The following is an 82912-nucleotide window of genomic DNA, read 5'->3' on the forward strand; positions in this document are numbered from 1 at the left end:
AGTCAAGCGTGATTACATTGTCCTGATGCATGAGATAGAAGCCAACAGCGCGGTGAGAATTGATAATATTATCTATTCGTCGATGCATTTTACTGCTCATCCTTTTCAGCAGCTGATGCGTTTTTATCGGGCGCTCAGGACACACTCCTTTACCCGACGCGAATATGACGTGCTAAAGCTTTTCCATATGGAAAATCATGAAATCGCGAAAAAGCTGCAACTGTCACAAAAAACGACCAGCACCTACCGCGTGAGGATCCTCGAGAAATTGAATATGCGTTCAAAAAACATTCTGGCGATGACCCGTATAAAATCGGCGATTGTCGATCAGAAACTGTGATCTTTTGGCTTACCTTGGCAAAACCGGGGCCTCAGGTTTCGCCCTGAGGGGGTTTGGCGGGCGCGGTATACCAGTTCTCTTTGGCAACCATTACGCTGCCCTCTGGCTGCATAACAAAATTCGGAGACATGATCTGCACGTTAAATTCGTTAAACACATCCTGTATCTGGCTATGCAGTTCATTGCGGGCAACCGCGAGGGACTGGTCGGGCAGCAGACGAACCTGCAACTCGTAGGCGATATACCAGTCCATTAACCCTAACTGGCGCACCAGCGGCGGCTCGGAAAGATCAATCCCTTTTGCCCGTTTCGCGGCCAGCTCCAGCATGGCATGCACCTGACGCCATGGGGTGTCATAACCGATAGTGACGCTGACCGTCAGATTGAGTCTGCCATCGGGCTGTAGCGCGCTAAGGTTGGTGATCTTACCGCTCACCACCACCGCATTGGGCACGGTAACGACATAATTTTCCCGGGTAATAATTTTGGTCGCCAGCATGCCTATTTCACTGACCTTACCTTCGTTATCCGCCACCCGAATGACATCGCCTTTACGCAGTGCGCGGGAGTAAATCAGGACCAGACCGCTCATGGCATGGTTCATCACCCCTGCCGAACCCAGCGTTAACATCAGGCCGAAGAAGACGCTAATACCTTTAAACGCCAGTGAGTTTGCGCCGGGGAGAAACGGCCAGGCAGCGGAGAGAGCAAATAGCCAGACGGCGACGGAAATGAGCTTACGGGTAGCCCCCACGGTTTCCGGATGTACGCCGGGAAGTTGCAGACGACCAGCCTCCACCTGATTCAGCACCATCCTCAGAAGCTTCAGAATAAAAGCGGTAATGAGGAAAATGATCAGAACAATCGTTAGCCCCGGCAAAGCCGAGACAATCGCCAGGGCAATTTGCTGCACCACGCGAAGCGACCAGTCTCCCAGCGACGTGCCCCACACCCGCGTCCACGGAAACAGACTGAATGCCCAGCTCAGCCAGACGTAAAAGCCGATTAAACCCAGCAGGAACATCAGCAAGGCGTAAAGCCGAATCTCAATGGCGCCAATGTACCGCCGCCAGCTTTGCGGCACCCGGCTGCGATTCTCCACAATACGCAGACGGTAGACGCGTCGAAACCAGCGCCAGGATCGCCAGGTGCCATAGCAGAGCAGCAAAAGCGCCAGCAGGCCAGCGGCAGCTTTTACCGTCGACAGCGCCAGCCAGCCGGTATCGTATTGATCGCGCAGCGCCATTCTCTGCGCTTCCATGCGCGCCAGCACGCGCTGCGCGGCCTGATCGAGGGTGAGATCGTCCCCTTCGTCCAAATCCCCTTCCGTCAGCAGCATCACGGGCTTACCGTTCATCACGATCAGCCGCCCCTGCTGGTTATAGCGGGTCACGGGGACGATAGTGAGCGGCTCACGCACGTCCGCCTCGGTAAAATTGCGCAGGGTGTTGCGGATGCGTAAAACGCGCTCCTCCGGCGTGGTCAGGCCAAATTTCGCCTGAAGCATGACGATCGGCTGATGAAAGATATAGACCGTCCGGGCGCGCTCCTGCTCAGAAGGCGCCTGGCGGGGCTCAGCGGCATACGATGAGAAGGCGCTCAGGGAGGCAAAACAGAACGCAAACGCGAGCAGGATCTTTTTCATCCTCACTACCCCAAATCAGAAATCTTGTTGTTTTTCAGGCAACCCGCGAATGCCAGGTGGGTATGTTGAGAATAGTCCAGCCTTTCGTTTCTGCAACAAGCGACGGTGAGCGTGTTGCTCTCAATCACAATATATGTATTATGTTATAACATAACAATTTGGGATTGTGTTCTATGTTACTTAAAAAAGGGTTATTTCTGGCTTTATTGCTCTCCACGGCGCCTGCCGCTTTCTCAGCAACCTCCTGGCCCCTCACGATTGAAAATTGCGGCGTAAAGCAGACCTTTGCGCAGGCTCCTCAGCGCGTCGTGACCGTGGGACAGCATGAAACAGAATTACTGCTCGCACTGGGGCTGGAGAAAAAGATCGCCGCAACGTCGGTCTGGTTCGGCAAGCTCCCGGATCCGCTGGCAGATGCCGGGAAAAATATCCCCCGGCTTGCAGATAATTCCCCCTCCTTTGAAGCCGTGGTGGGACAGAAACCTGAGCTCGTTCTCGCGCAGTATCACTGGCACATTGGTCCGCAGGGAGAAGTGGGAACCCGTGAGCAGTTTGCCTCGCTGGGGATTAATACGTGGATCTCTCCTGCCGACTGCACGGATAAAGCGGTGACGGAAAAGTCAAACGCAGACGGAGCACGCAGCGCGCCGTTTTCGCTGGCCGAAATCACACGGGAAGTGACAGATCTGGCGACGATATTTGATGTTTCCGCGCGAGGTGAGCAGCTTAATCATACGCTGACGGAACGTATCAAAAAGGCCAAGGCGCGCGTCTCAGCGAAACCGCTTCGCGTCGTATTCTGGTTCTCAAGTAGCCGTCTGAATGGCGATCCCTGGGTGGCGGGGAATTACGGCGCGCCTGGCTGGATCAGCCGCACGCTGGGGTTGAAGAACATTATTGACTCTCATGACGAATGGCCGGCTGTAACCTGGGAACATATTGCCCAGTCGCAGCCGGACGTGATTGTTATCGCCGGGATGTCCCGCAGGCTCTACCCTGCCGATGACGTTGAAGTAAAAAAAGCATTCTTGCGTAATGACCCGGTGACGAAGAACATGCCTGCGGTCAGGAACAACCACATTATTGTGGTGCCGGCAATGTCGTTAAACCCTTCATTACGTAACGTCGATGCGGTTGAGCTTATCAGCGATCGGCTGGCTTCTTTCCAGGATGAACAATGAGTCATTTCGCTTTTGACCGCCGCCAGCAAGGTTTACTGGCAGCAGGCGTCATGGCGCTGCCGCTAATGCTGGTTTTTGCCGCCAGTATCGGTGATATGCCGGTGTCGTATGCCAGTACCGGGAAAGCGATCCTCAACGGACTGGGTTTGACCTCTTATGCGTTGCCACAAACGGAGGAGGGTATCGTCTGGCAATATCGCATGAGCCGGGCAGTGATGGCCGCGTGCAGCGGCGGTGGCCTGGCGCTGTGCGGGCTGGTGTTACAGTCGATCCTGCGTAACCCTCTGGCTGAGCCTTATCTGCTGGGGATTTCCGCGGGCGCCTCGCTGGGGGCCGTCTGCGTGATGCTTCTCGGCATGGGGGGAAGCGTGATTGGCGTGAGCAGCGGTGCGTTTGTCGGCTCCTGCGCCGCCTTTGCGCTCATCATGGTGATTACAAACGGGATGAGTGAAAGCCCGTCGCGCATTTTGCTGGCCGGTATTGCGGGCACCCAGCTCTTCAACGCCATGACCGCGTACGTCGTCAGCACGTCCGCCAATGCCGAGCAGTCCCGTAGCGTCATGTTCTGGCTGATGGGGAGTCTGAGCGGCGTGCGCTGGCCTGACGCGCTGCTGGCGCTGGCCGTTACGCTTGCGGGTTTACTGGTGGTATTGCTCTTTTCCCGGGCGCTGGACACCTTCACCTTCGGGGATGAGGTCTCCACCACGCTGGGGATCCCGGTTACCGCCGTGCGTATTGTCTTATTGCTGACCTGTGCCGTTGTCACCGCCACGTTGGTGAGCGCTACAGGCGCAGTGGGGTTTGTCGGGCTGGTCATTCCCCATGTGACGCGCATGCTATGCGGGCCGGGCCATCGCCGCTCGATCCCGCTGACGTTTCTCATCGGCGCCCACTTTATGATCCTTGCCGATATCGTCTCACGCACGCTGATCGTGCACCAGGTTCTGCCCATCGGGGTGGTGACTGCGCTGGTGGGCGCCCCCGTCTTTGTGGCGTTGCTTTATCAAAACCGAAAGGAGCATCCATGAATATAACAGTGGCCGGGTTAACCGTAACCCGACAGGCGCAGACGGTGCTTAAGGATATCGATCTCGACCTGCCATCCGGGCAGATTGTCGGCCTGTTAGGGCCAAACGGCTCAGGCAAGTCGACGCTGCTGCGCTGCCTCGCCGGGCTGTTTCCACGACACAGCGAACGTGTTGCGCTTAATGGCACAACGCTTGGCTTGATGCCGCTGAAAATACGGGCGCAGCACATGGCGTTTGTCCCGCAACATGCTGAGGTCGACGGGGAACTGACCGTTGAGGATATGGTCAGGCTGGGGCGTACGCCCTACCGGAAAACATTCCAGAGAACCACGCGCGACGATGAGGCTGCGGTTGAACAGGCGATTGGCCTGATGCAGTTATGCAGCTTACGCCAGCGGCGATGGCACTCTTTGTCTGGCGGAGAGCGCCAGCGAAGCCAGATAGCCCGCGCGCTGGCCCAGCAGCCGCAGGTGCTGTTGCTCGATGAACCGACAAACCACCTGGACATTCAGCACCAGCTGGACCTGATGCGGCTCGTTTCACAGCTGCCGCTTACGGTGGTGGTTGCACTGCACGATCTCAATCTTGCGGCCAATTATTGCCAGCGTCTGATCCTCCTGAAGGCCGGGCAGATCGCAGCCACGGGTGCGCCCGAAGCGGTGCTGACGCCCTCGAACATCGCGGATACATGGTGCGTAAAAGCTCAGGTCTGTAAGGCCGACGCCGGGATCACGATAAGCTATAACATGGGTAACATGGCGGAGAGCCAGAACAAAAGCAAAAACCCCTGCGATATTGCTATCGCAGGGGTTTCGAATTTGGCGGAAGCGTAGAGATTCGAACTCTAGAACCCTTTCGGGTCGCCGGTTTTCAAGACCGGTGCCTTCAACCGCTCGGCCACGCTTCCTAAGTGAGGCGAACTATAAACACCTCACCGCGCGCTGTAAAGGGTGCGCGCATTCGTTCGCTTTAAAAATAGCCAAAATGCGTTTAATCGGTTGAATAGACAACAGATTGGCCGTTTTACCAGCATAATATCCACCGCGGATCGTTAGTGCTTTTTGATGTACATATCTTTGGTGTAGTAGTAGCCAAGCTTATCCGGCGTGAAGCCCCCTACCCACGGTTTCACCAGGTGCGTGCGCACGTAGTGATAGACAGGGATCGCCGGCACATCGCGCCCCAGCAGATCTTCTGCCTGCTGGTAGAACTTACCGCGCTCCTCCGCCGTTTTCGCCTTCGCCGCATTCACCAGAGCCAGATCGTATTCCGGATTGCTGTACTGAGTGGTGTTTTGGCTGTCACCGGTACGGAAGTTATTCAGGAAGGTTGCGGCGTCATCGTAATCAGCAATCCAGGCGTAGCGCACCGCGTCAAAGTTATGGGTGTGCATGGTATCAAGCATGGTTTTCCACTCCTGGTTTTGCAGCTTCGCCTCTACGCCGAGGTTCTTCTTCCACATCGAGCTGGCGGCAATCGCAATACGCTGGTGCGATTCCGAGGTGTTATAGAGGAGATTAAAGCTGAGCGGATGGCTGTCGTTAAATCCGGCTTCGGCCAGCAGTTTTTTCGCCTCGGCAATGCGTTTATCCATCGGCCAGCTGGCGTAATCAGGGTTCTGTAACTTGACGCCGCCAATATCCGGCTGGCTGATGAGCCATGCCGGGCGTTGCCCCTGCCCTAAAACTTTCCCGGCGATAATATCTTTATCCAGCGCCAGATTCAGCGCCTTACGCACGCGGGCGTCGCTGAACGGCGGCCGGGTGGTGTTGAATTCGTAATAATAGGTGGCAAGCTGCGGCGATACGTCCAGCTCGTTCCCCAGCGTTTTCTTCAGCTGAGCAAACTGGTTGATCGGCACCGTGTAGGCGATGTCGATTTCGCCCGCTTTGTAGCGGTTGACGTCAGCGGCTTCGGAGGAAATGGGCAGATAGGTCACCTTGTTGATGACGGTATGTGCGTTATCCCAGTATTTCGGGTTTCGCACCGCCACAATGCGTTCGTTCACCACCCACTGTGACAGTTTATAGGCCCCGCTGCTGACGAAGTGCTCCGGTTTGGTCCACTTATCACCGAAACGACCTACCAGGACTTTATCTATCGGCACCAGAGACGGGTGAGCCAGCATCGCCAGGAAAGCAGCATTTGGCTGGGTGAGCGTCACTTCCAGCGTGGTGTCATTGATGGCTTTCACGCCCAGCGACTCGGGTGCTTTTTTGCCTTCTGCGATATCAGTGCCGTTGACGATACGCATACTGCCGGGATAGCTGGCATACGGAGAGACGGTTTTCGGGTCGACCAGTCGCTGCCAGCTCCAGACGACATCTTCCGCGGTGATGGGGGTGCCATCGCTCCAGGTTATGCCCGGGCGCAGATGGAAAGTCCAGACGGTGTTATCTTTATTTTCCCATTTCTCCGCCAGGCGCGGCTGAATTTCACCTGCCGGAGAGACGCTGACCAGCCCGTCGAATAAATCGCTGATAATATTGAATTCGACATCGCTTTCGACTTTATGCGGGTCGAGCGAGGCGGGTTCACTGCCGTTGTTCCTGACCAGTTCCTGCTTATCTGCCAGCTGGGTTCCTGCTGGCACGTTAGCCGCCCAGGTTGCCGTGCTGGCGCACAGGACCCCTGCGGTTAACAAAGAGAGCGTAAAGTGCATGCGTGTTTGTGGTTTCATTTCCTTCGCCTTATTGTCTGTTTTTATGACGATCCGGAAATAACTCTTAGCGGCCTTAGGGAAATAACGCAATATTTTTCAGTGACCTATAAGAGGTTGATCTGAATACGCCTTGCATACCGCACTTCATTCTGAGTACAAAGGCTTTACCAGAATAAAAAACCAGCATAATCCCTAAGGGGCTGAGTAAAGATGGGTAAAACCACTTTGCGTCTGCCGCGCCGTTTCCTATTCTTTGCGCTAATTACATCTGTCATAAGAGAGTGACTCATGGATCGTATAATTACTTCTTCACGCGACCGCACATCGCTACTCAGCACCCATAAGGTGCTGCGCAATACCTATTTCATGCTCAGCCTGACGCTGGCGTTTTCGGCGATCACCGCGACGGCCAGCACCGTACTGATGCTGCCTTCTCCGGGCCTGATCCTGACGCTGGTGGGTATGTATGGTCTGATGTTCCTGACCTATAAAACCGCGGATAAACCGGTGGGTATTCTCTCCGCTTTCGCCTTCACCGGCTTCCTGGGCTACATCCTGGGGCCAATCCTGAACGCCTATCTGTCTGCCGGAATGGGCGACGTGATTGGTATGGCGCTGGGCGGTACCGCGCTGGTGTTCTTCTGCTGCTCGGCCTACGTGCTGACCACCCGTAAGGACATGTCCTTCCTCGGCGGTATGCTGATGGCGGGTATCGTGATTGTGCTGGTCGGTATGCTGGCGAACATCTTCCTGCAATTGCCTGCTCTGCATCTGGCAATCAGCGCGGTGTTTATCCTGATTTCATCCGGCGCAATCCTGTATGAAACCAGCAACATCATTCACGGCGGTGAGACGAACTATATCCGCGCCACCGTGAGCCTGTATGTGTCGCTGTACAATATTTTTGTCAGCCTGCTGAGTATCCTGGGCTTCGCCAGCCGCGATTAACTCACCGTGCTGTGAACAAAGCCCCGCTTATGCGGGGCTTTGTTTTTTTGGTAGACTGAGGCGGTTTTTGACTAACGCGTGAATGAATATGTTGAGTTTTGAAGGCAAAGAGATCGAAACCGATAATGACGGTTATCTGAAAGAGAGCAGCCAGTGGAGCGAAGCGCTGGCGGAGAAAATTGCGGAAAACGAAGGAATTACCCTCTCCCCGGAACACTGGGAAGTGGTGCGCTTTGTGCGCGAATTCTACCTCGAATTCAACACCTCTCCGGCTATCCGCATGCTGGTCAAAGCCATGGCGAATAAATTTGGCGAAGAGAAAGGCAACAGCCGTTATCTGTATCGCCTGTTTCCGAAAGGCCCGGCTAAACAGGCGACAAAAATTGCCGGCCTGCCAAAGCCGGTAAAATGCATTTAATAGCGAATACTGAAGTCAGCGTATTCCCGGCCGGGTTGATGCGGTTCCGTTAGCACCTTATCAACCCGCGCGCTGCGCGGTCCGCCCGCTTTCAGCCACGCCACCAGCTTCTCTACCCGATCCGCCTCACCGCAGGCCACAACCTCCACGCTGCCATCATCCATGTTACGCGCATACCCCGTCAGTCCGAGCTGAAGGGCTTCGCGCTGGGTGCTGTAGCGGAATCCGACGCCCTGTACAAGGCCATGGACCCAGGCAATGGTGCATACATTTGACATCATCCTTCTCCTTATCCGACTGGCGCGTTGCATTTCCTCGCTGAAGTCGGGAAAATGGCGGCCATTTCATTGGAATCGACAGAATAGCAAATTATGAGTGTACGTTTAGTGTTAGCCAAAGGGCGCGAGAAGTCATTACTGCGCCGCCATCCCTGGGTCTTTTCCGGCGCGGTTGCCCGCATGGAAGGTAAAGCCAGCCTCGGTGAAACCATCGATATTGTTGACCATCAGGGGAAATGGTTAGCACGCGGCGCATACTCGCCTGCATCTCAGATCCGCGCGCGCGTCTGGACGTTCGATAAAGAAGAAGCCATCGATATCGACTTCTTTGTCCGTCGTCTGCAACAGGCGCAGCAGTGGCGCGAGTGGCTGGCAAAGCGTGACGGGCTGGACAGCTATCGTCTGATTGCCGGTGAATCCGACGGGCTGCCGGGCGTGACCATTGACCGCTTCGGCAATTTCCTGGTGTTGCAGCTGCTGAGCGCCGGGGCGGAATACCAGCGTGCCGCGCTAATTAGCGCCCTGCAAACCCTGTGCCCGGAATGTGCCATTTACGACCGCAGCGACGTGGCGGTACGTAAAAAAGAGGGCATGGAGCTGACGCAGGGCCCGGTCACCGGCGAACTGCCGCCTGCCCTGCTGCCTATCGAGGAGCACGGCATGAAGCTGCTGGTGGACATCCAGGGCGGCCATAAGACCGGTTATTATCTCGACCAGCGTGACAGCCGTCTGGCAACGCGCCAGTACGTTGCCGATAAGCGCGTGCTGAACTGCTTCTCCTATACCGGCGGCTTTGCGGTCTCTGCCCTGATGGGCGGCTGTGCCCAGGTTGTGAGCGTCGACACCTCACAGGAAGCGCTGGATGTGGCGAAACAGAACGTTGAGCTGAACAAGCTGGATCTGAGCAAAGCGGAGTTTGTGCGCGACGACGTGTTCAAACTGCTGCGTAAATACCGCGACCAGGGCGAGAAATTTGACGTTATCGTGATGGACCCGCCGAAGTTTGTAGAAAATAAAAGCCAGCTGATGGGCGCCTGCCGTGGCTATAAAGACATCAACATGCTGGCGATCCAGCTGCTGAACCCGGGCGGCGTTCTGCTGACGTTCTCCTGCTCTGGCCTGATGACGACAGATTTATTCCAAAAAATCATCGCCGATGCCGCAATAGATGCGGGTCGTGATGTACAATTTATAGAGCAGTTCCGTCAGGCCGCCGATCACCCGGTGATCGCTACCTACCCGGAAGGGCTGTATCTGAAAGGGTTTGCCTGTCGCGTCATGTAACTTGAAAAGAGAAATATTGCCCGCACATAGTGTGTATGTAATGTTTCCCGGGAGGTGACTATGATTGCCAGCAAATTCGGTATCGGCCAGCAGGTCCGCCACACCTTGCTTGGATATTTGGGTGTGGTCGTGGATATCGACCCGGAGTATTCCCTTGATGAACCGTCAGCAGACGATCTGGCCGTTGACGCAGAGCTTCGCGCCGCGCCCTGGTATCATGTGGTTATGGAGGGCGACGATGGTCAGCCTGTCCATACCTATCTTGCCGAAGCGCAGCTGAGTGGTGAACTACAGGATGAGCATCCGGAACAACCCACTATGGACGAGCTTGCTCAGACCATCCGCAAACAGTTACAGGCGCCCAGACTGCGTAACTAAAGGTGTAAAAAAGCCCGTCAAGCGGGCTTTTTTTATTTTGCCAGCCCCAGACGGGGGATGTCGATTGCCGGACAGCGATCCATCACCACCTTCAGCCCGGCATCGCGTGCCAGCACGGCCGCCTGCTCATTAATCACGCCCAGCTGCATCCACAGCGTTTTCGCGCCGATGGCAATCGCCTCCTGCGCCACGCCCCAGGCCGCCTCTGAATTACGGAAAACGTCCACCATATCCACTTTTTCCGGCACGTCCGCAAGCGTCGCATAGCCCTGCTGACCCAGCAGCGTTTTCCCCGCCACCTTCGGCGAGACCGGGATCACGTGATATCCCTGGTCCAGAAGGTATTTCATGACCCGATAGCTTGGGCGATCCGGTTTATCGCTCGCGCCGACCAGCGCGATAGTGCGCGTGGACGTCAGAATCTCGATAATGTCGTTCTCTTTCATGCTGTTCCTCCTGGTTTTTTTCAAAGTGTACGTCAAAGCGGACATCTCAACCACGCATCCCATACAGAAGTATGAGGGCAAAACGGCAAAATATGTCTATATGTTAGTAAACGTGTTTATCGAAAAATTTTGATACATTCTTACCAGGTAGTTTGTCTACAGGAGTCTGCTATGAAAACCGGCATTGCCTGGGCTGTGGTTGCGTTAATCATGCCGGTTTGTGTTTTCGCAACCACCCTCAGACTCTCAACCGACATTGACCTGCTGGTGCTGGACGGGAAAAAAGTCTCCAGCTCCCTGCTGCGGGGCGCAGACAGCATCGAGCTGGATAATGGCCCGCATCAGGTGGTTTTTCGGGTTGAAAAGACGATTCGCCTCGCCGACAACGAACAGCAGGTGTACATTTCGCCTCCGCTGGTGGTCAGCTTTAATACCCAACGCATCAGCCAGGTCAATTTTCGTCTCCCGCACTTTGAGACAGAAAAAGAGTCACTGGCATTTGATGCCTCACCGCGCATTGAGCTGGTGGACGGGGATTCTATGCCCATCCCGGTAAAGCTGGATATCCTGGCGCTGACAAAAAGGCCAAAAGGAACAGATTACGAAGCGGACACGGAGATCTATAACAGAGCCAGCAGGCGCGCCTCCCTGCCCCAGTTCGCCACCATGATGGCGGATGACAGTACCCTGCTTTCGGGCGTATCGGAGCTGGATGTACTCCCTCCTCAGTCGCAGACTCTTACTGAGCAACGCCTCAAATTCTGGTTCCAGAATGCCGATCCGGACACGCGCGCCCGTTTTCTGCAATGGGCGAAACGACAACCTTCGTCGTAAGCCACATTTTTTCGTCCTTTCTCTTGCAGCATCAGTCAGTTCCCGTCATCGTGTAGCGAGGTAACCTCACGGATAAGATTATGGAACTGACAACACGCACACTTCCGGCGCGCAAGCACATTGCTCTGGTTGCGCACGATCACTGTAAACAAATGCTGCTTAACTGGGTTCGTCGCCATCAGCCTCTTTTACAGCATCATGCCCTTTCTGCCACGGGAACAACCGGCAACCTGATCCACCGCGAAACCGGTCTGGAAGTGAATGCCATGCTGAGCGGCCCGATGGGGGGTGACCAGCAGGTCGGCGCTCAGATTTCGGAAGGTAAAATTGACGTTCTGATATTCTTCTGGGATCCGCTGAACGCGGTTCCGCATGATCCGGACGTTAAAGCGCTGCTGCGTCTGGCGACGGTATGGAACATTCCGGTAGCCACCAATCTTTCAACGGCAGATTTCATCATTGAATCGCCGCAGTTTAACGATCCGGTGGAGATTTTGATCCCGGATTATCAGCGTTATCTTGCGGAGAGACTGAAGTAGTTTTTTGCCCGGTGGCGCTGCGCTTACCGGGCCTACAGAATTTGCCCGGCGCGTTACGGCTTTCTCGCCACCGGCACGTCAATACTTTTCAAAATATCGACAAACACCGACGGCTCCTCTTTGTTGAACAAGAGCCACACGCGATGGCGCGCGCGGGTTATCGCCACGTACAGTAAGCGCCGCTCCTCTGCATCCGGGAAATCTTCCGGAACAGGCAATAACGCCTCTTCCATCACGGATTCCCGCGCCGGTGCCGGGAAACCGTCGCTCCCCTCTTTCAGCCCCACCACAATTACGTAGTCGGCCTGCTGCCCTTTACTGGCGTGAATGGTCATAAAATCGAGCTGTAGTTTTGGCCAGCGCGTTGCCGCTTTTTCCAGCGCCGTCGGCTTGAGGTGGTGATAACGCGCCAGGACCAGAATCCGTTCATCCGGTTTCGCATAGCCGCTCAGTTTATCCAGCAGCGGTTCCAGCTGATCGTCCGCCAGCAGCGTGACGGCCTTTTTATCCCCCGACGTCAGGCTGTTAAGCGGCTTCGACAGCTGATGTGGGTTCTGCTGAATAAAACGGTTGGCAATTTCACCAATCCGCGAGTTGAAGCGGTAGGTGGTGTCCAGATCGCTGCGATCGCCTTCCCCAAAATAGTGATGGAAGGCCGTCGTGAGGGAAAGTTGCGCCCCGCTGAAGCGGTAGATAGCCTGCCAGTCATCGCCCACGGCAAACAGCGACGTGTGTTTATTCTGCGCCCGCAGCGCCGAAAGCAGCGCAGCGCGCTGCGGCGAAATATCCTGAAACTCATCCACCAGAATGTGTTTCCACGGGCTGACGAAGCGCCCTTTCTCCAGAATGATAATGGCCTGATGGATTAGCCCGGAAAAATCGACCGCGTTTTCGTCTTTCAGCGCGGTTTTCCACGCTTTCAGCATCGGCGCCATCAGTTTAACCCGCTTAGAAAACACGGCGCGGATCGACTCCGGTGCGCTTTCTATCATCTCCGCCTGAGAGCCGCCGTGCATGCGCATCAGGCTTACCCACCGGTCGAGACGAGAGCCCAGCCGGCGCGCCAGCTTTTCATCCTGCCAGAAACTGCCCTCCGGCACCTCCCAGTTGAGTTCCTCTTCAAGCCACTGACGCCAACCTTTCGCCTGCGCCTTTTTTTCACTGCACTGCTGACGCCATGCCTTGATAAACAGCGCCTGGCGAGCCTGAGCATCATTCTCCAGCTTGCTGACAACAGGGACTTTTTTGCTGCCCTGTTGAATGATGTGTAAAGCGAGGGAGTGGAACGTGCGCGCCGAGATATCCTGGGTATGCAAACGCGCCTGAATGCGCTCATCCATCTCCTGCGCCGCCTTGCGACCAAAAGCCAGCAGCAAAATCTGGTCGGCAACTGCCTCGCCCGTTGTCAGAAGCCAGCCCGCGCGCGCCACCAGCACCGACGTTTTGCCGCTCCCTGCGCCTGCCAGCACCAGTAAAGAGTGCTCGCCATTCACCACTGCGCGCGCCTGGGCAGGATTGAGAGGCGATGATTCCACCGTACTGAAGAAATCGGCATATTGCGTAAGCATCGCCTCAGTCCAGGCCTGGTTATGCGCCAGACGGCTTTTCTCGATATCGCTAAGCCAGGCCTGACACTTCCGCCACGCATCGCGACAGTTATCAAATTCCTCAAGCCGCGCCACCGGTATAGGCAATGCCGTCAGCGCCTGGGTGATTTTTTGCTGAAGCCCGGCGGTTTGCTGGCGCGTCAGCCACTTCTGCTGCGTATTGCTTAGCGCGATATCGTCCAGCACCTGATGCAGCACCTGTGCGGCAATCACGCTCATCTCCTGGCTCCACTGGTGCCAGCGCGTGTTCAGATGATGGTGGAAGCGTTGGGTTTCCGCCCACTCGGTCCCGTGGAGTCGCACCACTTTCTCTGCCGGCAGAACGAACTCCAGCTCCCCCCATACCAGCCCTCGTTTACAGTGAATGGCCAGTAGCTGATTAAACGGAATAAGGTATTCGTGGCGTTCACCGGAGACTTTCACTCCCGCATTAAGAAGCACAACCTTGTCGTAAGGGTGCTGCGCCAGGCGTTTGCCCATTGAAGTTGCTTTCAGTTCCATATCCTGCCGGATCCACGAGGTCATAATTTGTCAGACAGTTTAACTGCCAGTTTTAAGGTGCTCCAGCCCAAAAAAACGTTACAATCACCGGGCGTTAATCATATCGAAGGAAATGAGGGTTTATGCGTACCGTTCTGAATGTGTTGAATTTTGTCCTTGGCGGTTTTGCCACCACCCTTTCCTGGCTTTTTGCCACCCTGGTGAGCATCGTGCTTATCTTCACCCTTCCGCTGACGCGCTCCTGCTGGGAAATCACCAAACTGTCCCTCGTTCCTTATGGAAATGAAGCCGTGCACGTGGATGAACTGGAGCCGGAAAGAAAAAATGCTCTGATGAATACCGGCGGCACGCTGCTGAATATTTTATGGCTAATCTTCTTTGGCTGGTGGCTGTGTCTGATGCATATCTTCGCCGGTATCGCCCAGTGCATTACGATTATTGGCATTCCGGTTGGCCTCGCTAATTTCAAAATTGCCACCATCGCCCTGTGGCCGGTAGGACGCCGAGTTGTTCCGGTCGAAGTCGCGCAAGCCGCGCGTGAAGCCAATGCCCGTCGTCGTTTTCAGTAATAAGGACTGGCCGCTCTCATGCTAAGCCCCCTGCTTCGTCGCTATACATGGAACAGTAACTGGCTGTATAACGTCAGGATATTTATCGCCCTCTGCGGCACCGTCGCTCTGCCGTGGTGGCTGAATGATGTGAAGCTCACCATCCCCCTCACGCTTGGGGTGGTGGCCGGCGCGCTGGCGGATCTCGACGACCGCCTGGCCGGTCGTTTGCGTAATCTGGTCATCACGCTGGTCTGCTTCTTTATTGCTTCCGCCTCCGTTGAGCTGCTTTTCCCGTGGCCCTGGCTGTTTGCCTTAGGGCTGACGGTGTCCACCAGCGGCTTCATTTTGCTCGGCGGCCTCGGGCAACGCTACGCCACTATCGCGTTTGGCGCCCTGCTGATTGCCATTTACACCATGCTGGGCGTCTCTCTTTACGATCAGTGGTATCAGCAACCGGTCCTGCTGCTATTGGGCGCTATCTGGTATAACCTGCTGACCTTAACCGGGCATCTTATTTTTCCGGTTCGTGCCTTACAGGACAACATTGCCCGCAGTTACGAACGGCTGGCCCACTATCTTGAGCTGAAATCCCGGCTGTTTGATCCGGATATCGAAGAGGACAGCCAGGCGCCCCTGTACGATCTGGCGCTGGCAAATGGCCAACTGGTCGCCACGCTGAATCAGACCAAAGCGTCTCTGCTCACCCGTCTGCGCGGCGATCGCGGTCAGCGCGGTACCCGGCGCACCCTGCACTACTACTTTGTTGCCCAGGATATTCACGAGCGCGCCAGCTCCTCGCATGTGCAATACGCTGACCTGCGCGAGAAATTCCGCTACAGCGACGTGATGTTCCGTTTCCAGCGTCTGCTGTCGATGCAGTCTCAGGCCTGCCAGCAACTTGCGCGCTCAATACTGCTGCGCACGCCCTATCAGCACGATCCTCGCTTTGAACGCGCATTCAGCCACCTGGATGCGGCGCTCGATCGCGTTCAGGCCAGTGGAACTTCGCCGGAACAGTTCAAAGCCCTGGGATTCCTGCTCAACAACCTGAGAGCCATCGATGCTCAGCTCGCCACCATTGAGTCTGAACAGGCGATGGCGATGCCGGGCAATGACGCTGACAACCAGCTTGCCGACGACAGTCTCAACGGTTTCAGCGATATATGGCTGCGCCTGAGCCGTCATTTTACGCCGGAATCCGCCCTCTTTCGCCATGCGGTAAGGATGTCGTTGGTACTGTGCGTTGGCTACGCGTTTATCCAGATAACAGGATTGCACCACGGCTACTGGATCCTGCTGACCAGCCTGTTCGTCTGCCAGCCGAACTATAACGCTACCCGCCATCGACTCGCGCTGCGTATTGTCGGGACGTTAGTCGGGGTCGCCATCGGGCTGCCGGTGCTCTATTTTGTACCCTCAGTAGAAGGGCAACTGATCCTGATTGTGATTACCGGGGTACTGTTCTTCGCCTTCCGCAATGTGCAGTACGCTCACGCCACAATGTTCATCACGCTGCTTGTGCTGCTCTGCTTCAATCTGCTGGGTGAAGGCTTTGAAGTGGCCCTCCCCCGTGTGATCGACACGCTGATCGGCTGCGCCATCGCCTGGGCGGCGGTGAGCTTTATCTGGCCGGACTGGCGTTTCCGAAATTTACCGCGCGTGTCCGACAGAGCAATGAACGCCAACTGCCGCTATCTGGACGCCATACTTGAGCAATACCATCAGGGTCGCGATAACCGTCTGGCCTATCGGATTGCCCGTCGCGATGCGCATAACACTGACGCAGAGCTGGCTTCCGTTGTCTCGAATATGTCAACTGAGCCGCGCGCCACGGCAGAAATCCGGGAGACAGCCTTCCGCCTGCTGTGTCTGAACCACACGTTCACCAGCTATATCTCTACCCTTGGCGCCCACCGAGAGAAACTGACGAATCCGGGCATCCTGGCACTGCTGGACGATGCCGTTTGCTACGTTGATGATGCGCTTCATCATCAACCTGCGGATGAGCCACGGGTTCACCAGGCACTGGATGAACTGGTGCAACGTATCGCACACCTTGATCCAGGCACCGACAACAAAGCTCCGCTGGTCCTTCAGCAAATTGGCCTGCTTATCGCTTTGCTGCCGGAAATTTGTCGGCTGCGACAGCAGATCGCTACCTGGCGGAATGATGGCCCTGCGACTCAGGCAGCGCATTAAACCACTCCGTAAGCTCCCGGCGAATATCCGCCGGGAGTGCCGCTTCATGTAACCCTTCAATCGCGCCTTCAAGCGCGAACAATACCCGGATACTCAGCGCTTTATTCTTAGAGCGCATTTTCAGCCAGCTCGTCTTCGCCCCCAACTGTCGTAGCGTCTCTTCATTAGTAATGCCCGCCTCCATAAGCAGGACCTCAATCTGAAAGGTCAGGTTCGGCAGATCTTTAAGCCGGTTACGCTGATGGCGCTGGTAGCGCTCTTTCCTGGCGGCATCGAGCGCAAACGAGGAGAGCTGAAGCAGTTTTTCCCTGTTTTGCCACAGACCTTCATCCACACGGTAGTAATTAAGCAGCACAGGACGTCCTCGTTTCATCAGGGTCAGAAAAGAAGAGGCGTTTTTTACACAGTATTTTGCACTTTGCTCACAGGCGCGAAGGTAAAGCTCACCGTCAGACACCATCGCGAATACCGCTTCATCCACGGCCAGGGTATAACCGCCAAACAGTGCGCGATGATGAATTTCACCCAGCGGAGAGAGGTATTCTTGAGATTGATAAATCCGTTCATAAGATATCTTTTTCATGATAATTCCATTAAAAATCATACAGTAACCACGATATTTCTTACTAACGGATCCGTTAGCAGGAAAATAGGCAACTTATTGCCGTTGGGCAAGATGATTTTTTCAGGTTCACCAGGAATCGATGAAATTTGCGAGTCGCTTTCCGAAAATGAGGTTGATCTTTATGCATACAGGGGTTACTGTATATCCATACAGTAACTACAGGGCTGGAATGAATATGTACACTTCAGGCTATGCAAATCACTTAACACCTTCTACTTCTGCCGCAGGCAATGCTGCGCAGAATTCTATCGGGCGTGAATCGACAGGGCTTATCAGTGAAGTGGTTTACCGTGAAGACCAGCCGCTGTTGACACAACTCTTACTCCTGCCGCTTTTGCAGCAGCTCGGGCAACAGTCTCGCTGGCAGCTCTGGCTGACGCCACAGCAAAAATTAAGTCGCGAATGGGTTCAGTCGGCTGGGCTGCCATTAGCGAAGGTGATGCAGATTAATCAACTCTCCCCTTGCGATACGGTCGAGTCGATGGTCCGGGCATTACGTACCGGGAACTATAGCGTCGTGATTGGGTGGTTGCCTGAGGATCTGTCGCAAGAGGAACATTTGCGTCTGACTGAAGCGGCTGAAGAAGGTAACGCGATGGGTTTCATCATGCGGCCAGTTCGTGGAGATTCCTATCGCAGAGGACAACATCCCGGGCTAAAAATTCACTCAAATGTGTACCATTGAGTCATTTTAAGAGTTTTCCTGGAATTTTTTTCGACCGCAGTATGCAAAAAAAGTTCAACGCGCCAAAACTGCGGCAAGGCTTGTCTGACGCGGTTCTCGTTAATTTTACTGCACAAAATTCGTTCAAAAATTGTTAAATATTAGGTATACGGAACTTTTTTTTTCATATGCCTGACGGACTTCACACTTGTAAGTTTTCAGCTACGTTGTAGACTTTACATCGCCAGGGGTGCTCGGCCTAAGCCGAAGATATCGGTAGGTTTATATTTGACCACGCCCCCCGGTGAAGGATTTAACCGTGATTCCTCCGATGGAGATATTCATGGCAAATTTTGGATGATAACGAGGCGCAAAAAATGAAAAAGACAGCTATCGCGATTGCAGTGGCACTGGCTGGCTTCGCTACCGTAGCGCAGGCCGCTCCGAAAGATAATACCTGGTATGCAGGTGGTAAACTGGGCTGGTCTCAGTTCCATGACACCGGTTGGTACAACAGCAGCCTGAACAACGATGGCCCTACTCACGAGAGCCAGCTGGGTGCAGGTGCGTTCGGTGGCTATCAGGTTAACCCGTATGTTGGCTTTGAAATGGGTTACGACTGGTTAGGTCGTATGCCTTACAAAGGCGACAACGTAAATGGCGCTTTCAAAGCTCAAGGCGTACAGCTGACCGCTAAACTGGGTTACCCAGTAACTGACGATCTGGACGTGTACACCCGTCTGGGCGGCATGGTATGGCGTGCAGACTCCAGCAACAGCATCGCTGGTGACGACCACGACACTGGTGTTTCCCCAGTATTCGCTGGTGGCGTTGAGTGGGCAATGACCCGTGACATCGCTACCCGTCTGGAATACCAGTGGGTTAACAACATCGGTGACGGTGCTACCGTTGGTGTTCGTCCAGACAACGGCATGCTGAGCGTTGGTGTTTCTTACCGTTTCGGTCAGCAGGAAGATGCGCCAGTCGTAGCTCCAGCTCCGGCTCCAGCGCCAGAAGTACAGACCAAGCACTTCACTCTGAAGTCTGACGTTCTGTTCAACTTCAACAAAGCTACCCTGAAACCAGAAGGTCAGCAGGCACTGGATCAGCTGTACACCCAGCTGAGCAACCTGGATCCTAAAGACGGTTCTGTAGTGGTTCTGGGCTTCACCGACCGTATCGGTTCTGACGCTTACAACCAGGGTCTGTCTGAGAAACGTGCTCAGTCTGTAGTTGATTACCTGGTATCTAAAGGTATCCCAGCTAACAAGATCTCCCCACGTGGTATGGGCGAATCTAACCCAGTTACCGGTTCTACCTGTGACAACGTGAAACCACGCGCTGCACTGATCGACTGCCTGGCACCAGATCGTCGCGTAGAGATCGAAGTTAAAGGTATCAAAGACGTTGTAACTCAGCCTGCGGCATAAGTTATCGTCTTATAAAAAAACCCCGCCATGCGGGGTTTTTTATTATCTGAAGAAAAGTAAAAAGCTTATTTTTTACCTAACAGTGCCTGTAGATCGTTTTTCAACGTCGACATCTGGCTGGCATACTTCTCTTTGTGCTCGGCATCTTCAATCAGCTGCACCACCGTTTCCGACAGGGTTTTCCCGCGCCGTTGCGCAAGCCCGGCCAGACGCTGCCAGACCATGAACTCCAGGTCGATGGATTTCTTACGGGTGTGCTGATGCTCGGCATTGAAATGCCGTTTACGACGAGCTCGGATAGTTTGCTTCATCCGGTTTAACAAGGCCGGATTAATGTGTTTCTCGATCCAGTCGTTGACCTGTACCGGTTCGTTTTCGAGGGTCAGCAACATATCCACAGCTTCTTGTGCCGCGCTGGCTTCGATGTAGCAGGTGATCAGCTCCCCTTCACGGTGCTTTTTGACCAGGTACTTCCATTTCCAGCCGCTTTCGAGGTTTTCCAGTTGTTGATATTTCATTGCGATCTCAGTGTTACCGTGTAACTCTGTTCAGAATATCAGTTTTTTGGCAATCTGCTGAAAAGAAATCATATCCTGTGAAACGTCGCAGGCGATCCGCATGACGAAAAGCCGAATCCTGATTGGGCAGAGTGCGCCGCTTACGGTATACTCCACGGTTTTACTTCTGACTAAAAAACATCAACTTTGACCATTACGAAACTTGCATGGCGTGACCTGGTTCCGGATACCGAGAGCTATCAGGAGCTGTTTGCACAGCCAGACCTCACAAAAGAACACAAATTCATACTTAGCGAGACACAACCGCGTTTGCATTACGCGCTGGAGCAGATGTCATCCCCATGGGCTACATCTCCTTTCATGCTGCTCAAAGCCCCGGAAGAAGCCGAGTATCTGACGCTTCTCGGTGATGCCATGCGCCAGTTGCAGCCAAAAACGAATGCCGTTTTTGGTGGTCAGTATCATATTGCCGGTCGCGACGTGACATTCGAACCTGCCACGCAGGCAGATGGATTGTTCGCTGCAAAAGGCGAGGTGATCACTGCCAACTGGGTGGAAGCAGAACAGTTGTTCGGCTGCCTTCGTCAGTTTAATGGCGATGTTTCTCTGCAACCCGGGCTGGTACACCGCGCGAATGGCGGCGTATTGCTCATCTCCCTTCGCACACTGCTTGCGCAGCCGCTGCTGTGGATGCGCCTGAAAACGGTGGTGACGCAGCAACGTTTTGACTGGGTAGGCTTCGACGAGTCACGTCCTCTGCCTGTTTCCATTCCGTCTATGCCGCTGTCGCTGACCGTCGTGCTGACGGGTGACCGTGAATCCCTGGCTGACTTCCAGGAAATGGAGCCAGAACTCGCGGAGCAGGCGGTTTACAGCGAATTTGAAGACAATATTCAGATTGCAGATGCCGATGACATGGCGCAGTGGTGTCAGTGGGTTATGGCCGTGGCGGAACGTTTCGCGCTGCCCTCACCTGCCGAGGATGCGTGGCCGGGCTTAATCCGCGAGGCCGTACGCTACACCGGCGATCAGGAAACCCTGCCGCTCTGTCCGCTCTGGATCGGTAAACAACTGCGTGAAGTGGGCGTTATCAGCGGCAACGGTACGTTCAACGGTGAGCAACTGAGCCAGATGCTGGCCCAGCGTGAATGGCGCGAAGGCTATCTTGCTGACCGTATGCAGGATGAAATTCTGCTTGAACAGATTCTGGTGGAGACCGAAGGCGAACGTATCGGGCAAATCAATGCCTTGTCCGTCATCGAGTTCCCCGGGCACCCGCGCGCCTTTGGTGAGCCTTCCCGTATCAGCTGTGTCGTACACATTGGTGACGGCGAATTTACCGATATCGAACGCAAGGCCGAACTGGGCGGAAACATTCATGCCAAAGGCATGATGATCATGCAGGCATTCCTGATGTCTGAACTTCAGCTCGAGCAGCAGATCCCCTTCTCTGCCTCGTTGACCTTTGAGCAGTCCTACAGTGAAGTCGACGGCGACAGCGCCTCAATGGCAGAGCTGTGCGCCGTGATCAGCGCGCTTGCAGACGTGCCGATTAACCAGAATATTGCGATTACCGGGTCCGTGGATCAGTTTGGCCGTGCCCAACCGGTGGGCGGACTGAATGAGAAAATCGAAGGCTTCTTCGCAATCTGCCAGCAGCGCGGTTTAAACGGCAAACAGGGCGTGATAATTCCGGCACCTAACGCTCGCCATTTGAGCCTGAGCCAGGCGATTCTGGATGCGGTAGAGCAGGAACAATTCACCGTCTGGGCCATCGAAGGGGTTGAGGATGCACTACCCTTACTGACAAACCTGGTCTGGGACGGCGAAGGCCAGACAACCCTGATGCAGACCATTCAGGAACGTATAGCTCAGGCGACACAGCAGGATGCTCGTCATCGTTATCCGTGGCCGTTACGCTGGTTAAGTTGGTTTAGTGCGAACTGATCGGACTTGTTCAGCGTACACGTGTTAGCTATCCTGCGTCCTTCACTAAAATAAGGCTTACTGAGAACATGGTAGATAAACGCGAATCCTATACTAAAGAAGACCTTCTTGCCTCTGGTCGCGGTGAACTGTTTGGCGCGAAAGGCCCGCAGTTACCAGCCCCAAATATGCTGATGATGGACCGTGTCGTGAAAATGACCGAAACCGGCGGCAACTTTGATAAGGGTTACGTAGAAGCAGAACTCGATATCAACCCGGACCTGTGGTTCTTCGGTTGCCACTTTATTGGCGATCCGGTAATGCCTGGCTGCCTGGGCCTCGATGCCATGTGGCAGCTGGTTGGCTTCTATCTGGGCTGGCTTGGCGGTGAAGGCAAAGGCCGTGCGCTGGGCGTAGGCGAAGTGAAATTCACCGGTCAGGTTCTGCCTACCGCGAAGAAAGTCACCTACCGTATCCATTTCAAACGCATCGTTAACCGCCGTCTGATTATGGGCCTGGCGGACGGTGAAGTGTTGGTTGATGGTCGTCTGATCTATACCGCGAACGACCTGAAAGTGGGTCTGTTCCAGGATACCTCCGCTTTCTGATAACGGCTTTTAGCCCCTTCCAGAAAGGCGAAACCTCCGCATTGCGGAGGTTTCTTTTTAAAGAGACGGTATCAAGCAAGTACTGCCCTGTCTCCGATGGCTTCTCGCCAGCCCCCTAGCCATTGGGACCTTTGATTCAGGGCCTGATAGGGACACATTTCTTTAGAACGTCCGGCGATGCCAGCCTGATAACCACGTTGATGAGCCCTTTCCAGGCGATCTCGTTTCTGTCTCTTCATGCCTCGTTTCCCTCATTCTTTTGTCTGGTGGAAAGAAAACAGTGGTTGCAATATGTGCAAGCACAGTTAACGAATACCCCGAATCTGCGTCAGCGTCAACGTTCAAAATTCATACGGGTGTCATATTTGTGAGCTACATGGAAGATCGTTTGTACAAAAAGTGTGATGCGGGACAAGTAACAACCTGAACGTAAAACGAAAAAAAAGCCGCAATCAGCAAGAAGCTGAGTGCGGCTTTCGTCGATGAATTTTACTTATGGCAGGCGGGAAATCTCTCTTGCTATAGTAGCCGACTCCTGTGCCCATCCCTGCGCAAGTACTTTCACCATTTCGTCATAGCCATCTTTCTGCTGCTTGAGTTCAAGATGGAAAGGACGCTTAATCAGCTGACCCTGGTGATTCAGCAGCCACTCCCCGCTGATAACAACGGCACCATCATAGCGGCCATGGAATCCCGTCACGTTAACATTCAGAGTGTCCTGATCGCTTCCCAGAGGCTGCGAGGCAACGACCCAACCGGGGAGCTGGCTGCTCAGATTCGCCACCAGCGTATTGCGTAGCTGCTGATCCAGCGGGCTGGCCCACAGGTTATTGTTGGCGATTACATACTGCACATCGCTGGTCTGGTAGACCACCCCGTTGCCCGCCAGGTAATCTGGCACGGCAACCTGCTCAACCCACAGCAGACGGCTGCCCTGCGAGGCGCTGCTCTGCGCCCCCGACTGCGCGCTTAACGGCAGCTGGTAGTAGCTTTTGTTATCGCTTCCAGAGCTACAGGCCGTTAATACCAGTGCGCCTGCGATGATTAGCCATTTTTTCATTGTTTCGCCCTCTTAGGCTCAGGATCCTTTTTATCTTTCGCTTCAAACACCAGCGCGTTGCTCTTTTCATTGAGCGTTTTCAGAACGGGCTGTAGCTCGCGTAAAACCTGATCAAGACGTTGCATATCCGCCACCATCTTGTTGTAGGCCGCTGAGCCCGGCTGGAAGCCCTGCATACTGCGATTCAGTTCACGCAACGTTTTCTGCATATCCTGCGGCAGTTGCTGCATGGACTGGTTGGCCGTGATCTTGTTGATATTATCCAGGGTGGTTTGCAGACGTTGCATCGTCGCCTGGCTCTGATGCAGTGATCCCGTCGCAGCCTCAAGCATTGGATTCAGCGGCAGATTGTTGATCTTATCCAGCGTTTCCATCAGACGCTGTTGGATCTGCGCCAGGCCACTGCTGACCGTAGGAATGATTTTGTAGCCGCCAAATTCACGGACTCCCGTCATAGGTGGCGCTTTTGGATAGAAGTCCATATCGACATACAACGCCCCTGTCACCAGGTTGCCGGTTTTCAGCGAGCCACGCAGACCGCGATTCATCAGGTCGCTGATATGCTCCCCAATATCCTGATCTTCACCTATCTGGTTAATTAAACGCTCAGGCTCAATGCGTATCAGCACCGGAATACGATAATCATCATCAAGCATTTGCTTGAGTCCCGGAACAAAGTAAGGCACTTGCCCCACTGTACCCAGACGGATACCGCGGAACTCAACTGGCGCTCCTGGCTGCAAGCCGCGTACAGAGTCCTTAAAGAACATCAGATAATCGATGTGATCGGTATAGAGCGCATCCTGAATGCTTTTTTGATCGTCAAACAATCTGAAGGCGGTTTTTTCCGCCACCGGTTGTCCCAGATCTATACCTTCCGGCACGTCAAAACTGACGCCCCCACCAAACAGCGTGGTGAGTGAACCCATCTCAACGCGCATCCCCGCAGAGGTCAGATCCACAGCGATCCCACTGTCTTTCCAGAAACGAACGTTACTGGTCACCAGTCGGTCATTAGGCGCATTGATAAATAGCTGATAGCTGATGGTCCGTTTTTGCGGATCGAAGGTGCTCGTTTCAACCGAACCGACACGATACCCACGGAACAGCACCGGATCGCCCGGCGAGAGCTGGCCCGCTTTTTTGCTGTCCAGAATGACGCGGATCCCTTTTGCATCCGGTGGCGCAAGCGGCGGTGAATCCAGCAACTGATAGTTTGCTGGCTGGGCGCCTTTATTGCCGGGCTGGAGTTCAATGTAAGCCCCTGACAATAGCGTCCCTAAGCCGCTGATCCCTTCTCTTCCGACCTGCGGTTTCACCACCCAAAAAACGGAATCTTCATGGAGCAGTTTTTCCATGCCAGCATTCAGGCGGGCCTTAATTTCAACATGGGTTAAATCATCCGTCAGGGTCGCGCTTTCCACGACACCCACATCCACGCTGCGGCTCTTGATGGTGGTTTTTCCGCCCTCAATTCCCTCTGCATTGGTGGTAATTAGCGTGACTTCCGGTCCCTGATGGCTGTAATGATAAAACAGGATCCATGCACCGATCAGCGCGGTCACGATGGGGAAAATCCACACCGGCGACCAGTTTCTGACCTTCTGCACTTTAGCCTCTCCACTCTTATTTTCCATGCTCTTACTCTTCCTCATGGCTTGAATCGGGCTCACGATCCCACGATAAACGAGGGTCGAAGGTCATGGCCGCAAACATGGTCATAATGACGACCAAAGCAAACATCAGCGCTCCCATAGCGGGATAAATACTCATCAGCCCACCCATACGCACCAGCGCTGAGAGAACCGCAATCACGAACACGTCAATCATCGACCAGCGGCCAACAAATTCCACGACCTCATAAATCAGATGCATGCGCTCACTGTCACGCTTACCGTGCCCTTTTGCATCCCAGCAAAGCCAGGCAATGGCAATCATCTTTAAGGTCGGAACCATAATGCTGGCGAGAAATATGACGCCTGCAACAGGGTATGACCCTTCGCTCCACAGCAAAATCACCCCGGCAAGGATGGTCGAGGGCATTCTGTCGCCGAGCAGATCGGTGATCATGATCGGCAAAATATTGGCGGGCAGATAGAGCATGACAGAGGTCACCAGCAGCGCCATGGTCCATTGCAGGCTATTTTTGCGTCGGACGTGACCTTTAGTTTCACAGCGGGGACACACCTCGACATCCGCGGGCAGCACGGCGGTGCAGCAGGAGCAGGAGCGCAGCCCCTGACGGATACCCGGTACGCCCACCTTTACCGTCTGCGAGAGCGTCGGTGCCGGGGCAATATCGTCCCAGGTCCAGCGTCGGTCCACGCACTGGAAAGCGCGCAGTTGCAGCACGCAATACAGACACCACGGAATAAAGCTGCTGCCAATCCCCACATCGCCGTAGGCCATCAGCTTCACGAAGCTGACCAGGATACCCGCCAGAAAAATTTCCGCCATCCCCCAGCTTTTCAGCTGGAACAGGATCCGCGCGAGTTTGATTTTAAGGGCGGTGGGCATCCTGACGCGATTGACCAGTAGCAGAATGACGACCAGGCAAAAAGCCGGGACTATCTGCACGAACAGAAGAAAGAAGGTGCCAAGGCTGGCGTAATCTTCCGAGAACATCACGCCTGGAATTTCCAGTAACTCCACCTGGCTTACCATCCCACCCACTTTCATAGAGATGAAAGGGAAGAGATTGGAGAGCAGTAACATGAACAGGGCTGCCAGCGCGTAAGCCGTAGGACGCTGCCTTGGCGCGTCCCACTCGGTCGTCAGCGTAGCTCCGCAGCGCGGGCAGGCAGCCTTATGTCCGTGACCAAGCTCTGGCAACGCCACGAGCATATCGCATTGCGAGCATAAAATATGCCGATCGGCATGGTGCTGGTCACACATAGATTATCCCTGTTTATGCGCCGTTTTTCAGAGACTCAAGGTACTCCCAGCGCTCAAATGCCTCTTCCAGCGCCTGCTCGGCCTGGGAGAGTTCAGCCAATACTTTCTGAGTATAGTCGTGAGGCTGCGTAAAGAATGACGCATCAGCGACCTGAATTTGCAGTGCTTCCAGTGCCGCTTCCAGCTCTTCCAGACGCTGCGGCAGCCCTTCCAGCTCGCGCTGCAAGTTATAGCTCATTTTAGCAGGAGACTTTTTGACAGTTTCTGCTTTCGCAACAACAGGTTCAGCGACATTTTTGGTCTTCGCCTGTTTTTGCGCCAGCGACTGCGATTGCTGTCCACGCGCGTCATGATAGCCGCCCACATATTGACCGATGCGTCCTTCGCCTTCGAAGATCCAGCACTCGGTCACGGTGTTATCGACAAATTGACGATCGTGGCTGACCAGCATCACGGTTCCCTGATAGCCATCAATCAACTCTTCCAACAGTTCCAGCGTTTCGACATCCAGATCGTTCGTCGGTTCATCGAGAATCAGTAAGTTACTGGGTTTCAGGAACAGGCGCGCCAGCAAAAGACGGTTACGCTCACCGCCGGACAGCGCGCGCACAGGCGTCAGGGCGCGTTTTGGGTGGAACAGGAAGTCCTGAAGGTAGCCCAGCACGTGACGCGGCTTGCCGTTAACCATTACCTCCTGTTTGCCCTCTGCGAGGTTGTCCATCACCGTACGGTCCGGATCCAGCTCTGCGCGATGCTGGTCAAAGTACGCTACTTCCAGCTTGGTACCACAGTGAATACGACCGCTGTCGGCCTGCAACTGGCCCAGCATCAGTTTCAACAGCGTGGTTTTGCCGCAGCCGTTTGGACCAATAAGCGCAATTTTGTCGCCGCGCTGAACCTGTGCGGAGAAATCGTTCACCAGCACTTTGCCGTCAACCGAATAACTCACGTTCTCCATTTCGAAGACAATTTTGCCCGAGCGGGACGCCTCTTCCACCTGCATTTTGGCGCTACCCAAGACTTCGCGGCGTTCGCTACGTTCGCGGCGCATCGCCTTCAGGGCGCGAACGCGGCCTTCATTACGGGTACGACGCGCCTTGATGCCCTGACGGATCCATACCTCTTCCTGCGCCAGCTTGCGGTCGAACTCGGCGTTTTGCAGCTCTTCCACGCGCAGGTTCTCTTCTTTCTCCAGCAGATAGGTATCGTAATCGCCCGGATAGGTCACCAGCTTGCCGCGGTCGAGGTCGACAATGCGCGTGGCCATGTTGCGGATGAACGAACGGTCGTGGGAGATGAAGATAATGGTGCCATTGAAAGTTTTCAGGAACCCTTCCAGCCAGTCAATCGCTTCGATATCCAGGTGGTTCGTTGGTTCGTCCAGCAGCAGTACCCTGGGCCCGCTCACCAGGGCACGGCCCAGCGCCGCTTTACGCAGCCAGCCGCCGGAGAGCGCCGACAGCTCCATATCCGCTTCCAGGCCAAGCTGAGCCAGCACTTCGTTAATGCGGTTTTCCAGCTGCCACAGGCCGTGGTGATCGAGCATCTCCTGCACTTTTGCCAGTTCGTTGAGATTTTTGTCGCTCGGGTCGGTCATGACCAGATGCGAAATCTCGTGGTAGCGCTTGAGGTATTCCGCCTGCTCTGAAATCCCTTCGGCCACAAAATCGTACACGCTGCCGGTAACGTTACGCGGCGGATCCTGTTGCAGACGAGAGACGACCAGATCCTGCTCGTAAACAATACGGCCGTCGTCCAGCCCCTGCTCACGGTTGAGGATTTTCATCAGCGTCGATTTACCTGCGCCGTTACGGCCGACCAGACAGACGCGCTCGTTATCTTCGATATGCAGCTCTGCATTATCGAGAAGCGGTGAGTCGCTGAAAGAGAGCCACGCGCCGTGCATACTAATTAAAGACATTTATTTTTCCTTTCAGACCGCGGAGATCAGCCAGCAGTTGTGGATTTGACGGTTACGGGCAAAGTCCTGAGACAGCGTTTTTTGGCTGATTTCTTGTGCTTTAAGTCCCAGTTCGGCCAGGCCGTCGTGATCCATGCGGAATCCGCGCTTGTTATTCGAGAACATAATGGTGCCGCCTTTACGCAGCAGACGCTTCAGGTCGGTCATCAGGCGCAGGTGATCGCGTTGAACGTCAAAGCTATCCTCCATACGCTTGGAGTTAGAGAAGGTCGGCGGATCGATAAAGATAAGGTCAAACTGCTCATCGGTATCGCGCAGCCAGCCCAGCACGTCGGCCTGTAACAGGCGATGCTGACGACCGGTTAAGCCGTTAAGACGCAGGTTGCGCTCTGCCCACTCCAGATAAGTACGGGACATATCGACCGTGGTGGTACTACGCGCCCCACCAAGCCCTGCATGAACGCTGGCGCTGCCGGTATAGGAGAACAGGTTCAGGAAGTCTTTGCCCTTACTCATCTGGCCCAGCATGCGGCGGGCGATGCGGTGATCGAGGAACAGACCGGTATCAAGGTAATCGGTCAGGTTAACCCACAGGCGCGCATTATATTCGCCCACTTCGATGAAGTCGCCCTTCTCGCCCATCTTCTGATACTGGTTTTTGCCTTTCTGACGCTCACGGGTTTTCAGCACCAGCTTGTTTGGCGAAATGCCGAGTACGGCGATGGTGGCCGCAATCACATCCAGCATACGCTGACGCGCTTTTTGCGCATCAATGGTTTTCGGCGGGGCGTATTCCTGAACCACCACCCAGTCTGCATAGCGGTCAACCGCCACGTTGTATTCCGGCAGGTCAGCGTCGTAAAGGCGATAACATTCGATGCCTTCCTGCTTCGCCCACTTCTCAAATTTCTTCAGGTTTTTGCGCAGACGGTTGGCATAATCTTCCGCCACGCCAGACGGTTTGCTGTCCGCTGCTATCTCTGCCAGATGGTAGTTTTTCTGCACGCAGTCCAGCGGGCCGTTTTTCGCCTTGAACTGGCGATCGGCACGCAATTGCAGGCAGCTCAGCAGCTCTGGCGAGGCGCTAAACAGGGAGAGGTTCCAGCCGCCGAAATGCGCTTTCATGTTGCGGCCCAGCAGGCTGTGTAGCGCAATCAGCGCTGGCTCACTGCCAAGACGCTCACCATACGGCGGATTGCTGATCACCGTACCGTACGGGCCTTTTGGCAGCGGATTGGTCAGGTTCGCCACATCTTTGACGTCGAAGGTCACCAGCTCACCGATACCGGCTCGACGGGCGTTGCTGCGCGCGCGTTCAATCACCCGTGGGTCGTTGTCCGAACCGTAAAAGTGAGAGGTGTACTCCGCCAGCCCTTTACGGGCACGGGTCTGCGCGTCGTCTTTGACCTCTTTCCAGAGGGCTTCATCGTGCTGCGCCCAGCCTTTGAAGCCCCACTGTCCACGATGCAGCCCTGGCGCGCGGTCAGTGGCCAGCATCGCGGCTTCAATCAGCAGCGTACCGGAACCGCACATTGGATCGAGCAGCGGCGTACCCGGCTGCCAGCCGGAGCGCATCACGATAGCGGCGGCCAGTGTCTCTTTGATTGGGGCCATGCCGGTGCGATCGCGATAGCCGCGCAGATGCAGGCCTGCGCCGCTCAGATCCAGGGAAATACTGGCAGTGTCGCCGTTCAGCCAGACGTTGATACGCAGATCCGGGTTTTCACGATCAACGTTCGGACGTTCTTTATTACGACGCGTGAAGCAGTCCACAATGGCGTCTTTGACGCGCAGGGCACCGTACTGGCTGTTGCGGATCTCATCGTTGACGCCGTTGAAATGCACCGCAAAGGTAGCGTCCGGGGTGAAGATCTCTGTCCAGTCGATCATCTGTACACCGGTGTAGAGATCAAGATCGCTGTAGACCTTGCACTCTTTCATGGGCAGCATGATGCGCGACGCCAGACGGCTCCACATCAGGCTCTGGTAAATAAGCCGCGTGTCGCCCTCAAAATGGACGCCACCCTGAACCACCTGGCACTCTTTCGCGCCCAGGGTTTCCAGTTCAGTTTTTAACAGCTCTTCCAGCCCACGGGCCGTACTGGCAAACAGAGAATTCATATCGTCACTTTTACTCATAGAAAATTGTCGCGCATTATAGCTAATATGGCGTGTATGTCATAAAGTTGAAGGCTTATTTTATTTAGCGGGAGTGTGCAGTGGCGACGTTATCCAGGCTTTTTATTCATCCGGTGAAATCCATGCGTGGTATCGGCGTGACGCACGCGCTGGCCGATATGAGCGGATTCGCCTTCGATCGTATTTTTATGATCACCGAGCCTGACGGTACGTTCATCACCGCACGTCAGTTCCCGCAGATGGTTCGCTTTACGCCTTCCCCGCTTCATGACGGATTGCATTTGACCGCGCCAGACGGTTCAAGCGTCGTGATCCGCTTTGCTGATTTTGCGCCGGTTGATGCGCCAACGGAAGTGTGGGGCAATCATTTTACCGCGCGTATCGCGCCGGATAACATTAACCAGTGGCTGAGCGGCTTTTTCTCACGTGACGTTCAGCTGCGCTGGGTTGGGCCTGCGCTGACTCGTCGCGTGAAACGCCACGACGCGGTTCCCCTCTCCTTTGCGGATGGTTTTCCCTTCCTGCTGACCAGCGAGGCCTCGCTGCGTGATTTACAAACCCGTTGCAAAGCCAGCGTGCAGATGGAGCAGTTTCGCCCGAATCTGGTGGTGACCGGAGCGGATGCCTGGGATGAAGATACCTGGAAAGTGATCCGCATCGGCAGCGTTATCTTTGATGTCGTGAAGCCGTGCAGCCGCTGTATTTTTACCACCGTCAGCCCGGAGAAAGGTCAGAAACACCCTTCCGGCGAACCGCTGAAAACCTTGCAATCATTTCGTACCGCGCAGGATAACGGTGATGTCGACTTCGGCCAGAACCTGATCCCCCGCTCCAGCGGCGTAATCCGCGTGGGCGACGAGGTCGAAATTCTTACCCGCGGGCCTGCAAGAGTGTACGGCGCAGGCCAGGAAGAAGAAATGGTTGACGTTGTCACCAACGTCGCTTCCGCGGTGGATATTCACTGGGAAGGCAAAGTTATTCGTGGTAACAATCAGCAGGTGCTACTGGAACAGCTGGAGCAGGCGGGTATCCGCGTACCTTATTCCTGTCGCGCGGGGATTTGCGGATGCTGTCGCATTAAACTGGTCGATGGTGAAGTGAGTGCCCTGAAGAAATCTGCGATTGGCAGTGACGGCACGATCCTGTGCTGTAGCTGTGTACCGAAAACATCCGTACAGCTGGAAGCTTAAACCGCCTGTTCGAGGCTGAAGGAATCGACGCGCAGCTGAGGCTTCAGCCTGTCATTCATCACTTTGATGGCATCACCTAACTGCATGACTCGCCCGGCAATGGTCACGCCGGGTTGGGCCAGCAAACAGAGCGCAGCGTTTTCACCGGGTTCAACCACCAGCAAATTCACCTCTTCTTCGGTATCGCTCAGATTGACGCTGGCCGCATCGCCGATAGCCGGGGTCCAGCTCATACCGTGCGCGAGGAAATGCCAGCTTTTCGGCATTTGTGGTTTCAGGAAACGGATCGCCACCAGCGCATTTAGTACCAGTTCAGCGCGCTGTTCTTTGGAGAGATTGAAGTCGCGGCATTTTTCTTCAAAAGAGAAATAGAGTGCAGCGTCGTCAACGCAAAAGCCTGAGGGAGCAAACGCGTCTGGCGTTAACATTCGGCGCGCAAAACGAGAGCGAAACAACATGCCATTGGCTAAGTCGAGCATCATACGGTCATGCTCGTCACAAAAATACCAGCGCCAGTTATCGTCAGGTTTAATTCGCATGTTTCTCTCCCGTCCCCAAAACGTCCTGTACTAAAAATGTCCTGTTTGCCGCTTCGCTTATAACACTAGTAATAAAAGACTATAATGTCTAAATAAGCAACAATGACGGAATATAAAACAACCAGGGCTGGAAATAAAGCCCTGGTTGTCTGATTAAGAGAAAAGATTAGATATGCGTGACAATTTCTTTAATCAATGGCGGCCCTTTAAAAATAAAGCCGGAATAAATTTGCACCAGTGAAGCCCCTGCCGCCATCTTCTCACGTGCAGCGATGACGGAGTCAATGCCACCCACGCCAATAATCGGCAGCTGGCCTTTTAATTCCGCGGAGAGTGCGCGAATAATTTCGGTGCTTTTTAATTGTACCGGACGGCCACTTAATCCACCCGCTTCGTCACAGTTTTTCATTCCCTGGACGAGGGAGCGATCGAGCGTTGTATTGGTCGCAATCACACCATCAATATTATGGCGAACTAAACTGTCGGCAACCTGGATCAATTCTTCTGCCGAAAGATCCGGGGCGATCTTGACCGCGACCGGAACATATTTATGGTGGATCGCCTGTAGTGCCGTTTGTTTATTTTTAATGGCGCTAAGAAGATCGTCGAGCGCTTCGCCATATTGTAATGAACGCAGCCCTGGGGTGTTAGGCGAGGATATATTCACCGCGATATAACCGGCATAGGCATAGACTTTTTCCATACAAATCAGATAGTCATCTTTACCCTGCTCGACGGGCGTGTCTTTATTTTTGCCAATATTAATACCCAGCACACCATCAAAATGGGCTTTCTTAACGTTCTCAACCAGATGATCGACGCCAAGGTTATTAAAGCCCATGCGGTTGATCAGCCCCTCGGCTTCAACCAGGCGGAACAGACGTGGCTTGTCATTTCCCGGCTGCGGACGCGGCGTCACCGTCCCGATTTCGATCGAGCCAAAGCCCATCGCGCCGAGTGCATCAATGCATTCGCCATTTTTGTCCAGACCGGCCGCAAGGCCCAGTGGATTTTTGAACGTCAGGCCCATGCATTGGACGGGTTTTTCCGGCACGTTTTGACGCACCAGCGCGGCCAGAGGCGTTCCTGTAATACGACGTAACTGCTGAAATGTAAATTCATGAGCGCGCTCAGGATCGAGCTGGAAAAGGGCTTTACGAACGAAGGGGTAGTACATGAACTCTCCTGGATTCCCGGTGTGCAAACCGGGAGGGGATTATGTGCGATCCCGCCCGGAAAGGGAATTGACCTGTGGCAAAAAAAGCCATGTAAAACGCAATCGTTTACTTATCGGTTCGCTTCTTATGCTTTTTTCTGCATTCATCCTGAGGATAAATCATTTAGTGGAATAACCACGCAATGTCACACTCCTGAAAATTGTTATGAATGTTAGATAAAAGCAAACAATTAGTTATAAGGAGCAACCATGCGCGTCATTACCCTGGCCGGAAGCCCCCGCTTCCCCTCTCGATCCAGCGCACTGCTGGAATACGCTCGCGAAAAGCTTAATGCTCTGGATGTCGAAGTGTGTCACTGGAATTTGCACAATTTCGCGCCTGAAGATCTGCTCTACGCCCGTTTCGACAGCCCGGCGCTGAAAACCCTGATCGAACAACTTAAGCGTGCTGACGGGTTGGTCGTCGCGACACCAATTTATAAAGCCTCTTTTTCCGGTGCACTGAAAACGCTGCTCGATCTGCTGCCCGAACGCGCGCTGGACGGTAAGGTCGTCCTGCCGCTGGCCACAGGCGGTACGGTAGCCCATTTACTGGCGGTGGATTATGCCCTCAAGCCGGTTCTGAACGCGCTGAAAGCGCAGGAGATCCTGCATGGCGTCTTCGCTGACGACTCACAGGTAATCGACTACCAGCATAAACCGCATTTCACGCCGAATCTGCAAACCCGCCTCGACAGCGCGCTTGAAACCTTCTGGCACGCCCTTAATCGTCGGGATCGCCACGCGGCGGCATTTCATCAATCACAAGGAGTGGCGCATGTTTAAAACAGTTACCCGTATCGGGCTGGCAGGTCTGCTGGCAGTGGCATCGCTGGCTCAGGCGGCGGAGAAAACGCCGGAGAGCCTGCGTATCGGTTATCAGAAAGGCAGCGTCAGCATGGTGCTGGCGAAAAGCCATGCGTTGCTGGAGAAACGTTTCCCGCAGACCAAATTCTCATGGGTCGAGTTCCCTGCCGGACCGCAGATGCTGGAGGCGCTGAACGTCGGGAGTATTGATTTAGGCAGCACCGGCGATATCCCGCCGATCTTTGCCCAGGCGGCCGGGGCGGATCTGGTTTACGTTGGCGTTGAACCCGCCAAGCCGAAGGCAGAGGTTATTTTGGTGCCGGAAAACAGCGAGATCAAAAGCGTCGCCGATCTCAAAGGCCATAAGGTTGCTTTCCAGAAAGGTTCCAGCTCGCACAACCTGCTGCTGCGCGCGTTGCAGGAGGCCGGCCTTAAATTCACCGATATCCAGCCCGTTTACCTGACGCCTGCCGATGCGCGCGCGGCGTTTCAGCAAAAAAATGTTGATGCCTGGGCTATCTGGGATCCGTACTACTCCGCCGCACTGTTGCAGGGCGGTGTGCGGGTGCTGAAAGACGGTACCACCCTGAAACAAACCGGTTCGTTCTACCTGGCGGCACGTCCTTACGCTGAAAAAAATGGCGCATTTATTCAGCAGGTGCTGGATACCTTCTCTCAGGCCGATGCGCTGACCCAAAGCCAGCGTCAGCAGAGCATCACGCTACTGGCAAAAACCATGGGCCTGCCTGAACCGGTGATCGCCACCTATCTTGACCACCGTCCTCCCACCACCATAGCGCCGGTTGACGCCCACGTTGCCGCCCTCCAGCAGCAAACGGCAGACCTCTTTTATCAAAACCGCCTGGTTCCAAAGCAGGTGAATATTCGCGAACGCATCTGGCAACCCGCTGGCATTGAAGGAAAAAAATCATGAGTCTGAATCTTTTCTGGTTTTTACCCACCCACGGTGATGGACACTATCTTGGCACAGAAGAAGGCGCCCGCCCGGTCGATCACGGCTATCTACAGCAGATCGCCCAGGCGGCAGACCGCATCGGTTTTACCGGGGTGCTGATCCCGACGGGCCGTTCATGTGAGGACGCGTGGCTGGTTGCCGCGTCGATGATCCCCGTCACCCAGCGCCTGAAATTCCTGGTAGCCTTGCGCCCAAGCGTGGTGTCGCCCACCGTCGCGGCACGCCAGGCGGCAACGCTGGACAGGCTCTCCAACGGCCGCGCGCTGTTCAATCTGGTGACGGGCAGCGATCCGCAGGAGCTGGCGGGCGATGGCGTTTTTCTCGATCATACCGAGCGCTATGAAGCCTCCGCAGAGTTCACCCGCGTCTGGCGACGTCTGCTGGAAGGGGAAACCGTCACCTTCGAAGGAAAACATATCCACGTTCGCGATGCGCAACTCTACTTCCCGCCGGTACAGCAGCCGCGCCCTCCCCTTTATTTCGGCGGATCGTCGGACGTGGCGCAGGAGCTGGCGGCTGAGCAGGTCGATCTCTATCTGACCTGGGGCGAGCCACCGGAGCTGGTTAAAGAGAAAGTTGCTCAGGTACGCGCCAAAGCCGCAGAACATGGCCGTACGGTGCGCTTCGGCATTCGCCTGCACGTGATCGTACGCGAAACCAACGACGAGGCCTGGCAAGCCGCCGACCGTCTGATCGCTCATCTGGACGACGACACTATCGCCAAAGCACAGGCGGCGTTTGCCAAAACCGACTCCGTGGGCCAACACCGAATGGCCTCCCTGCACAACGGCAAGCGTGAAAATCTTGAGATCAGCCCGAACCTGTGGGCCGGGGTGGGTCTGGTGCGTGGCGGCGCCGGTACGGCGCTGGTCGGCGACGGTCCAACCGTAGCGGCACGCATTAATGAATACGCGGCGCTGGGGATCGACAGCTTTATCCTGTCTGGCTACCCGCATCTGGAGGAGGCCTACAAGGTGGGTGAACTGCTCTTCCCGCACCTGGATGTCGCTATCCCGGAAATTCCGCAGCCACGTCAGCTTCAGTTGCAGGGCGAAGCCGTGGCGAATGCGTTTATCCCGAGAAAAGTCGCGCAAAGTTAAGGAGCCACCATGTCTTCAACCGCACAAAAATGGCTGCTGCGCGCCGCACCGTGGTTTCTGCCCGTCGGCATTGTCCTCGTCTGGCAACTGGCGTCTTCAACTGGCTGGCTGTCGAGCCGTATTTTGCCCTCTCCGGAGGGCGTTGTGGAAGCGTTCTGGTCGCTAAGCGCCAGCGGTGAGCTGTGGCAACATCTTGCCATCAGCTCCTGGCGCGCGGTAATCGGCTTTTTGATTGGCGGGAGCATCGGCCTGACGCTGGGGCTGATCAGCGGTCTGTCCCGCTGGGGTGAGCGGCTGCTGGATACCTCCGTTCAAATGCTGCGTAACGTGCCGCATCTGGCGCTTATTCCGCTGGTTATCCTGTGGTTCGGCATTGATGAGAGCGCCAAAATTTTCCTCGTGGCGCTGGGAACATTATTCCCGATTTATATCAATACCTGGCATGGGATCCGCAATATCGATCGCGGTCTGGTTGAGATGGCCCGTAGCTATGGCCTGTCAGGTTTTGCCCTGTTTACCCATGTGATCCTGCCGGGCGCCCTGCCCTCCATTATGGTTGGGGTGCGTTTTGCGCTCGGCCTGATGTGGCTAACCCTGATCGTGGCGGAAACCATTTCGGCCAACTCCGGCATTGGTTATCTGGCGATGAACGCCCGCGAGTTCCTGCAAACGGACGTGGTGGTGGTTGCCATTATCCTTTATGCCCTGCTTGGCAAACTTGCGGACGTCAGCGCCCAGTGGCTGGAACGTAGCTGGCTGCGCTGGAACCCGGCCTACACCGCTCAGGAGGCGAAAGCATGAATACTGCACGACTGAACCAGGGAACACCCTTACTGCTGAACGGCGTGACCAAACGCTACGGTGATAACACCATTCTGAATGCACTGGATCTGCATATTCCTGCCGGACAGTTTGTGGCCGTTGTTGGCCGCAGCGGTGGCGGCAAGAGTACCCTGCTGCGTCTTTTAGCCGGGCTGGAGGCGCCAAACAGCGGTGACATTCTGGCAGGCACCACGCCGCTGTCCACGATTCAGGATGATACGCGCATGATGTTTCAGGACGCGCGTCTGCTGCCGTGGAAAACGGTGATGGATAACGTCGGGCTGGGCCTGAAGGGTAGCTGGCGGGAGGATGCCCGGCAGGCACTCGCCGCCGTCGGGCTGGAGAATCGCGCGGGAGAGTGGCCTGCGGCCCTGTCGGGTGGACAAAAGCAGCGCGTGGCCCTGGCACGCGCGCTGATTCATCGTCCCGGTCTGCTGCTGCTTGATGAACCGCTCGGCGCGCTTGATGCCCTGACGCGGATCGAGATGCAGGATCTGATTGAAACCCTCTGGCAGACGCACGGCTTTACGGTGCTGCTGGTGACGCATGACGTAAGCGAAGCTGTGGCAATGGCAGACAGGGTGCTGTTAATAGAAGAGGGTAAAATTGGTCTGGATCTGACGGTGGATATTCCACGTCCTCGCCGGGTGGGATCGGCCAGACTGGCGGAGCTGGAGGCGGAAGTGCTGGATAGAGTGATGAAACGTGGAGAAGCGGAGATTCAGCGGATAAAGGCTAATGCCTGATGCCCTCACCCCGGCCCTCTTCAACAGGGAGCACGGCGCAAGGGCAAATCGTAGGCCCGGTAAGCGAAGCGCCACCGGGCTTTTTTACATCAGGCCAGCGCCTTTGTAATCTTCTCGTACAGATCGCCAGACAAATTTTCCAGCCCTTTCAGCTGCTCAAGTGCGGCACGCATTTTCGCCTGACGCTGCGCATCGTAGCGTTTCAGGCGGATCAGCGGCTCAATCAGACGAGACGCCACCTGCGGGTTACGGCTGTTCAGCTCGGTCAGCATTTCAACCATGAACTGATAACCGCTGCCGTCTTCAGCATGGAACGCGGCCGGGTTGCTGCTGGCAAACGCGCCAATCAGCGAGCGGACGCGGTTCGGGTTGCTCATGGTGAACGAACGGTGCTTCAGCAGGCTGCGTACGTTGCTGAGCGCATCGGCTGCCGGGCTGGTGGCCTGAAGGATGAACCACTTGTCCATCACCAGACCATCCTGATGCCACCTGTCGTCGTACTCCTGCATCAGCGCATCGCGGCACGGCAGCTCGGCGGCAACGCTTGCGGCCAGCGCGGCCAGCGCATCCGTCATGTTATCGGCCTCATGGTACTGCTTGCTGACCAGCGTGTTCGCCAGCTCTGCCTCACCAAATGCCAGATAGCGCAGGCAGGTATTGCGCAGGGAACGTTTACCGATATCCGCATGTTCCACCCGATACGCGTCCAGCTTGTTGGCGTTGTAAATTGCGAGGAACTCATCTGCCAGTTCGGTCGCCAGCGTGCGGGTCAGCGCTTCACGCACGGCGACGATCGCAATGGGGTCGATGATGTCAAACAGCTCGGCGATTTCAGTCGCAGACGGCAGCGTCAAAATTTCAGCCGCCAGCGCCGGGTCAATATTCTCATCCAGCAGGATGGCACGGAACGCGTCTGCCACATGAACCGGCAGCGTCAGCGGCTGGCCCTGCTGGTAACGGTTGACGTTCAGCTTGATGTAGGTCGCCAGCAGGCTTTGTGCCGCATCCCAGCGCGAGAAATCGTTGCGCGCGTGACGCATCAGGAACGTCAGCTGCTGATCGCTCCACTTATATTCGAGTTTCACCGGCGCGGAGAACTCGCACAGCAGGGCAGGAACGGGCTGGAAATAGACGTTATCGAAGATAAAGGTCTGCTCTGCCTGGGTCACGTTCAGCACGTTATGCACCGGGTGACCGCCCTTCTGTAACGGGATCACGTTGCCTTCGTTGTCGTACAGCTCAACGCTGAACGGAATGTGCAGCGGATGTTTCTCTTCCTGCTCCGCCGTTGGCGGTGTGCGCTGGCTGATGGTCAGCGTGTACTGCTCAGTTTCCGGGTTGTAGTCGTCTTTGACCGTCACAATCGGCGTACCGGCCTGGCTGTACCAGCGGCGGAAATGAGACAGATCCACGTTAGAGGCGTCTTCCATCGCCTGGACGAAATCGTCGCAGGTGGCCGCACTGCCGTCATGACGCTCGAAGTAAAGCTGCATCCCTTTCTGGAAATTCGCTTCGCCCAGCAGGGTGTGGATCATGCGGATAATTTCAGCGCCTTTTTCGTACACCGTCAGGGTGTAGAAGTTATTCATCTCAATGACTTTATCCGGGCGGATCGGATGGGCCATTGGGCTGGCATCTTCTGCAAATTGCAGACCACGCATAGTGCGCACGTTGTTGATGCGGTTTACCGCCCGCGATCCCAGATCGGAGCTGAACTCCTGATCGCGGAAGACGGTTAAGCCCTCTTTCAGGCTCAGCTGGAACCAGTCGCGGCAGGTGACGCGGTTCCCGGTCCAGTTATGGAAATATTCGTGGCCGATAACGCGTTCGATATCGAGGTAATCTTTATCCGTTGCGGTATCGGTACGCGCCAGCACGTATTTGGAGTTGAAGATGTTAAGACCTTTATTCTCCATCGCGCCCATATTGAAGAAATCGACAGCAACGATCATATAGATGTCGAGGTCATATTCGAGGCCAAAGCGCGTTTCATCCCACTTCATGGAGTTGATGAGGGAGGTCATTGCCCACGGGGCGCGGTCAAGGTTGCCACGGTCCACGAACAGCTCCAGCGCGACTTCACGGCCAGAGCGCGTTTTAAAGGTGTCGCGCAGAACATCGAAATCGCCCGCCACCAGCGCAAACAGGTAGCAGGGTTTAGGGAACGGATCCTGCCACTGTACCCAGTGACGGCCATTCTCCAGTTCCCCTTCACCAATCCGGTTGCCGTTGGAAAGCAGGTACGGGTACAGCGTTTTGTCGGCAATAATTTTGGTGGTAAAGCGCGCCAGGACGTCCGGGCGATCCAGATACCAGGTAATGTGGCGGAACCCTTCGGCTTCACATTGGGTGCACAGGGCTACGCCTGACTGGTAAAGCCCTTCCAGCGCGGTATTGGCGGCAGGGCTGATTTCATTCACGATGCGCAGGGTAAAGCGTTCCGGCAGGTTGTCGATGACCAGCTGGTTGCCTTCTTCTTTATAGTCTGACCAGGCTTCATCATTAATATGCAGGGAAACCAGCGTCAGGTCTTCACCATCCAGACGCAGCGGCACGGCTGTCGCGCTCTGGCGCGTCACCTGGCTTACCGCCGTCACGACGGTTTTTGTGGCATCCAGGTCGAAGGTCAGATCGATATCGCTTATCAGGTAATCCGGCGCACGGTAGTCGTGGCGGTATTTAGCTTGTGGCTGTTGTGTCATAGAAAACCTTATGCATCGTTTGTCGAGTAACGATTCAATATATTCCGGTTGTGTAAAACGCGCTATGCAGAATGTTCATCTTTTCAGGCACAACGCCGTTTTTGCTACATTTTTATAACACGGGGCACGAAATGCACTCGACCATAAAGTGTGCTTATGTTGTGATCGGGGTTCAATAAATCACTAAACAGGGTATACTCCGGAGTTGTTTATTGTACTAAACGCTCCCGTGAGAGGATGCTACAGCGCACCTATGACTCAATTCGCTTCTCCGGTTCTGCATACGTTGCTGGATACCGACGCGTACAAGCTGCATATGCAGCAAGCCGTGTTTCACCACTATCATGATGTTCATGTTGCGGCGGAATTTCGCTGCCGGGGTGACGACTTGCTGGGTATCTACGCAGATTCCATTCGTGAACAGGTCGATGCCATGCAGCATCTGGCGCTCACCGATGACGAATATCAGTGGCTTTCAGGCCTGCCTTTCTTTAAAGCGGACTATCTGAACTGGCTGCGTGAGTTCCGCTATAAGCCGGAACAGGTCACCGTCACCAATGATAACGGCAAGCTGGACATTCGTCTGACCGGCCCGTGGCGCGAAGTGATCATGTGGGAAGTGCCGCTTCTGGCCGTGATCAGCGAGCTGGCCCACCGCTATCGCTCCCCTGAAACCGGTGTAACGCAGGCGGTTGCCGCTCTGGAGAATAAACTCGTTGAGTTTTCCAGACTGACAGAAGGGCTGGATATGTCCCGCTTCCGTCTGATGGACTTTGGCACGCGCCGCCGCTTCTCTCGCGAGGTTCAGGAAGCCATTGTCAGACGTCTGCAACAGGAGCCGTGGTTCGTTGGCACCAGTAACTACGATCTGGCGCGTCGCCTCGATTTAACGCCGATGGGTACCCAGGCGCACGAATGGTTCCAGGCGCACCAGCAGATCAGCCCTGACCTTGCCAACAGCCAGCGCGCCGCCCTCGCCGCGTGGCTTGAGGAGTACCCGGATCGGCTGGGTATTGCCCTTACCGACTGCATTACCATGGACGCGTTCCTGCGCGACTTTGGCCCTGAGTTTGCCGAACGCTACCAGGGTTTGCGCCATGATTCCGGGGACCCGGTTGAATGGGGTGAGAAAGCCATCGCCCATTACGAAAAACTGGGTATCGATCCCATGAGTAAGGTGCTGGTCTTCTCCGATAACCTTGACCTGGCGAAAGCCGTCGACCTTTATCGCCACTTCTCATCGCGGGTGAACCTGAGTTTCGGAATTGGTACGCGCTTAACCTGTGATATCCCCCAGGTGAAACCGCTGAACATCGTCATAAAGCTAGTGGAATGTAACGGTAAGCCGGTCGCGAAGCTCTCCGACAGCCCGGGCAAAACCATCTGCCATGACAAAGCGTTTGTCCGCGCATTACGTAAAGCCTTCGATCTGCCTCAGGTTAAAAAAGCCAGTTAACGGCTTCGGGGGAGCCTTCATGGCTCCCCTTCTCTTATTAATTTCTTATTTCTTCTCTTAAGACGGTGAAATTTACTTGTCTGATAGCGGATGGCAGGTAACATAGATATCCCCCCTATAAGGGCGGACAAGTGTTTATTTTTTCCGACTATTAACAGAGAGAATATTATGAGCGTTGTGCCTGTAGCCGACGTACTCCAGGGCCGTGTCGCCGTTGACCAGGAGGTCACCGTGCGCGGATGGGTGCGTACTCGCCGAGATTCTAAAGCTGGCATCTCCTTCCTCGCCGTCTATGACGGTTCCTGCTTTGATCCTGTACAGGCCGTCATTAATAATTCTCTGCCCAATTACAATGATGACGTTCTGCACCTGACAACCGGCTGTTCCGTGATCGTCACCGGTGTTGTGGTGGCCTCTCCGGGCCAGGGTCAGAGCTACGAAATTCAGGCGACCTCGGTGGAAGTGACCGGCTGGGTTGAAGATCCAGACACCTATCCGATGGCTGCAAAGCGTCACAGCATCGAATATCTGCGTGAAGTTGCGCACCTGCGTCCGCGCACCAACCTGATTGGTGCAGTGGCGCGCGTGCGTCATACGCTGGCGCAGGCGCTGCATCGCTTCTTTGACGAGCAGGGTTACTTCTGGGTGTCTACTCCGCTGATCACGGCATCCGATACCGAAGGCGCAGGTGAAATGTTCCGCGTTTCAACGCTGGATATGGAAAACCTGCCACGTACGCCGGAAGGAAAAGTCGATTACGACAAAGACTTCTTTGGTAAAGAAGCCTTCCTGACGGTTTCCGGCCAGCTCAACGGCGAAACCTACGCCTGTGCGCTGTCTAAGATCTACACCTTCGGCCCAACCTTCCGTGCGGAAAACTCTAACACCAGCCGTCACCTGGCGGAATTCTGGATGCTGGAGCCGGAAGTCGCCTTTGCCGATCTGAATGACGTGGCTGGCCTGGCAGAAGCGATGCTGAAATACGTGTTCAAAGCCGTTCTCGAAGAACGCGCAGACGACATGAAATTCTTCGCTGAGCGTGTCGATAACGACGCCATCGCCCGTCTTGAGCGCTTCGTCTCCGCAGACTTCGCGCAGGTGGATTACACCGACGCGGTCGCTATCCTGGAAAAATGCGGCGAGAAATTCGAAAACCCGGTTTACTGGGGCGTGGATCTCTCCTCCGAGCATGAACGTTATCTGGCAGAGAAGCACTTCAAAGCACCGGTTGTGGTGAAAAACTATCCGAAAGACATTAAGGCGTTCTATATGCGCCTTAACGAAGATGGTAAAACCGTTGCCGCGATGGATGTTCTGGCGCCGGGCATCGGTGAGATCATCGGTGGCTCCCAGCGTGAAGAGCGCCTGGATGTGCTGGACGCGCGTATGCAGGAGATGGGCCTGAACCCGGCGGACTACAGCTGGTATCGCGATCTCCGTCGTTACGGCACCGTTCCGCACTCTGGCTTTGGCCTGGGCTTCGAACGTCTGATTGCTTACGTAACAGGTGTTCAGAACGTACGTGATGTGATTCCGTTCCCACGCACACCGCGTAACGCAAGTTTCTAACCGACCAAATCATTAATGGCCAGCAAATGCTGGCCATTATTTTATCCTGCAATGTCAGTTTTCGTCAGTCAAAAGTAAGCGTCTATAAACCACAACCCCGCAATTCCCTCTACCTGTTACCTTTTGTTTCCACGAAATATCCTTAGACAAAAAAATAACCCTATTCTTATTGCGCTTAATACAATCCTTACGTAATAGCACAAAAAACAACCACTTTCACAGCCATCTGGATGGCTTTTGTCGATTATAAGAAAAAATGAGCCGTTTAACTTCTGTTTATACGAAAGACCTTTAGCTAAATTAAACATAAGGAAATCATATATATAAGAATAAAGCGGAGGTTTAATTCACCAGAACGCGCTGAAGTTTGAGGTGCTTCACAAAGTTCCCAAAAATACATATTTAGTTACACATATTTTCTTTTGGTAACTGAATCTTGAAGATTGTAGCACTTTCAGTGTAGCGAAACGGTTCTATGAATGGAAAGATGCCTGTCAGACACATAAAGACACCTAACTCTCATCAATAGTTCCGGAAATATTTATTGACAGAATTTATTGACGGCAGTGGCGAGTGTCATAAAAAAACCAATGAGGGTAATAAATAATGATGAAGCGCAATATCCTGGCAGTGGTAGTCCCTGCCCTGCTGGTAGCCGGTGCAGCAAACGCTGCTGAAATCTATAACAAAGACGGCAACAAATTAGATCTTTACGGGAAAGCAGTTGGCCTGCATTACTTCTCTGATTACGCGGGCAACGATGGCGACAACACTTACGCGCGTCTGGGCTTCAAAGGTGAAACTCAGATCAACGATCAGCTGACTGGCTACGGTCAGTGGGAATACAACTTCCAGGGTAACAACTCTGAAGGCGGCGATGCGCAGAACGGCAACAAAACCCGTCTGGCATTCGCAGGTCTGAAATTTGGTGACGCAGGCTCCTTCGACTACGGTCGTAACTACGGTCTGGTCTATGACGCAATCGGCATCACCGATATGCTGCCTGAGTTCGGCGGCGACACCGGCGCGAGCGATAACTTCTTCGCAGGCCGTACGGGTGGTCTGGCGACTTACCGTAACAGCAACTTCTTCGGCCTGGTTGACGGTCTGAACTTTGGTGTTCAGTACCTGGGCAAAAATGAACGTGATGACGCGGTACGTTCCAACGGCGACGGCTGGGCGACCTCTCTGAGCTATGACTACGAAGGCTTCGGCATTGTCGGTGCTTATGGCGCCGCTGACCGTACCAACAACCAGCAGACGCTGGAATGGGGTGAAGGCGACAAAGCTGAACAGTGGGCAACCGGCCTGAAATACGACGCGAACAACATCTACCTGGCAGCCATTTATGGCGAAATGCGTAACGCAGCGCGCCTGGGCAGCCGTGGTTTCGCTAACAAGTCTCAGGACTTCTCTGTTGTCGCTCAGTACCAGTTCGATTTCGGCCTGCGTCCATCCATCGCTTACTACAAATCTAAAGCGAAAGACGTAGAAGGTATCGGTGACGAAGACTACATCAACTACGTTGATATCGGTGCGACCTACTACTTCAACAAAAACATGTCTACCTATGTTGACTATCAGATCAACCAGCTGAAAGACGACAACAAGCTGGGCATCAACAACGACGACATCGTGGCTCTGGGTCTGGTTTACCAGTTCTAATCAGCACACCTCGTTGCTATATGCTTAATGAACAGGGCTTCGGCCCTGTTTTTTTATTCCCGAGAGAAAATAATAGCGACTTTTGAAAAGCCGCACGCTTTTCGTCGCAAACGGTTGGCATTTTGTAAATCTACCGTTAACCTGATAGCGGATTTCACTTCTGTAATCACAATGGAACTTCGTCATGTTTGAGAACATTACTGCCGCTCCTGCCGACCCAATTCTGGGCCTGGCCGATCTGTTTCGTGCCGACGACCGCCCTGGCAAAATCAACCTGGGTATTGGTGTATATAAAGATGAAACCGGCAAAACTCCGGTACTGACCAGCGTCAAAAAAGCTGAGCAGTATCTGCTGGAAAACGAAACCACCAAAAACTACCTCGGTATTGATGGTATCCCTGAATTTGGTCGCTGCACCCAGGAGTTGCTGTTCGGCAAAGGCAGCACCATTGTGAGCGAAAAACGCGCCCGCACGGCGCAGACCCCAGGCGGTACCGGCGCACTGCGCGTGGCGGCAGATTTCCTGGCGAAAAACACCTCTGTGAAGCGTGTCTGGGTAAGCAATCCAAGCTGGCCGAACCACAAGAGCGTGTTTAATTCTGCGGGTCTGGAAGTCCGTGAATACGCCTACTATGACGCGGCAAACCATGCGCTGGACTTCGATGGTTTGCAGGCCAGCCTGAGCGAAGCCCAGGCGGGCGATGTGGTGCTGTTCCATGGCTGCTGCCATAACCCAACTGGTATCGATCCTACGCTTGAACAGTGGGAACAGCTGGCTAAGCTGTCCGTTGAAAAAGGCTGGCTGCCGCTGTTCGACTTCGCTTACCAGGGCTTTGCCCGTGGTCTGGAAGAAGATGCTGAAGGTCTGCGCGCATTCGCCGCCGTCCATCAGGAGCTGATTGTCGCAAGCTCCTATTCCAAGAACTTTGGTCTGTATAACGAGCGTGTCGGCGCCTGTACGCTGGTGGCCGCTGACGATCAAACTGTCGATCGCGCATTCAGCCAGATGAAGTCCGTGATCCGCGCTAACTACTCCAACCCACCGGCACACGGTGCGTCTGTAGTTGCGACGATCCTGAGCAACGATGCGCTGCGCGCAATCTGGGAACAAGAGCTGAACGATATGCGTCAGCGCATTCAACGCATGCGTCTGCTGTTTGTGAACACGCTGGCTGAGAAAGGCGCCGACCGTGACTTCAGCTTCATCATCAAGCAGAACGGCATGTTCTCCTTCAGCGGTCTGACCAAAGAGCAGGTGCTGCGCCTGCGTGAAGAGTTTGGCGTCTATGCCGTTGCCTCTGGCCGCGTGAACGTTGCAGGTATGACGCCTGACAACATGGCGCCACTGTGCGAAGCCATTGTCGCGGTGCTGTAACCTGCACCCATAAAAAAAGCCTGCATCGCGCAGGCTTTTTTATTGAAAGGGTTTACCAGACAGGCATTTCATCCTGAAGGAACGGGTTATGCAACCGCTCATCGCCCAGCGTTGACATTGGTCCGTGTCCAGGGATAAACGTCACATCATCACCTAACGGTAATAACTTCTGCTTAATCGACTGAATCAGCTGACCGTGATCGCCGCGTGGGAAATCGCTGCGTCCTACGCCCCCTTTGAAAATCACGTCACCGGAAATCAGCAGACGCGACGCGTCATCAAAGAAGACAATATGGCCAGGCGTATGCCCGGGGCAATGCAACACCTGTAAAGTTACATTCCCTACGTTAACGCGATCGCCTTCGCTCAGCCAGCGGTCCGGTGTCAGTGGCTGACAGTCATCCAGACCAAACATGCGGCTTTGGGCAGGCAGCCCCTGAAGCCAGAACTCATCTTCTTTTTCCGGGCCGATAATCGGCACACCGTAGTGTTCAGCCAGTTCAGCCGCTGCACCCACATGGTCAAGATGGCCATGGGTCAGTAAAATCTGCATCAGCGTTACACCGCTGGCAGCGACTTCCTGCTTGATTGTCTCAGCGTCGCCACCGGGATCAACAAGCGCGGCCAGTTTAGTTTGTTCACACCAGATCAATGAACAGTTCTGTGAGAACGCGGTAACCGGAATAATACGATAGTTCATACTGCTCCTGTGTTTCGTTATTACCAGTGCCGAACCGGCCCGGTATCAATATGCACAAAGTTGCTACGTGGGTAGTATCCTACACCACCTGCGCGCATAGATAACGCCGCTTTGCGAATATTGGCTAACGAAACGCCTTCAATATGGAAATCCATCGCCTGCCCTTTGGTGTGATAGCTTTTTTTCGCTACCCCACGGCTGTGGGCGCGCAGTTCATTGTTGGTATCCAGAGAGCGATAGCCAGAAATGAGTTGCACCGGCCTTTTGGTCCCCAGCAGTCCCTGCAAGCGGTAAAGCTGATCGAATAATCCAGGGTCGATGGCTTTGATTTTGTTCGCGCGGAAATCACGGAAAAAATGGTTGAGTCGTGCTAATTCATCCTGAATATAGCCTCTGCCATCGAAAAATTCCGCTTTAAGCGTCTCACCAGTATGCAGATTGTTGAGCGTTAAAATACGCGGACGAGGTGTCGAGAGGGTGGCAAATGCTGGCGTCGGAAGGATGGCTGCTGCGCCCAGCGCAACGCCACCTAACGCCAGCAATTTGCGGCGATTAGCGTCAAATTTGTCCATGATAATCAGGTCTACAGGTAAAAGAAATTGTCAATATGCTTAGCGCACGAAGGGCACCATAACTGGCAAAGCCTGCTACGTCAAGGCGCCCAATCCCAGTGAATACGCGGCTTTCAGCCAGATCGCCTCATATTCACCATAACTTACGACAATCATTTTTACCGAACTACTTCATTTACCTGATTAATTGTTCCGCTTTTGGCAAGATTTGTGCGCCGGATCGCGCTGTCAGATCATAATTGTAAATATCTGTACGATACTGGGTACGTCCGTCCGCGCCCACAAACGCCGTCAGATAGTAAAGATTGACCGGAATATTGTGGCGGATATTGACGTAACGCGTATCCCCCTGCTTCAGGGCATCTGATATCCGCGTATCGTTCCAGCCTGCATCCTGCAACAGCATATTCGCCAGTTCGGAGGCCTTATTCACGCGAACGCAGCCAGAACTGAGCGCGCGTGCGTCTTTCTGGAACAGATTATGGTTCGGGGTATCATGCAGATAGATTGCGTCCGAACTTGGCATATTGAATTTGTAACGTCCGAGCGAGTTATGCGCACCCGGTGCCTGCTGGAAACGGAACGGCAGGTTCGAAGGCGTAATCGTTGACCAGTCGACCATCCAGGGGTCAATCGCTTCTTTGCTGTTCCAGCCACGCATCACCGTATAGTTATGTCGCTCCAGATAGCCCGGGTCATTCCAGACCTTAGGCAGGATATCTTTGCGCGCCAGCGTCGGCGGCACGTTCCACGGCGGGTTAACCACCACGTTATTCAGCGCGCTGCTCATCATCGGCGTTTTGCGGTCAGGTCGACCCACAATCACGCGGGACGCCAGCACTTCGCTACCGTCCTGATAATAGACCAGGGAGTACGCCGGAATGTTGACCATAATGCCGGTGGATAACGTGCCCGGCAGCAAGCGCAAGCGCTGGATATTCAACGCCAGCACCCCTGCCCGCTGGGCCGGAGAGACGTTCAGCCAGTCGCGAGTCGATGGACCAATCACGCCGTCGGCGCCCAGCCCCTGCGCGGCCTGGAACTGCTTCACTGCCGCGACCAGCTCGCGATCGTAAGCGGCGGGCTTATTGCTCAGTGCAACGGCGGTTTTCTCTTTTACCGGCGCCGACGGGCTGACGACTGCGTTTTGCGTCTCGTCGCCGGGCAGAGCAATTTTAGGGCCGCTGTCAAGCATGCCAGACCGTTTCATAATTTCGCGAATCGCAGGCACATCGCTGCTCCATTGTCCCGGACGCAGCGTTGCTGTTCCACGCAACTGAGGCCACGGGCGGGAATCCGCGACCAGCTCAAGAAGCGACTGATGCATCGTGGCATACTGCGGGTGGGCGGGCGCAAGGCTTGCGATAAAGCGCGGCAGTTCACCGTTGTCCAGCGACAGCTGCCACTGATTAATGACGGACAGCGCGGGCGTCGCCAGCTTGTACGGTTTACTGCTGTATAACCAGCGGTTGCCGTTCACCGAAATCCCCGCCACAAACTGCAAGTAGCCCATCATGGCATCAGACAGCACCACGTCACGCGCCTGTCCGGTAACGGCAGGGTCGGTCAGGAGTTCAACCCAGGTCGTGAACTGTGGCTGAAAACCTGCAATCGCCACTTCAGCCAGTTGCTGCTGGAAGGCACGTACCGCCTCGCGATTTTCCCACATCGGTTTCATATCGCGCGCAGCGTAAAGCAGCGTGAGCTGGTTAATATAAGCGGGAGTATAGCCCGAGGGCAGCCCGGTCATAAGCTGCTGGCGTAATGATTCAGTATCGATGCCTTCCGGCAGCGGTTTAATGCCGGCCATGATGGCCGTCGCCGGAGACTGATCCAGCGGTTGTGACAGCGACGTCGGCTGCGCGCCCATCGTCGCGGAGCTGTCAGTCGGTACAATTTCAGGCTCATCGGCCTGAGCGGTAAACAGTGGAGCAAACATCACTGTCAGGCACAAACTCAGCGCAGACAGTTGACGACCACGATCTTTCTTAAGCAACATCCCTTGCCCCCTGTTTTTCACGACATGCCCAGTATTATGGAGCTTTCCTTCAGTATAGAAAGGCATACACGCTGCTGCCTTACCTTATGTAAAGAAGTTTAAAGATAACGCAGCCCTGAACACAAGTTAAGTGAATAAAAAAAGCGACGCCTGAGCGCCGCCTTTTATCATACCCGGGGTTAAGAGGCGTCAGCCGTGCCCGGTAAAGACTCCGGAGGCTGCGGCGCAAAGCCACGCAGACCTACGACGTGTACATGTTCACTGTTCTGGAACACTTTACGCACCAGCTTATAGGTTGTCCCTTTTTCCGGACTGATGTTTTCCGGCGCCGCGATGATGAGCTGCATATCGAGTCGCTCGCAAAGCTCAAACAGCGTGGCGATGGAGCGGGCGTCGAGACGCGCGGCTTCATCGAGGAACAGCAGACGGCATGGAGAGATGTCCTTGCCGCGCAGACGACGCGCTTCATCTTCCCAGCTCTGCACCACCATCACCAGAATCGACATACCGGTACCGATGGCTTCACCGGTAGAGAGCGCACCGGATTCCGCGCGCAGCCAGCCGTCTGAGCCACGGTTAACCTCAACTTCCATTTCCAGATAGTTGCGGTAGTCCAGCAACTCCTCGCCGATGGTTTGCGGCGTACGCTGGCCCATGTCAATCTGCGGATTCAGACGCTGATACAGCTTCGCCAGCGCTTCGGAGAAGGTCAGGCGGTTACTGTTGAACAGATCCTGATGCTGCTCATGCTGTTCAGACAACACGTCAAGCAGCGTGGAGTGCGCCTCACGCACGTTCACGTTCAGCCGCACGCTGTTGACCTGGCCAAACGACACGCTTTGCAGGCCCTGGTTCAGCTGACGGATACGGTTCTGCTCGCGCTGAATGGTTTTACGAATAATATTCGCCACGCTGCGGGAGCTGATTGCCAGCTTCTGCTCGCGGGAGGTCAGCTCCTCCGTCAGACGGCCCAGCTCGATCTCCATCTGTTCGATCGCTTCAACCGGATCGTCGGTACGGATGATGTCCTGACGAATACGCTCGCGTAAGTGCTGATAAACCGCCACGAAGAACTGAATTTTGCGCTCAGGACGCTTCGGATCTTCGGACATGCGCAGCACGTCGCGCAGGTGTTCATTGTCCGCCACGGCAAGACGCAGCGCACCCAGCGCCTTATCCGACATAGAGCGCAGTTCATCGGCTGACAGGTACGCCAGCTCGCGACGGTGCAGACGACGCTCCACGTTGTTGTCCTTCACCATGCGCATCACCGCGCACCAGCCCGCCTTCGCGGTCACAACCTGTTCACGCATCTCAAAATAGTCGCGCTCCAGCTTGCGCAGACGACGCGTCAGGTTGTCCATCTCCGCTTCACAGAAGGTCAGCGCTTTTTCGAGCTGATTACGACGCGCACGGTTGTTGCTGAGCTGAGCATGCAGCTCATCACGGCGAATACGCGCCCGCTCTTCTGCGCCGCTGTCGGCGCGCACGCCAATGTCCTGCAACTCTTTATGCAGGTCATTTAACAGCTCTTTCTTGGTGTCGAAGGAGCTTTTCAGCGATGCCATGACCTGGCTGTACTGGCTCAGCTGTGCAGCGTGAGTACGCATCGCTTCACGGGCGCGCGTTCGTTCCGCTTCGGCCTGCTCAAGACGCTGGCGCAGCTTCTCATTCAGATCGCTGTTCCCGCTCAGCATTTCTGCTGAATCGGAGTAGCCGAAGTGTGCGCGACGTTGCACCACTTCCGTGAGGGCAAACGCCTGCTGACGCGCTTCGCGCTGCACCTGCTGTGACCAGGCGTAATCTTCTTTTAACTGCTCAAACTGTTCCGGGTCGCTCTGGAGAACGGAAACCATCGGCTCCAGTTTTGCCAGCTGATTGCCGTGTTGCTGCACAAAGCGCGCCGCTTCCTGCGCTTCGTCCAGACGTTCCTGAATCTCATCCACGCGGTCGGCGAGCGTATCGTCCGCCAGCAGGTTCAGGCGCGGCAGGATGCGGTTAAGGGCCGCAACGCCTTCTTTCGCCTGCTCAAACTGCACGCGGCTTTGCTGGTTGTCATTTTCATGGCTGGCAAGCGCACGCTCCAGCTCACCGCGGCGGGTGTTGAGCTTACGAATTTCGGCTTCCGGATCGGGCTGGAAGGCAACGCCCAGATGGCTGCCGATAAAGCGGCTGAACGCCTGATGCAGACGCTGGGTTTTCTGCACGTCAAACGACAGGGTCGCAAAACGCTCTGAAAGCGTTTCACGCTCGGCGTGCAGGCTTTCAATACGGTTTTCACGCGCGGCGCGGCCAAACAGCGGCAGTTCCGGGAAGCGCGAATAGCGCCACTGGCGATCGGCGATTTTCACCACCACCGCTTTTTCCAGCTCGTCGACGCTGAATACGCTGTCATCAAACGACTGCGGATCCCCTTCGATGAGGTAGAGATCTTCCGGGCAGTCTTCCAGCCCTGCAAGCTGGTCAGAAATCAGCGACAGATCCGGCACTACAATCGCGTTACGGGACGGACCGTACAGCGCGGAGAAGTACGGCGCATCGTCCATGCCGACGTCGTCGTAAATTTCAGACAGCAGCACGCCGCCGAAACGCTCGGCTAACGCATTCAGGCGCGGATCTTCTGAGCCGCCAGGCTGGCTTAAACGCTCGATTTCTTCATCGACGTCACGCTTGCGCGCGCCCACTTCGTCACGCTCAACAATCGCTTCGCGTTCGCGCTCCAGCAGCTGTTGCATGTATTCGGTGACGTCCTGGCTGGAGGCAAACTCCTGACCACACTGCTCGCTGAGCTGGTTCAGGCTGCTTTGTGCGGCCAGCCAGATCGGCGCACGCTGTAAGAGCGTCTTCGAACGGGACTGAAGCTGTTCCAGCTCCTGACGCAGCGTCATGCGCTGTTCGCTGGCGTTCGATACGGTATCGGACAGGGCCGCAATACGCGCTTCCAGCTCCTGATGCAGAGCCTCAAGCTCGTCGAAATCGTAATTTTTACCCTGACGTTTGCAGAATTCCGCCAGCAGACGCTCAGCTTCCTGCTGTTCACGCAGACGCTGTTCCAGCTCGTTCAGGCGCATGCGCAGCGGCTGCACCTGCTCGGCCAGATGGCGCTGATTGACGCCGTCGCGCAGTAGCTCACGGGCAACGTCCCACGCTTCGTTACGCGCCAGCGGACCGTTGATCGCCACCACCAGCTGGTACGCCTGCTCAAACTGGCTGTGTGCCGTTTGCGCCACGCTCATTTTCTGATCGAGAGAAAGCAGTTTCTCAGTGGCTTCCTGCTCTTTGGCCTGGAAGGTATCCAGCCATTCGTCAGCGCTTTCAGGGGTCAGGTCCGGCAGGTGGCACAGCTCTTTGGCACGCTGCAACGCCTGCAGCGCCTGGTTGTATTGGATCGCGCGGGTCTGCTGCACGTCCAGCGCCTGCTGGTAGTCTGCGAGCTGGCTTTTCAGCTCATCCACTTCCAGCTCGGCGGCTTCCGCGCGGGCTTCGTTCTCTTCCTGCAAATCGGCGGCTTCTGCCACCACTTCATTTTGCTCTTCAAGACGAATTTGCAGCTCATCGAGATCGGCTTCATAGCGCTCGATTTTTTCCTGCTGACGCAGCGCGGTTTGCACCAGGTTCAGATGATCGCTGGCCGCCTGGTAATCGGCTTCCAGATCCCCTTCGGCACCGTTGTGCTCGCCCAGTTCGCGCGCCATTTCGACATGCTTATACTGCTCGGCGACCAGCTGTTTGCGGGAGGTAAACAGCTCGCGGCGGTATTCCAGCGCCTGATCGAGATGAATACGGCGCTCGTTGGCGTGACGCATATAGTCTGCCGCCACGTAGTTGGTGGCTTCGCTGATCAGGTGCTTAAACAGATCGCGGTCAGATTGCGTAACGCGAATCGCTTCCAGCGTCATGCGGTTTTCACGCAGCGCGGCTTCCATATCCTGGAAGGCCTTACGCACGCCGCTGTTTTCCGGCAGCAGGTAGTCGCGCAGGGAGCGGGTAATGGCGCTTGAGATACCGCCGTACAGGGAGGCTTCAATCAGACGGTAGTATTTACTACGATCTGACGCGCTGCGCAGACGACGGGCCACCACGCCGAGATCGAACATCAGAGAGTGGTAGTCGGTAATGGAGTTAAACTGCTTAAACTGCACGCCTTCGATGGCTTCCAGCTTGTCTTTCAGCTCCTGGAGCGTCAGAACGCGCGCCTGTCGTTCATTCAGGGTTTCCGTCAGCAGCGCGGTCGGCTGCACGGAGGTTGGCAGCCCCTGGATCGCAAACGGTTTGATATCTACTTTACGGTCGCGGCCGGCAACCTGCTGCAGGCGCACGCCTACAACCACGCGCTGATGACGGGAGTTGATCACGTCCAGCACCGAATAACAGACGCCCGCTTTCAGCTTACCGTGCAGCCCTTTATCTCGGGAGCCGCTCGTTGCACCCGCTTCAGTGGTGTTACGGAAGTGCAGCAGGGTCAGGTCAGGGATCAGCGCCGTCACGAAGGCCGCCATGGTGGTGGATTTACCTGCCCCGTTACCGCCGGAGAGCGTTGTCACCAGCTCATCCAGATCGAAGGTTCGGGCAAAGAAGCCGTTCCAGTTAATCAGCGTTAGTGAGCGAAATTTACCGCGTTCAATCATTACTCTTCCTCCCCGCTATCCGGCTGATTCTCTTCGTGCTCGTCATTGAGCTGCAAATGGTTTTCCACCGGCATCGCTTCACCGTCACGGATCATGCGCAGCTGTGCTTCACGCGCATCGTCACCCGCACGCACGTCGGCACCAAAGCGGAAGACCGATTCGGTAATGCGGAACTTGCTGCTGTCGTGACCCATGAACCAGACCATTCCCAGACGGCGCAGACGGTTCAGGGAAGAGCGAACTTTTTCCTGTAATTTCTGACGGTCCAGATCGGACCCCGTCGAGCGATTATTTACCAGCTTGAGCAGCTTGCTTTCATCCGCCAGCGACAGCAGCTCATCGTAAAGCTCCTGCTGGGTGAAGATCCCTTCATTCGCCAGACGTTCCGGGCTGAGGTAGAGGTAGCAGAGAATTTTGCCGACCATCATATCCAGTTCGGAAAGCACCGAGCGCGGAATAAGCGTAGTAGAGCGCGGACGCAGGTAGAAAAACCCTTCCGGCGCGCGGATCAGCTCAACGTTATAGCGAGCGTAAAACTCTTCCAGATACTCCTGAAAGTCCATCAAAAAGGCGTGATTATCCAGCTCGTCAAGGCCAATGTGACGACCGGCACGCAGCTGGCTGTCCAGCGCCGGAAACAACGGATTCGCCAGCGCCTGTGCCAGCTTAACTGGCATCACTTGTTCAATATTTGTCAATGACATGCGCCTGTACCTTGGCTCCGTAATCGTTAATCGGTTGCCACTTCGGCGGCAGTCCGGTGAAATCGGCTTGTGCGATGCCCAGGCGCACCGCCTGGTCTACAACAATGCGGGCTACATCGAAGTGGCGCGCTCGCGGATACTGCGCCAGATAGTCGCGTACCACGAGGCCAAGATCCAGCGGTGCTTGTCTGGCTTTATAGACAGCGAGCTGTTCTTCGATCATCGCCGCAAGCTGCTCGCGAATTTCGTTAAATTCTTCGTATTCCAGATCCGGCGGCAGTTCACCGGTGACCTCTTCATCACGCAGCGCCATCTCTTCGTCGCGCATATCCAGAAGACGATCGGCGTTGGCGTAGGTCAGCGCCCACGGCGCATCAAAGTAGGTCTGTACCGACTGGCGCAGACGCTGAGCAAAGACGCGGTTCTTATCCATATCGATGGCGGTACGGATAAATTTATGCACGTGGCGGTCGTAACCGATCCACAGGTCGATCGACTGCTGTCCCCAGCTGATAATGCGGTCAAGCTTACTCTGCAAATCAAACACCAGACGGTCGATAAAATGCAGATCGTCGTGCGCCATCGTCGCGTCCTGGATGCGCAGCAGGTTGGCCTGTAGCTTATCCCCAGCCGCCTCCAGCGTATCCTGCAACTCACGTAGCGTACCGGACGTTTCTGACAGCAAAAGTTCACAGCTGGAGATGGCCGCACGCCAGTCTTTATTCAGCAGTTGAGCGATATCGTCTTTGACCTGCTGCTGCTGTTCGTCCATCAGACGTTGAGTCAGATCGATACTGTCGAAAATCTCGGCGACCGAGTATTTTAGCGGCGCGTAAACGTTGCGATGCCAGTGGAATTCGTCACCGTTTTCATCAGCCGCGTCGGCGGCACGCTTCAGCTCGCCTGCAACAATGGAGAGCTGCATGGAGAGACGCAGCGTGGAAAATTCGCGCTGGCGGATGTAATAGTCGGTAATGCCAATGCCCAGTGGCGTAAGACGATAGATGGCGTTTCCTTCCGCCTGCTCGCTGGTAAAGCGGTTCAGCAGACGTTGACGCACCATATCATTGATTGCGTTGTTGGCACGCACGCTAATGGTTTCGCTGGTTTGCTCAAACGCATCACTGACGTGGCGGAACGCATCCACCAGTTCGCCTTCACTCATTTCGCCATCCAGGCGTTCGCCGTTTAGCGTCGCAACCGCCAGCAGGAATGAGAGTCTGTCTACCGGCAGCGAGATGGAGAAATCGTTTTTCCTGGCCCAGGCAACCAGTTCGGGGACTGTCTGGGAAAATTCACTCATAGATTATCCTTGCATCTGCGGCTTGCGCGCGGTGACGTGGATATAGCGGCCAAGGCTCAGATAAGGCTCCTGGCGGCAGTACCGCGTCTCTATTTCTGTTAAGGCGTCTAAACAGTCATCCTGTTTTTGTTTATCACGCAGATAATCATGAAACACCCTCACGCCGGTTTTGCCGGTAATTTCCCAACCGATCTCCTCCAGCCAGCCATAGACCTGCTGCGGTTCACGGGGGAAATCCGGTGAAAGCGTGCGTCGTTTCTTTTTATACATGCCCTGCTGTACATAGCCAAAATTGCCGACCAGCACGTTTCGCATTAGCAGGCCGTTGGCATTGTAAAACATCAGCGATAACGCACCGCCCGGGCGCAACATCGACCACAGCGTTTTTAACATCGCTTGTGGTTCGGCGACCCATTCGAGCACAGCATGAAACAATATCAGATCAACCTGCGTTTCCAAATGCTGCGGAATGTCCTGAGCGGCGCAATGTATAAAATGCATGTTGTCGCTCACACCTTTCTCTTCTGCCGCTCGCCCGGCGCGCGCAACCATCTCGGCAGAAAGATCGCAAAGCGTGACGTGATGTCCCCGCTGCGCCATCAGAATTGCAGTCTGCCCTTCCCCACCGCCGGCATCCAGTACGCGCAACGGTCGGTCACCAAATTCAGCCAGCAGCTTATCCAGATCCTGCCAGAGGATCGTCTGACGAAGCTGACCTTTGGTGGTGCCATAAATGTTGCGCGAAAACTTTTCCGCGATGTCATCAAAATTGCGATCCCGCATTGGGAGGGTTCCACTCACTGCAAAACCGCTATTTTGTCACACCCGCGCGGAGAATGAACCACTCTGGTGTAATATCACGGGCAATCGCCTGCTGTATGGTTAAAAAAGGAACCAAAAAGGATGCTTTTTACCCTAAAAAAATATATCGGAGGCATGATGCTTCCCCTTCCCCTGCTGTTGCTTCTCATCGCGCTGGGGCTGGCATTGATATGGTTTAGCCGCTTTCAGAAAAGCGGTAAATCCCTCGTCACCGTGGGCTGGCTGGCGCTGCTGTTACTCAGCCTGCAACCGGTCGCTGACGGTTTGTTACGCCCGATTGAAAACACCTACCCGACGTGGCAGGGAAACCAGAAGGTGGACTACATCGTGGTGCTGGGCGGCGGGTATACCTGGGATCCGAACTGGGCGCCCAGCTCGAACCTGATCAACAACAGTCTGCCGCGTCTGAACGAGGGGATCCGCCTGTGGCTGGCCAATCCAGGATCGAAGATGATCTTCACGGGCGCTGCGGCAAAAACCAACCCGGTAAGTACCGCTGAAGCAGGGGCAAGAGTGGCTGAATCGCTTGGCGTACCACGTTCCGCCATCATCACACTGGATAGCCCAAAAGATACCGAAGAAGAAGCTGCTGCGGTGAAACAAGCCATCGGTGATGTGCCGTTCCTGCTGGTGACCTCTGCTTCACACCTGCCGCGCGCAATGATTTTCTTTGAGAATCAGGGCCTGCATCCGCTTCCTGCTCCGGCAAACCAGCTGGCCATTGACGCCCCGCTCAACCCGTGGGAACGGATAATCCCGTCCCCGGTATGGCTGATGCACAGCGACCGCGTCGGTTACGAGACGCTTGGCCGCCTGTGGCAGTGGCTTAAGGGTTCGTCAGGCAAGCCAGGGCAGGAGTGATTTTGCGGCCAGATCGAAACTGGCGCGATTAAAGCGCCCGGTGTTGACCAGTTGCGCCACCTCATCCCAGAGAAGATAGAGCCAGCGTCGCCAGAGAAAGGCCTCCGCAACGGGGGCGCGCTGAAGATAGTGCCAGAGCAAATCTTCCGCCGCCCCGCCCTCGCTCAGCCTGAACAGTTCGTACTCGCGCGGCGCCCAGAGCATGATCCCCGGCCCGACCATTGCCAGAAGCTGATCGCTGCGCGAGTCTTTAAGCATACTGCGCAGCGTGAAGTTGCCGTGAACCAGCACGCAGTTGTCGTTAAAACCCTCAAACAGCGTCGGAAGACATTCCCGGGTGCGGAACAGAATACGTTTGTCCTGCATCGTTAAACCGGTGTTGTTGAACTGGTTCAGCGTGCCCCAGAGCACTTCGACACGCTGGCGATACCATAGCGGCCACAGGTTTTCCTGGGTGCTGTCTACCGCGCCAACAAGACCCCGGCTGTCCTGCCGATGCCAGGCTAGCAGGGCCTCGACAATCTGATCTTTCAGCTGTTCCCAGCGCTCCGGTGTACGCGTCGGGGCTTCAACAGAAACCCCGCGTAAACGTTCAATAAGCAGAACATCCGGGCCGGGATGCTCCTCATGGGTCATCACGCCGTAGACCGTCGGCATACGGACAGTCCCTTCCCGCGCCAGCATCGACATTTTCCAGGCCAGTTGTCTGGCGACGCCCGGCGAGGTAAAACTTCTGGCCATCAGCGGCATGGGGTTTCCCTGACTGTCGTACAACGACCAGAGTGCGGTATCGGCCTTTTCATTCACGCATTCCACCCGGCTTAGCTGTTCGCCAAGGAGATGGCTGAGTTCAGCACGCAGCTGTTCCATATGAGATTACCCCCATTAAGACTACTGCTTTTATAATGAGCGCGCGAACCCCGGATGTCACCCGGTCGAGATCAATAATGAAAAAGAAAAGGAAGAGAACATCCCCCCAGAACGAGGGGATGGCAGCGAATTAACGCAATTCGACGCGTACGCGCTCGAGATCTTCAGGCGTATCCACGCCGGTGCCAGGGACTTCCTGGGCAACCGCAACGTGAATTTTCTCGCCGTACCACAGTATGCGAAGCTGTTCGAGCATTTCGATATGCTCAAGCGGGCTTGGTGCCCAGGCGACATAGCGACGAATAAAGCCGGCGCGGTAGCCGTAAATACCGATGTGGCGCAGGAAGGTTTCGCCGATCGTCTCTTTCGATTGCGCGAAACGATCGCGATCCCACGGAATGGTGGCGCGGGAGAAATAGAGCGCGTAGCCCTCTGCGTCCATGACCACTTTCACCGCATTCGGATTGAACGCCTCTTCAGCGTGGTGAATCGGCACCGCGAGGGTCGCCATGCCAACCTTACGCTGGGCCAGGTTGTCGGCCACCTGACGGATAATAGCCGCCGGGATCATCGGCTCATCGCCCTGCACGTTCACAATCACCGTCTCGTCACTGAAACCGCATTTTTCGACGACTTCCGCCAGGCGCTCGGTGCCTGACTGGTGGTCGGCACGGGTCATGCACACTTCCCCACCCGCGGCCTCAACCGCTCGCGCGACATCCGGGTGATCGGTGGCGACGATGACGCGTCCGGCGCCCGATTCGCGTGCCCGTTCAAGGACATGCACAATCATCGGTTTACCGTTGATATCTACCAGCGGTTTACCTGGCAGGCGCGTTGAAGCATAACGCGCAGGGATAATGACAACAAAACTCATGGTTTGATCTCTTCTGCCACCAGAGAACGGGCTTCATTTTCCAGCAGGACCGGAATACCGTCACGCAGCGGGAACGCCAGGCTGTCCAGTTTGCAAATCAGCTCTTGTTTATCCTGGCTGTAATACAGTTTGCCATTGCACACCGGGCAGGCAATAATTTCAAGTAAACGGTGATCCATAGTTCCTCCGTATGGGTAATTGCTAAAGCTTACCACATTCTTTTTTCAGGGAGTGCCTGTTTCCCAGCCACCTCGACAGGTCGTAAACAGCCCCGCAGGCACGCGACCGAGTACAATTTCATACGCCCCCTGCCAGCGCGCAAATTCACTGAGCGCAGATGTTAGCCCTTTTTCCAGGCCAGCCGTGACTTTTATGCCCTCTTCCAGCCAGAGCGCGATAATTTCAAGCGTGCCGGTTTTACGGTGCATTTTAGCGTCCATGCGCCCGACAAGCTGCCCTTTATGAAGCAACGGCAAAACAAAATAACCGTACTGACGCTTTTGCGCCGGGGTGTAGCATTCCAGACGGTAGCTGAAATCAAACAGCTGTTCGGCCCGCTTTCTGTCCCAGACTACGGGGTCGAATGGCGAGAGCACGGCACTGTGGGTCGCCTGGAGTTTGCCCTCTTGCGCCTGCGCCAGCAGAGGGAACAAATCCGCATGCAGCCACATTTCACCTAACGACTCAACCGAGACCGGCATCACGCGCTGTTCACGCTGCCACGTTTCCAGCAGCGGTTTTAGCTGCGGCTGACGCAGGCGATAATAATCCGCCAGCCACTGTGGGCGGAATATGCCCAGGCTGCGGGCGCTGTTCCCGAGCATGATGGCTTCGGCTGCGTCCTGAGACAGCAGGTCACGCGTATCGTCCCAGTGAGGCATAACGCGGTGCGTGAGGTCATAAACGCGCTGAAAGTTGCGGCGCTCGACCACCATCACTTTGCCCGACGTAAACAGCCCTTCAAGATGGCGTTTGTGCGGTTTCCACTCCCACCATCCGCTTGCGCCTTTTCGCGGGTGTTCAAAATCCGCGGAGCGTACCGGACCGTTTTCCTGAATATGGGCAATCAGTTGTTCTATTTCATCCGCGTGTTCCGCCATCCATTCCTGGCGGTATTTCCAGCCCATTTTGTCCGGGGCGAGCATTCGGTGACGCACCAGTGCAAAATCGCTGCGCGGGAGAAAACAGGCTTCATGCGCCCAGTATTCCATCAGTTGGCCCTGACTTAGCGCATTATCCAGCCACTGCGGAGGATAGTTTCCCAGGCGGCTAAACAGGACCAGATACGGGCTACGCGCCACGATGTTAATGGTGTCGATTTGCAGCAACGACATGCGTTGCACGGTAGAGAGGATATCCGCTGGCTGTGCGCGGCGGCGGGGCTTTTTCAGAAGCCCCTGGGCGGCAAGATGCAGGTTTCGTGCGGCTGCAAGTGAGAGTTGCGGTAGAGACATGCGTTTTCCTGTCAGTCAAAGCGCCACCGGAACCGCGTAGAAGTTACTGCACTAACGCGAGCAGTTCCTTGAGCAAATGTTCCGGCTGTTCGCCGCTGAGTTCAGCATCAACCGGCAGATACCACCAGTTTTCTTTCGCAAAGGCCCGGCATTTTACCGCGTCTTTTTCCGTCATGATCAGCGTCTGGCCCGGTGCGGCCAGCCTCTCAATCTCTTCGGCAACCAGCGCCTGGTGATCGGCCAGCGGTACCCGTTTCTCCAGCCGCGCGCCGCACTGCTCCAGCGTCGCGAAGAAACGCGGCGGATGACCAATCCCGGCCATCGCAATCAGATGATCCAGTAACGCGACGTCTTTACGCTCGCCGGTCAGCATATTCACTGCCTTTCCGGGACGAAGATGCATCGGGATCTCACCCGCTCTGGCTTCACCACCGTTTACAATCACGGCATCGACGCTCTTCAGGCGCGACGCACGCTCACGCATTGGACCGGCTGGCAGCCACCAGCCGTTGCCAAAACGCCGCACGCCGTCAATAACCACGATCTCTTTGTCACGCGCCAGCGCGTAATGCTGCAAACCATCATCGGTAATTATGATTTGTACGTCATGCTCTGCAAGCAGTGCCTTTACGGCATCACTGCGCACCGGCGATACCGCAACCGGCGCGCCAGTACGTTGGTAAATCAATACCGGCTCATCACCGGCTTCAGCGGTTGTCGTAGCTGGGCTCAGCACCAGTGGATACTGCGCCGCTTTACCACCGTAACCGCGTGAGACAACTCCCGGGCGGATACCGCGCTTCTGAAGCTGTTCTACCAGCCAGATCACCACCGGCGTTTTGCCGTTTCCACCCGCCGTCAGGTTGCCGACCACCACGACCGGTACCGGTGCGCGCCAGGCGCGCTTGATCCCGAGGCGATAAAGCAGACGAATAGCACCGCTCACCAGGCCATACAGCCAGGAGAGCGGGAGAAGCAGCACCCACAGAGGGGATTCACCCGACCAGATGCGTGCAATCATTGACCGAACTGCATTTTATGAAGCTGCGCGTATACACCACGTTGTTCCAGCAGGTCCGCATGGCTGCCGCGTTCAACGATAACGCCGTCTTCCACCACCACGATTTCGTCAGCCTGTTCGATGGTCGACAGACGGTGCGCGATAACCAGCGAGGTACGGTTTTTCTGTAATTCATCCAGAGCCGACTGGATAGCGCGTTCAGATTCCGTATCCAGTGCGGACGTTGCTTCATCGAGGATCAGAATCGGGCTGTTGCGCAGCAGCGCTCGGGCAATCGCGATACGTTGACGCTGACCACCGGAGAGCAGCACCCCGTTTTCGCCAATGATCGTATCCAGACCGTTATCCATTTTGTTAATGAAGTCCATCGCATAGGCCATACGCGCCGCATTCTCGATCTCTTCACGGCTGTACTCTTCGGTACGGGCATACGCAATGTTGTTTGCCACCGTATCGTTGAACAGATGCACGTTCTGCGAAACCAGCGCGACCTGGTTACGCAACGACTGTAGGGTATATTCCCGCAGGTCGTGACCATCAAGCAGGATTTCGCCCTGGTCGATATCGTAGAAACGGGTAATCAGGCTGGCAATAGTCGACTTGCCCGAACCGGAACGACCGACCAGTGCAACGGTTTTACCCGCCGGGATGGACAGGCTGATATCACGCAGCGCCGGCACTTCACGGCCTGGATAGGTAAAGGTCACGTTGCGGAATTCCAGGTCACCTTTAGCGCGCTCTATCACGCGTGTACCTTCATCTTTTTCCTGTTCGGAATCGAGGATGCTGAACAGCGTCTGACAGGCTGCCATCCCGCGCTGGAACTGGGCGTTGACGTTAGTCAGCGATTTCAGCGGACGCATCAGCGCAATCATGGATGAGAACACCACGGTAATGGTACCCGCAGTCAGGGTTTCCATGACGCTCGGGAAGCTTGCTGCATACAGGACGAAGGCCAGGGCCAAAGAGGCAATCAGCTGAATGATCGGATCGGAAATCGACGAGGCCGATACCATTTTCATCCCTTGCAGGCGCATTTTGTTGCTGACCTTGTCAAAGCGTTTGGTTTCGACTTCCTGACCGCCGAAGATCAACACTTCCTTATGGCCTTTCAGCATCTGCTCGGCGCTGGTAGTCACCTGCCCCATCGTATTCTGCATATTTTTACTGATGTTGCGAAAACGCTTTGATACCACGCGGATCGCGATGGAGACAATCGGCGCCAGCACAATAAGGATCAGCGACAGTTGCCAGCTGTAATAGAACATCATCGCAAAAAGACCGATGATGGATGCGCCTTCACGCACAACGGTAATCAGTGCGCTGGAAGAGGACGACGCCACCTGCTCTGAATCGTAGGTAATACGCGACAGCAGGGTACCGGTTGACTGTTTGTCAAAGAATGAGACTGGCATCCCCATCATATGGCTGAATAACCGACGGCGCATGGTCATCACCACTTTACCGGATACCCAGGAGATGCAGTAGCTGGATACATAGCTGGAGATTCCGCGTAAGATCATCAGCCCAATAACCACCAGCGGCATCCATAGCAGCACTGAACGATCCGTTTTACCAAAACCGTCATCCAGTAACGGTTTGAGAAGCGATAACATAAACGTATCGCTGGCTGCGTTGAGGATTAACGCTACGCCCGCCACGATCAAGCCTGCTTTGAAAGGTGCAATCATCGGCCAGAGCCGGCGGAACGTTTGCCACGTGGAGAGATCTTTGTCGTTATGCATTCAAAAAACCAGCATTTGTTGAAATAGCCGCATATTCTACCCGTTATCTACGGGCGCGCCAAACCACTGATGATACCAACGCGGTAAATAGTGTTCACGTAAGCGGCGAATTTGCCGACTTTGGTGCGAAAACGTCACAGTTATCTGTCCGGACTGCGGGGTATCAAGCCAGAGATATCCCTCAGTTCGATAGCGCCTGACTACTTTGATGGAAGGGAAACGCCACGCGTTATAGCGGGCCATCGAGGCCAGCGAAACCTGCCCCTCCACGCGCTGTAGCAGCGGTGTTGAAGATGACGTGTTACTCCCATGATGCGGCACCTGAATCAGTGTAGCCGCAAGTTGACGCCAGCGGTGGCTCAACATTGCCAGTTCTGCCTGCGCTTCAATATCTCCGGTCAGTAAAACGCTCTGTTCGCCGTCATCGATTTTTACCACGCAGGAGCGGTTGTTACCTTTCGCCGGGGTGTTTTCGGGTGGCCAATGCACGGAGAACGTTAACCCATGCCACTGCCATCGCTGTCCACGAAAGCATGGAAGATGTCCGGCCCAGGCTAAGGGGCTTCTGATCCACATTGCAGGCCAGGCAGCTTTTAGCGATGCCAGTCCCCCCGCGTGGTCGAGATGTTCATGGCTCAGGATCACCCCTTCCGGCCTCAGATGATGCCAGCGTAGCCAGGGGATAATCAGCTGCTGCGCGCTGTCCCCACCGGGCCATGCCAGCCCGGTGTCATACAGAATGGCCTTCCCGTGACGCTCAATGACCATCGCCAGCCCTTGCCCTACATCCAGCATATGCAGGGACCAGCTGTCAGTTTTAATCCTGTGCCAGAGGGGAAATGCCATCACCACGCTGCCTGCCAGACAGACTGCGGGTACTGCGCTGAAGGCCCTGAATCGCCAGCCAATGATCAGCAGCCACGGCAGTAACGTCAGGTATTGCCAGCGTTCATCCACGTCCTGCCAGCCATTCGGTAAACGCATCAATAGCCAGAAAAGTCCTGCCAGAGACTTATCGGCAGCCAGCCAGACGATACTTTCCAGCGTCGCCACCGGAAACAGATGCAGAAACATGCCGAGCAGGATCAGTGGAACTGAGATAAACGTTACCAGAGGAACAGCAAACAGATTCGCCACCAGCGAGGAGAGACTGAAACCATGGAAAATCAGTACCTGAAGCGGCAACAGAAGCAGCAGCATTCCAACCTGCAAATACAACAGCGTAACCAGCGGCCGCAGGCACCGGCCACGTTGCCAGTGCGGGAGAGGCAACCACTGATACCAAAAAATAAGCGCGGCGACCGCAAACGCGGATAACGCCAGGCTTTGTGACAGTACCGCCAGCGGATCGAAAAACAGGATCGCCGCCACGCAGGTAAGCCATACCTGCCAGGGCGACCACTGGCGACCACTCATTTTTAATGCAGCCAGTACCACAAGCGCCATAACCGTACGCAGCGCGGGCGGCTGCAATCCCGTTAGCCATGCGTAAAACGCGGCAAAAAGCAGACCTGCCAGTAAGGGCACTTGCCAGATAATCCAGCGGCCCGGCAGGAAAAACTGGATGCCCCGAGCCAGTAGCCAGACAGCAGAAGCGGCCAGCGCAATATGCAATCCCGAGATTGCCATCAGATGCATCGTTCCGGTCTCACGCATCAGGTTTTTTATCTCCCGCGAGACCGATAGCCGCTCCCCCATTCCCAGCCCCAGGATCACGGGCCCCCACTGATATGCTGAAAGCGTATTCTGTAGTGATGTCAGGTATTGCGAACGCAGGCTACAGCGTGCGTCGATAATCTCCGCATGGGTAAACCGTCCGCTCAGCGTCTGGTGTCGGGCAAAGGCGTTTTTCTGCGAATCATAGCCGCCATCGTTGAGTTCTCCGTGTACCGCCCTGAGCCGCAGGGTCATCGCCCAGCGTTGACCCACGCAGACATTTTGAGGCAGGTAGTTGCCGTAGAGTGACACGCCCATGGCAGCCCACACGCGTTCTCCATTGAGGCTGATAATCCTTCCCTGATGCATCGTTGCGCCGTCCGTTGCGGTAATGACCACCTCGGCCTGCTGCGGTGCTTTCGTTAAATGGTTCATCGGCCACACGCTTTCCTGAGCGGCCAGGATCCCCCAGCACATAAAAAGCAATGCGAGGCCTGAAAACCTGAGCCATTTTCTCTGCTGTACGGATAACGCAATTCCTGCGGCAATCAGCAACCAGACAATATGCAAATCTGGCAAAACGGGTAACCAATAGAGCGGGATTATGGCCAGAATGGCGCACATACTGATAACGTGGATCCCCATCTTCACCTCCATGTTTCAGGCGATTATGCGGCGGGAGTGATGCGTCGTCAGACAGAAAAGGCGTGATTTACAGCGGGCGCTGCAACGTTTTTAAGCGTTTACAGCAAGGAGAAAATGAGAATGCGGCGCGTATTCAGAAATGCAGGGGCGGGATACAAAAAAAGCACCCTAAGGTGCTTTCTTTAAACTCAGTTTAACCCTGATGATTAAACTCAGTTACCGTAAATATTGGCGCGATCGCGCAGTTCTTTACCCGGCTTAAAGTGCGGAACATACTTTCCTTCCAGCTCCACTTTATCGCCAGTCTTCGGGTTACGCCCGGTACGTGGTGCACGATAGTGCAGGGAAAAACTACCGAAACCGCGGATTTCAATGCGCTCGCCCTGGGCAAGAGTGGTAGCCATATGCTCCAGCATCTCTTTAACGGCATCTTCCACAGCCTTGGCAGGGATATGCGGTTGCTGACTGGCAAGTCTTTCAATCAATTCTGACTTGGTCATGATTCCTCCGGTTCCTTTCAAACCCATTAGCTGAACAGCTTATTAAACAAGGGCGGCCGTAGCCGCCCTTTGTTATTGATTACAGGACGAATCCTGCAATCTGTCAAGTCTGCTCTCCATCCTTCGCGCTGTAAATGCGTTACAGCTCAAATGATGGTGCGAACCTGAACTTACTCGCCTTTAGCTGCTTTGAAAGCTTCAGCCATTGCGTTGTTAGAGAAGTTTGCATCTTCCTGTTTGTTCACAGTTGCGATTGCATCTTTCTCATCAGCTTCGTCTTTAGCACGAACAGACAGGCTGATTGCACGGTTCTTACGGTCAACACCGGTGAACTTAGCTTCAACGTCGTCACCAACGCTCAGAACCAGAGTTGCATCTTCAACGCGGTCACGTGAAGCTTCGGAAGCGCGCAGGTAACCTTCAACGCCGTCAGCCAGTTCTACGGTTGCGCCTTTAGCGTCAACAGCAGTCACTTTACCGTTTACGATTGCGCCTTTCTTGTTCAGTGCAACCCAGTTGTTGAACGGATCTTCTGCGAGCTGTTTAACGCCCAGGGAGATACGTTCACGCTCTGCGTCAACCTGCAGAACAACTGCTGCGATTTCGTCGCCTTTTTTGTATTCACGAACTGCTTCTTCGCCTGCAACGTTCCAGGAGATGTCAGACAGGTGAACCAGGCCATCGATGCCGCCGTCCAGGCCGATGAAGATACCGAAGTCAGTGATAGACTTGATTTTACCTTCAACACGGTCGCCCTTGTTGTGGGTTTCCGCGAACTGCTGCCATGGGTTGTTTTTGCACTGCTTCAGGCCCAGGGAGATACGACGACGTTCTTCGTCGATATCCAGAACCATCACTTCCACTACATCACCAACGTTAACAACTTTGGATGGGTGGATGTTTTTGTTGGTCCAGTCCATTTCGGAAACGTGCACCAGGCCTTCAACGCCTTCTTCGATTTCAACGAAGCAGCCGTAGTCGGTCAGGTTGGTAACGCGACCAGTCAGTTTAGTACCTTCTGGGTAACGCTTAGCGATAGCTACCCATGGATCTTCGCCCAGCTGTTTCAGGCCGAGGGATACACGAGTACGCTCGCGGTCGAACTTCAGCACTTTAACAGTGATTTCGTCGCCCACGTTCACGATTTCGCTTGGGTGCTTAACGCGTTTCCACGCCATGTCGGTGATGTGCAGCAGGCCATCAACGCCGCCCAGGTCAACGAATGCGCCGTAGTCAGTGAGGTTCTTAACGATACCTTTGACTTCCATGCCTTCCTGCAGGTTTTCCAGCAGCTGATCGCGTTCTGCGCTGTTTTCGGATTCGATAACGGCACGACGGGAAACAACAACGTTGTTACGCTTCTGGTCCAGCTTGATTACTTTGAACTCAAGCTCTTTGCCTTCGAGGTGCAGGGTGTCACGGACTGGACGAACGTCTACCAGAGAACCTGGCAGGAACGCACGAATACCATTCAGCTCAACAGTGAAGCCACCTTTAACTTTGCCGTTGATAACACCGACCACAGTTTCAGCTTCTTCGTAAGCTTTTTCCAGCGTGATCCATGCTTCGTGACGTTTAGCTTTCTCACGAGACAGCAGGGTTTCGCCGAAGCCGTCTTCTACTGCGTCCAGAGCAACGTCAACTTCGTCACCTACCTGGATTTCCAGCTCGCCCTGGGCGTTTTTGAACTGCTCAGCCGGGATGGCGGACTCAGATTTCAGACCGGCGTCAACCAGTACTACGTCTTTGTCGATAGCAACAACAACACCGCGAACGATGGAACCCGGACGGGTTTCGATTTCTTTTAAGGATTCTTCAAACAGTTGAGCAAAAGATTCAGTCATGTTTAATCTTCAGGTTAATATTAACGTCCACCTGGCTCCGTGCCGGATGGGGTTGTTTCACATACCCGCCGTCAATCCATTGCAGCGGGGGTACTGCTAAATCGGTCGCGATTACGCGAGTGCCAGTTTTTGGCGCGCATATTGTAGCGCTTTTTCAATCACTTGCTCAATAGTTAAACTGGTTGAATCCAGCACTAATGCGTCTTGCGCGGGAACAAGTGGTGCGACGGCGCGGTTACGATCGCGGTCATCGCGCTCTTTTATCTCGGATAAAAGGCGATCAAAGTTAACACTAAACCCCTTTTCCTGCAACTGAAGCATGCGGCGTTGAGCACGTTCTTCCGAAGAGGCGTCAAGGAAAATTTTCACTGGCGCATCAGGGAATACCACGGTTCCCATGTCGCGGCCGTCGGCGATCAGCCCCGGCGCTTCGCGGAAACCGCGCTGGCGACGTAACAGCGCTTCACGAACGCGTGGGAAAGCCGCCACCTGAGAGGCCGCATTGGCCACTTCCTGCGTACGGATTTCACCGCTGACATCTTCCCCTTCCAGGATCACTTCAAGGTTGCCATCAGTAGAGACAAAGCGCACATCCAGATGTGCAGCCAGCGGTACCAGCGCTTCTTCAGACGCAACATCTACATGATGATGCAGCGCAGCCAGCGCCAGCACGCGATAGATTGCTCCCGAATCTAAAAGATGCCATTGCAATGCTTCCGCCATCGCTTTGCACAGAGTACCTTTCCCTGCGCCACTTGGCCCATCAATGGTGATTACCGGGGCAATTGCCGTCATCTTTTTCTCCTTAATTAAGGCATACCGTTTACATGAACGCCGCGCATTATACGCGCCAACGTGCGCAACTGTTACCTTTGCGTGCAAATTACGGAATGATTGAAGCAGAGTGTAGAAGAAATGAAAGAGGATGACTGTCAGAAAGCGTAAGGAAATGCCGCATCAGGAGATGCGGCATACGATCGTCAGGCCAGGGTGCTAATGCGCGCCAGCTGTTCGAAGTAGTCCGGGAAGGTTTTCGCCGTGCACTTCGGGTCAAGGATGGTGACTGGCGTATCTGACAGCGCCACCAGCGAGAAACACATCGCCATGCGGTGATCGTTGTAGGTGCCAATTTCTGCAAATTGCAGTTTTGCCGGCGGCGTGACGCGAATGTAGTCTTCGCCCTCTTCTACCACCGCCCCCACTTTACGCAGCTCGGTTGCCATTGCGAACAGGCGGTCAGTCTCTTTTACGCGCCAGTTATAGATGTTACGCAGCGTGGTGGTGCCTTTCGCAAACAGCGCAGCGGTGGCGATGGTCATTGCCGCGTCAGGAATATGGTTCATGTCCATGTCGATGGCGTTCAGCTCACCGTGCGTACAGGAGATGAAGTCATCGCCCCAGGTCACAACCGCGCCCATTTTTTCCAGCACGTCGGCAAAACGAATGTCGCCCTGCACGCTGTTGCGACCAATACCCGTCACTTTTACCGTACCGCCTTTAATCGCACCCGCGGCCAGGAAGTAGGACGCGGATGACGCATCCCCTTCAACCAGGTAGTTGCCCGGAGACTGATACTGTTGGCCTCCGCGAACCACGAAGCGTTGGTATGACTGGTTTTCCACCTCAACACCAAAGGTTTTCATCAGGTGCAGCGTGATATCAATGTACGGCTTAGAGACCAGATCGCCTTTAATGCTAATCACGGTATCATTTGGAGCCAGCGGTGCGGTCATCAGCAGTGCCGTCAGGAACTGGCTGGAGACGCTACCATCAACCTCAACGTTACCGCCAGTGAAACCACCGCGCAGACGCAGTGGCGGGTAATTTTCTTGCTCAAGATAATCAATCTGCGCGCCGCCCTGACGCAGAGCATCGACCAGGTGGCCGATCGGACGCTCTTTCATGCGCGGCTCGCCGGTCAGCACAATATCGTTGCTCCCAAGACACAGCGCAGCGGCCAGAGGACGCATCGCCGTACCGGCGTTACCCAGGAAAAGCTCCAGCGCTTCAGCGGAATGTAATGCGCCGCCGTTACCGGTGACTTCACAACGGGTACGATCGTCTGACAGCGCGTACTGAACGCCCAACGCTTTCAGTGCATTGAGCATATGGCGCACGTCATCGCTGTCCAGCAGGTTGGAAAGGACGGTGGTGCCGTTTGCCAGAGCTGCCAGCAGCAGAGCGCGGTTCGAGACACTTTTTGAACCAGGCAGATTAATGGTGCCATCTACCCGCGCGATAGGTTGTAACGTCAGGGATTCCATGAAACTTAACTCTCAACTCAACATAATAAAAACCCCGCAGGAACGCTGCGGGGGTGAAAAACAGCCAATTAACCGTGACGACGTTCGAAGTCGATCATGAAATCAGTCAGGGCTTTAACGCCTTCCAGCGGCATCGCGTTATAGATAGAGGCACGCATACCGCCTACCACACGGTGACCTTTCAGCGCATGCAGACCCGCCGCGAAGGACTCTTCCAGGAACACGTTATCCAGGTTGTTGTCCGCCAGCTGGAACGGCACGTTCATGCGCGAACGGTTAGTTTTGGCGACATCGTTACGGTAGAAATCGCTCTTGTCGATCACGCCGTACAGCAGTTCAGCTTTTTGCTGATTGATCTTGTCCATCTGCGCCACGCCGCCTTTTTGCTTCAGCCATTTGAAGACCAGGCCGGAGAGATACCAGGCGAACGTTGGTGGAGTGTTGAACATGGAATCGTTGTCGTTCAGGACGGTGTAATCCAGAATTGACGGGCAAGACTTATGGGCTTTCCCCAGCAGGTCTTCACGCACGATAACGATAGTCAGACCCGCAGGACCGATGTTTTTCTGGGCACCCGCGTAGATGACGCCGTAGCGGCTGACGTCCAGCGGCGTGGACAGAATGGTGGAGGAGAAGTCCGCCGTCACAATGACATTTTCGCCAAAGTCTGGCTCTTCGTGAATAGCGATACCGTCGATGGTTTCGTTCGGGCAGTAATGAAGATACGCGGCGTTGTCAGAAAGCTGCCACTCACTCATCGGCTTCACGGCGCGCATACCGTCAACGGTCACTTTGGCATCGATAACGTTCGGCGTGCAATATTTGTGCGCTTCTTTTACCGCACTGGCCGCCCAGTAGCCGGCATCAACGTAATCAGCGGTGGATTTGTCGCCCAGCAGATTGAGCGGAATACCCGCAAACTGACCGCGTCCACCGCCGTGACAGAACAATACTTTGTAGTTCGAGGGAATGTTCAGCAGATCGCGAAAATCCTTTTCTGCCTCTTCCGCCACCTGAATAAACGCTTTACCCCGGTGGCTGACTTCCATCACCGACGTACCCAGACCGTTCCAGTCACACAGCTCCTGTTGAGCCTGTTTGAGCACGTCTGCCGGTAACATTGCCGGACCTGAACTGAAATTAAAGACTTGAGCCATTTCCCCTCACCACGCTAAAAGCCATAAGTTATAACTGTGGATATCGGTTTTATCATTCAGTGACACGCGCCGCAATGTCTAAAACTTATGGCCGAAGAAATGTGCCCCTCGTCAAACAAAACAATCTGCCGTACCGTTGTCGCAAAACCGACAAAATCGCTGTCAGGTAATGCGTTTAGCCCGGCTAACCTTCGTCCATTCTGGATTTGTACAGCGAGGGCATAATTGATGATCGCCCGCCTGCATGACCACCACGTGGCTGCATTTTATGCAGGCATACTGGCCCGCATCAGGGACGGTTTTGTATCGCTCGATAAGCATATCCGGCAGTATGCACAGGCCGGGCTTGACCTCATCGTCAGGATAGTAATAAACGCTGATTTGACCGTTCGTTTCCATAATCGCCAGACGCACCTGCCCCAGTTGTTCAACGCTGCTTATACGTAGCTCCATAAAGAACTCAAACTCCGTCATATTGGCGCTTTGCACATTCTCCCAAGCCAGTTGACCATCTTCGACAATCACCACCGGTTTTCCTTCGAACAGATCTTCCAGTTTTTCACTTTTCGACATCAGCCACATGACCAGCCGGTACAGCAGCGCAAGCGTCACGAAGACGATAAAAACCGGCACCATCGGCACATCGTCATAAAAGGCAACGTCCCCTGCCGCCGAACCCAGCGTCAGGATAATCAGCACTTCAAACAGGGACATCTGCCGCACGCCGCGACGTCCGGTGATTTTCAGAAACAGGAAGACGAGTACAAAGGTGTACAGGCTACGCAACGCCACTTCGCCTAAAAACTCAGGTGGGACTTTATCAAACGCCATCCGCTGGAGATCAAATGCTTTCATTTTTTTATGCCTTAACAGTAGGTTACTGCTTATAAGCATAGCCCAGCCATTTATTTTCGCCGGAGATAGCACCCGTCACGCAAAACCCGTATCATTGCGCGCTTTACGTACGATAAAAGTGAACGCCATGACTCAAACGTTTATCCCCGGCAAAGACGCCGCTCTGGAAGATTCCATCGCTCGCTTCCAGCAGAAACTGACCGACCTGGGCTTTAATATCGAAGAAGCCTCCTGGCTGAATCCGGTGCCTCACGTCTGGTCCGTGCATATTCGCGACAAAGACTGTGCGCTGTGCTTCACCAACGGCAAAGGCGCGACCAAAAAAGCGGCACTGGCCTCTGCGCTGGGTGAGTATTTTGAGCGTCTGTCCACCAACTATTTCTTCGCCGACTTCTGGCTGGGTGAAACGATTGCCAACGGCCCGTTCGTTCACTACCCGAACGAAAAATGGTTCCCGCTACCCGAAGACGACGAACTGCCGGAAGGCATTCTTGATGCCCGCCTGCGCGCGTTCTACGATCCGGAAAACGAACTGACCGCCAGCATGCTGATCGACCTGCAATCCGGCAATGAGGATCGTGGTATCTGCGCCCTGCCGTTCACCCGTCAGTCTGACGAGCAGACCGTTTACATTCCAATGAACATCGTTGGCAATCTGTATGTGTCTAACGGTATGTCTGCCGGTAACACCCGTAACGAAGCGCGTGTACAGGGGTTGTCTGAAGTTTTCGAGCGTCACATCAAAAACCGTATTATTGCTGAATCCATCAGCCTGCCGGAGATCCCGGCTGACGTGCTGGCGCGCTACCCGGGCGTGGTGGAATCCATCGCCAAACTGGAAGCGGAAGGTTTCCCAATCTTTGCTTATGACGGCTCTCTGGGCGGCAAATATCCGGTTATCTGCGTGGTACTGTTTAACCCGGCAAATGGCACCTGCTTCGCCTCTTTCGGCGCGCACCCGGACTTCGGCGTGGCGCTGGAGCGTACCGTGACCGAACTGCTGCAAGGTCGTAGCCTGAAAGATCTCGACGTATTCACCCCGCCAACCTTTGATGATGAAGAAGTCGCCGAGCACACCAACCTCGAAACGCACTTCATCGACTCCAGCGGTTTGATCTCCTGGGATATGTTCAAACAGGACGCAGACTATCCGTTCGTGGACTGGAGCTTTGCCGGTACGACGGAAGAAGAGTTCGCCACCCTGATGGCGATCTTCAACGCGGAAGATCAGGAAGTCTATATTGCCGACTATGAACACCTCGGCGTTTATGCGTGCCGTATTATTGTGCCGGGTATGTCGGACATCTATCCGGCAGAAGATCTGTGGCTGGCGAACAACAGCATGGGCGCGCATCTGCGTGAAACCCTGCTGGCCCTGCCGGGCAGCGAGTGGGATAAAGAAGATTATCTGAACCTGATCGCCCAACTGGACGAAGAAGGACACGATGATTTCACCCGCGTACGCGAACTGCTGGGTCTGGCAACCGGAAAAGATAACGGCTGGTACACGCTGCGCATCGGCGAGCTAAAAGCGATGCTGGCGCTGGCGGGCGGCGATCTGGATCAGGCTTTGGCCTGGACCGAGTGGACGATGGAGTTTAACCAGTCCGTCTTCTCCGCCGAGCGCACTAACTATTACCGTTGCCTGCAAACGCTGCTCCTGCTTTCTCAGGAAGACGACCGCGAGCCATTGCAGTATCTGAACGCCTTCGTCCGCATGTACGGTGCAGATGCCGTTGAAGCTGCCAGCGCTGCGCTGAGCGGTGAAGAACCGTTCTATGGCCTGCAAGCGGTTGACAGCGATCTGAAAGCCTTCCCGGCGCATCAGTCACTGCTGAATGCGTATGAAAAATTGCAGAAGGCTAAAGCCGCTTACTGGTCAAAATAAGCGCATATAACATTAATGGCTGTAGGCGTATTCAATCGCCTGAGCTATATTACGGGGCAATTTCATTGCCCCTTTTTTTTATTTTTCCGCAATGACGTTTAATTGTAATAATTAAGTTAACCACGGGTAAATATAAAAACGCTTACCTGGGCTTTACTGTTACTAATTCTAATAAATACTCCATTTTAATTAACTGTTCCACGGGAGGCTGAAGGAAAAAATTCAACTCTTTTCATAACTTTTAAAATTTATTTTTATACGGATAATCAAATACTTACTCCGCTTTTGCTGTAAAACCATACACACTGCGGGCCTATAAGCCAGGCGAGATATGATCTATATCAATTTCTCTTCTATAATGCTTTGTTAGTATCTCGTCGCCGACTTAATAAAGAGAGAGTTAGTGTGAAAGCTGACAACCCTTTTGATCTATTACTCCCCGCTGCGATGGCGAAAGTTGCCGAAGAAGCGGGTGTCTACAAAGCAACGAAACATCCGATGACGACGTTCTTTCTGGCCATTACGGCTGGGGTGTTCATCTCCATCGCTTTCGTCTTCTATATCACAGCCACCACCGGCACTGCCGGGATGCCTTTCGGCATAGCGAAACTGATTGGTGGTATTTGCTTCTCACTGGGCCTGATCCTCTGCGTCATCTGCGGCGCCGACCTCTTCACCTCAACGGTGCTGATTGTTGTGGCAAAAGCCAGCGGAAGAATTACCTGGGGTCAACTGGGGCGCAACTGGCTCAACGTCTACGTTGGCAACCTGATTGGCTGTCTGCTCTTTGTTCTGTTGATGTGGCTTTCTGGCGAGTACATGACCGCCAACGGCGGCTGGGGGCTTAACGTCCTGCAAACCGCCGACCACAAAATGCACCATACATTTATCGAAGCCGTTGCTCTCGGCATCCTTGCAAACCTGATGGTCTGCCTGGCGGTCTGGATGAGCTACTCTGGTCGTAGCCTGATGGATAAAGCCATGATTATGGTTCTGCCGGTTGCGATGTTTGTTGCCAGCGGCTTTGAGCACAGTATTGCGAATATGTTCATGATCCCGATGGGGATTGTTATCCGCAACTTTGCAAGCCCGGAGTTCTGGACTGCTGTTGGTTCAACCCCGGAAAGTTTTTCACACCTGACTATTATGAATTTCATTACTGATAACCTGATCCCCGTCACTATCGGGAACATTATCGGTGGGGGTCTGTTAGTTGGGTTGACATACTGGGTCATTTACCTGCGTGGCGGCGATCATCATTAATGGTTGTCTCAGGCAGTAAATAAAAAATCCACTTAAGAAGGTAGGTGTTACATGTCCGAGCTTAATGAAAAGTTAGCCACAGCCTGGGAAGGTTTTACGAAAGGTGACTGGCAGAATGAAGTCAACGTCCGTGACTTCATTCAGAAAAACTATACCCCGTATGAAGGTGACGAATCCTTCCTGGCTGGTGCGACTGATGCAACCACCAAGCTGTGGGACAGCGTAATGGAAGGCGTTAAACTGGAAAACCGCACTCACGCGCCAGTTGATTTTGACACCTCCGTTGCTTCTACCATCACTTCTCACGATGCTGGCTACATCAACAAAGCCCTTGAGAAAATCGTTGGTCTCCAGACTGAAGCACCACTGAAACGCGCAATCATCCCGTTCGGTGGCATTAAAATGGTTGAAGGTTCCTGCAAAGCGTATAACCGCGAGCTGGACCCAATGCTGAAAAAAATCTTCACCGAATACCGTAAAACCCATAACCAGGGTGTATTCGATGTTTACACCAAAGACATTCTGAACTGCCGTAAATCTGGCGTTCTGACCGGTCTGCCAGATGCCTATGGCCGTGGCCGTATCATCGGTGACTACCGTCGCGTTGCGCTGTACGGTATCGACTTCCTGATGAAAGACAAATACGCGCAGTTCGTCTCTCTCCAGTCTGACCTGGAAAACGGCGTAAACCTGGAAGCGACTATCCGTCTGCGTGAAGAGATTGCTGAACAGCACCGTGCGCTGGGTCAGATCAAAGAGATGGCGGCTAAATACGGCTGTGATATCTCTGGTCCTGCAACCAACGCTCAGGAAGCTATCCAGTGGACCTACTTCGGCTACCTGGCCGCGGTTAAGTCTCAGAACGGTGCAGCAATGTCCTTCGGCCGCGTATCCACCTTCCTGGATGCGTATATCGAACGCGATATCAAAGCAGGCAAAATCACCGAACAAGACGCTCAGGAAATGATTGACCACCTGGTCATGAAACTGCGTATGGTTCGCTTCCTGCGTACTCCAGAATATGATGAGCTGTTCTCTGGTGACCCAATCTGGGCAACCGAATCTATCGGCGGTATGGGCGTAGATGGCCGTACGCTGGTAACCAAAAACAGCTTCCGCTTCCTGAACACCCTGTACACCATGGGTCCTTCTCCGGAGCCGAACATCACCGTTCTGTGGTCTGAAAAACTGCCACTGAACTTCAAGAAATTCGCCGCTAAAGTGTCCATCGACACCTCTTCTCTGCAATACGAGAACGATGACCTGATGCGTCCGGACTTCAACAACGACGACTACGCTATCGCGTGCTGCGTAAGCCCAATGGTTGTTGGTAAGCAAATGCAGTTCTTCGGTGCGCGTGCAAACCTGGCGAAAACCATGCTGTACGCAATCAACGGCGGCGTTGACGAAAAACTGAAAATGCAGGTTGGTCCTAAGTCTGAACCGATCAAAGGCGACCTTCTGAACTTCGACGAAGTGATGGAGCGCATGGATCACTTCATGGACTGGCTGGCTAAGCAGTATGTCACTGCGCTGAACGTCATCCACTACATGCACGACAAGTACAGCTACGAAGCCTCTCTGATGGCGCTGCACGACCGTGACGTCGTTCGCACCATGGCGTGTGGTATCGCAGGTCTGTCCGTTGCGGCTGACTCCCTGTCTGCAATCAAATATGCGAAAGTTAAACCAATTCGTGACGAAGATGGTCTGGCTATCGACTTCGAAATCGAAGGCGAATATCCGCAGTTTGGTAACAACGACGCTCGCGTTGATGACATGGCGGTTGACCTGGTAGAACGTTTCATGAAGAAAATTCAGAAACTCACTACCTATCGTAACGCTATCCCGACTCAGTCTGTTCTGACCATCACCTCTAACGTTGTGTATGGTAAGAAAACCGGTAACACCCCAGACGGTCGTCGTGCTGGCGCGCCATTCGGCCCAGGTGCTAACCCAATGCACGGTCGTGACCAGAAAGGTGCGGTTGCCTCTCTGACCTCCGTTGCTAAACTGCCGTTTGCATACGCGAAAGATGGTATCTCTTACACCTTCTCTATCGTGCCAAACGCGCTGGGTAAAGACGACGAAGTACGTAAAACTAACCTCGCGGGTCTGATGGATGGTTACTTCCACCACGAAGCGTCCATTGAAGGTGGTCAGCACCTGAACGTGAACGTGATGAACCGTGAAATGCTGCTCGACGCGATGGAACATCCTGAGAAATATCCTCAGCTGACCATCCGCGTATCTGGCTACGCAGTACGTTTTAACTCCCTGACGAAAGAACAGCAGCAGGACGTTATCACCCGTACTTTCACTCAGTCCATGTAAGTGGAATTGACTGAAATCACGCGTTAAAAAGCGTACAATAAAGGCTCCACGCAAGTGGGGCCTTTTTAACACCCTCGCTTCATCAGTCTCTTTTGTCCGCTATCTATACTTAATGGATAACAGCCAAAACAGACTCGACATAGCCTTTGAGCTGTGCATCTACATAGGCCCCCGGATGGGCCAAATTCGGAGATATCACCGCAATGTCAATTATTGGTCGCATTCACTCCTTTGAATCCTGTGGCACCGTCGATGGCCCGGGGATCCGCTTTATCACTTTCTTCCAGGGCTGCCTGATGCGCTGCCTGTACTGCCATAACCGTGACACCTGGGACACCCATGGCGGTAAAGAAGTCACCGTTGAGGATCTGATGAAAGAGGTGGTGACCTATCGCCACTTCATGAACGCGTCCGGTGGTGGCGTGACGGCATCCGGCGGTGAAGCCATTCTTCAGGCTGAATTTGTGCGCGACTGGTTCCGCGCCTGCCATAAAGAAGGTATTCATACCTGCCTCGACACCAACGGCTTTGTGCGCCGTTACGATCCGGTTATTGATGAACTGCTAGAAGTGACCGATCTGGTGATGCTCGATCTCAAGCAGATGAACGATGAGATCCACCAGAATCTGGTTGGCGTCTCAAACCACCGTACGCTGGAATTTGCCAAATACATTGCCAACAAAGGCGTCAAGACCTGGATCCGCTACGTGGTGGTGCCGGGCTGGTCAGATGATGATGATTCTGCACATCGTCTGGGCGAATTTACCCGGGATATGGGTAACGTGGAGAAAATTGAACTCCTGCCCTATCACGAGCTGGGCAAACACAAATGGGTGGCAATGGGTGAAGAGTACAAGCTCGATGGCGTGAAGCCGCCGAAAAAAGAGACGATGGAGCGCGTCAAAGGTATTCTTGAGCAGTATGGCCACAAGGTCATGTATTAACGAAAAGGCCCGGTGAAAACCGGGCCTTTTTATATTCTATTTAAAGACGCCGTTAATCACGGAAGTCACAATCGCGGTACTCAGCACAATTAAGACCAGGTCGTCACCCACCACGCGCCATTCATAGCCCGGATAAGAAGGAAGCTGACCCAGCATATCGGCTGGCACGGTTTTCTTCGCAATGCCCGGAGGCAGTGGCTTACCGCGCGCCAGGTTTTTCGCAATACCCGGAGGCAGAGAGTCGTAGCCCGTTAAGCCGTAATTCAGTGCCAGATGGCGGGCATGATCGAAGCTCACGCGGACGTCAACATCATGACCCACATCGTTGCTGTTTTTAAAGCTCTTATCCGATTTTCCTGGATTATCCTGGCCGTTATTGTGCTTATTACCATGGTTACCAGCGTTCCCGTTACCATGATTGCCGCTATTACCTTGTCCGCCACCGTTTCCGTGACCACCGCCATTCCCGTTTCCAGGATTAGCCATGGCCGGAGCCGTTGCAAACGTTAAAGCCAACACTACGGCAAGTGCGGTAGTGGAAAAACGACGAGTAGACATGATTGCTGCCTTTTAGTGGTAGAACTCATTTGAATTATCGCCAGGCAGTAAAAACTCACAATAAGTAAAAGTCTTATATGTGACAGGGACAAAAAAGCCTGTCATCGACAGGCTTTTATTTAATCAGGCATGTGCCACTGGCGTTGGGTGCTCGCCCGCTTTGCGCAGCAGCATTAACAGATAAATAAACGATACGCTGGCGATCATGATAAACAGCAGATTATCAGAGTAATTTTGCATGAGCATAGCGGTAAAAGTCGGCCCCAGTAAACTGCCGATGGTGTAACTCAGCAACAATGCCTGGTTCATCGCCACCAGCTGGTGATGCTCAACTTTCTCACAGGCCCAGGCCATAGCGACCGGATAGAGCGTAAAACCCGCAGCCCCCAGAATGAACAGCGCAGGCGCCATCGCGGCGTTGCTGAGCATGGCGAGACAGCCCATGATGACCACGAAAACCTGGACGCGCAGCACCAGCAGACGACCAAAGCGGTCCGCCAGGCGGCCAATCGGCCACTGGCCGACAATCCCCGCGCTGACCATCACCGCCATCCAGAAACCGATCCCGGAATCGCTGACGCCCTGATGGTTGAGATAGAGCGGCATCAGGCCATAGAGCGACCCCAGCACAATCCCGGAAATAATACAGCCGTTAATCCCCAGGCGCGCCTGACGCAGTCTCAGCATCGGCCAAACGTGCGTGGCCTCCTGATGCTCACTGCTCTGGTTCACGATACGGGTAAAGAGCAGCGGCAGAATTGCGGCCAGCACCATCCCTGTTACCCATGGCAGAACGCTCATCAGGTCGGTTGGGAATTTGCTGACCATCAGTTGTCCCAGAACGGTACCGACGTAGTAAACCATCATATAAGCCGCCAGCAGACGCCCGCGATTACGGGACGTGCCGCTGCACATCAGCGCACTTTCAACCACCACCCAGATCATGGCGCAGCCAACGCCCGCAATAAAGCGCCAGACCATCCAGCTCCAGAAGCCGACCATCAGTCCTAAACCGGCGCATCCGACGGCAAAGATCAGTGACGCCAGATAATAACTGCGGTTAAAACCAAAGCGCTTAATAAGGCTGCCCGTTAATAAGGTACCCAGCAGATTGCCCGTAAAAAAGGACGAGCTAACCATACCCACCTGCCAGGTTGGTAAGTTTTCATGGGCGAGCCATAGCGGGACGAGTGTGTTCAACACCGCGATCGCCAGGGTCAGCAAAAGCAGGCCACAGAGCAACAAAAGCACCGGGCGGGTATAGGTGGTCATGGATTAAAAACCGTGAGGAAGTTCAGATTTCGTGCGCATCATGCCACTGGCAAAAACAAAGTCAATCCACCGATTCAGGCGTCACGCACGATATGCGCCTTGTCGATTTAAAAAACTCATCCTGCTAATGCAAAGCCTGCTACCAATATTAATTATCTATTTGTTTTTATTTATTTCCGGGAATTTTTACAACGAAACATCAGTCGAAAAATTTCATGAATGAAAAAAGAAAAGCCGGGCACTATGTCCCGGCTTTTTATAACAAAATCTAAAATTAGCTGGCGACAGCCATACCGACCGTCATATGCAGACCGTAAAATACGCCGCGACCAATTAACTCCCCTGCCAGCACCAGCACAAAGGCCAGTGACAGCAACGGTAGCGCAGGCGCGTAACCTTTAAGCTGAGGGGCAATCCAGCACACCAGCGCCGCCGTCAGCAGCACCACACGCCAGGCCATCAGAGAACCGTAATCCGGTACCAGCGCCGAAGCCTGTTGGATAGAGCTGTGAATCGTCGCCAGCTCCGCTCCCTGCATAAGCGCTACAACGGTACTGATGACCAGTGCCAGCAGCGAGACCGCGGGCAGCAGGCGCATCGCCCAACCATTAATGCCAGCTACACGCAGAAGCAGATAACCCAGCAGCGGCCCGCCAATAAACATGGTCAGGAAGAAGCTCATCGGCGTCCAGACGCTGTACCAGGTCGGAACGGTATCGATGGTGTTGTACACCCGGACCATCATCCAGACGAAGACAACGCCCAGTACCATGGTGACGATGAGCCACAACGCACGTAACCCTGACGGCAGCTTTTTCAGCGCTGCCAGTAACCACCCCAGCCCGCCAACTGCAAAGAAGATTGCGCCGCTGGCAATCTCGTTACTCAGCGAAGAGGCACCTACGCGGTTCAGGGAGTTAAACGCGCGCATCGGTGAGCCCAGGTGCAGCGTAGAGGCGATAAACCCAATCCCCATCAACACCCACAGGCCAAACATGCTCAACACTAAACGCTGCTGCTGTTCAGCATTGAGGTTCCCTTTTAACAGCGCCAGCGCAAGGACGATAAACCCGCCTGCAACACACTGCCCAAAGACCGTGAAGATCATAAGCGGCCATTCATGCCATCCACTTCCCATCTCACACCTCCTTCGGGTTTGCCAGGTAGCCGGTGGTGTCACCCGTCGGACGGCTGTTGGCGTTAGGTTTAATCACAATACTCGGCTTCGTGAAGTGCGCAGACGGCAGCGGCGCGACCGCAGCAAGTTGACCGTGTTTTTTACGCAGCTCTTCAATCGGGCCAAAGTCCAGCGCGCGCAGCGGGCAGGACTCGACGCAGATGGGCTTTTTGCCGTCCGCCACGCGGCTGTGGCAGCCGTCGCACTTGGT

General features: G+C 54.7%; 71 protein-coding genes and 1 tRNA gene (1 of these 72 only partly in view). 31 read left to right on the plus strand and 41 right to left on the minus strand.

Annotated elements, in window-relative coordinates; genetic code table 11:
• Positions 1-340 carry the 3' portion of a helix-turn-helix domain-containing protein gene (locus ACOTX2_RS05940; protein WP_023305829.1) on the plus strand. The gene continues 188 nt to the left of window position 1, outside the view, so the window shows 340 of its 528 coding nt (coding positions 189-528); its start codon lies beyond the left edge, outside the window; the stop codon is at positions 338-340.
• Between the two features lie 31 nt (positions 341-371).
• On the opposite strand, the gene ACOTX2_RS05945 is transcribed toward ACOTX2_RS05940, so the two are convergent.
• Positions 372-1985, minus strand: a complete 1614-nt coding sequence (locus ACOTX2_RS05945) for a mechanosensitive ion channel family protein (RefSeq protein ID WP_063147648.1) — start codon at positions 1983-1985, stop codon at positions 372-374.
• Positions 1986-2158: 173 nt separating this feature from the next.
• Here ACOTX2_RS05945 and ACOTX2_RS05950 point away from each other — a divergent pair, with 173 nt between their 5' ends.
• Genes ACOTX2_RS05950 through ACOTX2_RS05960 form a run of 3 tightly spaced genes read left to right on the plus strand, consistent with a single transcriptional unit; the run spans position 2159 to position 5027 of the window.
• Entirely contained in the window at positions 2159-3166 is a 1008-nt protein-coding gene (locus ACOTX2_RS05950; protein ID WP_046618412.1) for an ABC transporter substrate-binding protein, read from the plus strand.
• On the plus strand, positions 3163-4194 hold the full coding sequence (locus tag ACOTX2_RS05955; protein ID WP_038415793.1) for a FecCD family ABC transporter permease: 1032 nt from the start codon (positions 3163-3165) through the stop codon (positions 4192-4194). Before ACOTX2_RS05950 ends, ACOTX2_RS05955 begins: the two co-directional genes overlap by 4 nt.
• Positions 4191-5027, plus strand: a complete 837-nt coding sequence (locus tag ACOTX2_RS05960; RefSeq protein ID WP_226856320.1) for an ABC transporter ATP-binding protein — start codon at positions 4191-4193, stop codon at positions 5025-5027. The genes ACOTX2_RS05955 and ACOTX2_RS05960 overlap by 4 nt, the downstream gene beginning before the upstream one ends.
• Here the strand turns inward: ACOTX2_RS05960 and ACOTX2_RS05965 are convergent.
• A tRNA-Ser gene (locus ACOTX2_RS05965) sits at positions 5014-5101 on the minus strand. The two genes, ACOTX2_RS05960 and ACOTX2_RS05965, sit on opposite strands and share 14 nt — an antisense overlap.
• 144 nt (positions 5102-5245) lie before the next feature.
• Positions 5246-6874 carry an ABC transporter substrate-binding protein gene (locus tag ACOTX2_RS05970; RefSeq protein ID WP_045623328.1) on the minus strand — a complete coding sequence of 543 codons (1629 nt, stop codon included), beginning with the start codon at positions 6872-6874 and terminating at the stop codon, positions 5246-5248.
• 270 nt (positions 6875-7144) lie between these two features.
• Here ACOTX2_RS05970 and yccA point away from each other — a divergent pair, with 270 nt between their 5' ends.
• Both yccA and tusE read left to right on the plus strand, forming a co-directional pair.
• Complete coding sequence (gene yccA, locus ACOTX2_RS05975) at positions 7145-7804, plus strand: FtsH protease modulator YccA (RefSeq protein WP_003858127.1); 660 nt, start codon at positions 7145-7147, stop codon at positions 7802-7804.
• 88 nt (positions 7805-7892) lie between these two features.
• On the plus strand, positions 7893-8222 hold the full coding sequence (tusE, locus tag ACOTX2_RS05980) for a sulfurtransferase TusE (RefSeq protein WP_003858129.1): 330 nt from the start codon (positions 7893-7895) through the stop codon (positions 8220-8222).
• Here tusE and yccX read toward each other — a convergent pair.
• A complete protein-coding gene (gene yccX / locus ACOTX2_RS05985) occupies positions 8219-8500 on the minus strand; it encodes an acylphosphatase (RefSeq protein WP_003858131.1) in 282 nt (93 codons plus the stop codon). The two genes, tusE and yccX, sit on opposite strands and share 4 nt — an antisense overlap.
• A gap of 93 nt (positions 8501-8593) precedes the next feature.
• On the opposite strand from yccX, the gene rlmI reads away from it, so the two are divergent.
• Both rlmI and hspQ read left to right on the plus strand, forming a co-directional pair.
• Positions 8594-9784: a 23S rRNA (cytosine(1962)-C(5))-methyltransferase RlmI gene (gene rlmI, locus ACOTX2_RS05990; RefSeq protein WP_022647663.1), complete on the plus strand. Its 1191-nt coding sequence runs from the start codon at positions 8594-8596 to the stop codon at positions 9782-9784.
• A 60-nt stretch (positions 9785-9844) separates the two neighbouring features.
• On the plus strand, positions 9845-10162 hold the full coding sequence (gene hspQ, locus ACOTX2_RS05995) for a heat shock protein HspQ (RefSeq protein WP_003858136.1): 318 nt from the start codon (positions 9845-9847) through the stop codon (positions 10160-10162).
• A gap of 32 nt (positions 10163-10194) precedes the next feature.
• Here hspQ and ACOTX2_RS06000 read toward each other — a convergent pair whose 3' ends face one another.
• Positions 10195-10608, minus strand: a complete 414-nt coding sequence (locus ACOTX2_RS06000; RefSeq protein WP_023299748.1) for a CoA-binding protein — start codon at positions 10606-10608, stop codon at positions 10195-10197.
• 171 nt (positions 10609-10779) lie between these two features.
• Here ACOTX2_RS06000 and csgI point away from each other — a divergent pair, with 171 nt between their 5' ends.
• Positions 10780-11442: a curli synthesis inhibitor gene (gene csgI / locus ACOTX2_RS06005; protein ID WP_045308867.1), complete on the plus strand. Its 663-nt coding sequence runs from the start codon at positions 10780-10782 to the stop codon at positions 11440-11442.
• 80 nt (positions 11443-11522) lie between these two features.
• Complete coding sequence (gene mgsA / locus ACOTX2_RS06010) at positions 11523-11981, plus strand: methylglyoxal synthase (protein WP_003858146.1); 459 nt, start codon at positions 11523-11525, stop codon at positions 11979-11981.
• A 53-nt stretch (positions 11982-12034) separates the two neighbouring features.
• Here the strand turns inward: mgsA and helD are convergent, their stop codons facing one another.
• On the minus strand, positions 12035-14089 hold the full coding sequence (gene helD / locus ACOTX2_RS06015) for a DNA helicase IV (RefSeq protein ID WP_063147649.1): 2055 nt from the start codon (positions 14087-14089) through the stop codon (positions 12035-12037).
• A 122-nt stretch (positions 14090-14211) separates the two neighbouring features.
• Between helD and ACOTX2_RS06020 the strand changes: the two genes are divergently transcribed.
• Positions 14212-14658 carry a YccF domain-containing protein gene (locus ACOTX2_RS06020; protein WP_022647660.1) on the plus strand — a complete coding sequence of 149 codons (447 nt, stop codon included), beginning with the start codon at positions 14212-14214 and terminating at the stop codon, positions 14656-14658.
• Positions 14659-14676: 18 nt separating this feature from the next.
• The gene (gene yccS, locus ACOTX2_RS06025; RefSeq protein WP_063147650.1) at positions 14677-16839 is read left to right on the plus strand and encodes a YccS family putative transporter; all 2163 of its coding nucleotides are present in this window, start codon (positions 14677-14679) and stop codon (positions 16837-16839) included.
• Here yccS and ACOTX2_RS06030 read toward each other — a convergent pair.
• Positions 16796-17422 carry a TfoX/Sxy family DNA transformation protein gene (locus ACOTX2_RS06030; RefSeq protein ID WP_023315767.1) on the minus strand — a complete coding sequence of 209 codons (627 nt, stop codon included), beginning with the start codon at positions 17420-17422 and terminating at the stop codon, positions 16796-16798. The genes yccS and ACOTX2_RS06030 overlap by 44 nt on opposite strands.
• A 217-nt stretch (positions 17423-17639) precedes the next feature.
• Here ACOTX2_RS06030 and sulA point away from each other — a divergent pair, with 217 nt between their 5' ends.
• Entirely contained in the window at positions 17640-18149 is a 510-nt protein-coding gene (gene sulA, locus ACOTX2_RS06035; protein ID WP_032610196.1) for an SOS-induced cell division inhibitor SulA, read from the plus strand.
• A gap of 356 nt (positions 18150-18505) precedes the next feature.
• Complete coding sequence (ompA, locus tag ACOTX2_RS06040) at positions 18506-19558, plus strand: porin OmpA (protein WP_017694761.1); 1053 nt, start codon at positions 18506-18508, stop codon at positions 19556-19558.
• A 65-nt stretch (positions 19559-19623) separates the two neighbouring features.
• On the opposite strand, the gene matP is transcribed toward ompA, so the two are convergent.
• Positions 19624-20076, minus strand: coding sequence for a macrodomain Ter protein MatP (gene matP, locus ACOTX2_RS06045; RefSeq protein ID WP_063147651.1), 453 nt, complete (start codon positions 20074-20076; stop codon positions 19624-19626).
• A gap of 186 nt (positions 20077-20262) precedes the next feature.
• Between matP and ACOTX2_RS06050 the strand changes: the two genes are divergently transcribed.
• Together ACOTX2_RS06050 and fabA are read left to right on the plus strand one after the other, a co-directional pair.
• The gene (locus tag ACOTX2_RS06050) at positions 20263-22023 is read left to right on the plus strand and encodes an AAA family ATPase (RefSeq protein WP_023305819.1); all 1761 of its coding nucleotides are present in this window, start codon (positions 20263-20265) and stop codon (positions 22021-22023) included.
• A 68-nt stretch (positions 22024-22091) separates the two neighbouring features.
• A complete protein-coding gene (gene fabA, locus ACOTX2_RS06055) occupies positions 22092-22610 on the plus strand; it encodes a bifunctional 3-hydroxydecanoyl-ACP dehydratase/trans-2-decenoyl-ACP isomerase (protein WP_000227926.1) in 519 nt (172 codons plus the stop codon).
• A 71-nt stretch (positions 22611-22681) separates the two neighbouring features.
• Here fabA and rmf read toward each other — a convergent pair whose 3' ends face one another.
• The 6 genes from rmf to rlmKL form a co-directional block, all read right to left on the minus strand.
• Positions 22682-22849, minus strand: a complete 168-nt coding sequence (gene rmf, locus ACOTX2_RS06060; protein WP_003858162.1) for a ribosome modulation factor — start codon at positions 22847-22849, stop codon at positions 22682-22684.
• 254 nt (positions 22850-23103) lie between these two features.
• The gene (gene pqiC / locus ACOTX2_RS06065) at positions 23104-23670 is read right to left on the minus strand and encodes a membrane integrity-associated transporter subunit PqiC (RefSeq protein ID WP_022647654.1); all 567 of its coding nucleotides are present in this window, start codon (positions 23668-23670) and stop codon (positions 23104-23106) included.
• A complete protein-coding gene (gene pqiB / locus ACOTX2_RS06070) occupies positions 23667-25307 on the minus strand; it encodes an intermembrane transport protein PqiB (RefSeq protein ID WP_022647653.1) in 1641 nt (546 codons plus the stop codon). Before pqiB ends, pqiC begins: the two co-directional genes overlap by 4 nt.
• 4 nt (positions 25308-25311) lie before the next feature.
• Positions 25312-26565: a membrane integrity-associated transporter subunit PqiA gene (pqiA, locus tag ACOTX2_RS06075; RefSeq protein ID WP_022647652.1), complete on the minus strand. Its 1254-nt coding sequence runs from the start codon at positions 26563-26565 to the stop codon at positions 25312-25314.
• Positions 26566-26578: 13 nt separating this feature from the next.
• A complete protein-coding gene (locus tag ACOTX2_RS06080; RefSeq protein WP_063147652.1) occupies positions 26579-28486 on the minus strand; it encodes an ABC transporter ATP-binding protein in 1908 nt (635 codons plus the stop codon).
• A gap of 12 nt (positions 28487-28498) precedes the next feature.
• On the minus strand, positions 28499-30607 hold the full coding sequence (gene rlmKL, locus ACOTX2_RS06085; RefSeq protein ID WP_032671569.1) for a bifunctional 23S rRNA (guanine(2069)-N(7))-methyltransferase RlmK/23S rRNA (guanine(2445)-N(2))-methyltransferase RlmL: 2109 nt from the start codon (positions 30605-30607) through the stop codon (positions 28499-28501).
• Positions 30608-30705: 98 nt separating this feature from the next.
• Here rlmKL and ACOTX2_RS06090 point away from each other — a divergent pair, with 98 nt between their 5' ends.
• Positions 30706-31815: a YcbX family protein gene (locus ACOTX2_RS06090; protein ID WP_032624523.1), complete on the plus strand. Its 1110-nt coding sequence runs from the start codon at positions 30706-30708 to the stop codon at positions 31813-31815.
• On the opposite strand, the gene zapC is transcribed toward ACOTX2_RS06090, so the two are convergent.
• Together zapC and pyrD are read right to left on the minus strand one after the other, a co-directional pair.
• On the minus strand, positions 31812-32354 hold the full coding sequence (gene zapC / locus ACOTX2_RS06095; RefSeq protein WP_023299740.1) for a cell division protein ZapC: 543 nt from the start codon (positions 32352-32354) through the stop codon (positions 31812-31814). The two genes, ACOTX2_RS06090 and zapC, sit on opposite strands and share 4 nt — an antisense overlap.
• A gap of 166 nt (positions 32355-32520) precedes the next feature.
• Positions 32521-33531: a quinone-dependent dihydroorotate dehydrogenase gene (gene pyrD, locus ACOTX2_RS06100; protein WP_015570907.1), complete on the minus strand. Its 1011-nt coding sequence runs from the start codon at positions 33529-33531 to the stop codon at positions 32521-32523.
• 249 nt (positions 33532-33780) lie between these two features.
• On the opposite strand from pyrD, the gene ssuE reads away from it, so the two are divergent.
• Genes ssuE through ssuB form a run of 5 tightly spaced genes read left to right on the plus strand, consistent with a single transcriptional unit; the run spans position 33781 to position 38021 of the window.
• On the plus strand, positions 33781-34356 hold the full coding sequence (ssuE, locus tag ACOTX2_RS06105; protein ID WP_022647647.1) for an NADPH-dependent FMN reductase: 576 nt from the start codon (positions 33781-33783) through the stop codon (positions 34354-34356).
• Positions 34349-35311, plus strand: a complete 963-nt coding sequence (locus ACOTX2_RS06110; RefSeq protein WP_022647646.1) for a sulfonate ABC transporter substrate-binding protein — start codon at positions 34349-34351, stop codon at positions 35309-35311. Before ssuE ends, ACOTX2_RS06110 begins: the two co-directional genes overlap by 8 nt.
• A complete protein-coding gene (ssuD, locus tag ACOTX2_RS06115; protein WP_038415787.1) occupies positions 35308-36453 on the plus strand; it encodes an FMNH2-dependent alkanesulfonate monooxygenase in 1146 nt (381 codons plus the stop codon). Before ACOTX2_RS06110 ends, ssuD begins: the two co-directional genes overlap by 4 nt.
• A 9-nt stretch (positions 36454-36462) precedes the next feature.
• Positions 36463-37254: an aliphatic sulfonate ABC transporter permease SsuC gene (gene ssuC, locus ACOTX2_RS06120; protein WP_063147653.1), complete on the plus strand. Its 792-nt coding sequence runs from the start codon at positions 36463-36465 to the stop codon at positions 37252-37254.
• Positions 37251-38021 carry an aliphatic sulfonates ABC transporter ATP-binding protein gene (ssuB, locus tag ACOTX2_RS06125; RefSeq protein WP_022647644.1) on the plus strand — a complete coding sequence of 257 codons (771 nt, stop codon included), beginning with the start codon at positions 37251-37253 and terminating at the stop codon, positions 38019-38021. Before ssuC ends, ssuB begins: the two co-directional genes overlap by 4 nt.
• An 89-nt stretch (positions 38022-38110) precedes the next feature.
• Here ssuB and pepN read toward each other — a convergent pair whose 3' ends face one another.
• Positions 38111-40723, minus strand: coding sequence for an aminopeptidase N (gene pepN, locus ACOTX2_RS06130; RefSeq protein WP_063147654.1), 2613 nt, complete (start codon positions 40721-40723; stop codon positions 38111-38113).
• Between the two features lie 253 nt (positions 40724-40976).
• Here pepN and pncB point away from each other — a divergent pair, with 253 nt between their 5' ends.
• From pncB to ACOTX2_RS06150, 4 genes are all read left to right on the plus strand, one after another.
• Positions 40977-42179, plus strand: coding sequence for a nicotinate phosphoribosyltransferase (gene pncB / locus ACOTX2_RS06135; RefSeq protein WP_023299736.1), 1203 nt, complete (start codon positions 40977-40979; stop codon positions 42177-42179).
• A gap of 168 nt (positions 42180-42347) precedes the next feature.
• Positions 42348-43748, plus strand: coding sequence for an asparagine--tRNA ligase (asnS, locus tag ACOTX2_RS06140; RefSeq protein WP_003858191.1), 1401 nt, complete (start codon positions 42348-42350; stop codon positions 43746-43748).
• A gap of 606 nt (positions 43749-44354) precedes the next feature.
• Positions 44355-45413 (plus strand): porin OmpF, encoded by a 1059-nt coding sequence (ompF, locus tag ACOTX2_RS06145; protein ID WP_022647640.1) that lies wholly within the window; start codon positions 44355-44357, stop codon positions 45411-45413.
• Positions 45414-45597: 184 nt separating this feature from the next.
• A complete protein-coding gene (locus ACOTX2_RS06150) occupies positions 45598-46788 on the plus strand; it encodes an amino acid aminotransferase (protein WP_063147655.1) in 1191 nt (396 codons plus the stop codon).
• A gap of 52 nt (positions 46789-46840) precedes the next feature.
• Here ACOTX2_RS06150 and ACOTX2_RS06155 read toward each other — a convergent pair whose 3' ends face one another.
• From ACOTX2_RS06155 to cmoM, 7 genes are all read right to left on the minus strand, one after another.
• The gene (locus tag ACOTX2_RS06155) at positions 46841-47488 is read right to left on the minus strand and encodes an MBL fold metallo-hydrolase (protein ID WP_063147656.1); all 648 of its coding nucleotides are present in this window, start codon (positions 47486-47488) and stop codon (positions 46841-46843) included.
• A gap of 20 nt (positions 47489-47508) precedes the next feature.
• Positions 47509-48060 carry a YcbK family protein gene (locus ACOTX2_RS06160; RefSeq protein ID WP_003858202.1) on the minus strand — a complete coding sequence of 184 codons (552 nt, stop codon included), beginning with the start codon at positions 48058-48060 and terminating at the stop codon, positions 47509-47511.
• A 175-nt stretch (positions 48061-48235) separates the two neighbouring features.
• Entirely contained in the window at positions 48236-50059 is a 1824-nt protein-coding gene (ldtD, locus tag ACOTX2_RS06165; RefSeq protein ID WP_063137584.1) for a L,D-transpeptidase, read from the minus strand.
• A gap of 179 nt (positions 50060-50238) precedes the next feature.
• Positions 50239-54687, minus strand: a complete 4449-nt coding sequence (mukB, locus tag ACOTX2_RS06170) for a chromosome partition protein MukB (RefSeq protein WP_063147657.1) — start codon at positions 54685-54687, stop codon at positions 50239-50241.
• Complete coding sequence (gene mukE, locus ACOTX2_RS06175) at positions 54687-55391, minus strand: chromosome partition protein MukE (protein WP_003858208.1); 705 nt, start codon at positions 55389-55391, stop codon at positions 54687-54689. The genes mukB and mukE overlap by 1 nt, the downstream gene beginning before the upstream one ends.
• Complete coding sequence (mukF, locus tag ACOTX2_RS06180) at positions 55372-56694, minus strand: chromosome partition protein MukF (RefSeq protein ID WP_022647635.1); 1323 nt, start codon at positions 56692-56694, stop codon at positions 55372-55374. Before mukF ends, mukE begins: the two co-directional genes overlap by 20 nt.
• Positions 56695-56697: 3 nt before the next feature.
• Positions 56698-57477 carry a tRNA uridine 5-oxyacetic acid(34) methyltransferase CmoM gene (gene cmoM, locus ACOTX2_RS06185; protein ID WP_006809373.1) on the minus strand — a complete coding sequence of 260 codons (780 nt, stop codon included), beginning with the start codon at positions 57475-57477 and terminating at the stop codon, positions 56698-56700.
• Positions 57478-57597: 120 nt separating this feature from the next.
• On the opposite strand from cmoM, the gene elyC reads away from it, so the two are divergent.
• Entirely contained in the window at positions 57598-58377 is a 780-nt protein-coding gene (gene elyC / locus ACOTX2_RS06190; RefSeq protein ID WP_063137586.1) for an envelope biogenesis factor ElyC, read from the plus strand.
• Here the strand turns inward: elyC and ACOTX2_RS06195 are convergent.
• From ACOTX2_RS06195 to ACOTX2_RS06255, 13 genes are all read right to left on the minus strand, one after another.
• Positions 58354-59247, minus strand: coding sequence for a YcbJ family phosphotransferase (locus ACOTX2_RS06195; protein ID WP_023299729.1), 894 nt, complete (start codon positions 59245-59247; stop codon positions 58354-58356). The two genes, elyC and ACOTX2_RS06195, sit on opposite strands and share 24 nt — an antisense overlap.
• A 130-nt stretch (positions 59248-59377) precedes the next feature.
• Entirely contained in the window at positions 59378-60124 is a 747-nt protein-coding gene (gene kdsB / locus ACOTX2_RS06200; protein WP_045308855.1) for a 3-deoxy-manno-octulosonate cytidylyltransferase, read from the minus strand.
• Positions 60121-60303, minus strand: coding sequence for a protein YcaR (gene ycaR / locus ACOTX2_RS06205; protein ID WP_003858220.1), 183 nt, complete (start codon positions 60301-60303; stop codon positions 60121-60123). The genes kdsB and ycaR overlap by 4 nt, the downstream gene beginning before the upstream one ends.
• A 45-nt stretch (positions 60304-60348) precedes the next feature.
• Positions 60349-61578 (minus strand): winged helix-turn-helix domain-containing protein, encoded by a 1230-nt coding sequence (locus tag ACOTX2_RS06210; RefSeq protein ID WP_063147658.1) that lies wholly within the window; start codon positions 61576-61578, stop codon positions 60349-60351.
• Positions 61579-61621: 43 nt separating this feature from the next.
• Complete coding sequence (gene lpxK, locus ACOTX2_RS06215) at positions 61622-62599, minus strand: tetraacyldisaccharide 4'-kinase (RefSeq protein WP_063147659.1); 978 nt, start codon at positions 62597-62599, stop codon at positions 61622-61624.
• Complete coding sequence (gene msbA / locus ACOTX2_RS06220; RefSeq protein WP_023299725.1) at positions 62596-64344, minus strand: lipid A ABC transporter ATP-binding protein/permease MsbA; 1749 nt, start codon at positions 64342-64344, stop codon at positions 62596-62598. The genes lpxK and msbA overlap by 4 nt, the downstream gene beginning before the upstream one ends.
• Positions 64345-64380: 36 nt before the next feature.
• Positions 64381-66645, minus strand: coding sequence for a ComEC family protein (locus tag ACOTX2_RS06225; RefSeq protein WP_063147660.1), 2265 nt, complete (start codon positions 66643-66645; stop codon positions 64381-64383).
• Between the two features lie 212 nt (positions 66646-66857).
• Positions 66858-67145, minus strand: a complete 288-nt coding sequence (gene ihfB, locus ACOTX2_RS06230) for an integration host factor subunit beta (RefSeq protein WP_003858233.1) — start codon at positions 67143-67145, stop codon at positions 66858-66860.
• 170 nt (positions 67146-67315) lie between these two features.
• Complete coding sequence (rpsA, locus tag ACOTX2_RS06235; RefSeq protein WP_003858235.1) at positions 67316-68989, minus strand: 30S ribosomal protein S1; 1674 nt, start codon at positions 68987-68989, stop codon at positions 67316-67318.
• A gap of 111 nt (positions 68990-69100) precedes the next feature.
• A complete protein-coding gene (gene cmk / locus ACOTX2_RS06240) occupies positions 69101-69784 on the minus strand; it encodes a (d)CMP kinase (protein ID WP_015570968.1) in 684 nt (227 codons plus the stop codon).
• Between the two features lie 185 nt (positions 69785-69969).
• Positions 69970-71253 carry a 3-phosphoshikimate 1-carboxyvinyltransferase gene (gene aroA / locus ACOTX2_RS06245; protein WP_038415776.1) on the minus strand — a complete coding sequence of 428 codons (1284 nt, stop codon included), beginning with the start codon at positions 71251-71253 and terminating at the stop codon, positions 69970-69972.
• Positions 71254-71321: 68 nt separating this feature from the next.
• Positions 71322-72410: a 3-phosphoserine/phosphohydroxythreonine transaminase gene (gene serC / locus ACOTX2_RS06250; protein WP_022647627.1), complete on the minus strand. Its 1089-nt coding sequence runs from the start codon at positions 72408-72410 to the stop codon at positions 71322-71324.
• Positions 72411-72572: 162 nt separating this feature from the next.
• Positions 72573-73265 carry a DUF421 domain-containing protein gene (locus tag ACOTX2_RS06255; RefSeq protein ID WP_023299721.1) on the minus strand — a complete coding sequence of 231 codons (693 nt, stop codon included), beginning with the start codon at positions 73263-73265 and terminating at the stop codon, positions 72573-72575.
• Between the two features lie 127 nt (positions 73266-73392).
• Here ACOTX2_RS06255 and ycaO point away from each other — a divergent pair, with 127 nt between their 5' ends.
• From ycaO to pflA, 4 genes are all read left to right on the plus strand, one after another.
• Complete coding sequence (ycaO, locus tag ACOTX2_RS06260; RefSeq protein WP_022647625.1) at positions 73393-75153, plus strand: 30S ribosomal protein S12 methylthiotransferase accessory factor YcaO; 1761 nt, start codon at positions 73393-73395, stop codon at positions 75151-75153.
• A gap of 405 nt (positions 75154-75558) precedes the next feature.
• The gene (focA, locus tag ACOTX2_RS06265) at positions 75559-76416 is read left to right on the plus strand and encodes a formate transporter FocA (RefSeq protein WP_017384832.1); all 858 of its coding nucleotides are present in this window, start codon (positions 75559-75561) and stop codon (positions 76414-76416) included.
• A 51-nt stretch (positions 76417-76467) separates the two neighbouring features.
• Entirely contained in the window at positions 76468-78750 is a 2283-nt protein-coding gene (gene pflB / locus ACOTX2_RS06270; protein ID WP_022647624.1) for a formate C-acetyltransferase, read from the plus strand.
• A gap of 203 nt (positions 78751-78953) precedes the next feature.
• Positions 78954-79694 (plus strand): pyruvate formate lyase 1-activating protein, encoded by a 741-nt coding sequence (gene pflA, locus ACOTX2_RS06275; protein ID WP_003858250.1) that lies wholly within the window; start codon positions 78954-78956, stop codon positions 79692-79694.
• A 36-nt stretch (positions 79695-79730) separates the two neighbouring features.
• Here the strand turns inward: pflA and ACOTX2_RS06280 are convergent, their stop codons facing one another.
• The 4 genes from ACOTX2_RS06280 to ACOTX2_RS06295 form a co-directional block, all read right to left on the minus strand.
• A complete protein-coding gene (locus tag ACOTX2_RS06280) occupies positions 79731-80252 on the minus strand; it encodes an anti-virulence regulator CigR family protein (RefSeq protein ID WP_063147661.1) in 522 nt (173 codons plus the stop codon).
• A 123-nt stretch (positions 80253-80375) separates the two neighbouring features.
• Complete coding sequence (locus ACOTX2_RS06285) at positions 80376-81524, minus strand: MFS transporter (RefSeq protein WP_022647622.1); 1149 nt, start codon at positions 81522-81524, stop codon at positions 80376-80378.
• Between the two features lie 274 nt (positions 81525-81798).
• A complete protein-coding gene (locus ACOTX2_RS06290) occupies positions 81799-82662 on the minus strand; it encodes a dimethyl sulfoxide reductase anchor subunit family protein (protein WP_023299719.1) in 864 nt (287 codons plus the stop codon).
• A gap of 1 nt (position 82663) precedes the next feature.
• Positions 82664-82912: 4Fe-4S dicluster domain-containing protein (locus tag ACOTX2_RS06295; RefSeq protein WP_341536862.1), on the minus strand; the 249-nt coding region annotated here is incomplete at its 5' end.

The organism is Enterobacter cloacae complex sp. IR5412 (assembly GCF_049237385.1).
In the GTDB taxonomy this organism is placed as follows: Bacteria; Pseudomonadota; Gammaproteobacteria; order Enterobacterales; family Enterobacteriaceae; genus Enterobacter; species Enterobacter intestinihominis.

Excerpts from the sequence above, each read along its gene's own strand:
- ompF (WP_022647640.1), top strand. The coding sequence starts at position 44,355 with ATGATGAAGCGCAATATCCTGGCAGTGGTAGTCCCTGCCCTGCTGGTA.
- ACOTX2_RS06080 (WP_063147652.1), bottom strand. The coding sequence starts at position 28,486 with ATGTCTTTAATTAGTATGCACGGCGCGTGGCTCTCTTTCAGCGACTCA.
- aroA (WP_038415776.1), bottom strand. The coding sequence starts at position 71,253 with ATGGAATCCCTGACGTTACAACCTATCGCGCGGGTAGATGGCACCATT.
- ACOTX2_RS06280 (WP_063147661.1), bottom strand. The coding sequence starts at position 80,252 with ATGTCTACTCGTCGTTTTTCCACTACCGCACTTGCCGTAGTGTTGGCT.
- pyrD (WP_015570907.1), bottom strand. The coding sequence starts at position 33,531 with ATGTACTACCCCTTCGTTCGTAAAGCCCTTTTCCAGCTCGATCCTGAG.
- ACOTX2_RS05960 (WP_226856320.1), top strand. The coding sequence starts at position 4,191 with ATGAATATAACAGTGGCCGGGTTAACCGTAACCCGACAGGCGCAGACG.
- ACOTX2_RS06210 (WP_063147658.1), bottom strand. The coding sequence starts at position 61,578 with ATGTCTCTACCGCAACTCTCACTTGCAGCCGCACGAAACCTGCATCTT.
- asnS (WP_003858191.1), top strand. The coding sequence starts at position 42,348 with ATGAGCGTTGTGCCTGTAGCCGACGTACTCCAGGGCCGTGTCGCCGTT.
- ompA (WP_017694761.1), top strand. The coding sequence starts at position 18,506 with ATGAAAAAGACAGCTATCGCGATTGCAGTGGCACTGGCTGGCTTCGCT.
- matP (WP_063147651.1), bottom strand. The coding sequence starts at position 20,076 with ATGAAATATCAACAACTGGAAAACCTCGAAAGCGGCTGGAAATGGAAG.
- mukE (WP_003858208.1), bottom strand. The coding sequence starts at position 55,391 with ATGTCATTGACAAATATTGAACAAGTGATGCCAGTTAAGCTGGCACAG.
- ssuC (WP_063147653.1), top strand. The coding sequence starts at position 36,463 with ATGTCTTCAACCGCACAAAAATGGCTGCTGCGCGCCGCACCGTGGTTT.
- ldtD (WP_063137584.1), bottom strand. The coding sequence starts at position 50,059 with ATGTTGCTTAAGAAAGATCGTGGTCGTCAACTGTCTGCGCTGAGTTTG.
- ACOTX2_RS06195 (WP_023299729.1), bottom strand. The coding sequence starts at position 59,247 with ATGGAACAGCTGCGTGCTGAACTCAGCCATCTCCTTGGCGAACAGCTA.
- pqiB (WP_022647653.1), bottom strand. The coding sequence starts at position 25,307 with ATGGAAAATAAGAGTGGAGAGGCTAAAGTGCAGAAGGTCAGAAACTGG.
- mgsA (WP_003858146.1), top strand. The coding sequence starts at position 11,523 with ATGGAACTGACAACACGCACACTTCCGGCGCGCAAGCACATTGCTCTG.
- serC (WP_022647627.1), bottom strand. The coding sequence starts at position 72,410 with ATGGCTCAAGTCTTTAATTTCAGTTCAGGTCCGGCAATGTTACCGGCA.
- ACOTX2_RS06285 (WP_022647622.1), bottom strand. The coding sequence starts at position 81,524 with ATGACCACCTATACCCGCCCGGTGCTTTTGTTGCTCTGTGGCCTGCTT.
- ACOTX2_RS06020 (WP_022647660.1), top strand. The coding sequence starts at position 14,212 with ATGCGTACCGTTCTGAATGTGTTGAATTTTGTCCTTGGCGGTTTTGCC.
- ssuE (WP_022647647.1), top strand. The coding sequence starts at position 33,781 with ATGCGCGTCATTACCCTGGCCGGAAGCCCCCGCTTCCCCTCTCGATCC.
- hspQ (WP_003858136.1), top strand. The coding sequence starts at position 9,845 with ATGATTGCCAGCAAATTCGGTATCGGCCAGCAGGTCCGCCACACCTTG.
- ACOTX2_RS05955 (WP_038415793.1), top strand. The coding sequence starts at position 3,163 with ATGAGTCATTTCGCTTTTGACCGCCGCCAGCAAGGTTTACTGGCAGCA.
- ACOTX2_RS06000 (WP_023299748.1), bottom strand. The coding sequence starts at position 10,608 with ATGAAAGAGAACGACATTATCGAGATTCTGACGTCCACGCGCACTATC.
- zapC (WP_023299740.1), bottom strand. The coding sequence starts at position 32,354 with ATGCGAATTAAACCTGACGATAACTGGCGCTGGTATTTTTGTGACGAG.
- rpsA (WP_003858235.1), bottom strand. The coding sequence starts at position 68,989 with ATGACTGAATCTTTTGCTCAACTGTTTGAAGAATCCTTAAAAGAAATC.
- msbA (WP_023299725.1), bottom strand. The coding sequence starts at position 64,344 with ATGCATAACGACAAAGATCTCTCCACGTGGCAAACGTTCCGCCGGCTC.
- mukB (WP_063147657.1), bottom strand. The coding sequence starts at position 54,687 with ATGATTGAACGCGGTAAATTTCGCTCACTAACGCTGATTAACTGGAAC.
- yccA (WP_003858127.1), top strand. The coding sequence starts at position 7,145 with ATGGATCGTATAATTACTTCTTCACGCGACCGCACATCGCTACTCAGC.
- ACOTX2_RS06155 (WP_063147656.1), bottom strand. The coding sequence starts at position 47,488 with ATGAACTATCGTATTATTCCGGTTACCGCGTTCTCACAGAACTGTTCA.
- ACOTX2_RS05950 (WP_046618412.1), top strand. The coding sequence starts at position 2,159 with ATGTTACTTAAAAAAGGGTTATTTCTGGCTTTATTGCTCTCCACGGCG.
- cmoM (WP_006809373.1), bottom strand. The coding sequence starts at position 57,477 with ATGCGGGATCGCAATTTTGATGACATCGCGGAAAAGTTTTCGCGCAAC.
- elyC (WP_063137586.1), top strand. The coding sequence starts at position 57,598 with ATGCTTTTTACCCTAAAAAAATATATCGGAGGCATGATGCTTCCCCTT.
- ycaR (WP_003858220.1), bottom strand. The coding sequence starts at position 60,303 with ATGGATCACCGTTTACTTGAAATTATTGCCTGCCCGGTGTGCAATGGC.
- ACOTX2_RS06225 (WP_063147660.1), bottom strand. The coding sequence starts at position 66,645 with ATGGGGATCCACGTTATCAGTATGTGCGCCATTCTGGCCATAATCCCG.
- fabA (WP_000227926.1), top strand. The coding sequence starts at position 22,092 with ATGGTAGATAAACGCGAATCCTATACTAAAGAAGACCTTCTTGCCTCT.
- ssuD (WP_038415787.1), top strand. The coding sequence starts at position 35,308 with ATGAGTCTGAATCTTTTCTGGTTTTTACCCACCCACGGTGATGGACAC.
- helD (WP_063147649.1), bottom strand. The coding sequence starts at position 14,089 with ATGGAACTGAAAGCAACTTCAATGGGCAAACGCCTGGCGCAGCACCCT.
- rmf (WP_003858162.1), bottom strand. The coding sequence starts at position 22,849 with ATGAAGAGACAGAAACGAGATCGCCTGGAAAGGGCTCATCAACGTGGT.
- tusE (WP_003858129.1), top strand. The coding sequence starts at position 7,893 with ATGTTGAGTTTTGAAGGCAAAGAGATCGAAACCGATAATGACGGTTAT.
- ACOTX2_RS05945 (WP_063147648.1), bottom strand. The coding sequence starts at position 1,985 with ATGAAAAAGATCCTGCTCGCGTTTGCGTTCTGTTTTGCCTCCCTGAGC.
- ACOTX2_RS06030 (WP_023315767.1), bottom strand. The coding sequence starts at position 17,422 with ATGAAAAAGATATCTTATGAACGGATTTATCAATCTCAAGAATACCTC.
- ACOTX2_RS06110 (WP_022647646.1), top strand. The coding sequence starts at position 34,349 with ATGTTTAAAACAGTTACCCGTATCGGGCTGGCAGGTCTGCTGGCAGTG.
- rlmKL (WP_032671569.1), bottom strand. The coding sequence starts at position 30,607 with ATGAATTCTCTGTTTGCCAGTACGGCCCGTGGGCTGGAAGAGCTGTTA.
- mukF (WP_022647635.1), bottom strand. The coding sequence starts at position 56,694 with ATGAGTGAATTTTCCCAGACAGTCCCCGAACTGGTTGCCTGGGCCAGG.
- pqiA (WP_022647652.1), bottom strand. The coding sequence starts at position 26,565 with ATGTGTGACCAGCACCATGCCGATCGGCATATTTTATGCTCGCAATGC.
- pepN (WP_063147654.1), bottom strand. The coding sequence starts at position 40,723 with ATGACACAACAGCCACAAGCTAAATACCGCCACGACTACCGTGCGCCG.
- pflB (WP_022647624.1), top strand. The coding sequence starts at position 76,468 with ATGTCCGAGCTTAATGAAAAGTTAGCCACAGCCTGGGAAGGTTTTACG.
- kdsB (WP_045308855.1), bottom strand. The coding sequence starts at position 60,124 with ATGAGTTTTGTTGTCATTATCCCTGCGCGTTATGCTTCAACGCGCCTG.
- ACOTX2_RS06150 (WP_063147655.1), top strand. The coding sequence starts at position 45,598 with ATGTTTGAGAACATTACTGCCGCTCCTGCCGACCCAATTCTGGGCCTG.
- ihfB (WP_003858233.1), bottom strand. The coding sequence starts at position 67,145 with ATGACCAAGTCAGAATTGATTGAAAGACTTGCCAGTCAGCAACCGCAT.
- ACOTX2_RS06255 (WP_023299721.1), bottom strand. The coding sequence starts at position 73,265 with ATGAAAGCATTTGATCTCCAGCGGATGGCGTTTGATAAAGTCCCACCT.
- pqiC (WP_022647654.1), bottom strand. The coding sequence starts at position 23,670 with ATGAAAAAATGGCTAATCATCGCAGGCGCACTGGTATTAACGGCCTGT.
- ssuB (WP_022647644.1), top strand. The coding sequence starts at position 37,251 with ATGAATACTGCACGACTGAACCAGGGAACACCCTTACTGCTGAACGGC.
- ACOTX2_RS05970 (WP_045623328.1), bottom strand. The coding sequence starts at position 6,874 with ATGAAACCACAAACACGCATGCACTTTACGCTCTCTTTGTTAACCGCA.
- pncB (WP_023299736.1), top strand. The coding sequence starts at position 40,977 with ATGACTCAATTCGCTTCTCCGGTTCTGCATACGTTGCTGGATACCGAC.
- rlmI (WP_022647663.1), top strand. The coding sequence starts at position 8,594 with ATGAGTGTACGTTTAGTGTTAGCCAAAGGGCGCGAGAAGTCATTACTG.
- yccS (WP_063147650.1), top strand. The coding sequence starts at position 14,677 with ATGCTAAGCCCCCTGCTTCGTCGCTATACATGGAACAGTAACTGGCTG.
- lpxK (WP_063147659.1), bottom strand. The coding sequence starts at position 62,599 with ATGATTGCACGCATCTGGTCGGGTGAATCCCCTCTGTGGGTGCTGCTT.
- ycaO (WP_022647625.1), top strand. The coding sequence starts at position 73,393 with ATGACTCAAACGTTTATCCCCGGCAAAGACGCCGCTCTGGAAGATTCC.
- pflA (WP_003858250.1), top strand. The coding sequence starts at position 78,954 with ATGTCAATTATTGGTCGCATTCACTCCTTTGAATCCTGTGGCACCGTC.
- sulA (WP_032610196.1), top strand. The coding sequence starts at position 17,640 with ATGTACACTTCAGGCTATGCAAATCACTTAACACCTTCTACTTCTGCC.
- yccX (WP_003858131.1), bottom strand. The coding sequence starts at position 8,500 with ATGTCAAATGTATGCACCATTGCCTGGGTCCATGGCCTTGTACAGGGC.
- ACOTX2_RS06290 (WP_023299719.1), bottom strand. The coding sequence starts at position 82,662 with ATGGGAAGTGGATGGCATGAATGGCCGCTTATGATCTTCACGGTCTTT.
- ACOTX2_RS06160 (WP_003858202.1), bottom strand. The coding sequence starts at position 48,060 with ATGGACAAATTTGACGCTAATCGCCGCAAATTGCTGGCGTTAGGTGGC.
- csgI (WP_045308867.1), top strand. The coding sequence starts at position 10,780 with ATGAAAACCGGCATTGCCTGGGCTGTGGTTGCGTTAATCATGCCGGTT.
- cmk (WP_015570968.1), bottom strand. The coding sequence starts at position 69,784 with ATGACGGCAATTGCCCCGGTAATCACCATTGATGGGCCAAGTGGCGCA.